Origin of the sequence: Bradyrhizobium manausense (assembly GCF_018129685.1) — a bacterium.
In the GTDB taxonomy this organism is placed as follows: Bacteria; Pseudomonadota; Alphaproteobacteria; order Rhizobiales; family Xanthobacteraceae; genus Bradyrhizobium; species Bradyrhizobium manausense_D.
The window spans coordinates 56250-168005 of sequence record NZ_JAFCLG010000003.1 but is presented as its reverse complement, the minus strand read 5'-3'; the positions used below and the strand labels follow the sequence as shown (position 1 = coordinate 168005).

The window sequence follows — 111756 nt, the reverse complement described above, 5'->3', positions numbered from 1 at the left end:
GCGGTGACGCCAACCGAGAACTCGGTCGAGTAGCCATGGTCCTTCATCGCCTTGATCTCGATGGTGCCGAGACCGGCGGCATCCGCGATTGCGGTGCCGGACATGCCGGAAAAAATCACCGAGCCGATGATGTTGACGTGGCCGAGGCCGCCGCGCATCCAGCCAACCAGCGCGACGGCGAATTTGTAGATGCGCCCGGTGACACCTGCGATATTCATGAGGTTGCCGGCCAGGATGAAGAACGGCACCGCGAGCAGCGGAAAGCTCTCGACGCCGGCAATCATGCGCTGCGCCAGCGTCACGTCGGGCGTCACGCCGCTGACCAGAATATAGAGCAGCGACGACGAAGCCATGGCGATCGCCACGGGAACGCCGAGCAGCATCAGGATGAGGAAACCTCCAAGCAACAGCAGCATCACCTTACCCTTCAATACCGTCGTAGGCACCGGGACGTTCGAGGATCGAGTAGCCCTGTCGCCGGTGTTGCAGCGCCACCTGCACCGACCGCACGAACATCAGCACGAAGCCGAGCAGCACGGCGTAATAGACGTAGTTCTTTGGAAAATTGATCGTGGTCATGTTCTCGTCGCCGATGATCTGGATGTAGACCCAGACCAGCTTGATGGCATAGCCGAAGAAGGCGATCCGGATCAGGTCGATCAGCGTGGACAGCGCACGCGCCGCGAGGTGCGGCAGATAGCGGTAGATCAGGTCAACCTGGATATGCCGCGACATCCGTACGCACATCGACGCACCGATGAAGACCACGCCGATCAGGCAGTAGGTCGCGATCTCCTCGGTCCAGGCATAGCTGTCGTTGAGCACGTAGCGGGTGAAGAACTGGAGGAAGACGGCGAATGCCATCACCCAGAAGATCGCCAGCGCCACCCAGTCCTCGAAGGCGTAGATGCCGAGATCGACCTTCGGCGCGGCCTCTTCCTCGAAGGTGTGGGCAATCTCGTCCGCGGTGATCTGCCGGTGGATTTCGGTGGTGGACATGGGGGACTCCTCTTGACGTCATTCCGGGGCGACGCGCGAGCGTCGAACCCGGAATCTCGAGATTCCGGGTCTGGTCCTTCGGACCATCCCGGAATGACGGCTCACTGTTACTTGACGGCCTGAATGCGTTCCCAATCGGCCTTGCGGTAGCCAAAAGTCTCGAACGGGACGTTCTTCAGCACGATGTCGCGGAACTCGTTCTTGTCGACTTCGGTCACGGTCAGGCCCTTCTCCTTGAAGAAGGCGACGAGCTTGGCCTCGTTCTGCTTGATCTCCGCGGTCGCCTTGGCGGCGGCCTCCTGCGCCACGTCGGTGAAGATCTTCTTGTCCTCGTCGCTCAGCTTCTTCCAGAGCGCACCCGCCACCACCGTGTTGAGGTGGTCGACGATGTGGCCGGTCAGCACGACGTGCTTCTGCACCTCGTAGAACTTCTTGGCCTCGATCGTGGTCAGCGGATTTTCCTGCGCTTCGACGGTGCCGTTCTGGAGCGCGAGATAGACTTCGGCGAAGGCGATCGGCGCGGTGTTGGCGCCGCAGGCGCGCGGCATCGCCAGATAGGCCGGAACGTCCGGCACGCGCATCTTCAGGCCTTTGAGGTCCGCGCAGGTCTTGATCGGCTTGTTCGAGGAGGTCTGGCGCACGCCGTAATAGGTCACCGCGATGATGTGGTGGCCACTCTTGTCCTCATAGCCCTTGGCGAGCTCCTTGAAGATATCGCTCTTGGTGTAGGCGAGCAGGTGATCGGCGTCGCGGAAGGTGTAGGGATAATAGGTCACGCCGATCGGCGGAAAGCTCTTGGCCGCGAAGCTCGAGCCGGAAATGATGATGTCGACAGAGCCGAGCGAAAGGCCCTGGTTGATGTCGGCTTCCTTGCCGAGCTGCGAGGCCGGATAGACGTCGATCTGGTAACGCCCGTTGGTGCGCTTGCCGATCTCCTGCGCGGCCCAGACCGAGGCGGTGTGGAACGGCTCCGAGGTCTCGTAGACATGGGCCCATTTCAGCTTGGTCTGCGCCATGCCGGCATTGGTCGTCGCGAACATTGCGGCGACCGACGTCGCCAGCACCATCGTGAATGTCTTCAACACTGATTTTCCTCCACTGATTCAAGTCTGCTTCTTATTCACCCACCGACATCGAGGCGGGCCGCCCGATCTCATCGTCGCCGAACGACGCCGCCTTTGGCCGCTTTCTTCGAGGAGCGTTTTGGTTTCGCCGTCTGAGCCCCGGATCGCGCCGCCCGCTTCCGCGGCGCCGGCGCACCTGCGGTGGCCTCCGCGCCAAAGTTCTGCGCAAAGCGCTCCTGCGAATGCGCGAGGTGGTCGCGCATGGCATCGTGAGCCGACAATGGCCGGCGCGCCGCGATGGCATCGCGCACGGCGCGATGCTCGTCGAGCGCGGTGCGCCACGTGCCGGGATTCTCGAAGTAATGCGCAAGCTGCGTGAAATAGGGATTGAGCCGCTGGTCGAACAACTCGCCGACCACCCGCACCAGCACGGCGTTGCCAAGGCATCCGGCAATCGCGATGTGAAAGGCGCGGTCATGAACCATCGAGGCTTCGCCGGGGTGGTCGACATTCTCCATCGCCACGAGCGCGGCATCGATGCGCGCAATGTCATCCCTGGTCGCCACGCGCGCCGCCTGCTCGGCGATCGCACTTTCCAGGAATTCGCGGGCGCGCAGCAGCTCGAACGGGCCTTCGATGACGGCGGACGGGACCGGCGCGGCGTCGGCGGCCTCGGTTACATAGATGCCGGAGCCGACGCGGATGCGGACGCGTCCTTCCACTTCGAGCGCAATCAGGGCCTCGCGCACCGTCGGCCGCGACACCTTGAGCTGCTCGGCGAGCTCGCGCTCGGTCGGCAAACGGCTGCCGACCGCGTACTCGCCGCTGTCGATCAGGCTTCGCAATTGATCGGCGATCTGGCGATAGAGCCGTCTCGCCTCCACAGCTTCCAGCGGCACGCTGGCCTCCCCGAAAAGGGTCTCGCCGGGAAGCTTCGCGCCCGGCGGCCCGCCAATTTTGGATAATTGGCCTTACCAATTGACCGGAGCATTGACCTGATACGGTCGCCATGTCAAGCAGCGGCCAAACATCAGGGAGAAACGACCATGCGGCTTAGTTCAACGCGCCTTGGCCGCGCCAATCTTGACCGGCTGGCACCTCGCGTCCGCCGCCCTGCCTATGACCGTTCGCGTATCACGCCCGGCATCGTGCATCTTGGCCTCGGGGCCTTTCATCGCGCCCATCAGGCCGTCGTCATCGACGATTGCCTTGCAGCTGGTGCCACCGCCTGGGGCATCATCGGCGCGAGCCTGCGCAGTCCGGGCACGCGCGACGCCCTCGCCCCGCAGGATCACCTCTACACCGTCGCCGTGCGTGCAGCCGAAGGCACCGAGCACCGCGTGATCGGCGCGCTGCTCGACAGCTTTGTCGCGCGCGAGAATCCGACACGGCTGGTCGACAGGATGGCGAATCCTTCCATCCGCATCGTCTCGCTCACCGTCACCGAGAAGGGCTATTGCCACACGCCGCAGACCGGCGACCTCGACGAGCGGCATCCGGACGTCGTGCACGATCTGAACAATCCTGACGCGCCGCGTTCGGCGCCCGGCTTCATCGTTGCTGCGCTGGCGCGCCGGCGGGCACAGGGGCTTCCGCCCTTTACCGTGCTGTGCTGCGACAACCTCGCCGCCAATGGCCACACCGTGCAGCGGATCGTGACGCAGTTTGCAGCGCTGCGGTCGAAGGATCTCGGCAAATGGATTGCCGATACGGCCGCCTTCCCCTGCACCATGGTCGACCGCATCGTGCCGGAGACGCTAGAGGCGGACCGTGATGCGGTGTCCGCCGCGCTCGGAATGCGCGACGCCTGGCCGGTGATGACCGAGCCGTTCACGCAATGGGTCGTCGAAGACCGCTTCGCCGCAGGGAGGCCCGATCTCGCTGCCGCAGGCGTCGAGCTCGTGTCCGACGTCAAGCCGTTCGAGCTGATGAAGCTGCGGCTGCTCAATGCCAGCCATTCGGCGCTGGCCTATCTTGGCTATCTCGGCGGCTACGAGACCATCGCCGACACCATGAAAGATCCGCATTTCGCGCGGCTTGCCGCGCAGGTGATGGAAGAGGCAGCGGTGACGCTGACAATGCCGGTGGGCGCTGATCTTGCCGCCTATCGCGCTTCGCTGCTCAAGCGCTTCACCAACCCGGCGCTGCATCACCGCACCTGGCAAATCGCGATGGACGGCTCGCAAAAGCTGCCGCAGCGGCTGCTGGGCGCAATGCAGGATCGTTTGCGCCGGAACCTGCCGATCGCGACGCACGCGCTCGCGGTGGCCGGCTGGATGCGCTACGTCACCGCGCGCGACGAACACGGCCGCGCCATCGACGTTCGCGATCCCCTCGCCGCCGAACTCGCAGGCTTGGCGCGCGAGGCCGGTCCCGTCGCCGAACGGCTCGCGCCGGCGCTGCTGGGCGTGACCAAGGTTTTCGGCCCGTTCGGTGCCGAGCCGCGCCTGCGCGAGGCCGTGACCGCGGCGCTCGGCCGACTCTATGCGAAGGGTGCGCGCCAGGCGGTGGAGACGCTCGTTTCCGCGTGATCACAAAGTGGGCAGCGGCGTCTTGCATGCTGCACTGCGTTCAAAGTCGAACGGAAGTCGCGCTTGATTTTTGCCTGCCATTGACCCACCCAAGAGGTATGGCAAAGGACAGCAAGGTCATCGCCGCGAACGCGGCTTTCTACGCCGCCTTTTCGACGGGCGATTTTGACGGCATGCAGCGGATGTGGGCGGAAGACGACGCCATTTCCTGCATTCATCCCGGCTGGCCCGCAATTGTCGGCCACGCGACCGTGATCGGAAGCTGGCGCGATATCCTGCAAAACCCTGAAAGGCCGCAGATCGTCTGCGCCGAACCGCAGGCGATCGTCGATGGCGACAGCGCCCGGGTGCTGTGCATCGAGATCGTCGACGGTACCGCGCTCGCCGCCGCCAACCATTTTCGTCGTGTCGGCGACAGCTGGCGCCTCGTGCATCATCAGTCGAGTCCAATCGCGCAGATTGTCGAACAGTCTGAGGACGATAGAGCGAGCCACCGGGTGCACTGACCGCGCCGGCGTTCCTACTGTGCATGGGGTTGTTTTTTCAGTTTCCTGTTCGACGGCGACGCAGTCGGTCGGGTGAAACTGCAACATCTTTTGTCGGCCCCAAAAATCTCCTATGAGCAGGAACGCGCGGCTGGCGCGAATGGAACTCGCACCCCACACGGCGAACGCATGCGGCTCTTCATCCTTGGCCTCGGCTATAGCGCCCGGCATTTCGTCCGCAGTTTCGGCGGCAGCTTCTCGCATGTCGCCGGCACGGTGCGCGATCCCGCCGGGCGGAACGACCTTGCCGGCGTCGAGTTGCATGGCTTCTCCGGCAGCCGGCCCGCCGACGCAACCCTGGGCCGTATCCGCGATGCCGATGTCCTGCTGATATCGATCCCGCCGGGCAGCGGCGGCGATCCCGCACTCGCAGCATTCGGCGAGGCCCTGGCGGCGGTCCACCGCAAGGTCGTCTATCTCTCCACCATCGGCGTCTATGGCGACCACGCCGGCGGATGGGTCGACGAGAGCACGCCACCCCAATCCGCACTCGACCGCGCCAGGCTCCGCGTCGCGGCAGAGCAGGCCTGGGCGGAGACGGCGCACGGCAATGCCGCGATCCTGCGGCTTGCCGGCATCTACGGTCCTGGCCGCAACGCGCTGGTGACGCTGGCCAATGGCATGGCCCGGCGCATCATCAAGCCCGGTCAGGTCTTCAACCGCATCCATGTCGACGATATCGCCAGCGCCATCATGGCGGCGATCAACCACGACAGCGGCGGTACCTGGAACGTCTGCGACGACGAGCCTGCGCCGCCGCAGGACGTGATCACTTATGCCGCGCGGCTGATGGGCGTTGCTCCGCCGCCTGAAGAGGCGTTCGCAACCGCCGAGATGTCGGCAATGGCGCGCAGCTTCTATTCGAGCAGCGCCCGCGTCTCCAACGCGAAGCTGAAGCGCGAGCTCGGCGTCGTGCTGGCGTATCCGACCTATCGGCACGGCCTCGATGCGCTTTGGCGCGACGACGAAGAGAGGACCGCACGCGCAAGATAAAAGGGCGCTCGCCTGGACCGCCCTTTTGGAATCCAGCGTCAGCTCAAGACGCCATATGTCCTGAACCAGGCCTCTGCCTGCCGTTCGTCGACAATTGCAACATCCATTAACCGCGTTAGGCGGTTCTCCCGCACCTGAGTGCGCCATGACGTGTTGCACGCCGTGCGTGGTTTCACGCAATTCGAAACGTTTCGCCGCGACAATCGGGCCGATCGTGGCCGCAACGACACATCATGTTGCCTGGACACCCCTCAGCGCTCAGTCATGCGACGCAAGCCCGCACCATTTGACGCGAATTTTCACATCAGTTGAGCCGTCATTTTTACTCGAACTTTCTTCGCGACGCTCTAGTTCCACTCCTGAATGTTCCATCTCCAGAACGGAGAAGCGTCTTTCACGCGCGGCAATTGTTTCCGCTTCGAGCGAAGCTCGACAGCCCCATTTTGACCCGCAGCGATTGCGCAGCCGAAGGCTCAATTGAAAAAGACTTGTCCGATCTGGCATTGAAATGAATTTGGCTCGCGAAGCGATTGAAGTATTGGGACAGGTGGCACGAATCCTATGGTTCGAAGGCACCAAGCACGGCATGCGCGATCGCGAGTGGATGGCACTGCGATTCCTCTCCCGTGCGAACCGATTTTCCAGGACGCCTTCGGCGCTGGCGAGCTATGTCGGGGCCACGCGCGGCACCGCGTCGTTCATCATCGGCGAGCTCGAGCGCCTCGGCTATGTGGAACGGAAGCGATCCGCCACAGACAAGCGCTCGGTGATGTTGAGCGTGACGCAGCAGGGCAAGAAGCTTCTCGCGCGCGATCCCGTCAATGGCTTGGTCGATGCCATTGCCGTCCTGGATGACGACAGCAAGATCCGCTTTCGCGATACCTTGCTACACGTGCTCGATCAGGCGGATGCCGCCGAACAGCGGCATCACACCGACGTCTGCAAGCGATGCATTTTCCTGCGCGAGGATCGCACCGCCTCCGAGAGCAAGTCGACGGTCGAATTCACCTGCCGCCTGTTCCGTGCGCCGATCGCCGAGTCCGAGATCGACCAGCTATGCACCAGTTTCGAGCATCATCGCCAATAGTATTGTCGGCCGGTCACTTGCGGGGCGAATAGACCACGCCGCCACCGCTGGTTTCCACCACCAGACGGCCATTATCGTTCCTGATCTCCTCGATACGCCCCAGGTTAGGCACCTGCTGGCCGAGCACGGCCTCGATGACGCCGTTCGGCCCCTGGAGGATCGCGATGCCTTCATAAGCCTGGCGAACCGACCAGCCCTTGATCACCTTTCGCGGCGCCGAGCTGCGTTCGACCGGAGACACCGACCCCGTGGTCTCCGGTGCTGCAACCGAAGCCATCATCGGCATCGCCGACGAGGGCTGCGCGGCGGCCGGTGTCGGCGCCGGGACCTGGGCTTGCGCGAGCCTGTCGAGCTTGGCCGTTGAAGATGAGCTGACCCGCTCGATACGATCGAGATTCTCGGCAAAGCGGCCGAAGCGGTCGCTGGTCGCCTTGCTCGACTGATCGACCGCGGTGCGAAGGCCATCGAGATTCTCGGACACGCCGGACAATTGCTTGCGCAACTGCGCGACCGTCTCGCGCAGATTCCTGATCTCCGTGTTGGCAGCAACGCTGTTCTGAGCCGGCTGCGTGGTAAGATAGGCGATGACGCCGGTGCAGGCGCAAACCACGACAATGGCCGCAACGGCCAATGTCGCGAGTGGTGCGACCCATGTCGGGCGCGGCGGCGGCGGCTTTGCCACGATCATCGCCGGCTTGACCACGACAGGCGCAGGCTTTGGTATGGCCATCTTGTCGAGGCGCGCCTTGGCGCGAATACGCTTCAATCCCTCGAGCGCCTCTTTGGCAGCAACTTCGTCGCTCGACGCCGGTGCAGGCTTCACCCCTGGCGCAGGCTTGGCCGCACGCGTTGCACTATTCACCTTGCCATCGCGCGCTTCCGGAGTCGGCTTCGCCGTCGCAGTCATGTCCGCAGTTTCGGCGGGACGCGCTTTTCCCTCGGACAACATTTGAAAATGCTCCGTTCGTATTTCGATCTGTCGAACGAAGCTAGTTGGCGAAGCTTGCCTGAAACGTGCGCGTCAAACAACTTTTTGGTGCGAGCGCGCGACGTCGAACGATTCGAACTCGCCACGCGCGAGAGGAAAGTGCGACTCGAAAGACACACACTCGCCAAGAGTTCGCCAAGCTGGAATTTCATCGCGATACATGAGTCGAATTGTCGCACGCGAGAGCGCAGCCACAAGAGTCAATCCGGGGTTGAAAACCCTTCACTGCGGCCACCGACGGGCACTACCCAAAATTGCTTTAGTTGCACAGGCATACGGAACTGTATAACCACCACGGTGCAAAACTAGTTTGAATACTGAATCAACTGGTGAAGCTTGCAACACCAAGCAACAACCAGAAACAAACCAACAGCATCAAGCACACGTAGCAACAGCTTTGTTTCGCACGCTTGATCGGAATTTGGCAATTGGTACGGTCCTACTCAAGTGATTCTCTCCAGTTGGCGAGGAGATCGGCTGAGTTCAGTTGCGTTTGGACACGATAAGCACTTGGCGCAACTGTTCTATGCCGCTGTCTCAATCCGCCCCGCAAGGTGATCCGTAAGACACCCGCCGGGCCACACACAGTAAGCGTTCAGTACCGAGTCGAAGTAGCAGGCCTGCTCACGCAGGCACTGAATGCGTAGGGCTGCCCGCGAATATCGAAACCATAACAACGGTTCGCGGGAGGGAAAATGTCGTCAAACAGCATAGCCGACGATCCGGGGCATCACAAAAACCTTCCGGTCGCTGCAAGTGCGAAACAGGGGCGAAAGACTGATGTATATTATCGTTGATGATCGCGAGAGCGTCACGAACAGCTACGTTGGAGGGCTCGTTCGCGAAGGTGTATCGTCGATCGGCTTCTCCTCCGGAGAATTCTGGGACTGGCTGCAATCCGCCAATGAATCGGATCTGGCCGCCGTCGATGCTTTTCTGCTGGGGGAATGCGACGCCCGCGGAAGCCTGCCACGGGCGATGCGCAAGCGATCTATGGCTCCGATCATCGCCATCAGCGGCCAGAAGATGCTCAAGAACACGCTGGAGCTGTTTGAATCCGGCGTGGATGACGTCGTCCATGTGCCGATCCATTTGCGTGAGATCCTGGCCCGAACGGCTGCGATCGCACGTCGGCGGGTGGGCGAGTTGCCGAGGCCTTGCGAGACCAGGATCCAGGTGTTCTTCAACGGACGTGACCCCGAGATCGCGGGCCACGCCCTGACGCTGCCCCGCCGCGAGTTGCGCATTCTCGAATACATGGTCAGCAACCACGGCAAGTGGATCACCAAGACGCAGATCTTCAACGCGGTCTACGGCATCTTCGAATCCACGTTCGACGAGAGCGTGATCGAGAGCCACGTCAGCAAGCTGCGCAAGAAGCTTCGAGACCGCCTCGGTTTCGACGCGATCGTGGCCCGGCGTTACGTCGGATACCGGCTCAACATCCCGTCGAACGAGGCGATCGACGAGCCGATGCAGGAGATCGACGAGGTCGGAATCCTCCTGAATCGAGCACATTCCGCTGCCGCCGCCTACCCGGCCGGCAACTGACGCGCCGAAGTCAGCCAGCACAAGACCGCCGGCCTCTGCGGGGAGATCCCGCAGAGGCCGGTTCGTTTTCGTGGAGGGAAACGTCGCTACGCTGGCGCGGCTTCGCAGACCGGCGCGTCAGGGCTTCTGCTGGAACTCATCCCTGGAGACGTAGTTGAAGTCCTCGACCAAAACATCCTGGACGATGTCGGCCTGCATCCGCTCGTTGACGCGCTGCTTGATCGCCGAGGTGAGGATGGAGAGGTCGTAGCGAGCGAGCTTCCTGAAATCGAGCTTGTCGTCAGCATAGATCCTGCGGAACGCCTCATCGACGACGAATGGCTCCGGCGGAACAGTGAGCTGGTGCAGGGTCCGCGCCTCCACGGTGTAGACGAAGCGCGCGACGATGTAACCCTGCACGGCACCGCCCTCGACCATGGGCACGCTCAGCGCCCGCGTCTTCTGGTACTGCAGCCCGTCGAGGTATTCGTCCTTCGCGGGCAACAGGCTGCCGTTTTCCTTCCAATAGGCCACGCCATAGCTCGTGCCCGCGGTGAGGATACAGACCCAGAGGCCGGCCAGAACGAGCTTGATCATTGTCCGTCCCGTGCTGCGCGACCGGTATAGGTACCGTCCGATTCGGACTCCTTGATTGCCCTGACGATGATGGCCGCCACCTCGCGTACCGCATCGTAGTGCATTTCGAGGAGCGAGCGATTTCGCTCGAGCTTCTGCCGTAACTGCTGGATCTCCTCGGTAATCTCGGTTTCACCACCGAGATGCATCCGTGCCCGCATCAGCCGGACGAATTCCAGCATGCTCCGGCTTTTCCGGCCGCTGAAATCGTCAAAATCGATCTTCTGTCCGGTGGCGAGCGCTACCGTCTCCTCTTCGACGATGCTTTCGAGCCGGCGAATTGCGGCGAGCAGGCCCGAGACCTCTTCGGCACGCGTCGCCTCCAGCCTTGCCGCTTCAGCCTCGTCGGATATCAATTCGCTGCCGGCATTTGGCAGGACCACGGGCAACTGGACATCGCCCGGTGCAAATTCCGTCATGACCTCGATGTCCGCGACCGGCTGCTCCATGAGGACGGCCGTCGCGCCTTGTTCTGCCTGCATAGCCAATTCACCCCTCAACTTTCATCACCCATGTCGCGATTCAGCCTCCGGCCTTCCCTGTCACGTCCGGACCCGCCGGATGCGCAGCCGCCAGCTGCCTGGCAATTCCGATCCCCTTGCCCTTCGCAAGCTGGGCGCCGAGCTGCTCGGCCAGCATCGATTTCCAGATGCCGCCGGCAGTGCCTTTGCCGAACACTTCCTCCGACTCCTTCGGCAGCATTGTCTCGACAAAGGTCTGGAGCACGAACGCTTCGAACTTGCGATATACCTCGTCCTGGCCGGGCTTCTTGATCACTCGCACCGGCGGTCCGTTCACCACACCCGATTGCGCCTCCGCCAGTTGCCCTGCGGATTGATCGGCTGCCGCGGCGGCCGCCTTGCTGGCTGCCGCGTCCATCGTGGCGGCGAAATCGGCGTCCGACGATTTGAGCGCCTCGAGCTTCGCGGCCGCCGCGCGCTGAGCCACCGGGTCGGCGGCGTCGAGAACGTCGAGAACGAGGTCGGGCGTCGTTGTCACGATCATGTCTTGATCCGCCTGGCTGGCCGCGGCGCCAAATCGCGCACAGCGGCATGTGTCTCCGTCATGTCCTCGAGCGAGCGTTTCTCGGCGTCGCGCAGCTTGTCGGCCAGCGCGGCCCTGGCGACTTCCTCGAGCTGTTTCACGCGCCGGTTCTCCGAACGGACCCTGTCGAGCTGCATCGCGGCGCGCTCCTGCACGGCGCGCGCGCCGACGCTCGTCCTGTTGAGCCGCAGCGCGATCGAGTCGCTCGACGATCCGGCCGGCACCTTCCCTTCGTTCAGGGTTCCAACCAACCACGCCTGCTCGTCCTGCATGATCTGCTCCTGCTGCCGCAATTGCGCGAGCTGCCATTCCGACAGCCGCAATTGCAGCTTCACGAGCGAGACGATCCGGCTGAGCTTGTCCGCGCGCGATGTCATGACCCATCATCCCCCCAGCCATGACGACATGCCGAGCGTGAACTGCGTCAGCAACTCGTCGCTAGTGAGGTAGAGCAGCAGGAAACCACCGAGCAGGACGAACGGCACCGAGACGAAATAGACCGGAATCGCCGGCGTCAGCTTGTTGATCAGACCGACCGAGAAATTGACGACGATGGAATAGACGATGAATGGGCTGGTGATACGGAGCGTGAGCACGAACGCGTCCGCGAGGCGGCTCACGAGCTGGTTCAGCGCCATCTCGCCAGTCAGCTTCTCGCCGGGACGCCAGACATCGTAAGAGTTCATCAGCCCGCGCAGCACCTGCCAATGCTGGTCGGTCAGGAAGAACAGCGTGGTGACGGCGGCCATAACCAGCGGCACCACGGGCGGCGCCGGATCGGTATCGCCGACTGGTGTGCCCGGGATGCTGCTGAGCCCGATCGCGCTCGCCATCACGGAGAGCATGGTCTGGAGCGCAAGGAAGAACACGCGCCCGCCGAGGCCGATAACACTGCCTACCACGAGTTCCGTGGCGATCAGCAGCGCGAGCGTGAGCGGCGAGGCACCGTCCACGAGCGGTTTCAGGACCGAAACCAGGATCGGCGTCAGCGCGAACGTCGTGACCAGCGCGACGAACAGGCGGATCTGCGGCGGAACGTTCACGCTGGAATAGCCCGGCACCAGCATCAGGCAGGCGCCGATGCGGCAAAACACGATGAACGTGGCGAGCAAATTGTCGGTGAGGCCGCCGATCACGAAATGGCTCCGAGCGCCCGGATCTCGGCGCTGCGGGCAACCTCGACATGCGACAGGATCGGCAAGGTCGGGAACACGCGCTCCAGGATCATGCGGACATAAGGGCGCGCCTCCGGCGTCACCGCCAATACAACGCTGGTGCCGTCCTCGGTGAACTTCCGGACCGCAGCGCTGGCTTCCGTCGCGAACTGCTCGATCAGCCGTGGATCGGCATCGAACTCGACGACGTCGCCCTTGCCATCGCGCTTCAGGCTCTGGTGGAAGGCCAGGTCCCAGCGGTTGCCGAGGCGCAGGACGTTGAGCACGCCATTGTCGGAGAGATCGCCGCAGATCTGCTGCGCCAGCCGCATCCGCACGTGCTCGGCAACCTGCTCGGAGCGGCGCACATGGGGCGCGATCTCGGCGATCGCCTCCAGGATCAGATGCAGGTTCCGGATCGACACCCGCTCGCCCAACAGGATCTTCAGGATCGCCAGCAAGCCGGAATAGGAGATCTGCGACGGGCAGAGATCGTCGACCAGGCGCTTGTACTCCGGCTCGAGCCGGTCGAGCAGTCCGCGCATGTCCTTGTAGGACAGAAGCTGGGAGAGATTTGCCCTGAGCACTTCGCTCAGATGGGTGAGAAGTACCGACAGATTGTCGACCGGCTTGCAGCCCTGCCGCCTGACCTCATCGGCAAAGGCTTCCGTCACCCACAGCGCCTTCATGCCGAAGGCCGGCTCGATCACCTCGTCGCCGGGGACGTCGGGCTTGCCGTCCTTGTCCACCAGCACCATGATCTCGCCGATCCTGAGCTCACCATGGGCGACGCGCGTATCGTGGATCCGGATCTGGTATCCCTTGGGATCGATCGACAGATTGTCCGACAGCTTGATCTCGGGAATGACGAAGCCGTACTGCTTGGCGAACTTCTTGCGGATCTTGCTGACGCGGTGGGCCAGCTCGTTGCGCGAGCCGAGCAGGTGAACCGACAGATGGCTGCCGAGCGACAGCTCGATCTCGGCGGTCTTGAGCGACTCCTTGACCGATTCCTTGGCTTCGGTCTGCGCACGCTCCTCCGCCTTGCGCGCGTCTTCCTTCTGCTTCGCGGCCGCCTGCCTCCTCGGCAGCGAATAGCCGACGAAAGCCATGACCCCACCCAGCAGCACGAACGGCGCCATCGGCAACCCCGGCATCAAGGCCAGCACGAACATCATCAAGGACGCCGCCGATACTGCGCGCGGATAGCCGCCGAGCTGCCGGAGCACCGCCTGTTCGGCGGAGCCCCTGGTGCCGCCTTTGGAGACCAGGAGGCCCGCCGACAGCGACACGATCAGCGCCGGCATCTGCGTGACCAGACCGTCGCCGACGGAGAGTTTTGTGTAGACGTCGGCGGCGCGCGACAACGTCAGACCGTGATGGGTGACGCCGATGATGATGCCGCCGAAGATGTTGATTGCCGTGATGATCAGGCCGGCGATGGCATCGCCGCGCACGAATTTCGAGGCGCCGTCCATCGCGCCGAAGAACGAGCTCTCCTCTTCGAGCTCGCGACGCCGGCGTTGGGCTTCCTTGTCGTCGATCAGGCCCGCGGAGAGATCCGCGTCGATTGCCATCTGCTTGCCGGGGATGGCATCCAGCGTGAAACGGGCGCCGACTTCGGCGATACGCGTTGCGCCCTTGGTGATCACGACAAAATTCACCGTGACCAGGATCGCGAAGATGATCAGTCCGATCACGAAGTCGCCGCCCATGACGAACTTGGAGAAGCCGGCGACAACGTGGCCGGCAGCGGTCTCGCCCTCCCCGCCCCGCGACAGGATCAGCCGGGTGGTCGCGACGTTGAGCGCGAGCCGCAGGATCGTCGCGATCAGGAGCACGGTCGGGAAGGCGGAAAAATCGAGCGGCCGCTGAATCCATAGCGCGACCATCAGGATCAGCGCCGCCAGCGCGATCGAGAAGGCAAGGCCGAGGTCGATCAGGATCGGCGGGATCGGCAGGAACAGGATCGTGAGCATGGTCACGATACCGCCCGCGAAGAAGGCATCCGCGCCGAAGCGTCGCGGGTTCGGCAGGCTAGCAGCTAACGTATCGGCCATGGGTCACCGGGCAGCAGGGTCCGCCCTGCAATTTGCCCCGCAAAGCTTACGCGAGGGTGGTGGCCGGGCCCGGCCCGCGGATCAGAAGCCGTGCTCGATCCGCGAATAGACCATCTCGGTGAAGGTGGAGAGATGCGCGCCGATGAAGGAGCCCGACAGAGCCACGACCACGAGGATGACGACGATCTTCGGGACGAAGGTCAGCGTCGCCTCCTGGATCTGGGTCAGCGCCTGGATCAGCGCGATGACGATGCCGACCAGCATCGCCGCGCCGACTGCGGGTCCGCAGGCGACCAGGATGGTCCAGATCGCCGACTGGACGAGGTCGAGGGCGTCGCGCTCGTTCATGGCTAGTTGCTGATCGTGAGGCCGGGGCCGACCGCGACCTTGGTGCCGTCCTGAAGGGTCGCGACGGAGCCGTTGCTGTTGATGGAGATCGAAGCGACCTTGCCGGTAAAAGTCGCTCCGGTCGAGTCGGTGAAGCTGACGTTCTTCCCGATCAGCCCGTCCGCCTGCGACAGCGACTGGGAGGACAGCAGCGAATCGAGCTTCGTATTGGTCTGCATCGCCTGCTCGACCGTGGAGAGCTGGGCGAACTGGCTCATATACTGCGACGTATCGGTCGGATTGGTCGGATCCTGGTTCTTCATCTCCGCGATGAGGAGCTGGAGGAAGGTATTGTAGTCGACGCCGGTGCTTGACGTGGACGAAGTGGACGACGTCGAGCTGGTCGAGTTGGTGCTTGTGGTGTCGGTCGCGCTGGTAACGTTCATGTGTCTCTCCGCTGTCAGGCAGCCTCGAATGGGGCCACGGGGGTGGCAGCCCCGGACAGGATCGCCTGCTCCAGGGGAAACAAAGCCCGGATCCGCTTGAGCGCTTCGAAGTAGCGGGTGCCGACGACCATCTCGTCGATCGCGGCAAGCCCGTCGAGCATCTCGCCGTTCTCGCACACCGCACACAGCGCCGCGTGATGCTGCCCGTAGAGCGAAGCGGCGGCGGCGACATCCGTCGGGTTCATCAACATCAGCTGGACGATAAAATAGAGCTGGCGCATCGCCGTGGTGGCGTCGGAAGCCTGCATGACCTGCCCTTCGAGCAGGAACATCACGTCGTTGACAAGCTCGAGCGAGACCTTGCGGTCCACGCGCAGCACCGCGCCGTTGATGTAGACCCGTTCGCCCGCCCGCAAGGAGATCTTCATCAGAGCGCGTCTCTGATCAGGCGGTTGATTTCGATCAACTGCGCGACGTCGTTCGATCGTTCCTCACGAATGCGATCGGCTTCCTTGACGACCCACAAGCCGATCGAGATGATGTCGGCGCGCAGCTGCTCGGGCAGCCCGTTATCGGGATGCGCGAGATCCTCGATGAAGATGGTCCACAGCCGCCGCACATAGAGCAGGCTGTGGACCTGGTCTTCCATGCTGAAGCGCTCCTTCTGGAGCCGCTCCAGTCGGTCGATGCCGAGGCTGAGCGCCTGGCGCTCGCGCCCCCGCGCCTCCTGGCCGCTGTCTTCAACGACCGTCTCATAGGCTTCAAAAGTCATCCGAACAACTCTGTGCAGGAATTTCCAGGAAACTGAATCGAGAAGGCGAGGGCCGCACAGGCTCAGAGATAGTTGACGAGGCTGATCTTCTGGAGCTGCGAAGTGAGCGCGAGCGCTGTCTGGATCTGCGTCTGCAGCGCACTGACGCGCGTCGACGCTTCCGCCGGATCGACCTGCTCCATGCCGACGATCTGGTTGTTCAGAATGTCCTTCTGCGTCTTGAGCTTGTCGGTCGCGCTGGTGATCCGCTGCTGGACCGTGCCGACGTCGCCCCCCAGCGTCGCGAGGTCGGTGATGGCGCTGCCGACGAGGCCAATGGCCTTGTCCACGACGACCTGGAACGTCGATTGATTGAGGTTCGCGTTACCGAGATCGGCCATCATGGTGTAGGCCTCGGCGAGCTTGCGGAAACCGGTCTGGTTGGCGCTCACGGACGTATCGGCGATCTCGGTGGTGGAGATGCGGCTTTGCATGACCTGGTCGGTGGCCGTCGACCAGTTGGTGTTCCAGGCCGGGCTCGCGAATTCGGCGTCGAAGGGGCCGTTGAGGAACGTCTGCATTTGAGCCGGCGTGATGTTCGCCACACTAGGCGATGATTGCGTGAAGCCGAAAGCCGCATTGAAATCGAAATCGACCTGGTTCTTGCTGGCCGAGCCAGCCTGATAAGCCGTGATCGGCTGGTTCTGCGTGTTGATGCCCGAAAACAGGAACGAACCATTGTAGGAGACGTTCAGCGCGCCGATCAGATCCTGGAGATTGGAGGACGCGGGCGGCAGGATGATCCGCCCGCCACCATCGGTGCTGCGCGCTGCGATCAGGTCCTTGAGGAAGTCGGTTGCGGTCGAGCCGAGCTGGGTGATGCGGTCCTGGGTCACGTCCAGGCGTCCCGCGACGAGCCCGTTGGTATCGACGAGCTGATCGGCGAAGTTCAGGTCCGCACGCAGGGTGACGTCGCCACCCGTCGTGGCACCCAGCTGGAGCCCGACATCGGCGAAGCGGCCCGTCGTCGCTTCCGTCGACGCCTTGCTGAGCAGGGCCTGGTTGTTCGTGATCGAGTACCTCAATGACGAGGACAGCATCAGGGTGGAAATGTAGTTTGCGCTCATCATGGTTCAGTTCCCCACGGCTGCCAGCAGGCTTTGCAACATTTGGTCGACGGTCGTAATGATCTTCGACGACGCCGAATAAGTGCGCTCGACCTGGAGCATCAGCGACATCTCGTCGTCCATGTTGACGCCGCTGACGTTCGACAATGCCGTCGTGCTGCGGGTGAGCAACGTATTCTGGTACTGGGAAATGTCGTTGGCGGTCTTGCGCTGGTTTTCGATCCAGCTCGTCGACGATGCGGCGTAGTCGATCAAGCTGCCGTTCGGCTTGCCTTGCGTGGTCGGATCGAACGGCTGCGACGCATCCATGTTGCCGATGAGCTGCTGAAGCCGGGCCGAATAGCCGCCGTTACCGGCGATGTTGTATTTGTAGGCGACGTTGCCACTGATGGCGCCGTCACGCAGCAGGTTGGGATTTCCGCTCGGTGTGGCGGATGGGTCGACTGAGGCTGCGACCGAGATTGTGCCGGCAAGACCGACCAAGACGGTTCCGCTCGCGGGCATCGTCGGCGCGCCGGGATAGGTAAAGAGACCCGGGACGTCCGGCAGCGTTGGAACGGCGGACTGATCACTCTCCTTGAAATCATTGATCAGGCCGCGGGCGACCTCGTCGAGCTGGCTCTGGTACGTCACCGTAGCATTATCGCGCAGCTCCGCGAGGCCCGCGATCTTGCCCGACTTGAGCGGCATGACCGCGTTGGCGCCGGTCACCGGCACGCCGTCGATATAGACCGCGTTGCCGGTGGTGCCCGGCGTGTAGGCGCCGGTCGGCACAAAGCTCACCGTCCGCGCCACCTTGTCGAACAGCACCCCGCCATTGTCGGTGTAGAGCGCAGCGTCCCCGTTGGTACGGATCGTCATGGTGACGCCGACTTCCTGCGACAGCTTCGAGACGATGTTGTCACGCTGATCGAGGTAGTCGGTGACGTCGTCGCCGGTGATGGTACCCTTCACGATCGCGGTGTTGACGGCGGCGAACTGGCTCAGAAGCTGGTTGATGTTCTGAACCGATGTCGCCATGTCGGCGTCCGCGCCTTCGCGCACGGACTGCACCGTCTGCGTCGCCTGGTTGAGCGAGGTCGCCATGTCCTTGGCCGACGCGACGGCCGCCTGCGCCAGCGTGGCGTTGTCGGGAGCATTCGCATATTGCTGGAGCGCCTGCTTCAGTTTGTTGAGCGCGGCGGTCGGCGACTGGTCGAGCTGCGGATCGTCCACCGTGGCAGATGCGATCTTCTGGAGACCGTCATAGATCGCGCTCTGGGTGGCAGCCGCGGAGGTCGCGGTCAGAACATTGCTGTACAGGCCCGAGCTCGCGGCCCGCTGGATCGCAGCGACGTAGACGCCGGCACCGGGAAGATTGTCCAGCACGGTGATCTTGCGCGAATAACCGGTCGTACTTGCGCCGGCGATGTTGCGCGAAATGCTCGAGGACTGGACGCCCGACGCCACGAGCGAGGAGCGGGCGGAGTCGAGAGCTGCGGTAAGGGACATGATTTGCTCTTGCCCGGAATCGGCGCCGAAGGATTCAGCGCTTCAGGTTGACGACGACGTCGAGCAAATCGGCGCCGGTCTGGAAAGATTTGGAGTTCGCGGTGAAACCGCGCTGCGCCTCGATCATCGAGGTCAGCTCGTTCGCGAGATCGACGTTGGAGTCCTCGAGCGCACCGGACTGGATCGAGCCGAGCCCGCCGCTGCCGGCATTCGCCGCATGCGCGGTGCCCGAATTGAGGTTGGTCGAATAGACGTTGCCCGCCTCCGGCGTGAGATTGTCGGGACTCTCGACGTCGGCGAGCATGATCGTGAAGAGTGTCGTTGTCTGGCCGTTCTTCAAAATGGCAGTCACGTGTCCCGCAGTGTCGACATCGACCTTGTCGATGCCGGAGGGAACGCTCCCATTGACGTTCGCCTTGAAGTCGAAGCTCGAGGCGACCTGCGTCATGGCCGACATGTCGATCGTGAAGGCGGAGCCACCGGGGACAGTCACCGTCAGCGAGCTTGGGCCGGTGATCTTGCCCTTTCCCGCCGCGGTGGTGTCGAAGTTGAACGTGCCAAGACCACCCGCAAGCGGCGTGCCCGCGGCTGAATCATAGACCTGGATCTGCCACGTGTCCGTGCCGGGAATCGATCCGGTCTTTGCCATGTAGACGTCAAGCTTCTTGGCGTTTCCGATGTTGTCGTAAGCCACGATCGAGCTCTTCGACGAATACGAGGTCGGGCTCGGCGGCAGACCCGCCGGCGGAATGATAGCTGCGCTGGGATCCAGGTTGCCGGTCACAGTCGCCAATGTCGAAGGCACAGGCACCTGCGAAATGTTTGCGACGTTCACAATCTGCATTCCGGACAGACTGTTCTGCGAGAAGTTGGGCACGAGGCCCGGCTGGCCCAGAAGGTAGAAGCCGGCCGCATTGACGAGATTGCCCTGGCTGTCCGGCACGAACGAGCCGGCACGCGTCAGGAACTGTTGCGAATTGGCGGCATTCGATACCACGAAGAAGCCATTGCCCTGAACGGCAAGGTCGGTCGTCGACGTTGTGAATTGCGTATGTCCGGCATCGGAGATGGCGTAGCGAACGTCGGTCTCAACGGCGCCGGAATCGTAATTGCCCGAGCCGCTCTTCAGGATCAGCGAGGAAAATTCGGTCGAAGCCCGCTTGTAGCCGGTGGTGTTGACGTTGGCGATGTTGTCAGAAACCGTCGACAGCTTGTTGGATTGCGCAGACATTCCCGAAACGCCGGTGCGCATAATACCATACAGGCTCATGAATTGGGCTCCTTTGGAAGATTGTCGTTACAATGGAACGTCTTGCTTGCGCGGGGCTGATGATTTGCCACGATGCACAACTTCATGCGGCGCATCGTCATCTCACGTTGTTCCGGGCTGGCAGAACGAACGCGCCTTGTCGGTCCACGCGCCGAAGCCGCTGGAGACGAGATGCGCGACGATGTGACAGACGTAGCGCTTCTGCGCAGGTTGATTGTTGGGACCGGCATTGTAGCGCGCAACCGCCATGGTCCAGCTTCCCTCGCGCTGCTTCAGCTCCTTCAAAAATCGCGCGGCGTAGTCCACGTTCTTGGCCGGATCGAACATCGCGCGCACCGATGTGAACTTGTCGCCGTGAAAATAGTGGTTGATCTGCATGCAGCCGAGATCGATCAGCTTGATGCCCCTGGCTCGCATGGCCTCGAAATTGGCGATTGCATCGTCCATGTCCTTGGCGAACACGGTCTGTCCTTCGGCGCCAAGCGCGTAGGGATAGAGTGCACCGCGCCGCCCGGCTTCGGTGAGGCCGACGGCATAGAGAATGCCGAGCGGAATCCCGTGCTGCTGCGACGCCCGCGCCATCTCGCGCTCGCAAGGGCGCGCAGTGTCGGTCGTCGCCGCTGCGGCGGCGGTTACGTTACAGATAAACAGGGCCGCGACGAGTATGCGGCGCCACGTCCTGATCATGGCGTGCCTCCTGATTGGGCGGCTGGTCTTGCCGGGCGCCGCCGTCCGATTGGCCGGACGACGCCCCCGCGCCGCCGAACGCGCCCTGCGACTGGGACGATTGCTGTTGCTGGCCCGCGAGCTGCGGCTGCGACTGCCCTGAACCGGACTGGAATCCGTCGAGCGAGCCATGCTGCACCGGCGCGACATCGGCCACATAGCCCGCTGACTGCATCAGGCCGCGGATCTGATCGCGCTGCTGATCCAGCATCGTGCTGGTATCCTTGCGTTCGGCAGCAAGCTGGACCGACACCTCGTTGCCCACGAGACGCAGGCGCATGGTGACGTTGCCAAGCGACGGCGGCTCAAGATTGACGGTGAGGATCTTCAATGGCTGATCCGCTGAATTGCTCTGCGCGCCCGCGAGATCGGCCGCGGCGGACGCTCCCGGCGCCGCCGAATCCTTGAGCTCGGACACCACGGCGTTTGCGACCTGCTGAGTGGCGCTGAACTGTCCGACAGGAGGCAGATGGGTCTCCTGCTGAACCACCGTGACCTTGGTCGCCTCCGGCAGGACCTCGCGGCCCGCCGACTTTGCAGCGCGCTCGACATTCGCCGCGATGGCGTCGAAGCCGGGCGTGACAGCAGCGGCCTTCGATTGAACATCGCTTCCCTGCGGCATCGCGGCATCCTGAGCGCCGATAGCCGGTTGTGCATGCGGGCCGGCATCGCCCGGGGAACGCGCGGCGGTCGAGGTCGCGACGACCGACGGAGCGACGGCGCGAGCGACGTCTGTCGACGGCGCCTTTGCGTCGCCGATGCTTTGAACCTCGCGCTTGGCTGCGCCAGGACGCTCGCCCCGGCCCGACGTCTCCTTGTCGCCCGACGGCTGCGGCGTCTGCGCCATCACCGCTTGCGCGGCCGCAAGCTCCTGCCCAACGATCGCCGGAAGGTTCAATCTGGTGGGAACATCCGCCTTCGCAGCCTGATCGGCTTGCTCCTGCTTGTTCGACGACCTGCTCTCTTCGGCGCGTCCGCGCACTGGTTCGTCCTTCGAATTGTCATGCCCGGTCAGCCGGGTCACACGCGGCCGCATCGGGGCGGCGTTCGTGGTCGTGTCGGTGCCCTGATCGTCCAACGCCCGTTTGGCCATGTTCGAAACGGTATGAAGCAGGTCATGAAACGAGGAATCGTCGGCCACTTTTGCGCCCGTCATTGCCGCACCTTTCGTCGCACGGGTCACCCCGCGCGCGAGGCTTTCGGCGAGACCCGCGAAAAGCTGTCCAGAGGTTCCACTGAGCTTGGTCATGGACGGCGGTCCTTGGTGAGAAGCTCCAGTTCGTCGAGCTGCGTCCTGGCGCGCGCAAGCATCGCGTTCGAGGAGGCGAGATCGATCCGCGCCGGCGTCGGCGGTGGCTTGTCGGCCGACATGACGGCGGCCGGACCCGCGACCGGCTTGCGGACGTCGAGCGCAAGCTGGAGCGTTGCATTGAGGAGCAGGACGTCGCGCTCCGCCAGCTTCGACCGGTCGAGCGCCTTCAGCTCGGCGACGCCGCCGTCGTACTCGTCAGTGAGCGCGCGGGATGCGCCGCGGTACAAGTGAGCGCGCTCGCGGTCGGCCGTCGCGTCTGCGCTGAGCGTCAGCGCTCGCTCGCCCGCGAGCCTGACGACGGCAAGCTTGCCGCGGATCAGCGCGCCGCGCGCGATCACCAAGTAAAGCTTGAGGCGGCTGGCACGGTCGATCTGGTCCAGCAGCGCCGCGATCCGCGCAAAGCGGCGATCGTCAAGCGCAAGGCTTGATTGCGTCAGGCCGGTGGAGAAGCGCTGCCAGAAATCGCCGGCATAGACCGAATTGCGGTAGTGACGAATATAGGCCAGCGTCAGGAACTCGAACTTGTCGAAATCCTCGGCTTGCCCGACCAGCAGGATCTCGCGCCGCAGCGCCGCCTCTTCGACGAGCGTTCCCGGCAACAGCAGGCGTGCATCGTCGAGGCGCTCGATGGCGAGCGACGCTTCGGACCGTGCGAACAGCGCGCCCTGGACCAGCGCCACCTGCCCGCCCATGCCGGACGAGATCGTGCGCGGCTTGACGTCCTTGAGAAGGTCCCTCGCCTCGTCCTGCCGGCCTTCGACGTAGGCGAGTGCGCCGTCGAACAGCGCCTTGTCGACGTTGATCTTGTCGCGCGGCAGCTTGCGGACGATCTGCGGCGCGCCGCCGCTCAGCAAATAGATCACGACCGCCTGGCCGTTCTGCGGATTGCTCCACACGCCGGGATCGGCCGCGAGAAACTTCTCGCCGATCTGGCGGATCAGCGCGAGGTGGCTGCCATGCGCCGCCGTGTCGCCATGGGCGATGCCGTCCTGCACCGCCTGCAAGGCGCGGACGATCTCAAACGGTTCGCCGGAGGGCGGGGCGGCTTCGGCAAGGGCGCGGGTCGCCATGAGCGACAGCGCCACCAGCAGCGCGGGACGGAGCAGCGGCCTGGTCAAGGGCGCTTCTCCCGGATCAGGATCTCGATCCGCCGATTTTGGGCGGCTGCCGGATCGTTCTGGAGCTTCGGCCGCCGATCGGCATAGCCTTCGACATGCTCGATCCGCTGCGCGTCGATTCCGGAGCGGACAAGCATGTAATAGGCCATCTGCGCCCGCGCCGTCGACAGCCGCCAATTGTCATAATTGTCGGACCTGTAGGGACGGTTGTCCGTGTGACCACGCACGATGATCATGCCGCGACGCTTCGCGATGATCGGACCGATCTTGTCGATGACGCGAACAAGCTCGGGTCGCGGCTCGGCCGAGCCGACCGCGAACATGCCGAAGCTCGCATCGTCGGTCAGGCTGACCAAGAGGCCCTCCTCGACCTGGCGGACCTCCGCCACCGGCCCGGCGCCGGCCTTGATGTCGGACAGCGCATCGGCGATCGCGGACTGAAGTTGCTTCACGGTCGGCTGCTGGGCCTGAGCGGCCTCGCGTGCTTCGGCCTCCTTCGGGGCGTCGGCAGGATGGCCCTGCGGCGCGGCGTTGGCCTGAAGGTTGGGATGTGCGTTCGGCTGAACGCCAGCATCTCGCGCAGCCGATGAAGGCGCCGGACCCGGCGGCAACAGGGGCGACACACTCGCGGACGACGCCGGCGCGTCCGGGGCAACGCTGCCGCCGGTATCATCGGTCCGACCGCGTCGCGGCTCGCCTTGATTGGCCCCGGTCGCATTGTCACGTGCGGACACATTCGCTTTCGGCTCGCCCTCCATGATCCTGTCGGCCTCCTTGGAAGCCTCGGGCGCGAGCTTCCAATAGCCGGGATCGAATGGATCGCGATAGGCATCGCCGCCCTTGAGGCCGTCTTCCTCGGCCGACGTCAGCGCGCCGGCGCGCCGCTGACCCGATGCCTGATTGGAGCTGGCCGCGATTTCGGCGAGCGTTGCATAGGGATCGCGGAACAGCACCTTCTCTTCATAGAAAGGCGGCTTTTCGGCCGTCGGCGAGTCGCCGCGGCGTTCTTCGTTCGGCCCGTTCGGCTGCCGCTTGCCATCCTGGCCCTCGAACGTCGTCGGCTCCTTCTTGGTGAGATCCTTCAGTCCCTTCGGTGCCGGCGCATTCTCTGCGAGCTTGATCGGGTTGAAGTAGCTCGCAACCACCTGCTTCTGGTCCTGGTTGAGCGCATTGAGCAGCCACATCACCAGGAAGAACGCCATCATCGCGGTCATGAAGTCCGCATAGGCGATCTTCCAGACGCCGCCATGCCCCTTCTCGTCTTCGAAGGCGCTCCGACGACGGATGATGACGAGTTCGTGCTTGACCTCTTCCATGGTGCAGTTACCGGCGCGCCCCGTTCAGCCGATCCATCCAGGTCGATATCTGCGTCTCGATCGTGGTTTGATCGGCAAGGACCCGAACCTCGACGGTGTCGGCGGACTGGTATTCGACGCCGGTGCGACCGGCCAGATTGAGCTGCGTCCTGACGAGGTCGATGAGCTCGCTCGGTCCGGTGACACGAAAGGCCGAGACCGGCGAGTTGGATGTCAGCGCCGATATCTGCTCGACCAGGGAGTCGATCGCCTTGTCGCGGACGGCGTCAGCGAGGAACGGCAACAATATCCGCGCCACCGAGCTTGCGATATTGCTCTCGATCTCGCGGCAAGCAGCCTCGAAGCCATTGACGATCGCGACCGCCTGCTGGTCGGACCATTTGGCGCGTTCTTCGCCAAGGCGTATCGCGCTGCGGACCCGCTCTTCGGCGATCTTGGATTCGCCTTCCGCAAGACCTGCCGCATGACCGCGCCGATAAGCATCATCGAGAAGATTGACCGGCGGAGCTTCCGCTGCGGACGCCGCGGCCGGCGACTGAAGCTGTGGCTGCGATTGCGCCGGACGCTCCTGGCGCTGCGGTTGAGGTTGCGGCTCGCGCCGGGCCTCCTTCTGCTTCGTCAGCACGTCCTGGATCTTGAGCGGCGGAGGCGGCGGCGCCTTGGCCCGGCCGTTGGTGTCGAATTGCGTCAGCAGTTTTCCGATTGCCGCGTTCATGCCGCCTCCTCGCGTCGCATCCAGTCTTTAAGGATTGCTGCCGCCTGCATCTGATCGAGGCGAACGATCTGCTCCAGCCGCTTCTGCGGCGTACGCTGCATCTTGCCCTCGAGGTCCTCGACGAGGTTTAGCTCCGGGTCCTGGCTGTCGGCCAATGCGAGGGCCGTAGCGGCTTCGAGCTCGGCGGCCTCGGCAGCCTCGGTCTGCTCCTGTGCCGCCCGATGGGTCAGGATGCCGTTGACTGCAGGCCGAAGTCCGAACCAGACCAGCATCGAAGCGACCGCCAGGATCGTCACGGCGTTGATGACGCTGCCGAGCTGCTTGTTGATCATTTCGACGAAGCTGATCGGCGGCACTGGCGCCAGATCACGCGAGCCCTCAATGAAGTCGACCGCCGTCACCTGGATCTGGTCGCCGCGCGCCTTGTCCAGACCGCCGGCAGTCGCCGCAAGCTGGCTGATCTCGGCGAGCTTGCTGTCGACGATGGCCTGGTTGGTCTTGTCGCCGAGATCGGCGACCAGACGTGTGCGGTTGACCAGCACCGCGATGAAGAGCTTCTTGATCGAATAGCCGTCACTCACCGTAGTCGTGGTCTTGGACGAGACCTCGAAATTGGTGACGTCCTCGCGACGGGTCTTGTCCTCGCTCGAGTTCTTGGTGCCGCCAGCATTGACCTGCTGGTCAGGAAGGTTCTGCTGGACCGTCGTCGGCGTCGAGCGGTCGGCGTTGGATGACTTCTCGTTTTCGCGGACATTGCGGACCGAGCGTTCGGCGCGTGTCTCTGGATCGTAGACGGTCTCGTTGGTCTGGCGCTTGTCCGTGGAAAGCTGCGGCGCGACACTGACCTCGAAATTGTCCAGGCCCAGATAGGGTGTCAGCGCCTTGCGGATGTTTTCCTGCACCATCCCGCCGACAGTTTTCTGGAGGCCCGCCATTCTGGTCGGCGCAGCACTGGCCTCGTCCTCCTCGGCCAGCAACATCGATCCGTCGGCATCGAGCACGGTGACCTTGTCACGCGTCATGCCGGGAATGGCGGCTGCAACGAGATGACGGATCGATTGCGCCGTGCGCGCCTCGATCGCACCGTCGGTACGCAGAACGACAGATGCCGAGGGTGGCTGCTGTGTCGCGCGGAACGAGCCGCGCACCGGCATCACGATATGCACGCGCGCGGCCTTGACACCCTTCATCAGCTGAACGGTGCGCGCGATTTCGCCCTCCAGCGCGCGAAGCTTGGTGACCTCCTGCATAAAAGAGGTCAGTCCGAGCGATCCGATCTTGTCGAACAGCTCGTAGCCGGAATTGGCGCTGGTCGGCAGCCCCTTCTCGGCCAGCAACATCCGCGCCTGCGCGGTCTGGCTTGGTCGTACCGAAACGGTGTCGCCGGCGGCGTTGATGTCGAAGGCGATGTTCTGCTCGCGCAACGCGGCGCCGATGCGCGTCACGTCTTCGCGGGTGAGGCCGGTATAAAGGGCTTCGAACTCCGGCCGGCTCAGGTAGTAGGCCCCTCCGACCACAGTAATGAGGACGGCGAAGCCGATCAATCCCAAGGCCATCAGACGTCGCGGCCCAAGTTCCAGCAGATTGTTGAGCAGCTGCTGTAGCTGCGCGCGACTGAGCATATGACCTCGTACCAATGCGAATGGTAACGACACTCCGCCGCCAACCTTGTCTGAAGGTTGCGCGTGGACACGGATGTGTCAGTTCGCAGGCGAGGCGTTGCAGTTTTGCAAAGATCTTGGGGTGAGGCAGTCGGATCAACGGCAACAAGCGACATGCGTTCGCACGGCTGTGCTAAAGTACTCGTTGCGCGGCGTCCGGCATCAGGAGATCGATTGCGGGCACATCATGTGCCGTCATGTCGCCGGCCACGGCGGGACCGTGCTCCCATGGGAGCACGGTCGCTTCAAACGCCCGGGTTTACTTGAACAGCGACAGGATACTCTGGCTGTTCTGGTTGGCGATCGAGAGCGCCTGAACGCCGAGCTGCTGCTGGGTCTGCAGCGCCTGAAGGCGGGTGGATTCCGCATTCATGTCGGCGTCGACGAGCTGACCGACGCCGCGCGTCACCGAGTCCATCAAGGTCTTGACGAAGTCCGTGTTGGTCGCGATGCGGTTCTTGACGGCACCCAGGTCGGCGGCGGCCGAAGCCACCGCGTTGATCGCAGCAGTGACCTGCGTGATGTAACCGCTGAGCGTGGTCTGGTCAGCCGCCGAGTCGGTCAGCGTGCTGATGTCGATCGTGTTGACCGACGCGCCGCCGCTGACCTTGTCCAGGATGCCGCTGGTGGATGAGGTGTAGAGCGAATAGTTGGAGATCGTCAGGGTGATGGAGCCGATGGTCGGGGTACCGCCGACGCGGGAGAACGACGACACGAGGTCGAAGGTCGCGGGCGTCGCCGTCGTGGTGCTGAGCCAGTTCACGCCGTTGAAGGTTGCCGCGGACGCAGTGCCCTGCATCTGCTGCTGGATCTGGGTGATGTCGGCCTGGATCTTGGTGCGATCGATACCGGCAGTCTTGGCTTCGACCAGCAGCGACTGCAGCTTGGTCAGGCCACCGGTGCTGTCGCCGACAACCGCGGTCAGGGCGGTATATTCGGTGTCGACTGTCGCAGCCGACAGACCGAGCGAGTCGGACACCGCCGAAAGCGCGGCGTTGTCGGCGCGCATCGAGGTCGCGATCGACCAGTAGGCGGCGTTGTCCGAAGCCGTGGCCACGCGCTGGCCGGTCGAGATCCGGTTTTCAGTCGTCTGCAGGCTGGAGCTGACGTTGCGCAGCGTCTGCAGCGCGGTCATCGCAGCGGAATTCGTGAGAAGGCTTGAGCTCATGTTTTGACGTCCCCTTGAAAACGAATTGAAATGTTCGGGACATACCGGGCTTGCACCGGTACGACGGGGCGGCATCATGCCTTTGGGCTGCGGAAAAGCGCGCTCAACCTGTCGTATCCGCGGCCATAGCACGCGAAGTTTGCGCGAGGCTTGCGGCCTGCAACCCGAACGCAACAGAGCGAAGCCGATCTTGCGCCGCAGGCCTTGCAGCACGTGAACGACGCAGGCCAGAAATGAAAAGGGCCGCGCTTGCTGGAAGCGCGGCCCCTCTCAGATGGTTTTCAGACTTAGCGGAACAGCGACAGGATGCTCTGGCTGTTCTGGTTGGCGATCGAGAGCGCCTGAACGCCGAGCTGCTGCTGGGTCTGCAGCGCCTGGAGGCGGGTGGATTCCGCATTCATGTCGGCGTCGACGAGCTGACCGACACCGCGATTCACCGAGTCCATCAGGGTCTTGACGAAGTCCGTGTTGGTCGCGATGCGGTTCTTGACGGCGCCGAGATCGGCGGCGGCCGAAGCCACCGAGTTGATTGCAGCAGTGACCTGCGTGATATAGCCGCTGAGCGTGGTCTGGTCAGCCGCCGAGTCGGTCAGCGTGCTGATGTCGATCGTGTCGACCGATGCACCGCCGCTCACCTTGTCCAGGATGCCGGTGGTGGACGAGGTATAGAGCGAATAGTTGGAGATCGTCAGGGTGATGGAACCGATGGTCGGCGTGCCGCCGACGCGGGAGAACGACGACACGAGGTCGAAGGTCGCGGGCGTCGCCGTCGTCGTGCTGAGCCAGTTCACGCCGTTGAAGGTTGCCGCACCAGCGGTACCCTTCATCTGCTGCTGGATCTGGGTGATGTCGGCCTGGATCTTGGTGCGATCGATGCCGGCGGTCTTGGCTTCGACCAGCAGCGACTGCAGCTTGGTCAAGCCGCCGGTGCTGTCGCCGACAACCGAGGTCAGAGCGGTATATTCGGTGTCGACGGTCGCAGCCGACAGACCGAGCGAGTCGGACACCGCCGAAAGCGCGGCGTTGTCGGCGCGCATCGAGGTTGCGATCGACCAGTAGGCAGCGTTGTCCGAAGCGGTGGCCACGCGCTGACCGGTCGAGATCCGGTTTTCAGTCATCTGCAGGCTGGAGCTGACGTTGCGCAGCGTCTGCAGCGCGGTCATAGCGGCGGAGTTGGTGAGGAGGCTAGAACCCATTTTGATGTCCCTTTGAAGATCGAGTTGTTTTGGGGACATACCGGACTTGCACCGGTACGACAGGGCGGCGTCATGCCTTTGGGCTGCGGAAGAGCGGGTTAAGGCCCAACCTGTCGTACGGCGACCGTAGCGACCGAAGCTTGTGCGGGGCTTGTGGCTCTGTGTCCCCAGCGCAACAGGGCGGCCGAATTTGCGGCGCGCGCGGGACGTCACGTCAAACGAAAGGGCCGCGCTCTGCGAGAAACGCGGCCCTCTGTCAGATGGTTTTCAGACTTAGCGGAACAGCGACAGGATGCTCTGGCTGCTGCCGTTGGCGATCGAAAGCGCCTGAACGCCCAGCTGCTGCTGAACCTGCAGCGCCGACAAACGGGTCGATTCCTGGTTCATGTCGGCGTCGACGAGTTGGCCGATACCGCGCGTCACCGAGTCCATCAGCGACTTCACGAAGTCCGTATTGGTCGAGATACGGTTCTTGACGGCACCGAGGTTGGCGGCGGCCGACGCCACCGAGTTGATCGCAGACGTCACCTGGGCGATGTAACCATCGAGCGTGGTCTGGTCGGCCGCCGAGTCGGTCAGCGTGCTGATGTCGATCGTGTTGACCGACGCGCCGCCGCTCACCTTGTCCAGGATGCCGCTGGTGGACGAAGTAAAGAGCGAGTAGTTGGCAACCGTCAGGGTGATGGAGCCGGTGGTCGGCGTGCTGCCGACGCGGGAGTACGACGACACCAGGTCGACCGTCGCCGGAGTGGCCGTCGTCGTGCTGAGCCAGTTGACGCCGTTGAAGGTCGCCGCAGCAGCGGTAGACTGCATCTGCTGCTGGATCTGGGTGACGTCCGCTTGAATCTTGGTGCGGTCGATACCGGCCGTCTTGGCTTCGACCAGCAGCGATTGCAGCTTTGTCAGGCCGCCATTGCTGTCACCAACAACCGAGGTCAGTGCGGTATATTCGGTGTCGACGGTCGCAGCCGACAGACCGAGCGAGTCGGAGACCGCGGAGAGCGCGGCGTTGTCGGCGCGCATCGAGGTGGCGATCGACCAGTAAGCGGCGTTGTCCGAAGCCGTCGAGACGCGCTGGCCGGTGGAGATGCGGGTCTGCGTGGTGGCGAGTTGCGAGCTCACAGACCGCAGGGTCTGGAGCGCGGTCATGGCGGTCGAGTTCGTAAGCAGGCTTGACATTGCGAATGTCCCTTTATGTACGCGTTACATTTTCACGAGGGGACATACCGGGCTTTCACCGGTACGGAGGGGCGGCATCATGCCTTTGGACTGATGTGGGTGGGGTCCAACCCGCCGTGCCGCATTGCTAGCACGTCGAATCTTGCGTCCGAATTAATGCGATCCTGAATTACGCAGCGAAATCATATGGTTAATGTTACCCTCCGCTAACCTTAACCAAACGTCAACGCGACGATGGCCTCAGGAGAACGACCGCACCAATCCGGAGGCGAGCAGATTCCAGCCGTCGATAAGCACGAAGAACAGCACCTTGAACGGCAGCGCGAGGATCGATGGCGGCATCATCATCATGCCCATCGACATCGTCAATGTCGCCACGATCATGTCGATCACCAGGAACGGCAGGATGATGAGGAAGCCGATCTCGAACGAGCGCCGGAGCTCGGAGATCATGAAGGCCGGGATGATGACGCGCATGTCGATGCGCTTGTCGTCGAACTTCTTGCGAAAGCTTTCCGCGGCGAGCGACTCGAATGTCTGCAGATCCTTGTCACGCACATGCGCCAGCATGAACTCGCGGAACGGGTCGCTGATCTTCAGATAGGCCTCTTCCTCCGAGATCTCGTTCTTCATCAGCGGCTGCACGCCGGTTTCCCAGGCGCGGTCGAAGGTCGGCGCCATGACGTAGAAGGTCATGAACAGCGCGAGGCTGATCAGCACGAGGTTCGGCGGCGTCGTCTGAAGACCGAGCCCGGCGCGCAGAAACGACAGCGCGACAGCGAAGCGGGTGAAGCTCGTGACCATAATCAGCAGCCCCGGTGCGACGGACAGCACCGTCAGCAGCGCCACGAGCTGGATGATGCGGCCGCTGGTCGAGCCGTTACCCGGCGGCAGCAGCGAATTGAGGTCCGGGATCTGGGCGAAAGCCGCTTCGGGCAGCACGACCAGGACCAGCGCGAGCAGCAGGACTCTCAGTTTCACTGAATCACCAGGGTTTCGATGATCAATTCGCGCACTTTTCCTGACGAACGAATGCTGGCGCGTTCGGACAGGTCATCGCGCAAGTGCTGCAGCCCGCGCGTACCTTCGAACTGCGTGACCGAGGCGGACCGCAAGTAAGTGACGATATCTTCGCTGATATGGGCGGCCAGGATACCGGCATCTTCATCGCTCATGCTGTCGGTCACCATGGAGGCTTCGACCCGGGCCCAATTGTTGGCGGGTGCTGCGAGATTGGTCACGATCGGCGACAGTTTCCTCAGCCGCGCGCTGCCGGTGTAGCTCGACGCGATCGGCGGCGGAGTCGCGCCCTTCTTTGCGTCGGCGACGCGCTCGGCGGCCGCAAGCAGATGCAGGCCCGCCAGCGCGCCGACGCCGATCGCGACCAGGGTCAGCACGACAATGGCGGCGATCAGGCGCATGACGCCCCCTGCTCCCACGGCGCGCGCGCCTCAGAACGGTGCCACGGCATCATAGATCCGATGTCCCCATCCCGGTTGCTGCACGTCCGACAGATTTCCGCGACCGCCATAGGAGACGCGCGCCTCCGCGATCTTCTCGTAGGAGATCGTGTTGGTTCGCGAAATGTCGCGTGGACGCACGATGCCGCCGACGTTAAGCACGCGCATCTCCGTGTTGATGCCGAACTCCTGCGAGCCGCTGATCATCATATTTCCATTCGGCAGAACGTCGGTGACGACCGCGGCGATGGAAAGCTTGATGTCCTCGGAACGGTCGATCTGGCCGTTACCCTTGATCTGTGTGTTGGTGTTGAGGTTGGCATTGGCCTGGCCCTTGTCCTGCCAGCCTGCAACATCCATCAGCCAGTTCAGTCCGAACTGGATCTGCGAATCGCGCGAGCGGTCGGTCTTGTTGTCGAGCTTGGCCTTGTCCTGCATCGAGATGATCACCGTCACGACGTCGCCGACGCGCCGGGCGCGTGGATCGCGGTAGAGATCGGTGCCATCGTCCCAGGTCGAGCGATAGCTGACCGGCGTGCGCATGCGGGGCGTCACCGGGATCGGCTCGGCCGGCGTCCTCAGGCCGCTGCCAACAGGCGACAGTTTCGGGCCGGTCAGGATTTCCGCAGGATCATGCGAGCATCCGGCCAGAAGCAACAACGACAGGATGAGGAACGGCGTCTTCATTTACTGGTCTTTCCGTCATCCACGCGACGCATTCCACCGAGCACATCGGCCAGATGTGCTGCGCGCCCGGTCTCCATCTCGTTGAAAATCGCGCTTGAGCTCCTCGGGCTGAGCTTTGCGAGCACTGCAGCAGCCGTCTCGTCCGCCATGCCGGCGATCTGGGTGGCGGCCGCATCCGGCTTCATGCGCGAATAGATCTCGACGACGCTTGCTTCGGCCTTCTTCAGGAAGTCGTCGCGCAGCGCCATCCACTTCTCGTATTCGGCGCGCTTGGCCTCGACTTCGGCGATTCGCTCGCGCAGCAGGCTCTCGGCCTTCTCCAGCTCCTTCAGCTGCCAGGCGAGCCTGGCATCGACGGCGGGATCGGTGACATTGCCGCAGAACAGCGCAACCTCGTTGTCGGCAGGTGCGGTGGCTTGAGACGGCGCCGGCTTCGGCGGCGCTGTGACGCTGCCGGACTTCGCCGGCCGTGGCGGCGCGGATGCGGGAGCCGGCGTCGGCGGAGGTGGCTCCGGCACGGCACCGGTGATTGCGGGAACGGAATCGTCTGCGGCCCAGGCCGTTGCACGCGGATTATCGCTCGAAACCGGCGTCGCCGCCGCGTGCGGTTTCTGCGGCCCAGGCGCGCGAGCGCGCGCAAATGACAGCAGATTGAGCGGCCTCGATGGCTTCGGCTCGTCCAGCGCCAGCACCGGCGACGCGCCCGCGAGCGCGACCATCGCGGTCAAGAGAAGGAGTTGCGCTTTGTGATCCAGCTTCAGCATCGGCTTGCGTGCGATCCTCGGTCGAGGCCAGAGCATTGAGCGACCAAGCTTGCCCCACGCTTATGCATCATTGCACGATGACTTCGGCCTGCAGCGCGCCGGCGGTCTTGATCGCCTGGAGGATCGCGATGATGCCTGATGGCTTCAGTCCGATCTGGTTCAGCCCGCGCACGAGACGCTGGAGGTCGACGCCGCTCAGGATCGCCACCTGCGATCCTGCCTCGTTGGCCTCGACCACGGTCTGGGGCACGACGACCGTCTGTCCCTGCGAGAACGGCGCCGGTTGAGACACCACAGGCAGCTCGGTGACGCGCACCGTCAGATTGCCGTGCGTGACGGCGACCGTCGAGATTCGCACGTCGCGTCCGATGACCACCGTGCCGGTGCGTTCGTTGATCACCACGCGGGCTGGCGTGTCGGGCTCGACGGTGAGCTCGCCGATCTCGGCAAGGAAGCGGACCGGTCCGACATAGCGCGGCTTGGACAGCACGATCGTCCGGTAGTCGCGCTCGAAGGCGATCTGGGCGCGATAGCGGCCGCCAGCATAGCGGTTGACGGCGTCGAGGATCCGCGTCGCGGTGACGAAGTCGGGGTTTTTCAACTCGAGCACCAGGTATTCCATCTCGTGGAGGCTTCCCTGCACCTCGCGCTCGACCAGCGCGCCGTTTGGAATGCGGCCCGCGGTCGGCGTGCCCTGGCTGACATTCTGGGCCTGGCCTCCGACACTGTAACCAGCAACCGTGACCGCGCCCTGCGCCACCGCATAGACAGCACCATCGGCCGCGCGCAGCGACGTCATCACCAGCGTGCCGCCGAGCAGCGACGTTGCATCGCCCAACGACGACACCGTCACGTCCATCCGCTCTCCCGGCCCGATCGAGGGCAGCAGGTCCGCGGTCACCATCACGGCGGCGACATTGCGCGTGCGCAGCGTCGTCGGTCGCGACTGGTTGTTCGTGCTGCTGGTCTCGTTCCGGACGTTGATGCCCATATTCTCGAGCATCGACTGCAGCGACTGTTCCGTGAACGGCGCGTTGCGCAGAGTGTCGCCAGTGCCGTTGAGGCCGATGACGAGGCCGTAGCCCACGATCTGGTTTTCACGCAGCCCCTTGATGTCGGCGATGTCCTTGATGCGGACGGCGGCTTGAGCGCTGGCGGCGGAGACAAGGAGGAGAAGCGCGATCAGGAATCTGGTCATGACCCGTCCGCGACCTTGACCGTACCGTCCGGCTGGACGATGGCCCTGATGATCACGCCCGTGTCGGTGTTACGCACCGTGATGAGCGAGCCCGGTGCACCGGATTGCATGGCCGCTCCGTAGGTCACGATCGAGAGGCCCGAGTCTTCGACCACGACCTTCACCATGGCACCACGGGCGATGGTGAAGGGATCCTCCACCGAATTGGTCGGAATCGGCTGCCCCGGCAGCAGCGCGCGCCGCGCCATGCGGCCGACAAGGACCTGACGCCCTTCGATGAACACGGCGACACCGAGCGCGTTCGGGTCGAAGATGCGCTCGGTGATCATGTCATCCCTGATCAGCTCGCCGGCGCGGATCGACACCGCCGGCACGGGAAGCCGTTTCTCGTTCGCGGCGGCGAACCGCGCCGGAACGAGAACCAGCAGTGCGGCGGCCAACCCGCGCACCATCAGGCCCACCCTGTTCAACATGGAGATCCCGGAACTAACGACTGAGACCCTTCGATACCGTCTGGGCCATGTCATCCGACGCCTGGATGACCTTGGCATTCATCTCGTACGCACGCTGCGCCGAGATCAACTCCGTGATTTCCTTGACGGGATCGACGTTCGAGGCTTCGAGATATTGCTGATTGATCTTGCCGTAGCCGGCATCGCCGGGCAGACCGACGACCGGCGCGCCCGACGCAGTGGTTTCGCGATAGAGGTTGCTGCCCAGCGGCTCGAGGCCGGCTTCGTTGGCGAAATTGGCAAGGTTGAGCTGGCCGATCTGCTGCGGGTTGACGGCCGTGTCCAGCTTGGCGAAGACCTGACCGGTCTGGTTGACGGTAACCTGCACCGTCCCCTGCGGCACCGTGATGTTGGGATCGAGCAGGTAGCCGTCCATCGTCACCAGCTGGCCGGTCGCATTGGTGTTGAACGAGCCCGCGCGGGTGTATTGAACCTCGTTGTTCGGACCAAGCACCTGGAACCAGCCACGGCCGTTGATCGCAAGGTCGTACGGATTGCCGGTCTGCGTCAGCGCGCCCTGGATGTGGAGCTTGCGGATCGCCGCGGACTTGACGCCGAGCCCGAGATTGGCGCCTTCCGGGATCGGCGAGGCGCCGTTGACGTTCGCGACGCCCTGCATGCGGTCCATCTGGTAGAACAGATCGGTGAATTCCGCACGCGCACGCTTGAACGACGTGGTGTTGATGTTGGCGATGTTGTTCGCGATGACTTCGATATTGGTCTGCTGGGCGTTCATGCCCGTGGCCGCGATGGCGAGCGATTTCACAACGTGACTCCTTCAGATCAGATCGTCATCCGCGCAACTTCCTGGTAGGCCTGCACGACCTTGTCGCGAACCGCGACCGCCGTCTGCAGGGCCTGCTCGGCCGACATCAGCGCCTCGACGACCTTGCGGGTCGATTCCTTGCCCTGCATCGCCGAGATCGACGCCGCTTCGCCGGCCTTCAGCGTTCCGATCGCGTCTGTGGTCACCTGCTTCATCACGGAATCGAAGCCGACATCGTCGGTAGACTGGATTGCTGAAGTCGCAGGCGGCGCAATGGCCTGCGTCTCGGTGGCACGAGAGGCCGCCTGGCCTGCGTTGATTGCGGTGGATGAAATCGCCTCTAGCATTGTCAGCTCCTCAGCAGATCGATGGTCATGCCAAGCATCGATCTCACCTGCTTGACGACCTGGAGATTGGCTTCATAGGACCGATTCACTTCCCGCATGTCCGCCATCTCGATCATCATGTTGACGTTGGGCATCTTGACGTAGCCGGCCTTGTCGGCGGCGGGATGTCCCGGATCGTACTCGACGCGATACGGCGTGGTGTCGACCCCGATCTCCTTGACTTTCGCCAGTTGCGTGCCCGAGGCCCGGTCCAGCGCGGCGTCGAAGGTGATGGTCTTGCGCTGATAAGGATCGGCACCTGCGGTGCGCCCGGTAGACGTCGCGTTGGCGAGGTTTTCCGAGACGACGCGCATGCGGGTCGATTGGGCTTCGAGTCCCGAGCTTGCGACCGTCAACGAAGCCGATAGGGCATCCAGCATGTCAGTTCACCTCAGGTCTTCGCACTGGTCAGAACCATGCGGTTGAACGAGCGCACGATCGCCGAATTCATCGAATAGTCGCGGTTGACGTCGCTACCCTTGATCATCTCCTGCTCGAGGCTGACCGAGTTGCCGGAGTGAACGACGTCCCAGCTGTCTTTCTTCGCGGTCGCCCGCGTATCGGTCTCCGCCGGGGATAGCTGCATATGCTCGGGCGAGGTCGTTGCGAGCCTGACCGGCATGGCGTCGAGAACCTTGTTGAACGGTTCGACGTCCCGCGCCTTGAAACCTGGCGTATTCGCGTTGGCGACGTTGGTGGCGATGGTCGATTGACGAAGCTCGAGCCAGCGAGCCTGCGACGATGCGAGTTCGAAGAGATAAAGCGGTCCCACGACAGCCCCTTCCGGTCCATTCCGGAGAACCCTAGGGCGTTAAGCTTTCGTCAAGCTTTTGCGCGAAGCACCATCCTCGAAAATCTACTGAACTTTCTCGGGCCGATGTGCTTGCTTGGACTGCAGGAAGTAGATGATTTCGGCCACGGGGCGGAAAAATTCAGCCGGGATCACCTGGTCGACCTGCACCGCCTCGTAGAGCGCGCGCGCGAGCGCCTTGTTCTCGATCACCGGAATCTTGCTCTGCTCGGCGACTTCACGAATTTTGAGCGCGATCACGTCCATACCCTTGGCCACGACGAGGGGCGCCGGGTTTTCGTCGCGGTTATAGCGCAGCGCGATCGCGAAATGCGTCGGGTTTGCGATCACCAGCGTCGCGCGCGGTACGGCGGCGATCATGCGTTGGCGCGAGCGGTCGCGCGCCAGCGAGCGCAGACGCGCCTTGATCAGCGGATCGCCTTCGGCCTGCTTGTGCTCGTCCTTGATCTCCTGCTTGGTCATGCGCAGCTCGCGCCGCCAGTGGAAGCGCGCCCAGGCGAGGTCGATTGCGACCAGGACGATCGTCGCGATGCAGATCGCCGACACGATCCGCATTGCGATGGTGAGGATCATCTCCGGCAACGCGACGGGATCGGTGTACATCGCCTCGAACGCCCTCGCCTCCGACGAGCGCAGCACGAAGCAGACGACCGCGGTCACCGAGGCGAGCTTGAACATCGACTTGGCGAACTCCACCAGCCCCTGCGTTCCGAAGATGCGGTTCCAGCCGCTGGCGGGCGAGATTCTGGAGACGTCCGGAAAGATACGCTGCAGCACCAGCCGCGGCGCATTCTGCAGCAGCGACGACGCGAGGCCGAACACGGCCATGATCACGACCAACGGTACCAGGAACCTCAGCGCCTCGAGTCCCACAACGGTGAGCAGGTTGAGCGCGTCCGCGCCATTCCCGATCGGGAAGCCATCGGGGTCGTCGAGAAAGCCCTTCAAGGTCGGCGTCAATTGCTGCACGCCCGGGCCCACCAGGAACGCCTGAATCACCATCAGCGCGGCCATGGACGCAAACATGGATGCCTCCCGAGAGACCGGAATGTTGCCCTGTTCGAGCGCATCGCGGACTTTCTTCTCAGTCGGCTCTTCTGTCTTGCTCTCCTGATCCGATGATTCTGCCATGCCGGTTGAGCGGTCAGCGGAAGACCAGCTCATCCTCCTGGTCGGGGTTGAGCTCGATTTCGCCCTTCTCGGCGAGGTCGAGGGCAAGGTCGGTAATCACGCGGCGCGCCTCCAGCACGTCACGCTGGTTCGACGGCTCGCCGATCGCAAGCTCGTGCTCGACGACGCGACGCACGCGCGAAGCGACTGCCGACAGGATCAACTCGCGGAAGTGCTTGTCGGTGCCCTTCAGCGCGACGACGATGCGATCGGTCGGCACCTGGTCGAAGATCATGGTGCGCGCCTTCGGCGCCAGGTTGATGACGTCGTCGAAGGTGAACAACAGCTCCTTCAGCACCTCGGCCGACTTCGGCCGCTTCTCCGACAGGCTCTTGAGCATGTCCTCGATATGACCGCGCTCCATCTTGTTGATGATGTCGGCGACGCGGGCGTAGGTATCGGCGCCAAGGTTGCGGGCGAAATTGAGCGTGAGATCTTCGTGCAGGGTCTTTTCGAGGACCTTCAGCGCATCGTCGACGATCGGCTTGAGGCTGAGCACGCGCCGCATCAGCTCATTGCGCAGGCTCGACGGCAACTGGCTCATCACCTTCGCGGCACAGGATGGCTTGACCTTGGACAGGATCAGCGCCGCTGTCTGCGGATGCTCTTTCGAGAGATAGGTCGCCAGCGAGTTTTCCGATACCGACGAGACCCGGTCCCACACCGACCGGCTCGAATTGCCGAGCAGGTCCGACATGATCGCCGAGACCTGGTCGGCGGGAAGCACGTCGCCGAGCACGGCTTCGAGGCCGCCGATCGTGCCGAGAATGTTGGCGCCCATCGAGAATTGCTGGGCGAACTCCTCGACGATCGCTTCAAGTTCCTGAGCCGTGATCGGCCGCAGCTCGGCCGCGGCCTTGGTGACGATGCGAATGTCCTGCGGCTCGAATTGCGCGAGCACGCTCGCAGCCGCCTGCCGACCCATGGCCAGCAGGAGCGCCGCGACCTTTTCCGTCCCGCCCAGCGTGGCAACGCCTCGCTGTTTGATGGGAGCGATGCCGACCTGTGCCGCCATGGTCAGGAATCACTCTGCCCCAGCGGTCCGACGATCTCGGTGAGCGAAACACCGAAGCGTGAATTGTCCTCTTCCACCACGACCACTTCGCCGCGGGCGACGACGCGGCCGTTGACCACGACGTCGACGGGCTCGCCGACGCGGTGATCCAGCGGCACGACGGCGCCACGGCCGAGCTTCATCAAATTCGCCACCGGTATCGTCGCCGATCCCAGCACCACCTGCATGGTGACCGGAATGCGCAGGATGGCATCGACGTTGGCGAACTTGCCGGTCTCCTCGGCGGTGCGCGCGGCGATCTCCGCCAGGCGCTCCAGCGAAGACGTCTCGGCGTCGTCGGTTGCGGTTGCAGACTCGTAGTCGAAGGATTGCGCCATCTGGTATCGCCTCTTGGTATTTCCGCTCCCGGAGCGTCGCGACGTTCCGATCCGTCTTTTCGGCCGCTTCCGGCCCTAGTGCTTGTTGGCCTCGGGGCCGTTCACGGCCACAGCGCCGTGAATCCCGTTCCGCGCATCGAGTGCTGCGATCGCTTCATGGGCCTGGTCGATCTTCGCGCTCAGCACGTTGGCTAGCCGGCCCAGATTTGCGGTGGAATCGTGCGCCGCGGTAATCACGGTGTCGAAGGCGCCCGCGGTCTCTTGGACAATGGTCGAGAACTCGCCCTGGTAGCTGCGCAGCTTCGCCAACTCGCGGTGCATCCGGGTCACCCGCATGCTGGTGAAGGCGAGCGCAATCAGCAGCACTGAATCAACGAGATAGGATATCATCGACGAACTCCCGCTTCTGATCGACGGGATCTGCCACCTGCATGGCGTAATAGCCATCGAGCTGGCCGATCTGGCACCAAAACAGCACCTGGTTGTTGCTTTCGAGGCGCGCAAGCGTGCGTGGGGTCGCCTCGAGTTCGAGGACCTGCCCCACCTTGAACTTCACGACGTCCTCGAGGGTGATCATCTTCTCGTCGAGCACCGCGCTCAACGTCACCTCGGTGCGATGAACCTCGCTCTCCATCTGCTCGCGCCAGCGTGGATCGGCCGCGCCGCCTTCGCTGACGACCACGTGAGCAAGTTTCTGCCTGAGCGGGTTCAGCGCGGAGTGCGGAATGATGAGGAACATCTGGCCGCCGCGATAGAGCGCTTGCAGCATGATGTTCGCGCAGATCGACATGTTGCCGCTGCGCCCGATCGCCAGCGACGCCATCGCGGTCTCCACCCGCTCGACGCGGAAAGTGACGTTGGAAGTGCCGGCAAAGGCGGATTGCAGCGCCTTGGCGAACCGCTCGAACAGCGCCTGGACCAGGCGGATCTCGATGTTCGAGAACGAACGCTCGACATCGAGCGGCGGCTCGGCCCCGTCGGAGCCGAACATCGCCTCCACCATGGTGAACACGAAGTCGCGGTCGAGCACAATGATGACGCGGGAGTCCCACTGTTCGGCGTAAAGCACGGCGGCGACGGCGTTACCCTCGTAGTCCTTGATGATGTCGCCGACGCGGTCGTTGCTGATGCCGTTGACAGAGAAATAGCAGGGCGTACCAGCCAGAGGCTGCAGGCTGTCCGTGCACGATGCCGCCATGCGATCGAAGATCACATTGAGCATCGGCATGCGCTCGATGGAGATGCCGGCCGCGTCCAGCAGGTAGTTCGGCAGCTGCTTGCGCTGATCGATCTCGACGTCTTCCATCGTCATGCGCGTGCAGCCTTGGGTTCGGTGTCGCTCACGACGGCCTTGGGCCCGGCGATCGTCTCGTTCTCGACGACGTCGATCGAGGGTCGCTCGCCGCTCGCGATCATCTTGCGGCCATGCTCGACGGCAATCTGCGGCATGGCGCCGTTCATGAACGCCAGCAGCGTCTGCTTGACGATGATGTAGGGCCGGCACTTCTTCTCGCGCGTCATCTTGATCTTCAGCGCAAAGGGCGAAATGATGCCATAGGACAGGAATATGCCGGCGAAAGTGCCCACCAGCGCCGCGCCGATGAAGCCGCCGAGCAGCTTCGGCGACTGATCGAGCGCGCCCATGGCCTTGATGACGCCGAGCACCGCGGCGACGATGCCGAGCGCCGGGAGCGCCTCGGACACCGTCACCAGCGCATGGTAGGGCGTCAGCTTGCTCTTCACGATGGTATGGATCTCTTCGTCCATCAGCGCCTCGATCTCATGCGTGCGCGCATTGCCCATGATGATGAGGCGAACATAGTCGCAGATGAACTGGAGCACGGCTGGATCCCCGAGCACGCTCGGAAACGCCTTGAAGATCTCCGAGGACGATGGATCGTCGATATGCGCCTCGACCTCGTTGCGGCCCTTGCCGCGCAGCTCGCGCATCAGGGCATGAAGTGCCCCGAGCAGGTCGAGATAATAACGCTCACCCGGCACCGCGCCGGTGATGGCCTGCATGCAGGCAACCCCGGTGTCCACGACCGTTTTCCACGGATTGGCCACGATGAAGGTGCCGACCGCGGTGCCCATGATGATCACGAATTCCCACGGCTGCATCAGCACGGCCAGATGCCCGCCCATGGCGGCAAATCCGCCGAGCAGCGCCGCTACCGTGATGAAAATCCCCACGAAACTGAGCAACCCGCCACTCCATCGCCGATCCCATCCGGGAAACCCTAGTCTGCGACGCTTGCGCGAAGCTGGCTTCGGGATCCCCTGAGGCTTGGCCAGCCCCGCGCAAGCAATTCGGGGCAGCTTGAGACGATGTCGCAATTGCGGCCAAAGGGGCGCGTGCCATGCTATCCACCATCGCGGACTACACGAGGCTGACCACCGACATGAGCAGGTCGCTGACTCAGGTCGAGCAGCAGCCTGACGTCAGCCGCGACACCGCCTACTACCTTGCCAATATCGGCAACGTGAAGAGCATCGACGATTTCCTGAACAACTATAAGCTCTATTCGTATGCGATGAAGGCCTTCGGCCTGGACGATATGATCTACGCCAAGGCGTTCATGCGCAAAGTGCTGACCGAGGGCATCGCGACCTCGGACACCTTCGCCAACAAGCTGAGCGACAGCCGCTACCGGGACTTTGCCGCCGCCTTCAATTTCGCAGCGCTCGGCGCCAATGCGACGCAGTCCGCCGCGGCCACGACCCACGTGACCAGCCAGTATGCCACCCAGACATTGGAGCAGAATGCCGGCGACCAGAACGAGGGTCTGCGGCTCGCGCTCTACTTCACCCGCAAGGCCGCCTCGATCACGAGCCCGTACCAGATCCTCGCCGACAAGGCCCTGACCCAGGTGGTCCAGACCGCGGAGGGCTGGTCGTCGATGATCAGTTCGTCCGACATCGACATGCAGGCCAAGATGATTACGGACAAGATCACGCTTACCGATTTCCAGGACCCGGCCAAGGTCACCAAATTCGTGCAGCGCTTCGCGGCATTGTGGGATGCGAACCAGGCCCAGAGCGACACCTCGACCAATCCTGCGCTCGTTCTGATCACCGGCGCATCGACGTCGTCGGCCAGCCTGGATACCGACATGCTCACGACACTTCAGAACATCAAGTTCAACAGGTAAGTCATGCAATCGGCTCTCTATGTGGGATTGTCGGCGCAGGTGGCGCTCGAGAAGCGCCTCCAGACGATCGCCAACAACGTCGCCAACGTCAACACATCGGGCTTCCGCACCGACGTCGTGAAATTCGAGACGGTGCTGTCCAAGGCCGGCGCCAACCCGGTGGCGTTCTCCTCGCCCGGCGACAACATCATCTCGCGTGAGCCCGGCAGCATCACCGAGACCGGAAATCCGCTCGACGTCGCCGTGGTCGGACAGGGCTGGATCGCCTTCGCCGGCCCCAACGGCACGGTCTATACCCGCGACGGCCGCCTCCAGATCGCCGCCAATGGGGACCTCCAGACGGTGTCGGGCTTCCCGGTCATCGATTCCGGCGGTGCGCAGCTCACGCTCGACCCGAACGGCGGTCCGGTCTCGATCTCGCGCAGTGGCGCGATCACCCAGGACAACAACGAGATCGGCAGCATCGGCCTCTTCAATATCCCGGCGGACGCCAATCTCGACCGTTACGGCAATTCCGGCGTCACGCCCGATCGCCCCGCGACCGCAATCGGCGATTTCAGCCGGGACGGCTTCAAGCAGGGCTATGTCGAGGGCTCCAGCGCCAATCCGATGATGGAATTGACGAAGCTGATGTCGGCCTCGCGGGCCTTCGACAGCACCAATTCGCTGATCGATGGCACGGACAGCACGCTCCGGAACGCAATCCAGACGCTGGGCGATCCCGGCAAGTAGAACTCGCGTCGCGTGTAATTGGGGTGGACGGTTTCCTTGAACGCTCTTCGGCAACTTGAGTGGGCGCTGCTCGATCTCCAGCAGAGCACGCCATTGGCAAGCATCAGCGGCGCGGTCTCCGAGATCGCGCCGACGCATTTCCGCGTCTGTGGCCTTTCGCGGTCCGTCAAGCTCGGCGAGTTGATCGGTGTCAATACCGGGGCGAGGCCGCAGATCGGCGAGGTCGTGCGCATCGACAGCGACGGCATCGTGGCCAAGCCATTCGACCGGCAATTCGCCGGCGGGCTCGGCTCGGTCGCCTACCGCATGCCGCCCCTGTCTTTCGCACCTGATACGAGCTGGAAGGGCCGCGTCATCAACGCCCTTGGAGCGCCGCTGGATGGATTGGGACCGCTCACCCCGGGATCGCGGGCTGTCTCGGCCGAGGCCGAGGCTCCGCCAGCCATGAAGCGGGCGCGCGTCCACAAGCCGCTGCGCACGGGCGTCCGTGTCATCGACCTGTTTGCACCGATTTGCGCCGGCCAGCGCGTCGGCATCTTTGCCGGCTCCGGCGTCGGCAAATCGACGCTGCTCGCGATGCTCGCCCGCAGCCAGGGTTTTGACACCGTCGTGCTGGCGCTCGTCGGCGAGCGCGGCCGGGAAGTGCGCGAATTCATCGAGGACGTGCTGGGCAACGACCGCAACCGCGCCGTCACCATCGTGTCGACGGGCGATGAAAGCCCAATGATGCGGCGGCTGGCGCCGAAGACGGCCATGGCCGTCGCCGAATATTTTCGCGACCGCGGCGAATCGGTGCTTCTCGTGGTCGATTCCATCACGCGCTTCGCCCATGCCGCCCGTGAGGTCGCACTCGCAGCCGGCGAGCCCGCGGTGGCGCGCGGCTATGCGCCGACGGTCTTCACCGATTTGCCGCGCCTGCTGGAGCGCGCCGGGCCTGGCGAGGAGGGATCCGGGACCATCACCGGCATCTACTCCGTGCTGGTCGACGGCGACGATCACAACGAGCCGATCGCCGATACCATCCGCAGCACGCTTGATGGGCACATCGTGCTCTCCAGGCACATCGCCGATCAGGCGCGCTATCCTGCCGTGGACGTGCTGGCCTCGGTCTCCCGTCTCGCCCACAACGTCTGGGACCCCGAAGAGCGCGAATTGGTGAGCAAATTGCGCACCCTGATCGCCAAATATGAGGACACCCGAGACCTTCGCCTGATGGGTGGATACCAGTCGGGACGTGATTCGGCACTCGACCAGGCGGTCGACATGGTGCCTCGAATCTACAATGCGATGCGACAGGACGCCTCGGGCCCACCGAGCGCCGATCCGTTCCGCGAACTGAGGGACATGCTCAAGGGCGACTAGCGGCAGGCCGCCCGGCCGCGCGCCCCGCGCATAGTCCTCCCCCATGCGCGCATGTCTTGGCACAAACTGCATAGGCGTTTATTCGCCGCCAATGGTGCTCAGGCGCGAATCTCAACCGTTCGGATGAGCCGACCGGCAACCGCCGCGGAAAATCGACGCGGATCATACTCCAGGTCAATCGTCACAACAACCGACGCGTGCATTTCCATCGATTTCCCCTGGGGCAATCTTTGCCAATCCCGAGGCAGATCGCGGAAGTTGTGGATGATTTTCGCGACGTCCGTCGCCGGCCGTGCACAAGCTTCGATCAATTTGCGTCGCCGACGAACAGCAATACAGGTGCAATCAAACAAGCGTGGAATTACGTGAATGCAGCGTGTGTGGCAGCATGTATAGCGTTCACCTGCATGTGTCCCGCTGAGCGAGATTGTCTTGAACTTTACATTCGTCTGCAACGACGTTGGTTCTCAAGTAGTGTCTCTACTTGATTTTGTTGAGAAGCTCATTCATCGTTTCGGCGGAGCACAAGAAACGTCTGCGTGTGACTTGAACTCAGGGGCTTCGGTTGAGCAATTCCGATCCATCGTCCGGAAACGACGGCAACTCGGGCTTGCGTTCGACTATCCTGCGGTTGGCATGGCATCGGCAGTACCGTTTCTCGCGCAGGATGCTGCGACGCTCATCAGTCCAAGTCGGGTGCCTTGCGATCCTGGCCTCCGCGCTGAAGCCGGGCACGAGACATTCATCAGACATGGCTGGGCATCAGGCTTCTCGCGAGAGACCGATGCGCCATGGTGGAAAGCGGCTTCGGGGCGCCGCACACGCGATTCCCGGGGCAAGGTAGGAATTTATGCCGTTGGCACGCGAAGCAGTCGAGCTGCTGGTTCAGGCGGCCAGAGCCTGGTATTTCGAAGGCAATCAACACGGATTGCGTGATCGGGAGTGGATGGCGCTGCGGTTTCTCGGCCGCGCCAATCGCTTCTCACGCACGCCGTCTGCGCTCGCCGGCTTCATCGGCGCAACCAGAGCAACCGCATCTCAGATCGTGAAGACGCTGGAGGCCAAGTCTTTCCTGGTTCGAAAGCCGTCGCAGGAGGACAAGCGCTCTGTTGTCCTCCACGTCACGGCGCAGGGCGAGAAATGCCTGAACCAGCACGATCCGATCAATCACGTGTTGAATGCGGTCAACTCGCTCGGCACCGAGGAATGCATCAGGCTGCGCGACTCGCTCCGCGAGATTCTCAATCATCTCGATGCGGCCCATCAGCGGCTCGATGCCAGCATTTGCCGCGATTGCATGTTCCTGGCCGAGCGCAGCCCCAGTACGGGCAAGGGACGCGTCACGGCCGAGTTCATGTGCCGGTTGTACCGCGCCCCGGTGTCGCTGCAGGAGACGGAGCTGCTGTGCACCAGTTTCGAGCGCACCCGCGACCGCCCCAAGATCGAGGAGAATCTCGATCGGGCGGCGCGGGTCGCAAGCCAGGGCTGATGCCACGTCCGGCCTGGACAGCGAGCCTCACTGAACGAGTCACGAGTCGAATTCGCTCTCTCCCCGTCGTCATTGCGAGCGCAGCAAGCAATCCAGAATCTTTCCGCCGAGGGGTCTGGATTGCTTCGCCGCGCTCGCAATGACGGAGCAGGATGCCGCGGCATCATTTCTCACGTCCTCATTTTGAATCGCAGACATTTTGAATCCCAGACATGTTTCACGCTCTCGCGGCTCGACTCGCCCGAGCTTTGTTTGATCTGTCCACCCTCTTGTCCAACAGGGTGCAGGGAAGGCCGGGTGCAGACCTCGCACCCGAACTGAACAGCGTCGCTCATCCACACGTGGTTTCGAGCTCACAGGGACGACCCGCCCTGCCCGCACCTCTCGTGCCGACGCTACCGCGTCCACCGCAAGCCCGGCTCGCGATCCGTGACGACGCACGATCGCCCCTCAAGGTCGCGCCGGGATGCGCGACACATACGCCATTTCCGAATTTCGGTAAAGTGGAATATTTTCGGGGCACGTGTTGACAGCCCGCGCAGCCGTTTTGCCCGTCGGAACAGCGCGGTTAGGTGCCGCCCGGACGAGAGGCGGCCGGCGGATTTCCCTCCGGCTGCACCAGCCTGCCGATCGCGGCGCCCGTTACTGCGCGCCCGAACCGCCCTGAACGATCTTTTCGTTCAGCTTCTGGTCGACGGTCTCGACCGTGCGGTCGATCTCGGCATTGGGAGCGCCGAGCTGATGCGAGATCAGCTTGACCAGCAGGTCGACGCGCTCGATGAAGGGCGCCCCGCTTGCCACCGCTCGCGCCGCCGACGACGGCTTGAGCAGGCTTTCGGCGGCCTTGGCGTATTTCGCGAACGGCACCTGGTCCTGCGGATCGGCGCCGAGGCGGCGGGCGATGCCATCGACATGCTCGTAGATCGTCTGCGAACGCGCGAGATCGCCATGCACGGCGTCACGGATCGACTGCGGCTCGTTCGGGGTGATGCAGCGATAGTTGCCGGTGAGCAGCATCGACCATTTCGCCAGCGGCACGAACAGGGAGTCGAACACCTTCAGCTTCACCGGCACATCCTTGCCGTCGAGCGTCACCGCGTCGATGTCGGCTTCGAGCTCGCGCAGCACCTTGTTGTGGGTCTCGTCTGCGAAGGCCGAGGCCTTGAAGTTGGTGGGCAGTCCGACGTGGAGTACGTTCGCCGCTCCCTCCGGCGGACGGAAGGCCTGCGGATCGGGCGAGCACAGCGTCACCAGGCCCGGCTCGAAACGCTCCCACACCTGCGCGTTGGTGTAGGCCTCTTCGAGATCCATGTCGGCGAGCGCCGGGATGCGCTTGAGATAAGGCAACGGCGGCATGTTCATGATCGACAGGCACGGCAGCTTCGCCGCGGCGATCTTGACCATGAGCATGCGGACCGTGTGATTGGTGTATTGCGGCTCCTGCATCGCAAGGCCGACGAGATCATAGCGGGAGACGTCGACATTCTGCGGCGTCACCGCGTCGAGCTTGCCGGGCAGGTCGCGCGAAAAGATCGCGCGGTGCACCGCCTCGTCGCGCAGCTTGATCCGCACCTCGGTTCCGTCGCGGTTGATCAGCTCCGCGGTCTTGGACCGGCAGACCAGGGTCACGTTGTGCCCGGCCATCAGCAGCTTGGTCCCCAGCAAGGAACCGTAGGAAGCTCCCAGAATCAGAACGTTGCGCGCCATGTTCGTCCCCTCGACATCTTCTGTGATTTTTGAGCCCCGATCGTCGTCCGCGCGGGTGCGTTGCAGCATCTAAGGCAAACTGGCCGGGGATGGCAACTGGGATAATGCATACAAGGCGTCAGCGAATATTCCGCGGCATGGACGAAGTCAGCGTCGGGCTTCTCCTGCCCGACTTCTATTTTACCGAATTCCATATTGATGACCGCCGGCTCGCGTGGCAGTCCGCACTTCTACGGCTTTCAAATCCCAGTGAAATTCCGCCGTGGGCAACGCGGAATGTTTGCGCGTGTTTCGCTCGACGCACCCCGCTTCGATTGGTAAGCCCCTGTCCGCGAATGACGGGGACTTGAGTCGGGGCATGACGGTTGCGATCGAGATGGGGCAGACCACGGCGGGCGCCGGGGCGGCCATGGACCTCGAGGAACTCCTGGCCACCCGTCTTCTGGTGCAGGGCAATTCCGGCTCCGGCAAATCGCATCTGCTGCGGCGTCTCCTGGAACAGAGCGCGCCCTGGGTGCAGCAGGCCATCATCGATCCCGAAGGCGATTTCGTCACGCTGGCCGACCGCTTCGGCCATCTCGTGATCGAGGCCGAGGATCACACCGAGCGCGGCCTTCAGGTCGCAGGCGAACGCGCCCGGCTGCATCGCGTCTCCACCGTGCTCAATCTCGAAGGGCTGGATGCCGAGAACCAGATGCGGCGCGCGGCCGCGTTCCTCGGCGGCCTGTTCGACGTCGAGCGCGACCATTGGTACCCGATGCTGGTGGTGGTCGACGAAGCGCAGCTGTTTGCGCCGGCGGTCGCCGGCGAAGTCTCGGATGAGGCGCGCAAGCTCTCGCTCGGCGCCATGACCAATCTGATGTGCCGCGGCCGCAAGCGCGGGCTCGCCGGCATCATCGCGACGCAACGTCTGGCAAAGCTCGCCAAGAACGTCGCGGCCGAAGCCTCGAACTTCCTGATGGGCCGCACCTTCCTCGACATCGACATGGCGCGCGCGGCCGATCTGCTCGGCATGGAGCGACGTCAGGCGGAAGCGTTCCGCGATCTCGAGCGCGGGCAGTTCATGGCGCTGGGACCTGCGCTGTCGCGCCGTCCCCTGCGGCTGAACATCGGCCCGACCGAGACAAGCCCGCGCAATTCGACGCCGCGGCTGATGCCGATGCCGGAAGCGGCGCTGGAAGATGCACGCGCGGTGATCCTGGCAGCACCGCCGCCGGATGCCAGCCGGCCGCAGCGCCGGCCGGCGCCTGACCTGCTCGACCAGCTCCGCGCGGCCAAGGCTGCGGCTCCCGAGATCAGCCCCGAAGTGGTCGAGGAACCGATCAGCGCCGAAGAGCTCGCCGAGCGACGCGAGCGCGTGGATCGCACGTTGCGCGCTGTGCTCGCCGCGCCCGATGCCGGCTTCCGCGCCATCGGCGTGCTCTATCAGGAATTCGTGGTCCGCTGCCGCATCGAAGGGCTCGGCGCGTCCGTGCCTGACTTGGGAGAATTCCGCCGCATGCTGACCCATGCGCGCGCGGGCCTCGGCACCGAGATCGCCGGGGACGATGCCTGGCAGGAGGTGACGCTGCGCGCCTCGATCCTGCCCGACGACATGCAGGGCGTGTTCATGATGATCGCGCGCGCTGCGAAGGAAGGCTGGCCCTGCCCCGGCGACGCTGCGATCGCGCGCGCCTACGGTTCGCACTCGCTACGCCGGGCGCAGCGCCTGCTCGGCTACATGGAGGAGCAGGGCCTGATCGTGGTCCAGCTCGACGGCAGCGGCCGCAGGTTCGTGACGCTGGTGGAGCTCGCGTGGGCCACCGCGCCCGGCGATCCCAATGGCGACGATCAGCCGGCCGACACGGTCGCAAGCGCGGCGCCGGCTTAACTTACCTTGCAAGCCACTACAGACGCCGTCATGCCCGGGCTGGTCCCGGGCATCCACGTTCTTTGCATGGCGGAGGAAGGCGTGGATGGCCGGGACAAGCCCGGCCATGACGATCTGGCTATCAGAATGCCCCAGCCAAGGTGACGCGAAACGTCAGTGGCTCGACCGGGTGCAGCACATAATCCATCACGCCGTTCTGACAGACCGAGGTCGGCGCTAGGCCGCCGGTGCACAGATTATAGAGCGTGTCGGTCTTGAGCAGTGAACCATAAGCATAAGTGATCTGGTTCGCCGGCGTATTGAAGAGATTGAGCACGTCGAGCTGGACGCGCCAGCCGTTGTCGGCGCGATAGCCGAGGCGGCCGTTGAAGACGCTGGTGGCCGGTGAGCGGAACGCATTGTCCTCCGTCAGCGGGCTCGATGCCAGATAGCGCCAGCGCAAACTGCCGAACCATCCGGTCTTGTCGCCGAGGGTGATGCCCGCCGAGGCCACCATCGGCGGCGCATTCGGAATGTAGTTACCGGGCGCGTTGCCGATCTGTGCTGCGGGATAGCCGGCGAGCGAGACATAGACGTCGGCCTGATCGAAATCATAGCCGCGGAAGCGCGCATGCGTCATCGCGAGATCGGCGTCGATGTCGATCCACGAGCGCGGGCGATAATGGTTGGTCCATTCGAACCCGTAGCGGCGGCTCGCGCGGGTCGCCTCGGTATTGCCGGCATCGCCCGAAAACAGGATTTCGGAATCCTGATCCAGGATGAAGACGCTGAACGAGCTATCGAGACCGGGAATGATCCTGGTGCGAATGCCGACCTCCGCGCCACGCGTACGCACCAGCAGCGGCGATGGCGACAGTTTTGTCGTGGGATCGCCCGGGTCTTCCGTCGTGGTGGCTCCGCGCGCGTCGTTCGAATGCATGCCGTAGCCGGCGCCGAGAAAGAATTCGGTCCGGTTGAACGGGCCCATGACCATGCGGAATTTCGGGCTGCCCAGCGAGGCATCGACATGGCCGGAATTGTTGGTGTTGAACAGGGACGTCACGTCGGCGTTGTAGTAATCGCCGCGCCAGCCGATCGTGGTCCGCAGCCAATCGGTCCAGCGCACGGTATTCTCGGCAAAGATACCGACGCTGCCCTCGCCGACCTTGTCGCTGCGGACGCTGGAGAGAAAGCTGCGCTGGAAGGTATTGGAGAGCGCGAGATCGATCGCATCGTAGCGCGATTGCAGGCCGAAGGTCGTCTGCATCGGCAGGCCCGCGAACGAGCCGTTCAGCGTGCGCGAGATATTCGCGCCGGCCATCAGCCGGTCGTCGTGCTGGTGGAATTGGTCGCCGAGCACGGGATCTTTGAGGACGTAAGTGAAGTTGTTGAAGAGATCGAGCTGGCTCTTCACGACATAGGCGTTGGCCTTCCAGGAACCCAGATCGTCGCTCTGCGCGACGCGGCCTGACAGCGCAAAGCGGTTGGTATTGCCGCCGTCGCTGGGATCCTCCGAGCCGAAGCGGTCGAGGAACCCTGAGGTGATCGCGCGCTTCGGCACCTGGTCGGTCGAATTCCATGTGTTGGCGTAGGCCATGCCGGTGACGGAGACGCCGTCGGTCGCGGTGCCCTGGCTGTAACGGACGAGACCATTGAGCTTCTTCACATCGTCCGGATTCAGCCACGGGCCGTTGTAGGTGCCGAGTTCGCCGGCGACGAGCAGCGAGCCATCGCCGACCTTTGCGGAGTCCATGCCGAGCAGCCGGCGATAGCCAAAGCTGCCGGCGGTGGCCTGCGCGAGGCCCTTTGCGGTGCGATCGATCAGACCGATATGGATGCTGCCGACTGAGGCGAAATCGCCTTCATCGGCAAAATACGGCCCCTTGCGCACGTCCATCGCGCCGATGGTCTCGGGGATCAGCCAGTTCAGGTCCGCATAGCCCTGGCCATGCGCATGGGTGCGCATATTGACGGGGACATCGTCGACATAGATGGCGAGATCAGTGCCGTGATCGAGATTATAACCGCGCAGGAAATACTGGTTGGCCTTGCCTTCGCCGGAATGCTGCGTGACGATCAGCCCCGGCACCGCTTCGAGCACCTCGCCCGGCCGGGTGAATGTACGGACGTTGATGGCCTCGCCCGAAAAGGTCATTTCGCTCGCCATGCTCGGCGGGCCTTGCGCCCCCGAGGCGACGGTGGCGGCACCAGCGTTCGGTCCTGGCGCCGGCTGCGCGACCACAGGACGCCTCGCTGCGGCCGGTTTGCCGGCGCGTCGGGTCGCGGACTGCTTCCTGTGACGAGGCGCTTCTCCTGCGCTGACCTCGACCGGCGGCAGCTCGCGCACGGTTGTGCTGTTCTGGGCGATGGCCTTGCCGGGGTCGGCGATCAGAGCGAAGGCCGGCAGCGCCGCGAGAATGACGCAACGACCGCCTGACTCAGATCGCATCCGCACCTCGAAGCACGTTCGCGCGCGATGAGCTACCTGCAAACATGCGGCGATAGAGCAAGACCGAGACCAGCCAGGCGATCGCGAACAGCGCGATCACCGCGAAGCCGACATTCGCAAGCGACTTGTTGAGGCCTTCGACCAACGCCCACACGCCGCCGGAAAGGCCGAGGCGGTCGGAGATCAGCCCCAATGCCTCGATGCCGCCGATGAACAGCGCGACCGCGACGGACGCGCCGGTGATGGTGAGGTTGTACCAGAGCTTTCGCATGGGATCGACGAAGGCCCAGCGATAGGCACTCACCATCAGCGCTGAGTCCGCCGTATCGACCAGCGCCATGCCCGACGCGAACAGCGCGGGGAAGACCAGGATGTCGGCAAACGAGGCGCCGCGCGCGGCTTCGGTGGCGGAGATGCTGAGCAGGCCGATTTCGGTGGCGGTGTCGAAGCCGAGGCCAAACAAGAGGCCGAGCGGAAACATGTGCCACGGCTTCGTCACCAGACGGAACATCGGGCCGAGCAACCTTGCCAGAACCCCGCGATGAGCGAGGAGCGCGTCGAGCCCGGCGGCATCATGAACGCCCTGCTCGCGCGCGCAGCGAAGCGTCCGCCACAGGCCGGCGAAAATGGCAAGGTTGATGGCGGCAATGACCAGCAGGAATAGCGCCGACACCGAGGTGCCGATCAGGCTGCCGATATCCTTCAGCAGACTGTTGCCGCCGAGACTGACCACGCCGAGCGCGAGCAGCATGGTCGCAACCACCACGACGGTGGAATGGCCGAGCGCGAAATAAAGGCCGACACTGCGCGGCGTGTCGCCCGCCTGCATCAGCTTGCGCACGACGTTGTCGATGGCGGCGATGTGGTCGGCATCGACGGCGTGGCGGAGGCCGAACGCCCAGGCGAGCAGCGCGGTCGCCATGATCGTCGGCCGGTCGCCGAACGCCGCAAAAGCCCAGGCCCACGCGGCGACATTGGCGGCGACGAGCGCGCCGAACAACAGCACCATTCCGGGCTCGGCGGCCCGCACAGACCATCTCGTCACGACACGCATTCCGCCGCACGCCCCGTTGCGTCAACGGTATGATCTTTTCATACATTTATCATACTGACCAGCCCCGAATGAGGTCGTCATGCCCAGGCTTGTCCCGCCTGCGCGGCCGAAGCCGCTTCGGCGAGGCGAAGGCCCGGGCATCCACGTTCTTCGAGCGGCGAGATAAGCGTGGATGGCCGGGACAAGCCCGGCCATGACGGGCGGATAGATTCGCTACGCCGCCTCGGAGCCGCCGAGATAGGCGTCGCGCACGCGGGGATCGTCTTTCAACGTCCGCGCCGAGCCCGACAGCACGATCTTCCCGGTCTGGAGCACATAGGCCTCGTGCGCGATCTCGAGCGCAAGGCTGGCGTTCTGCTCGACCATGAAGACCGAGACGCCCTCCCGGTTGATGGTGCGGATCAGCTCCAGCACGCGATCGACATAGAGCGGCGACAGACCCATGGTCGGTTCGTCCATCACGATCAGCCTGGGACGGCTCATCAACGCGCGCGCCATCGCCACCATCTGCTGCTCGCCGCCGGACAAGGAGCCCGCGCGCTGCGACAGCCGCTGGCCGAGCTTCGGGAACAGCGTCAGCATCTTGTCGAGGTCCTGCGCGATCGTCTCGCGGTCGTTGCGGACGAAGGCGCCCATCAGGATGTTTTCACGCACACTCATGTCGGCGAACAGGCGCCGTGCCTCAGGAACCGAGGCGATACCGCGGCGGACGATCTGCGGCGTGGTGAGGCCGATCAGCGAGGCGCCGTCGAACGTCACCTCGCCCGAGCGCGGCTTCACGAGGCCCAGAATGATCTTCATCGTCGTCGACTTGCCGCTGGCATTGCCGCCGAGCAGGCAGACGATGTGGCCGCGTCCGACCGCGATCGACAGGTCGAAATGCACCTGGGCCTGGCCGTAGAAGGTGTTGACGTTGGTCAGCGCCAGCAGCGGTTCGACTGCGCCCGTGGTCATGCTGCGCTCTCCTGCTCAGCCGTACCCGACAGGCCGTGGCCGAGATAGGCCTCGATCACCTTGGGATCGCCACGCACCTGTTCGCCCGGCCCTTCCGCGATCTTCTTGCCTTCGTCCATGACGATGACGCGGTCGGACAGGCGCATCACCATCTCGAGCTTGTGCTCGATCAGCAGGATTGTGAGCCCTTCCGCCTTCAGCTCGGCAACGAGGCCCTGCATCTCCGCGGTCTCGCTCGGGTTCATGCCGGCGGTCGGCTCGTCCAGCAGCAACAGACGCGGCTTCAACGCCAACGCGCGCGCGATCTCGACGCGGCGGCGGTTGGCGTAGGACAGGCTGTAGGCGGGCTGATCGATCCGCGGCAAGAGCCGCTCGCCGAAGCGGGCGAGAATGGCTTTGACCTCCTCGCGCAGCCGCTCTTCCTCGGCTCTGACGGCGCTCGGGCGCAAGAGCGCCAATCCCAATTCCAGCAGCGGGCCGATCACCGGCACGGCCGGTTTGACGGCACGCAGGCGCGTGTGCGCGCCGATCAGGACGTTGTCCATGACGCTGAGATTGCCGAAGACGCGGCCGAGCTGGAATGTGCGCGCGATGCCTTGGGCTGCGAGCCGCTCCGGCGAGAGGCCGGTGACGTCCCGTCCCTCGAAGCTGACAGTGCCCGCGTCGGGACGGTCTAGCCCGGTCACAAGATTGAACAGCGTGGTCTTGCCGGCGCCGTTCGGGCCGATGATGCTGACGAGCCCACCCTTGGCGAGATCGAGATCGATGCCGTCGACGGCGGTGAGGCCTCCGAAGCGGCGCGTTAGTCCACGCAGGGACAACAGCGATGCGTACGCCTCCCCCATCAGATCGTCCCCAACAAGCCCTGCGGCCTGAACCGCACCAGCAGCAGCAGCACGATGCCGTAGATCAGGATGCGATACTCCGCCGCGATGCGGAAGACTTCGGGCAGGCCGACCAGCGCGACCGCGCCGAGAAGCGCGCCAACGACATTGCCGAGGCCGCCGAGGATGACGACGGTCAGCGCCAGGATGGATTGCTGCGTGTTGAAGGTCTCGTGATTGATGTAGGAATAGAGATGCGCGGCAATGCCGCCGCTGACGCCGGCCGCGAAGCCGCCGAAGATAAAGGCGAGCGATTTGTAGCGGTTCAGGCTGAGCCCATAGGCGCGCGCCGCGATGTCGTCGTCGCGGATGGCACGGAAGCTGCGGCCGAGATGCGAGCCAAGCAGGCGCACCTGGAGCAGCGCGAGCACGACCATCACGACGAAGCTGAACCAATACACCGCTTTCGGGTCGACCAGGTCGTAGCCGAACAGTGACAGCGGCGGGATGCCCGAGATGCCGATCGGGCCACGCGTGACGCTTTCCCAGTTGAGAATCACCAGCGACACGATCTCACCGATCGCGAGCGTCGCGATCGAGACGTAATGGCCACGCAGGCGGAACGACGGCGAGATCAGGATCGTGCCGAGCGCCGCGCTCATCAGGCCGCCGGCGATGATGGCGAGACCGACCGGCAGGTTGAGTGTCAGCGACAGCAGCGCGGACGTATAGGCACCGATCGCCAGCAGCGCGGCATGCCCGAGCGATACCTGCCCGATCGTGCCCGCGACCAGCGTGAGGCTGAGCGCCAGCATGCCGAGCAGCCAGGCATTGATCAGGGTTTGCAGCACGTAGAAGGACACCGGCAGCAGCGGCAGGATCGCGAACAATGCGACCGCGACAGCGAAGGCCCAGCGCGGAATCCGCACTGGCCGGCTCGGCGCGATGAAGGTGCCGGTCAGCGGCTCCGGCGGCGCCTGCCGGGCGCTGGCGAACAAACCATTAGGCCGCAGCACCAGCACGACGACCAGCAGCAGGAAGGCAAAAAGATTGCGGTAGCTGGTGCCGAACACGGCGATGCCGTAGCTCTCGACGAGGCCTAGCAGCAAGCTTCCGACCACGGCGCCCGGCACGTTACCGGCGCCGCCGACCACCTCGGCAACAACGCCCTTCAGCGTCGCCTGCAAGCTCATCGCGGTGTCGATCTGGTTGTAATACATGCCGACCAGGAGGCCGGAGACGCCGCCGAGCGCCGCGGCGATGCCGAACACGGTCTGATTGACGCGGTTGACGTCGACGCCCATCTGCATCGCGGCGTCGCGGTCCTGCGAGGCCGCGCGCACCGCCCAGCCGAGCTTGGTATAGCGCAGGAACACGAACAGCAGCAGCGCGCTGGTGATGCCGACGCCGGCGATGAGCAGATCAAGCGGACCGATCGTGCCGCCGCCGATCTGGAAACGCACGTCGGGCAACTGGCTCGGCAACGCGCGCGGATTGGGCGAGAAGGTCAGCATGACCAGCTGGTCGAGCACGAAGCTTATGCCGATCGTGGCCAGCAGCGGCGCGATGCGCACGGAATTTTGCAGCGGGCGCAGGCCGAAGCGTTCGATGATCAGCCCGACCAGCGCCGCCACCACTGCGACGAGAATGATCGTGAGCGGCAGCGGCGTATGCAGCTGCACCACTGCGACCCAGCCGATATAGGCGCCGACGAGATAGATCGAGCCTTGCGCGAAGTTGATCAGCCGGCTGACGCCGAAGATCAGCGCGAGCCCGACCGCAACCAGGGCATAGACGTTACCGACGATCAGCCCGTTGATGGTGTAGTCGAGCCAGGAAGACACGCAGGGTTCCTAATGAAGGGAGAAGGGCCGGAGCGAGACTCCGGCCAGGAGATCAGGTGGGCTTGCCGTCCCAAACCGTGAAATGGCCATTGCGCACGACGAGCTCGGCATTCATCGCGCCCTTGACGCGACGGGTCGCGACGTCGAACGTCGCGGTGCCGAAGATGACGCTCGGGACGTCCTTGACCTTGGCGAAGGCGTCGCGGATCGCCTTGCGATCGGTGCCGCCGATCCTGATCACGGCCGCGGCCATGTTCATCGCGTCGTAGGAATAGGCATTGAAGGCGTCGGGCTCGAGCCCGTTGTACTTCTTCTTGAAGCCGGCGATGAATTTCTGCACCTCGGGCCGCGGGTCTTCCGGGAAATAGCGCGTGCCGACATGGACGTCCTCGACCGCATCGCCGCCGAGCTCGAGGAACTTCGGCGAGTAGACCGAGCTCGCGGCGCAGATGACCTGCTTCAAGCCGACCTGGCGGGCCTGGCGCGCGATCAGCGCACCGTCGGAATAATAGGAGATCAGGACGAGGCCATCCGGATTGGCGTCGCGGACGCGGACAAGCGTAGAACGGAAGTCGCGCTCCTCGGCGATATAGCCTTCGGTGACGACGATCTCCGCGCCATAGTCCTTGGCGGCATTGTTGAAATAGTCGCGGCTGGTGCGGCCCCAATCGGTGTTGAGGTGGAGCACCGCGAGCTTCTTCAGGCCGAGCTTCTTCACGGCATAGGCCGCCAGCAGCGGCTGCTCGTCGGCCTGGCTGACCGACGTGCTCCACATGAAGTCGCCGCCCTTGGTGAAATCGGGGTGCGAGTTGGTGAAGCCGAATTGCACGAGGCCGCCGCGCTGATAGATCGGCGAAGCCGCCATCGAGGCTGGGCTGGAGAAATCGCCGAGCTCCATCATGATGCGCGGATCGGAGACGAACTTTTGCGCGATCGCGACCGATTGGCGCGGATCGCTCTGGCTGTCCTCGAAGGTATAGGCAAGCTTGCGGCCGTTGATGCCGCCGGCGGCGGTGATCTCGTCGAGGGCGAGATCAAAGCCCTGCTTCCATTGCGTACCGTATTGCGCGTTTGGTCCGGTAAGGGGACCGCTGACACCGAGCAGGATCGGATCGGCATCGGCGAAGGCGGCGCGCGAGATTGTCGTTCCTGCGATTGCGGCGGCGAGCGAGCCCTTGACCAGGGTTCGGCGATTGATGTTGCTCATAGACGGCTCCATCCAGTCAGGTGTTGAAAACTCAGGTGTTAACAAGCAGCAAGTCTTGTGCCGATGAAATTGCCTATTTCGAGGGCTCGCCGAGCGACAGCATCAGCCGGTTCGCCCAGTTGAAGAATGAGGCGCCGTTGATGACGTCGACGATCTCGGCATCGTCGAGGCCTGCGCTGCGCAGCTCCTTGATATTGTCGGGCCCGAACGCGATCGGCGTCGAGGCCAGCGCGACGGATGCCTTGACCACGGCGTTCCAGCGCTCGCCAAGATCGGCATTGACGCCCTCGTCGAGCAGCTTCTGCACGTCGTCGCGGCGCTTGGAATAGGTGCTGGCGAAGCGCGCATGCACCGAGGCGCAATAGATGCAGCCGTTGTAACGCGACGTCGCAGCCGCCGCGAGCTCGCGCTCGGCGCGCGGCAGTCCGTCGGCGACGTTGTAGAAGATGTCCTTGTCGGTCTTGGTGCGGGCTTCCAGCACTTCGGGATCGCGCACCAGCAGTCGGAAATATTCCGACTTGGCGCGGGCGCGATCGACCAGGCCGTTGAAGTGCCGCTCGGTGAGCTCGGCCTCAGGCAGCGGATCGATCCAGGAGACCCAGCCGAGCTCGTCCTGGGTGAAGACGACGGGCGGATTGACGGTGGCGCTCATGATTGCGGCCTCCTCTTATGCGTTCACTGCTGCGAGCGTGCGCAAGCCGCTGACGACCCGCACCTGAAACGACAGGAACGCCACGAGTTGGGAGACGGTGACGATGCCGGTGTTCGACCAGCCGGCCGCCAGCAGCGCCTTCATATCGTCGGACGCCGCATCGCGCGGCCGAAACACCAGGAGATGCGCATGCTCGAGCGCTGCGACGAGCCTGGGGCCGAGTGCCGACTTGCTCGCCGCACCCACGCGGTAAATCAGACCGGCCGTGTTCTCGACCGACAGCGGACCTGGCGGGAAGGAGCCATATGGACCCGAGGTCTGGCCGCGCGCGATCTCGGCATCGATCGCTTCAAGGAGGGCCGCACCACCCGTGGTCGCCGCAAGCTTGTCGCGATAGAATGTCGCAACGGGGGACTCGCCGTGCAGCCCGGTCACGAAGGCCGCCACTGCCGCGCGTTCGAGCAGCGAGACATCGCCGGCATCGATCGGTTCGAACAAGGAGAGATAGCTCTTCTGCGCGTTCTCGCGTGCCTGCAGGCGCTTTGCGCGAATGGCGTCCAGCGCCGATCCCGGTTCAATGCCGGCAAGTTTGTCGATGAGATCAGTCGGTGCCATCATTCAGCCTCGTACAATTCCATAAACGCGGAACTAGCCCGCCAGCGCCACGTCGGGCGCGGTCCGGGTCCAGCCCAGCGCGGGGGCGACCTTCTCGGCCACCAGCTCGATCGAACGCAGGACGTAGGGGTGCGGCGCATCGACCGAATGGACCTGGAACACCAGATCGGTGACCCGCTCCAGCGTCGCGTCGGTCCGCAGCGAGGCGATGACTTCGTCCGCGCCGCCGACGTGGGTGTCGAACGCCGTGATCATCTCCTCCAGCGTCTCGCCCGGAGGGAGATGACCGCCCTTCATGAACTGCGGCAGTGCGCGCCGCAGGCCGATATCGGCAAGCCGCAGCGCCTCGCGGTGATCGTCGGCGACGAACACGCTGCGCGAGGCCATGATGCGCGGCTCGGCACCGGCCGGCAGGGCTGCGAGATAAGCATCGATGATCGGGTTCTGGATCTCGGCGAGCGTCGCCTTCGGCGCATCCTTGGCCCGCGGCTGGGTGCGCGACAGCAGCAGGCCGTCGCCGGCCTTGCCGGCGCGCGCGCCGCCCGCGACCGAGAACGTCGCCTGCCAGATCCGCTTGTCCAACTGCGGCCGCTGCGGATAGAGCGTGTCGCCGCCGTCGAGCGGCTTGCCGGTCAGCGCCTTGCGGACCACCTCCAGATTGCGCGCAAATATTTCGTTGCGCTGGGCGCCATCGAGGCCAAAGGCGGCAAAGGCCGACGGATTGCCGCCGGTGCCGACGCCGAGCTCGAAGCGGCCATTGCAGAGCAGATCGAGCACCGCGGCGTCCTCCGCCACCCGAACCGCGCTCTCCAGCGGCAAGGTGACGATGCCGGTGCCGAGGCGGATGCGCGAAGTCTGGGCTGCGACATAGCCGAGGAATGTGAAGGGCGACGGCAGGCCGCCCTCGCGCTCGTGGAAATGGTGCTGCGCGATCCACGCGGAATCGAGACCGGCCTTCTCGGCACGCACGATCTGCTCGGCGGCGAAGCGATAGCGCTCCGCCGGCGGGGCTTCATCCAGAAGCCGCGTGAAGAATCCCAGGCGTTTCAGGTTGGCAAAGCGTTTCATACGACCCCTGTCGGGCGAGAATGGGCCCCCGATGATGTCGGTTACCGCGGCCCGAGACAAGCGGGCAATGCGCAAGGCTGCCCGCCGGGATCGGTCTTTCGCGCAGAACTTCGGCCAGGCAGGCTGCCTACCAGCTCGGCAGCACCGCGCCCTTGAACTTGGTGAGGACGAACTCCTTCACCTCCGGCGTGTGGTAGCTGTCGACGAGGATCTTGACCCAGGGCTTGTCCTTGTCGGCGCTGCGCACTGCGATCAGGTTGACGTAGGGGCCCTTCGGGTCCTCGCGAAGGATCGGATCCTTGACCGGATCGAGGCCCGCCTGGGTTGCATAGTTGGTGTTGATCGCCGCGGCATCGACGTCGTCGAGCGCGCGCGGCGCCTGCGCCGCGTCGACCTCGATGAATTTCAGTTTCTTCGGATTCTCGGTGATATCGAGCACCGTGGGCTTGAAGCCTGTACTGTCCTTCAGCTTGATCACGCCCTTGTCGCGGAGCAGCAGCAGCACCCGGCCGCCATTGGTCGGATCGTTGGGGATCGAGACCTTGCCGCCTTCGGGAATATCGGCGAAGGCCTTGTGCTTCTTGGAATAGACGCCGATCGGGAAATTCACGGTGAGGCCCACCGGTTCGATCTTGTAGCCGCGATCCGCCTTCTGGTTGTCCAGATAAGGCTGGTTCTGGAACGAATTGGCCTGGATCTCGCCGGCATCGAGCGCAGCGTTCGGCACGACATAGTCGGAGAACTCGATCAGCTGGATGTCGAGGCCCTGTTTGGCGGCGATCGGCTTCACCGCCTCCAGAATCTGCGCATGCGGACCCGGGGTCACGCCGATCTTGATGGTCTCGGCGCCTGCTGCGGCCGCCCCCGCGGCGAGCAGGGTTGCGAGGATCAGGGCGGGTCGAAACGGCATCTTGGTCTCCATGACTCAATGGCAACAATTGGAACCGTATTCGCTTCTCCGCCGGTCGAAATCAATGAAATGAAAATCCATATTGACCGCCTGCAGCGGGCAACGCTTCTCCGTTCGCGGCCAAATAGGAAACGAACGCAGATTGGGAGAGTGGCAAGCCGCGCGCAAGCCCTTGCTACGCGCGCGGCTCGGCGCGCCAGGTCGATGGCGACAGCATGATCATCACGCAGATCGCGGCATAGGCGGCCATCGACGCCGTGACCATGGCGGCAAGGCCGGTCATTCCCGCGCCGAAATACGCCACCGCAATCCAGCCGCCGCCGGCCGCGATCAGGATGCGCGCGACCGCGGACATCAGCGGGCCCATCGCCCGCCCCGTGCCCTGTGCGGCGAAAGACGCGACGAAGCCGAACCCCAGCGCCGCATAGGCCGGCGCGACGATGCGCAGGTAAGTCATGCCTTCATTTACAACGTCGGCATCGTGGCTGAAGAGATGCAGCCAGGCAGTCGGAAAGATCGCAACCAGAAGGCCGATCGAACCGGTCATGATTATGCCGGCGGCGCCGCTGACCCAACCGATCCGTTGTGCGCGTGCGGTCTGGCCCGCGCCCATGTTGACGCCGACCATGGTCAAGGTCGCCGTGCTGATGCCGAACAGCAGCGGGATCATGATGTAGTCGAGCCGCGAAGCGATGCCATAGCCTGCGAGCGCCGAGGTGCCGAACAGGCCCACCGCGCCGGTGACGAGGATGACGGTCAGATTGGTCAGCACGGCGTTGAGTGCAGTGGGAATGCCGACCTTCAGCATGTCGCCAAAGATCCTGGCACGAAGCGGCACGATGTGCAGCCTCAAGCCGGCCGCGCCCGAAGACATGTAACGCAGCAGGAACAGCATCGCTGCGCCGTAATAGAGGCCGAAGGCGATGCCGGCGCCGCCGATGCCCAGGCTCGGGACGGGGCCGAAGCCGAAGATCAGCAGCGGCGAAACGGGAATGGTCACGATCGCGCCGATCAATGTCACCAGCGCAGGCACTTTGACGTTGCCGGAGCCGCGCAGCGCGGCGGCCTGGAGGTTGACGATCCAGACCGGAATTGCCCCTGCGAACAGATAGCTGGAATAGGTGACGGCGGCGGCGAGCGCGCCGTCGCGGCCGCCGAGCGCGCGAAACAGCGCCGGGCCGCCGAAGTGCACCCCAAGCGTAAACAGCGCGCCCGCGATGATCGCAAGCACGATGGCATGAAACAGCGCCGCATCGGCATCGTCACGACGGCCGGCGCCGACCGAGCGCGCCACCGACGAAGCGACGCCGGAGCCGAACCCGCCATTCGACATCATGGTCATCAGCATGAAGATCGGGAACACCAGTGCGGCACCGGCCAGCGCATCGGTGCCGAGATAGCCGACATAATAAGCTTCAGCGATGTTCACCGCCGTCTGCGCTACCAGCACTGTCACGGTGGGCGCCGCGAGTGTGAGCAGCGTCGGCAGGATCGCCGCGCTGAGAAGCGCGGCACGCCGCTGGTCGGCGGATGTCGCTGCGGGACGCGGCGCGGCCGCGCTGCGCGCCGGGGCCTCGGTTGCAGACAAAGGCGGTGCGGCGACGTCCTCGACTGACATTCCCGTGGTCCTGTCGTGTTCCGTGGCCCCCGCCCGATCGGCGGCCATTGCATTATGATCACAATTCATTATTATGATCGTAATGCAATAGAGAAGTCGCTCACGGTCCCGTGGCCGCCCATTCGGGCAGGTCGCGGGAGGGAGTTGAGACCATGCGGTATGACAAGGGACACAAGGATGAAACGCGCCGGTACATCCTCGATGTCGCCTCGGCGCAATTCCGCGAGCGCGGGATCGCGGCGGTTGGCCTTGCAGGCATCATGTCGGAGGCGGGCCTCACCAACGGCGCCTTCTACACGCACTTCGCCTCCAAGGAGGATCTGGTCCGGGAAGTGCTGATGGATGCGCTGACACGGCGGCAGGAGCGGCACAAGGCCAACCTCGAGAGTGGCGTCCCGCTCGAAACCGTGATCCGCGATTATCTCTCGACGCGTCACCGCGACCGGGCGGGCACCGGCTGCCCGACCGCCGCGCTGGTCGCCGAAATCGCGCGACACCCAAAGGCGACGCGCGATGCCTTTACCGGCAAGGTCTCCGACATCATCGCGCTGATGGCGGAGCAGATCAGGCAAGGCACTGCGGAAGAGCGGCGGCGCAAGGCGATCACGATCTATTCGACCATGGTCGGCGCGCTGCAGCTGGCGCGCGCGGTGAACGACAAGCAATTGTCCGACGAAATCCTGCAAAATGCGGTGGATGCTGCAGTCGCCATTGCGAACGAAGGCTGACGAAAGCCCGATCGTCATCTGTGGCGGTTTGGAGGCGGCTGTAACGAAACTCCGGCCGTTGCAACACAGCGAAACTTGATGTGGCTGCATCGGCCGGGCTAGCTTCTGCGCGCGACCTTACAACTTCCCCAAGTTCACTGAGTTCGCACTGGGCCGTCGCCTGAATCTGTTGTCGGGCGGCGGCCCGGTTTTGCGTTCCGGACACGCTGATCTATCCGATCGTTCTGACCGCCGCGCTAAACCGGATCAAATGCCCGGATCGGCGGAAGATTGCCGGTGAATTTCTCCACCTCCACCGTGGTCAGCTGCCCGGTGCAGCCCTGCGCAAAGGACGAGGTGCCGATGTCGCGGGTGAGCACGTTCGGATTGCCGTGGACGCAGAGCGGCGCGTCGTCTTCCGGATCCATCGGGTCGTACCAGGCGCCGGTTGGCAGCTGCACCACGCCGGGCGCGATGCCGTCAGTGACATGCACCGCGGCCAGGCACGCGCCTCGTTCATTGAAAAGGCGGATGATATCGCCATCCTTGATGCCGCGCGGCCCGGCATCGCGCGGATTCATCCGCGCAACTTCCCGGCCGCGGTGCTTGGCGCCCAGCGAATGGCCGCCGAAATCGAGCTGGCTGTGCAGCCGCGTCACCGGCTGGTTGGCAACGAGGAAGCACGGCGCACCGGGTTTCGGCATATCGCTCTTTTCGAGCCAGACCGGATGGCCCGGACAATCCGCATCGCCGTGGCCGGCGATCTTTGCGGAGTAAATCTCGATACGCCCGCTCGGCGTCGGCAGCGGGTGCGCGACCGGATCTTCACGAAAACTGCGCAAGCGACCACCATCGTCGGGCTGCTGCGGCACGACCAGGCTGCCGCGCCTCCAGAACTCCTCGAAGCTCGGCGCCGCCAGGCCGCGCTTGGCGAGCGAAGCGCGGATCGGCTCGTAGAGGTGCTCCAGCCATTGCCGCGACGTGCGCCCTTCAGTGAAGGGCTCGCGCGCGCCGAGGCGATCGGCAAGATCGGCAAAGATGTCGTAATCGTCACGCGCCAGCCCATATGGCTCGGCGATGCGGTGCATCGCAACCATCAACGGATCGTTGGTGGAATAGCCGATGTCCTCACGCTCCAGCGTCATGGTCGCGGGCAGCACGATGTCGGCGTGACGCGCGGTCGCAGTCCAGGCGAGTTCGTGCACGACCAGCGTGTCGACCTTCGAGAACGCCTTGCGCAGGCGGTTGATATCCTGGTGATGGTGGAACGGATTGCCGCCGGCCCAATAGACCAGGCGGATGTCGGGATAGGTGCGTGTCTCGCCATTGTAGCGATAGGTGCTGCCGGGATTGAGCAGCATATCGGCGATGCGCGCCACCGGAATGAAATCCCTGACACCGTTGCGGCCCTGCCCCAGCGTCGGCCCCGGCACGTCGTTGACGCGACGGCCGTAATAGCCGATCGCGCCGAGCGAATAGGCGTAGCCGCCGCCGGGAAGGCCGATCTGGCCAAGCGCTGCCGCCAGCACCATCCCCATCCAGACCGGCTGCTCGCCGTGCTCGGCGCGCTGCAGCGAATGCGAGACGGTGATCAGCGAGCGCTTTCCGGCAAGGCGCCGCCCCAGTTTGCGGATCGCGGCTGCATCGACGCCGCAGATCGCGGCGGCCCATTCAGCGTGCTTGGGCTGTCCATCGCTCTCGCCGGTGAGATAGCGCAAAAACACCGGCCAGCCCTCGGTGTAGCGATCGAGGAAGGCCTGGTCGTGCAGGCCTTCGCTCACCAGCGTATGGACCATGCCGAGCATCAGCGCTGTGTCGGTACCGGGGATGCAGCTCATCCATTCTGCGCCGGCTTCCACCGGCAAATCGTCGCGCAACGGGCTGATCAGGATGAACTCGCAGCCGCGCTTGCGCGCAGCCTCCATCGCGCCACGCTCGACATGCTTGCTGATCGAGCCGCCGGCCACCATCGAATTCTTCAGCGCCATGCCGCCGAAGGCCAGCACGATCTCGGTGTGATCAGCGATCTGTTCCCAGGTGACGTTGCGCTTGGTGATGTCCTCGTAACCCGCCATGATCTGCGGCAGCAGCACCGAGGACGCGCCGGAGGAATAGGAATTCACCGACCGCACATAGCCGCCCATCGCGATGTTGAGGAAACGATGCACCTGGCTCTGGGCGTGATGCAGCCGTCCCGCGCTCGACCAGCCATAGGAGCCGCCGAACACGGCGCCGGGTCCGCGTGTGTCGCGGATGCGCGCCAGCTCGTCGCCGAGAAGATCCAGCGCCTTGTCCCAGCTGACGGATACGAATTCGTCGCGGCCGCGCCTGCTGTCAGGACCTGGCCCGCGCTCGAGCCAGCCACGTCGGATCGCAGGCCGGGCGATGCGCGCCTGGTGGCGCAGGGCGCCGGGGAAATTGTCGATGATGCCGTTCGGATCGGGATCCCCGCCATAGGCTCTGACCTCGAGCCCGGCCTTGCCGTTGCGCGCCGAAAACACGCCCCAATGCGAGGTGTGGGGCCTGAAGCCATCCGACAAATCGAGGCCGGGGTCGGGAAAGCCGATCGTATCGTCCATCGCGTGGCCCTCAATCGCGGAGCGCCCAGCAGGCAGTTCCGGTCGCAATCATCGGGTCAATATAATGAGGCCCGCGTGTGCAGGGCAATCGGTTACCGACATCTGGAACCAAGGTGCATGGCGACATCAACGGATTGCAGGCCTTTATGGGCAGAGAACGCGAGGCGCCTTCCTTGCGTTCTAGCGGTCCCGTCATCCTGAGGTGCGAGGCTTGCGATGCTACGCATCGCGGGCAGAGCCTCGAAGGATGAACGGCCGAGATGCGGCCGGGCCGTCGCCCTTCGAGGGCCACGGTGATGATGCGCGAGATCGACGTTCCGATCCGCGTCCAACGCCGGGGCGGATTTCGCACGGCCTACGAACTGTCGTGCACGTCCCAATCGACCACGACCTGCGGCGCGTTCCGGATCGGATTGCAGCAGCGCTTAGTCCGAAAAAACAACCCCATGCACAGTAGCCGGGGCGAAGAAAATCAACGGCTTAGCGCCCCATCACGCTCAAGGCGCCCGATCACCCTTGACCCGTCGGGCAAAACAGGCGCAGAATGCGATTATTCCGAAATTGTATCGCTTCGCTCTCCAGCGAGATGAGCCATCGCCGTTGAATTCCAGGCGGCGGCCAGAGCAATCGCCTCGTCCTTCGAGACGACCGCTTCCAGCGGTCTCCTCGGGTGACGGCGATGGAGTTGGGCTTGTTATGCTTCGCGCTCGGCATTTCGCCGCACCGCTCTCCACCATTGTCGGCATTGCCGCCTCGTGCCCAATGCAACATGATGGGCCGCCGGCAGCGACGTTTCTTCCGACAGGTGGAGTCATCCGATGGACGAAAACGACATCCGCGGCCTGGTCGCGGCGGTGAAACAGGGCACGCTGTCGCGCCGCTCGTTCATCCAGACCATGGCTACAGTGGGGATCGCGGCCCCGGTTGCGAGCCAGATCCTGCTCTGGAACGACGTTGCGATGGCCGACGCCACGCTCCCCTACAAGCCAAGCAAGGCCGGCGGCGGTGGTCCGCTCAAGATGCTGGTCTGGCAGGCGCCGACCTTGCTCAATCCGCATTTCGCGCTCGGCACCAAGGACCAGGTCGCCTCGCGCGTCTTCTTCGAGCCGCTCGCCGGCTGGGACAAGGAGGGCAACCTCATCCCCTGCCTCGCCGCCGAGGTCCCGACCAAGGCCAATGGCGGCCTGTCGGCCGACGGCACCCGCGTGATCTGGAAGCTGAAGCAGGGCGTGAAATGGCACGACGGCAAGCCCTTCACTGCCGACGACGTCGTCTTCACGTGGGCCTACGCCGCGGATCTCGCGACCGCCGCCTACACCACGGGATCCTACAAGGACATCATCGTCGAGAAGATCGACGACCACACCGTCAAGGTGGTCTTCAAGGCGCCGACGCCGTTTTGGGCCGATCCCTTCATCGGCTCGGTCGGCCAGATCCTGCCGAAACATCATTTCGCCGACTATGCCGGTGCGAAATCACGCGACGCGCCGGGCAATCTGAAGCCCGTTGGTACCGGCCCCTATAAATTCGTCGAGTTCAAACCAGGCGATTTGCTCCGGGCCGAACGCAATCCCGATTATCACGTCAAGAACCAGCCCTTTTTCGACACGTTCGAGATCAAGGGCGGCGGCGATGCGGTCTCCGCGGCGCGGGCGGTGCTGCAAACAGGCGAATACGACTATGCTTGGAACCTGCTGGTGGAGGACGAGATCCTCAAGCGCATGGAGATCGGCGGCAAAGGCAAGGTCGAATTCACGACCGCCGGCGGCATCGAGTTCGTCATCCTCAACACGACGGACCCCTGGACCGAGGTCGACGGCGAGCGCTCCAACGCCAAGACCAAGCACCCCACGCTGTCCGATCCGGCCGTGCGCCGGGCGCTCAATTTGCTGATCGATCGCGACGGAATCCAGAAATTCATCTACGGCCGCGCCGCCGTCGCGACCGCGAGCTTCGTCAACCAGCCCCCGCAGTTCAAGTCGAAGAAACTGAAGTACGAGTTCAACATCGACAAGGCCAACCGGATTCTCGACGAGGCCGGCTGGAAGATGGGCGCGGACGGCATCCGCGCCAAGGACGGCAAGCAGCTCAAATACGTGTTCCAGACCTCGATCAACGCGCCGCGCCAGAAGACGCAGGCCATCATCAAGCAGGCCTGCCAGAAGGCCGGGATCGAGCTCGAGCTCAAATCGGTCACCGCATCGGTGTTCTTCTCATCCGACGTCGGCAATACCGATACCTACTCGAAATTCTACTGCGACATGGAGATGTACAACGCGACGCAGCCGCAGCCCGATCCGGAGCGGTTCCTGAACCAGTGTGTGTCCTGGGAGATCGCCAACAAGGACAACAAATGGCTCGGCCGTAACGTCTCGCGCTGGTCCGATCCCGAGGCCGACAAGGCCTACAAGGCCGCGCAGCAGGAGCTCGACCCGGTCAAGCGCGCCGCGCTGCTGATCAAGGTCGATGAGATCTTCTGCGAAGCCAACATCTTCCTGCCACTGCTCTCGCGCTACATCGTCGGTGGCGCCGTCAATGGCCTGATGACCGACATCTCGGGGTGGGATGTCACGACGTGGAATTTGGCGAGCTGGTATCGGAGTTGACTGCCCACGATCCTTTTCCCGGCGCATGACCACCGCGCGGAACTGGGCTGCGCGGGCGTCTCTTGGATTCCGACCGTCTGGCGGGCTAACTCGGGCGCGATCGGGAATGCTGAAAGGGCCTCGGTGTCAATCGGGGCCCTTTTTCGTGCCCGGACGCGTCCCCGTTGCCATCATTCGACATGAAGCCTTACGACAACAGAGCCTGGTTCCTGGTGCTTCCCGCCCTGGTCATCCTGACCTTCGTCGGAATCCTGCCTCTGGTCGCCGTCACCAACTACTCCTTCCAGGACCTGTTCAGCCTGAACAAGCCCTTTTGGGTCGGCGTCGACTGGTACCGGAACATCGTCACCTCGCAGCGATTCTACGCGAGCCTCTCGCGCAGCTTCCTGTTCTCGGCCATCGTGCTTTCGATCCAGCTGCCGCTCGGAATCTGGATCGCGCTGTTGCTGCAGCGATCGCATCGCTTTGTCGTCAGCACCGTCCTCGTCCTGATCACCGTTCCGCTCGTGGTGCCCTGGAACATGATCCCGGTGATCTGGCTCAACTTCATCAATCCCAATATCGGCCTCGCCGGGCGGATGCTGGCGTGGCTGGGTATCGGCTTCGACTACAAGTTCAATGCCCTGCACACCTGGATCGTGCTCGTCGTGATGGACACCTGGCACTGGCTCGGGCTCGTCGTCGTGCTGGCCTATGCCGGCATCTCCGGCATTCCGCCGGCCTACTACCAGGCCGCCGCCATCGACGCCGCGTCGCCATGGCAAGTGTTTCGCTTCATTCAGCTGCCGAAGATGAAGACCGTGCTGTCGATGGCCGTGCTGTTGCGCTTCATGGACAGTTTCATGATCTATATCGAGGCCTTTCGCATCAATGCCGGAGGCCCCGATGGCGCGACCGCATTCCTGAGCCTCGACCTCGGCGAAGAGATCCAGTCATTCAACTACGGTCCGTCAGCCGCCCGCTCGATCGTCTACTTCCTGATTGTCCTGACGGTCGCCTGGACTTTCAAGGCGGCAACAAGCACCCGGGCGCCCGTCGCCATGGAGCCCGCCACGTGAAATCATCGGTTTGGCGGATCATCTTGTTCGCGATCGTCGGCGCCTTCGTCCTGGTGCCGCTGACGCAGACGATCATCACCAGCTTCATATCGACGCTGCCGCGCGCCGGGATCACGGAAGGTCATTTCAGTCTCATCAACTACCAGAACATCCTTCGTTCGGCCGTTCTGAAGCAGGCCGTTCTGAACTCCATCATCTACGTGGTCTTGAACGTCGCGCTTTGCCTCGGCGTCGGATTGCCGGCGGCCTATGCGTTCGCGCGCTACAGCTTCGTCGGCGACCGGCAGCTATTCTTCCTGCTGCTGGTGTTCCGCATCACCCCGACCGTCGTGCTCTCGCTGCCGATCTTCGTGCTGTTCGCGCAAATAGGGCTCGAAAACACACCGGTCGGCATTGCCCTCGTTCACTGCGTCTTCAACATTCCGATCGCGATCTGGATTCTGGAGGGCTTCATCTCCTCCGTTCCGCGCGAGTTCGACGAGACCGCATTCCTCGATGGCCACTCGCTGCCGAGCTTCTTCTTCCGTCATCTCGTTCCGGCGATCGCGCCGGGCATCGGCGTGACCGCGTTCTTCTGCTTCATCTTCTCCTGGGTCGAGGTGGTGCTGGCCCGTATCCTGACGACCACAGGCGGCAAGCCGATCACGATGGCCATCAACGCGCTGTTCGGCTTCCGAACCGATTTCGGCCTCGTCATGGCGATGACCGTGCTCGCGCTCGTGCCGGGGGTCGCGATGATCTATTTCGTGCGGAATCACCTCGCCAGGGGCTTTGTGATCCGCACCTGAAAAAATAGATTACATGCCCCAGCGCAGCGCCGCGGTGTGCACCGGAGCATCCCACAATTCCTTCGACTGGCTATCGAGCACGGAGACGGTGATCGAAGCGCCCGCCATGTCCAGCGACGTCACATACGAGCCGGTCAGGAAGCGCGTCGCCGTGATCCCCGCTCCATCCAGAATGCGCCTGGCGCTGTTGACCATCAGATAGAGTTCAATCAGCGGCGTGGCGCCGAACCCGTTGACCAGAAGCACAACTTCACTGCCTCTGCTCGGTTCGAGATCGTCAAGGATCGCGCCAAGAATATCGGCGGCGATAGCATCGGCAGAGGCCAGAGGTACCCGGCGACGGCCCGGCTCGCCGTGAATGCCGACACCCATTTCCATTTCATTGTCGGCCAGGGTGAAGTTCGGCCGGCCCGCCGCGGGAACGGTGCACGGCAGCAGCGCCACGCCCATCGAGCGGGTGCGCCGGTTGACGTCATCGCCGAGCGTCTTGAGCGCGGCGAGCGGCATGCCCTTTTCGGCCGCGGCGCCGATCATCTTTTCGACGATCAGCGTGCCAGCGACGCCGCGACGCCCCGTCGTGTAGGTCGATTTCTCGACTGCAACATCGTCATTGGTCACGACGCTTGCGACCTCTCGCCCGGCCATCTCGGCGGCCATGGTGAAGTTCATCACGTCACCTTCGTAGTTCTTGACGATGAAGAGCACGCCTGCCCCGGTGTCGACGGCCTCCGCCGCCTCGATCATCTGGTCCGGCGTGGGCGATGTGAAGACCTGGCCCGGACAAGCGGCATCAAGCATGCCATGGCCGACAAAACCGGCATGGAGCGGTTCATGACCGGAGCCGCCGCCCGAGATCAGCGCAACCTTGCCCGGCTTCAGGGTGCGCCGGCGCACGAACTTCCGCTCGGCGCCAAGCTGCAGGATATCGGCATGGGCAGCCGCGAGCCCGTCGAGACTCTCTTCGAGCACCGCATCAGTGCTGTTGATCAGCTTTTTCATGGCGTCCTCCCGGTTGTCCTTTTTACAGTTTCGAATTCGTCAGCCGATACTTTCGGCGTAGCGCGCGAGCTGAGCGGCAAAGTCGACGATGAGCTGCTCGAGTGCGCGATTCTTCTTGTCGTCGCCGAGATCGGGCACCGTCACCGTCACGACGCGCGTGCGCGCCTCACGATGGGCTCCGCGGAGCCGCCCGGGATGCGCGCGCCCATAGGCTTCGAGGAATGCGGCACGCTCGGTGCCGGAGAGATGGCAAACCTCGAAGATGATCGCGACATGCTTTGCCGGAATCGGCACCAGATAGGCCGGATTCGTGATCTGGCTGACGAAGGAACGGTTCTTGCCGAGTGCGGCCGCGAGCTTCAGCCGCGTCCCCGATGGCCTGTTGTCGAGAGCCCGCCGCAGGATCAGCTTGTACTCCGCGACATTGCTGTCGCCCGGCTGGCTTGTGTCCTCGCCTGCATCGTCGCTCATGCGGCCACCCCGGCGATGGCCGCCTTGAGCCGCGCCACCGCAATCGGCGAGACCGAAAGAGTCGTCAAGCCCGCCGCCAGCAGCGCATTGGTCAAGCGCGTGTCCGCCGCAGCATCACCGCAGAGCGAGACCTCGACGCCGCGCTTGCGCCCGGCCTCGACTGTCCGCGCGATCAGCGCCAGCACTGCCGGATGGCCGGCATCATTGAGGTCGGCGACGGCGCCGATGTCCCGCGCCGCGGCCATTGTGTATTGGGTCAAATCATTCGATCCGATGGAATAGAACGCCGCATCGAAATCCTCCGCGCGCAGCGCCGCAGCCGGGACCTCGACCATGATCCCGAGCGGCGGCCGGGCGCAAGCGAGGCCCTCCGCCTCGAGTGCGGCGAACTCCGCGTCCAGCATGGCGTTGGCGCGGTCGAACTCCCTGGGGATTGCGACCATCGGCAGCATCACCTTCAGCGTCCCGTGGACGGCGGCACGGCACAGTGCCCGCAACTGCACGCGAAACACCTCCGGCCGCGCCAGCGAGAGCCTGATACCGCGCAGGCCCAGGAACGGATTGCGCTCGCCATCGACCGTCAGGCCGGCAATCGGCTTGTCGCCGCCGGCATCGAGGGTCCGGATCGTGACCGGCCGTCCCGCGGCCCATTCGAGGATGCGCCGGTAGACCGCGTATTGCGTATCCTCTCCGGGTAGGCCCCTCGAACCCTCGAACAGAAATTCCGTCCGCACCAGGCCAATGCCATCGCAGATTGCGGGATCGAGGCGTTCGACCTCTTCGGGCGCAGCGACGTTGAGAAGGACGGAAATGCGCCTTCCGTCGGCCGTCACCGCCGGCTTGAGGCGGCCCGCGTCGGCAGCAATCTGTGCGGCATTCGCTGCCGCCATGCGATCTTCGAACAGGCGGCGCGTTTCGGGCTTGGGATCGAAGATCACCGTGCCGGTGTCGCCATCGACCAGCGCCAATGACGGCGGTTGTCCGTTCCATGGCAATGGACCGAGGCCAACCACCATGGGAGCGCCGCGCGACCGCGCGAGCATCGCGACATGCGAGGACGGCGACCCGCCAGCCAGCGCAATGGCGCCGCCACGGGTCCAGTCGACGGCCAGGAATGTCGAAGGCGAGAGATCGTCACCCGTGACGACGGAATCGCCGGAAATCCCTGCGGCCCTATCCGCGCCATTCAGGCCGGCAAGCACGCGGTCGCGGATGTCGACCAGGTCGGCCGCGCGCGCACGGAAATATTCCTCGTCCGCCGCGCGATAGCCTGATATCTCCGCGTCGAGTGCGGCACGCCAGGCCTGGTCGGCAGCCGTGCCGCCCGCAATAGCTTCGTAGGCACCTTCCGCAAGCGCATCGTCACCCAGCATCGCGACCTGGAACTCCAGGATCTCCGCGGCTTCGCCGTGAACAGTCGCGATCAATTCAGCGAGCTCCACCGCTGCACCCGCGATCGCTGCCTTCAGCGCCGCGGCCTCATGGGCAGGATCGCCTTGCGCCGCTCGGCTCGCCACTGCACTGGTCAGCACCGCGACCGGGCCGATGGCGAGGCCTGGCGATGCAGGATGACCGGTGAGATGGATCTCGCCCACGATTCTACGCCTCGCCGAAACCGTCATGCACCAGCGCCAGCATGGCCGCGAGCGCCGCATCGCCATCGGGACCGGCGACACGGAAATGCAGCGTGGCACCCTGAGGGGCCTTCACGCGCATCACCTTCACCGGGCTCTTGGCGTCGGTCCAGGGTCCCTCCGCGGCAAGGGCAATCTCGATCTTCGCAGTGAAGCCCTTCGCGCATTGCGTGAGCTTCACCGATGGCCGCGCGTGCAGGCCGACCGGATTGACGAGGACCGCCGAGGCGGTCAGCGGCGCAAACGTCTGGGCCGCCCGGTTGGCGTTGGCATCATGCATAGAATTCCTCCGCACTGCGCTTGACGGCGGCAAGCGATGAGCCGCCCGACGATTCGGTCGCGGCGATCACGGCCCCCTCGACCACCGGGGCATTGCAGACCAGCACACGCGCGCGCCGGTCTTCGGGGAGCATCTCCACCGCCATCTCCGAATTGGTCTCGGCGCCACCGAGATCGACAAGGATCGCAACGCCCGCCGGCGACCACGCCGTCTCGATCGCCTCGAGAATCCCTGCAACGTTCGTCCCGAGGCCGCCATCGACGTCGCCGCCGGTCCAGGCCAGCGGCACTGCGTCTCCGACCATCTGGCGCACCATATCGGCCGCGCCTTCCGCGATCTTCGGCGAATGCGATACGATGACAATTCCGACATTGCTCATGTATTGACCTCGAATTCCAGTGTCTCGACCGCGGCGCCGATCAGGAGCGATGCGGAGCGCGAGCCCGGGTCCATGTGACCGATGGATCGTTCGCCCAGAAACGACGCGCGACCGCGAATCGCCTGCATCGGCGTGGTGCGATCGGCGGCTTGCATGGCCTCCGCCGCGATCGCCTTGGCATCGCCGCCATCAGCCAGAACGGCGTGCACCGGCACCAGGACATCCAGCAGCGTCTTCTGGCCCGCCTCGGATCGCCCGCGCGCCTTGACGGCTTCGATCGCCTTCTCCGTCGCCGCGACGAGATCGGCGCGGCCTGGCTGCTCGGGAAGCGCCTTGCCCAGCTCCATGAAGAACGTCCCGACCAGCGGCCCCGAGGCGCCCCCGACCTTCATCACCAGCGTCATTCCAATCGCCTTCAACATCTCGGGCAGCGACTTGTCGGCAAGGCCCGGCAGTGCGGCGAGCACCGCCTCGAAACCGCGCTTCATGTTCAGCCCGTGATCCCCATCCCCGATCGCCTGATCGAGGCGCGTCAACTCATCCGCGTGCTCGATCACCGCCCCTGCCAGCGCTCGCACCAGTTTTTCCCTGGCTACCCGATCAAGGCTCATGCCGCTACCCTCCAGCCCCTGGCATCGAAAAACAGGGGCTTGTTCAAACGGAGCGACACCACATCCCCGGCGCCAAAGCCAGCCTCGGGATCCGCCAGGGTCACAACCGGACGGCCGCCGACGTCGAGATGGAGGTGGCTCTGATCGCCGAGATGCTCGACCCGCTTGACGGTTGCCGAGACGTCGCCGTCAGCGCCGCGCGCAATCGTCAGATGCTCGGTCCGTGCGCCGATCGTCTCGGCGCCGGCAGGCGCGCCGCCGAACAAAGCCGCGGGCAGCAGATTGATCGCCGGCTGGCCCAGCCGCGCCGCGACATGCGCATTGACCGGATTCTCGTAGATCTCCCGTGGCGTGCCGATCTGCATCAGCCGTCCGCCTTCGATCACACCGATGCGCGAGGCCATGGTCATCGCCTCGGTCTGATCGTGGGTGACATAAAGAATCGTCGCGCCGAGATCGACCTGGATCCGCTTGAGCTCGAGCCGCAACTCGCCGCGGAGCTTGGCATCCAGCGAGGAGAGCGGCTCGTCCATCAAGTAGATCGAGGGCGAACGGACCAGCGCCCGGCCGATCGCGACGCGCTGCATCTGCCCGCCCGACAGCTGCGTCGCCTTGTTGTCCAGCTTGGTCTCGATATGAAGCAGACGCGCGATCTCCTGCACCTTGGCGCGGATATCGGCTTCGGGCACGCGGCGGGTCGGCGCGCGCAACGCGAACGCCATGTTCTCGAACACGGTCAAGTGCGGATACAGCGAGTATTGCTGGAAAACAAAGGCAACGTCGCGATCCGCCGGCGCATCGCCGGTCACGTCGCGTCCGTCGATGCGAATTGAACCTTTATCCGGCTGTTCCAATCCGGCGATCAGGCGCAATGCCGTGGTCTTGCCGGCGCCGGTCGGTCCGAGCAAGGCGACGAATTCGCCGTTGCCGATTGTCAACGACAGATCGCTCAGGGCTTGCGTCCTGCCGAACGCCTTGGAAACGGAGACGATCTCGACCTCAGCCATGCGCAGCTCCCTCATGCAGCGCGGTACGGATAGCCCGGCCCGACGCCTTGTCGAAGATCGACAGCGTATCGGGCCGGAAGTCGAGCCCGACCGTCTCACCGGTCCGGAACGATTTGCTGCTGGGTGACCGGGCCTTGAGTGCGCCGTAGCTCGTCGTCACCGTCACGATCTGCGTGGTGCCCAGATATTCCGTACCGTACACCTCGCCGCGCACCATGCCGCGATCGGTGAAGCGCACATGCTCGGGCCGCACCCCGAGCACGAGCTCGCTCTCCGCCATCGCCTCGCGCGCGGCAGGAATTGCGACGTCACGCTCGCCGAGCCGAATCGCTTCCGCGCCGGTCTGCAGGCCGCCGCGGAACGGCAGGAAATTCATGGGCGGCGAGCCGATGAAATCGGCGACGAAAAGCGACGCCGGCCGGTCGTAGATGTCGCGCGGGCTTGCGACCTGCTCGACCACGCCATTGTTCATGACCGCGATCCTGTCGGCCATCGCCATGGCCTCGAGCTGGTCGTGTGTGACATAGACAGTCGTCGCGCCCAGGCGGTCATGCAGAGCCCGCAATTCGTGAATCATGGCTTCGCGCATTTCGGTATCGAGCGCGCCGAGCGGCTCGTCCATCAGGAAGCACTTTGGCTTGCGCACGATCGCCCGTCCCAGCGCGACACGCTGCCGGTCGCCCCCGGCGAGACCCGACACCGAACGGTCGAGGAGATGAGAGATCCTCAGGATGCGCGCCGCTTCGACGACCCGCCGGTCGGTTTCGGCCGCACCGATGCCCTCGCATTTCAGGGGAAAGCCGATGTTGCGGCGGACGTTCATATGCGGATAGAGCGCGAAGAGCTGGAACACGAAGGCGATGTCACGCGCCGACGCGCGGTTCATCGTCACGTCTTCGTCGTCCAGCCTGATGGTGCCGGCCGTTGGCAGCTCCAGTCCGGCGATCATGCGAAGCGTCGTGGTCTTGCCGCAGCCGGACGGTCCAAGCAGGCAGAGAAACTGGCCGTCCTCCACCGTGAAGCTGGCCGACTTGACCGCATGGAAGCCGCCAAAGGATTTGTCGAGTGCCTCGACCTTGATCTGTGCCATCGCGCCCTACTCCCGGACCTTGGACACGATGGTGAACATCACCGTGCCGAACAGGGTCGTCGCGAACGACCAGGAATAAAGGGTCAGCGAAAATGGCTGCATCAGCATCACGACGCCGGCGGCGATGATCGTCGTGGCGACGGCCTCCAGCGGGCCGCGGCGCAGAATGCGGTCTGTGAAACCGCGATGCGCGACGGATGGAGTGACATCGAGGCTCATTTGCGGACGGCTCCAAAGGTGATGCCGCGCAGCAGATGCTTGCGCAACAGCACCGTGAACACCACGATCGGCACCAGGAACAGCGTCGTGCCGGCGGCCACCGCGGGCCAGTCCTGGCCGCCTTCACCGATGATGATCGGAATGAACGGCGGCGCGGTCTGCGCATTGCCCGAGGTGAGAAGCACCGCGAAGGCGTATTCGTTCCAGGCGAAGATCAGGCAGAAGATGGCGGTCGCTGCGATGCCCGTGGTGGCCTGCGGCAGCACCACCTTCACGAAAGCCTGGAAGCGGGTATAGCCATCGATCATCGCCGCTTCCTCGTATTCGCGCGGAATTTCGTCGATGAAGCCCTTGAGCAGCCAGACCGCGAGAGAGACGTTGACCGAGGTGTAGAGCAGGATCATCCCGAGCCTCGTGTCCGACAGACCGACGGTGCGGTACATCAGATAGATCGGGATCGCGACCGCGATCGGCGGCATCATCCGGGTCGACAGGATGAAGAACAGCAGATCGTCCTTCAGCGGCACCCGGAACCGCGAGAAGCCGTAGGCCGACAAGGTGCCGAGCGCGACCGCGAGCACAGTCGAGCCGAACGCGATGATCAGCGAATTGATGAAGCGCGGCACATAGTTCGAGGGTCCTGCGACCACCATGTTGCGGCTGCGCGCGATTTCATCGCACATCCCCTGCGGCGGTCCGAGCGAGCGGATGAACTCCGGCGTCTGGCGCGAGCGGGTCGTGAACAGGTTGCAGAAGCCTTCGAGCGACGGCTTGAACATCACCTTTGGCGGATAGGAGATCGCATCATCAGGCGACTTGAACGCGGTGAGCATGATCCAGACCAGCGGGATCATGGTGATGATCGCATAGAGTATGACGAGCGAACCGGCAAAGCGCCGTGTCGTTGCCGAGGGCTCGACGACCGAATGGGCTGTGGTGGCTGAAGTCATCGGCTTTTCACCCTGTTCAGCGCCTTCACGTAGATATTGGCGAGACCGAAGACCGTCACGAACAGGATGATCGCGAAGGCCGAGGAATAGCCGGTACGCCAGCTCTCGAATGCCGCCCGCTTGAGCGTGATCGAGGCGACTTCCGTGGTCGATCCCGGCCCGCCTCCGGTGAGCAGATTGACCATGTCGAACATCTTGAAATTCTCGATGCCGCGGAACAGCACCGCCAGCATGATGAAGGGCAGCGCCATCGGCAGCGTGATCGACCAGAACTGCCGCCACTTGGTCGCACGATCGACCTCCGCGGCCTCGTAGATGTAATCAGGGATCGAACGCAGGCCGGCCAGACAAATCAGCATCACATAGGGTGTCCACATCCAGGCATCGACGATGACGATGGCCCAAGGGCTCAGCGTGACGTCGCCCAGCATCTGGAAGGACGAGGCCGCGCGGCCGGTGAAGAAGGCGACGACGTAATTGAACAGGCCGATCTGGGGCTGGTATAGGAACGTCCAGAAATTGCCGACGACGGCCGGCGACAGCATCATCGGCAGCAGGATGATCGTGGTCCACATTCCGTGGCCGCGGAATTTCTTGTCGATGAGGTAAGCGAGGCCGAATCCGAGCACGGTCTCGATCAACACCGTCCAGATCACGAAATGCGCGGTGACCTGCATCGCCGCCCAGATGTCGGGATCGGTCAGGATCGACCGATACCAGTCTGCCCCCAGCCAGATCGTCGGCACGTTGGCCCTGTTGGCGCGGTAGTTCGTGAACGACAGATAGATGGTCCAGAGCAGCGGAAAGATGTTGATCGCCAGCAGCAGCAGGATCGTCGGCGTGATGAACAGCCAGGCGAGCGTCTTGTCCGACAGACCCCGGATACGACGCGCCACACCGGGCCGGACCATGACGGCCCGATAGGTGATCCGCGAAGAGGCACTCAGTTCATTCATTGCAGCGACCGATCCTGGCACCCGGCGCCGCCACTGCGACAGATCCGGTCATCTCGAAGGGAACCCGGAGCGCGATCGCGCGCGCTCCGGGCAGCTGAGTTCAGAACTTCTTGCCTTCTTCCTTGAAGATCGCCTTCCAGTCCTTCACCAGACCATCGAGCGCTTCCTGCGCGGTGCCCTTGTCGGCCACCACATAATCATGCACGCGCTTCTGCTCGGCCTGCAGCAACTGGGCGTAGGAGGGCTCGGCCCAGAAGTCGACGACCATGCCCATCGACTGCAGGAACTCCTTGGCGAAGGGCGCGCTGTTCGGGAAGCTCGGGTCGTTCAGCACGGACTTGGCGCAGGAATAGCCGCCGAGCGCCCACCACTTCTTCTGGACGTCGCCGCCGGAGAACCACTTGATGTATTGCAGTGCTTCAGCCTGGTTCTTGGAGTAGGAGACCACCGAGATGCCCTGACCGCCGAGCTGCGTCGCCTGCCCGGCGGGGCCTGCCGGATTGACGAAGAAGCCGATCTTGTCGCCGCCGACATTCGGGTCCTTGTAGAGGCCCGGGAAGAAGGCGAAGAAGTTCATCTGCAGCGCAACCTGGCCGGACTTGAAGGCATCAAGCCCCTCCGACATGTAGGAGTTGGAGGCACCGGGCGGCGTGCAGCACTTGTAGAGCTCCTTGTAGGCCTCGAGCCCCTTCACGGCGTTGGCCGAGTTCACGAACCCGTCCATCGCATAGGGCTTCTTCGGATCGTCGTATTTGAAGCCGTAGTCGTAGAGATAGTTCGACACGCCCATGGTGATGCCTTCCGAGCCGCGCTCGGTGTAGATCGAGGCGCCATAGACTTTCTTGCCGTCGATCTCGCGGCCCTGGAAGAATTGCGCGATGTCCTTGAGCTCATCGAGCGTCTTCGGCACGCCGATCTCGCGGCCATACTTGGCCTTGAAGTCCTTCTGCACGTCCGGCCGCGCGAACCAGTCCTTGCGATAGGTCCAGCCCACCGCATCGCCCATCGCCGGCAGCGCCCAGTAGTTCGGCGTGTTCTTCGGCCACTCGGAATAGCCGACCACCGTAGCCGGCATGTAGTCGTCCATGCTGATTCCTTCCTTCTTGAAGAAATCGTTGAGCTTGACGTACTGGCCGTTCTCCGCGGCACCGCCGATCCACTGGGAATCGCCGATGATGAGGTCGCACAGCGAGCCGTGCGAATTGAGTTCGTTCAGGAACCGATCAGCGTAATTGGTCCACGGCACGAATTCGAACTTCATACCGATACCCGATTTGGCGGTGAAGTCCTTCGACAATTCGACCAATGCGTTGGCCGGGTCCCATGCGGCCCAGCACAGCGTGATGGTCTTGCCTTGCGCCTGCGCGGTCCCCGCGCCGACACCGAGCGCGGCGGCAACTGCCCCGCATGCCACAACAAGCGTCTTCATCGTTCGTTTCATTACACGTTCCCTCCGAGTGGGCCGGCCATCGACATGGCGCGGCTTTCCAACCCGCTCGAATGCTTCGAGCAGAGCGACACAGTCCGTGACGAGCTGAATAACTAAACTTGCGTTCCCTCGCGCCACCCGGATTCTATAGGCCCGGCAGGCTCGATTTGTTTAGTGAACCACCATTTACTAAACATTGCAAGCGGCCTCGTCAGGTTCGTCGCCGCGGCGCCTGCCGCCGGTGTTCGAAGCGCCCGATCCGTGTTGCTATTGAGGAGCCGGCTCCGCCATCCGCAGGGCGCCGGGTCGCACGCCGTATTTGCGCATGATGGCCTTGCTCAGCGCACTCTCGGATGCGTAGCCGACCTCATCCGCGATCTTCGCGACCGGATCAGAGGTGCCCGCCAGTCGCTTGCGCGCCACCGCCAATCTGAGATCCGACAGGAACGTCATCGGTGCGACGCCCGCGCGCTTCTGGAATGCACGCACCAAAGTCGCACGCGAAGCGATGGCGATCTCCGCCATCTCGTCGAGCGTCCAGTCGCGGGCGAGTTCGCCAAGGATCGCCAGCACGACACGGGCCGTTGTCCGCTCCTGCAACAGCGAGAGCGTGCCATTCCCTGAAGCTTGCTCCGTCAGATGGTCACGAAGCATCATGACGAACAGCGCTCTGGCGAGATCGGCCGCGACCATCTCCGACCCGGCCCTTCCTCCGTCAAGCTCTTCGCGGATGTCGAGCAGCAGGTGCCGAAACCTTTCAAGCAGAGGTTCGCCGGCCGTGCGAAGGATGATCTCGTCGGGAAGAGCTGCGATCAGCGGGTTCTCGTCCGAGCTTTCAAACAGGAAGCGGCCGCAGAGCAATTCGGTATCGACTGCAGCATCGAGCGTCGCGCGCCGACGGACGCCGTTACGCAACTCGGTCGATACTTTCCTGGCAACGCCCCTCACCTCGCTTCGCACCAGATGACCGTCGCCATGCGGCAGCAGGAGAATGTCGCCGGCCTCCAGCTTCTGCGCATCCATGCCCGGCCTCTCGACCAGACATGAGCCGCGCGTCACAATGTGGAACTGCGCCCATCCCCTGCCATTCGGCGCATGCTGCGATTCCCATGCGCCGCCGAACCTGCACGAATCCTCGATTATGGGGCGGATTCTGAACAGCGGCACCATCGCATTCAACAGTTCGGCTGCTTCAGCTTCCGACATTCGCACTCCTTGATCCGCCCGGACATGCGGCCGAGCCGCCTGGCCATGTCCCGGAATCGCCGCTGAACCTAATTTAGAGGACGTGGGGGCGAGCACACCAGCACTCACTCCTTTTAACACAACCTAACAAGCAATCTTCGCGGCGTGCGGTAGATGTCGTGACATGAGAGCGGTCGGGTTTTCCCAAAAAGCACGATCACGAAAGGGAGATGATATGAGGTCCAGAGAGCCAGTTGATGTGCTGCCGCGGCCCGCGAGCGTGTCGCGGCGCGGCTTCGTCGGAGGCCTATCGGCGGGCATTCTTGGCGCGATGGCGACGGACGCCAACGCAGGCTCGCTGGCCGACGTTCCCGATCGCGGCCCCGGCGCGGATCTCAGCGCGCACAGCGAGCGCTCGCGTTTCGCCAAGATCGATCGCATCCCCGAGGCGACGCCGGGCAAGCGCAACATTGATCCCAGCGATGCGATCAATTCCAAGACGCCGCATCAGAAGCTGGTCGGCAACATCACGCCGACCGATCTGCATTACGAGCGCAGCCATTCCGGCGTGCCCGACATTGATCCCGCGCAGCACCGGCTGCTGATCCATGGCATGGTCGGCAAGCCGCTGGTGTTCAGCGTCGACGATCTCAAGCGCATGCCCTCGATCACGCGCGTCGTGTTCATCGAGTGCACCGGCAACGGCTGGGAGAACTGGAAAAAGGCCGACCCTGATTTGACGGTGCAGAACACGCACGGGCTCGTCAGCACCAACGAATGGACAGGCGTGCCGCTGAAATTCCTGATTGATCTCGTCGCCAAGGACAAGGGCTCCAACTGGATGCTCGCGGAAGGCGGCGACGGCGCGGGCGTCGATCGGAGCATTCCGCTGACCGACGAAATCGTGAACGAGGCGTTCGTCGCCTACGGGCAGAACGGCGAGCCGCTGCGGCCCGCGCACGGTTTTCCGATGCGACTGCTGATGCCGGGCTTCGAGGGCAATCTGAACATCAAATGGCTGCGCCGCCTCAAATTCGGCAATGCGCCCTGGATGACGCGCTGGGAGACCGCGCGCTACACGCAGCTGCTGGCCAACGGCAAGGCGCGGCAGTTCCAGCTGCGGATGGACACCAACTCCGTCATCACCCAGCCCTCGGGCATGATGCAGATCCAGCCGGGCTACAATCGCATCTCGGGCTTTGCCTGGAGCGGACATGGCAAGATCGCCAAGGTCGAGATTTCGACCGACGGCGCCAGGACGTGGACGCAGGCGCAATTGAGCATGCCCGTGTTGTCCAAGGCGCAATCGCGCTTCCAGATGGATTGGGTCTGGGACGGCAAGCCGACGAAAATCGTCAGCCGCTCGACCGACGAGCAAGGCAACGTCCAGCCGGATCGCGAGTCCTTCATCGCCGCGATGGGGACGAACGCGCTGTTTCACTACAACGCCCAGCAGACCTGGAGCATCGACGAAGCCGGAAGGGTGCGCAATGTCCTCGCATAACAAGCAACTCACCGCCGGCCTTCTCGCGATCGGCCTTCTCGCCTCACCCGCGCTCGCGTTCGACTTCGGCCGTCCTGCGACGCCCGACGAGATCAAGCTATGGGACATCGACGTCAGTCCCGACGGCAAGGGCCTGCCGGCCGGCAGCGGCACGGCGGTGCAGGGCAAGCAGCTCTTTGCCGACAATTGCGCGGTCTGTCATGGCGACAGCGGCCAGGGGGCCATCAAGGATCGCCTGGTCGGTGGCCAGGGCACGCTCGCCTCCAACATGCCGGTCAAGACGGTCGGCAGTTTCTGGCCCTACGCGACGACGCTGTTCGACTACATCCATCGCGCAATGCCCTATCCTACGCCGGGCTCGCTCAGCACCGACGAGACCTATGCCGTCACCGCCTACATTCTGAGCCTGAACGGCATCGTTCCGGCGGATGGCAAGGTCGACAAGGATTCGTTGCCGAAAATCAAAATGCCCAATCGCGACGGCTTCGTTCCGGATCCGGATTTCGACCCGGCAAAGCTGTTCCACACGAAGTGAGCGCGCGCGTGACGCTGTCGGCATTGATCAGGATCGTCGCGCTGGTCGCAGCGACATGTTTATGGGAGGTGCAAGCCATGGCTACCGACGAATTGGCCGCGGACGGCCTCGTCACCATCAAGAGCAGCTTTGGACCCGAGGACACGATGAAGCGGCTCGAGACCGAGGTGAAGGCCAAGGGCCTCACCGTGTTTGCCCACATCGATCACGCCGCGGGCGCCGCGGCCGTGGGCCTGCCCCTGCGGCCGACCGATCTCATCATCTTCGGCAACGCCAAGGGCGGCACGCCGTTAATGCAGCAGGTGCAAACCACCGGCATTGACCTGCCGCTGAAGGCGCTGGTCTGGCAGGACGAGCAGGGCGCGACCTGGCTGTCCTACAACGATCCGGCCTATCTGGCACGGCGTCATAGCGCCGGCGAGCCGGCCAAGCCCGCCGTCGCTGCGTTGAGCGGCGCGTTGCATGCGATCGCGACCAAGGCCACTGCGCCATAGCGAGAGGAGAGGCCCATGACCAGCATCGACAATCGTCAGACCATCGCTCCGCCCGACCCCGAAGGCGGCAAGCTCGCCAGATGGGTCGTCATTGCGGTGTTATCGGTCCTGCTCCTTGCGGCCTGCATTCTCGGCTATCTCGGCTGGACCAGCACGGATACCGACGTCCCGGAGGCAGGTTATGTCGCGCTGGTGCTCGGCGTCGTGTTCTCGCTCGTTGTGGGTGCCGGCCTGATGGCTCTGGTGTTCTACAGCAGCCGCAAGGGTTATGACGAGCCGGTGGTGCTGATCACCGAGCCGGACAGCGATGCGGAGGATGATCGCAGCGCTCGCAATGACGGAGCGTGAGGCGACGTCATTGCCTCAAACGAACTCTGTGTCGCGGTGATTGCACGATCTGCAATCAGGCAAGCCCAGCCTCATTCAGACTCTGCTTCAGATGCGCAACACCTTTCCTGGCGTAGGTCAGAGGGTTTGCCTTCTGCGGGTCTTGCTCCGCCTCGACCACGATCCAGCCGGAATAACCCTCGAGCTCGCGAAAGACAGACGGATAGTCGACCATGCCGTCGCCGGGCACGGTGTAGACACCGAGCTCGCTGCCCTGCCCCAGCACCGCATCGAGGAAGCTCCAATCCTCGCGCCGAGCCTGCTCCATCACCGCGCGGCGCACGTCCTTGGCGTGGACATGGCTGATGCGGGCGCGATACTTTCGAGCCAACGCGGCGGGATCGGCGCCGCCCCAGGTGGCGTGGCCGGTGTCGAGAAGGAGATGAGCAGCCTCGCCGGTCGCCGCCATGAACGCATCGATGTCCTCAGCGCTCTCCACGATGGTGCCCATGTGATGGTGATAGACCAGCCTGACGCCCTCGGCGAGCGTGCGCTCGGCGACCTCTGTGAGACGGCGGCCGAACTCCGCCCAGTCACCAGACTTCATTATCGGCCGCCGCGATAGCGGCTTGCTGCGATCGCCATGAATCGCGTTCGAGGTCTCGGCGAAGACCAGCACGGGCGATCCCATCGCCTTCAAGAGATCGAGATGCGGACGCAGATGCCGCATCTCCTCATCGGCATCGCGCTTCAGAAGCTCCGCCGAATACCAGCCGGAGATGCAGGCCATCCCGAAGGGCGCGAGCGCGGCCTTCAGCGCCTGCGGCTCGCGCGGAAATTTGTGGCCGAGCTCCATGCCCACGAAGCCCGCTTCGCGCGCCTCGGCAAGGCACGTCTCGAGCGGCGTCGCGCCGCCGATCTCCTGCAGATCGTCGTTCGACCAGCCGATGGGGTTGGCGCCGATACGGATAGGCATGTCGTCCTCGCTCGATCAGTATTTACGGCGCGCGAGCGCCTCGACGTAGTTGCGCCTTGCGGCCTCGACCTCGGTGCGATCAGAAACTTCCGGCACCGCCACGTCCCACCAATGGCCGCCGGCATCGGTCGAGGGCAGCGGGTCGGTGTCGATCACGATGACGCTCGTCCGATCGTGGCGGCGTGCCTCGTCAAAGGCCACCTCCAGCTCGTCAATGCTCGTGACCTTGCGCGCGTTCGCGCCCATCGCCGCGGCGTGGGCCGCAAAGTCGATCGCGGGCAGCGTCTCATGGCGGGTATCGCGCAGCAGGTTGTTGAAGGGGGCGCCGCCGGTCGCGTTCTGGAGGCGGTTGATGCAGCCGAAGCCGCGGTTATCGAGCACGACGATGATGAGCCTGGCACCAAGCATCACAGACGTGGCGATCTCGGAATTCATCATCAAGTAAGAGCCGTCGCCGACCATGACGATGACTTCACGCGCGGGATCGGCGAGCTTGACGCCGAGTCCGCCGGCGATCTCGTAGCCCATGCAGGAATAGCCGTATTCCATGTGGTAGCCGCCCGGCGCGCCCGGCTGCCAGAGCTTGTGCAGCTCGCCGGGCAAGCCGCCGGCCGCGCACAGCACGACATCATCAGGCCGGCTGCGGCGTTGAACGGCACCGATGACCTGCGCATCGCTCGGCAATGTTTCGTTGCCGGCAGCAAGGTAGCGCGCCGCCGTTTCCAGCCAGGCCGTGCGGCTGGCTCTTGCCTGCCCGGTCCAGCTCGCAGGCGCCGCCCAGCCCTGAAGTGCAGCACCGAGCTCGGCCAGGCCGACCTTGGCATCGGCAATCAGCGGCTGCGCGCGGTGCTTGCCGGCATCGAAGGTCTGCGTGTTGAGGCCGATGATGCGGCAAGCGGGATCGGCAAAGAGCGAGCGCGAGCCCGTGGTGAAATCCTGCAAGCGCGTGCCGATCGCGAGCACGAGATCGGCTTGCCGCGCCGCATCGTTGGCAGCAGCAGTGCCGGTGACGCCGATCGCGCCGAGATTGAGAGGATGATCGTGGGGCAGCGCGCTCTTGCCGGCTTGCGTTTCCGCGACCGGGATGCCGTGCGCGGTGCAGAAGGCCGCAAGATCGCCATCCGCCTCGCCGTAGAGGACGCCGCCGCCGGCGACGACGAGCGGGCGCTTTGCCGCCTTGAGCAGCGCTGTGGCCTGCGCCAACTGAGTCTCATCGGCCCGCTGTCGGCGCGGCTGCCAGATGCGCTCGGCGAAGAACCAGTCAGGATAGTCGTAGGCTTCCGTCTGTACGTCCTGGCAGAGCGCGAGCGTCACGGGCCCGCAGTCGGCCGGATCGGTCAAAACCTGCATCGCGCGCTCGAAAGCGGGCACGACCTGCTCGGGCCGCGTGATGCGGTCGAAATAGCGCGAGACGGGCCGGAAGCAATCATTGGCGGAGACAGTGCCGTCGCCGAAATCCTCGATCTGCTGCAGCACCGGATCGGGACGCCGTCCGGCGAAGACATCGCCCGGCAGCAGCAGCACCGGCAGGCGATTGACGTGAGCGACCGCCGCGGCCGTCACCATGTTGGTGGCGCCGGGGCCGATCGAGCTCGTCACCGCCATCATCCGTCGGCGGCGCGAGGTTTTGGCGAAGGCGATCGCCGCATGTGCCATCGCCTGCTCGTTATGCGCGCGCAAGGTCGGCAGACGATCGCGCGCGGCATAGAGCGCCTCGCCGAGACCTGCGACATTGCCATGGCCGAAGATCGCCCAGACGCCGGCGAACAGCGGCTGGTTCTGCCCGTCGATCACCGTCCGCTGCGCAGCCATCGCGGCGACGAGCGCCTGCGCCATGGTCAGCCTGATCGTCGCCATCACTTGCTCCCACTCAACCGCGCCACCCGGCCTGGGCAAGCTGGCGGAACCGTTCCATCATCACGCTGACCGCGCCTTTCGTATTCCGATGTGACACGATGCCGTGACGCAGTTGACGACATCGAAAGCGACACGCTCCGACCTTGACGAGGCCGTGCAGAGAATGGAATGCTTAATCCAATAGTCAAGCAAGACAAAGAAAATATGCGAGCCAGGGAGTGCCTCCGTCTCGGACGGACATCATCATGACAATGCGGTTTGGACTTCTCGGCGCCGGCAGGATCGGGCGCATTCACGGCCTTAATGTCGCGGCGCGCGGCGATGCACAGCTCGTCGCGGTGGCCGACGCATCGCGCGAAGCCGCCACCTCGCTGGCGCAGGCTGCGGGCGCGCGAGCGGCCGACAGCGACGCGATCCTGAGCGATTCCGGGATCGACGCCATCCTGATCTGCACGCCGACCGACACGCATGCCGATCTGATCGAAGCCGCCGTCTCGGCCGGCAAGGCGGTGTTCTGCGAGAAGCCGGTCGATCTTGATTCGGGCCGCATTCGCCGTTGCCTCGCCACCGTCGAGAAGACGGGCAAGCCGCTGATGATCGGCTTCAACCGCCGCTTCGATCCAAACTTCGCGGGCCTGGAGAAGCGGCTGCGCGGCGGCGAGGCCGGCGAGATCGAGATCGTCAGCGTCATCTCGCGCGATCCCGCACCGCCGCCGGTCGACTACGTGAAACGCTCGGGCGGCCTGTTCCGCGACATGATGATCCATGATTTCGACATGGCGCGCTTCCTGCTGGCGGAGGAACCGGTCGAGGTGTTCGCGCTCGGCTCGGCGCTGGTGGACAAGGCCATCGGCGAAGCCGGCGACGTCGATACCGCCGCCGTCCTGATGAAGACGGCAAGCGGTCGCATCGCGCAGATTTCGAATTCGCGCCGCGCCACTTACGGCTACGACCAGCGCATCGAGGTGCATGGCTCGAAGGGAATGCTGAGGGCCGGCAACATCCACGAGACGACCGTCGAGATCGCGACCGGCCAGGGCTTCCGTGCCGATCCGGTGCAGAACTTCTTCCTCGAACGCTATGCCGCCGCCTATCGCGCCGAGCTCGCGGCCTTCATCGATGCCTGCGCCGGCAAGGTTGCGCCCTCTCCGACCGGTCTCGACGGGCTGCGCGCCCAGATGCTCGCCGACGCCGCCACCGAATCGGCCCGCACGGGCCGACCCGTCGCCGTCGAGATCAGTTGATCATCGTGCGGTGCTACGCCACGTTGGAAAACGTATGGTTCGGCATCGATCCTGATACCAAGGTTTGGATTGCGACATGTACGGCATGGTCCTTTCCGCGCGGGGTGCGCCGTTGGCGCTCCAACAAAGACCAGACCCTGCACCGGGGCCAGGCGAAGTCCGCATCAAGGTCGGTGCCTGCGGGGTTTGCCGAACCGATCTGCATGTCGTCGATGGCGACCTGCCTGAAATCCCCTATCCGATCATTCCGGGGCATGAAGTCGTCGGACGCGTCGATGCGTTGGGAGCAAACGTCAGGGATCTGGCATTGGGAATGCGCGTGGGGGTTCCCTGGCTCGGCTACACCTGCGGCGAGTGCTTCTACTGCCGCGCGGATAAGGAAAACCTCTGCGACCGTCCCAAGTTTACCGGCTATACGCGCGATGGCGGCTTTGCGAGCCACCTGATCGCCGATGCCCGATATTGCTTTCCGTTAGGCGAGCACGGCGATGATGCAGCTATCGCGCCGCTGCTTTGCGCTGGCCTGATCGGCTGGCGATCCCTGGTGATGGCTGGCGAGGGCAAAGCCCTGGGCATCTACGGCTTCGGGGCGGCCGGCCATATTGTGGCGCAGGTCGCGCGAGCCCAGGGGCGATCGATTTACGCTTTTACACGCGACGGCGATCAGGACGCCCAGCAGCTGGCGCTCTCGCTCGGCGCGGCCTGGGCCGGCGCTTCCGAGGATAGCCCGCCGACCGAGCTGGATGCCGCGATCATATTCGCGCCGGTCGGCGCGTTGGTGCCGCTCGCCCTGCGCGCGGTGCGCAAGGGCGGACGCGTTGTCTGCGCCGGCATTCACATGTCCGACATTCCGGCGTTTCCCTACAATATCCTTTGGGGCGAGCGGCAGGTCATATCGGTTGCAAATCTCACGCGACGAGACGGCATCGATTTCCTCGCCGCCGCTGCGAAGGCCGAGATTCGCACACACACGACGGTTTTCGCGCTCGCCGACGCCAACGAAGCGCTCGCCCGGCTGAGAGATGGCAAGCTCATCGGTGCCGCGGTTTTGCGTCCATGATCGGAGCGGCTAAAGCATGATCCGGAAAGTGCGAAGCGGTTTTCCGGAAAGATCATGCGCAAACAACAATCTAAAGCGCGATGACGATTCATCCAAATCTCATCGCGGTTTAGGGCACAAGCACATGAGAACCGCGTGGGCGGCGCTGTTCGGTTCCGGGGATTGAGGAAGGCATCGCCCACCGGGGTATAATAACAAGAGCGTCGCGCCACACCGCCTCCTTGACGTGCGTCAAGATGCACGATCGGGACACGTGCTGTCCTTGGTCCACCAGGTCGAAACAGGAGGCACGCATGTTCAAGGATCTTCTGGTGCATATTCCAAGCGAGCGGTCGCCGCGCCCGGCGATCGATGCATCCATTTCCCTTGCCATGAGCACGGGGGCCCATCTGGACGCGATGGCGACGGGGTACGCGTCGACGAATGTGGCCTTCGTCGCCGAAGCCGGCGCGGCCGTCGCTGCATCTTTTGAATTCGAGTATGAGCGCGCTGCGGAGCGAGCCGACGCTGCGATGCACGTCTTCGAGGCGGAGGCGAAGCAGGCCGGGATCAGCTATGGAAAATTCGCTGTCAGCGGCGCCTTCGGCGAGATCGTCGGGCGGGTTGAAGCCGCAGCCCGGCTCTACGATCTCACGATCGTGTCCCAGGGGGATCCAGACCATGAGAGCTTCGACAACCGGCTCCCTCAGGAGATCGTTCTGCAAACCGGCGGGCCAACGCTGCTGATCCCCTACACTTTCAAGGGCGCGTTCAGGGCCGCTCGCATCGGTATTTGCTGGGACGGCAGCCGCCTTGCCGCTCGCGCCCTGAGGGACGCAATGCCGTTCATCGCCAAGGCGGATGCGTTGACGATCATTACCATCAATGCAGACGACGTGCCGGTCGATGCGTCTCCCGAACGACTCGCGACGCACCTGGCGCGCAAGGGCCTGCCTGCCAAGATCGTCTCCTTGCCATCCGAACGTGGCTATCTGCAATCAAGCATTCTTTCGATCGCAGCGGATGAGGGTCTCGATCTCCTGGTTATGGGCGGCTACGGGCATTCCCCCATCCAAGAGGCTCTATTCGGCGGGGTTACACGGGAGATGCTCCGTTGCATGACGATCCCGGTCGTGATGTCGCACTGACCTGAAAGCCAGCCCGCGCGGCTTACGCCGTTTGACTCCGATCAATATTATGCGGCCACGGCCTCGTAGATATCTTCTTCCTGGGCGGTATGCATGCGCACCAGCGTTTCGACCGCCTCGATCACGCGCTGGGCGTCCCGGACGACATAGCGATCGATCTTTTCCGACGGCAGGTCCTCCACGATCCGGGTGAGCAGCCGGGCAAGATGCAGGATCTCCCGATGGGCGCGGCTCATGGCGGAGAGGCTGTGCTTGTCACGCAGCACTTCGGCGATCTGCGGATAGACGCTGCCTTCGTCATCGAGCTCGTGCTTCACCACGCGGTTTTGAATCAACCGCTGAGCCTCTACGATCAACGTCGCCGCAGCATCCGGCGCTGCATCGTCGATGGCGTCGACGATCGTGCGCAACCGGTCGAGATCTCCGAGGAGCGCCTCGTGATCGTGATGCAGTGCCAACCCCCGCTCTGCGGTGATCCTGCGCCCTGTGCTTCCATGGGCCGGGGCGAGTGCCCGCAGTGCATTGAGAATGACGGCAACGTCGATGCACTCCTGCGTGACCGCCGCCGGCACAGGATGGAGCCAACCCATCATGGCAGCCAACATGGCGATGAATGACAACCCCATTCCGACAAGGATGCTCTGGAGGGCAATCCCGCGCGCACGCTGCGCGATCACGATTGCCTCGCCGACGCGATCGAGCCGGTCGGCCAGGATGACCACATCCGCTGCTTCCGAGGAGGCGCTGGCACCCCGCGCTCCGAGTGCGATCCCGATGTCGGCCGCGGCCAAAGCGGGCGCATCGTTGATGCCATCGCCGACCATGATGGTCGGATGCTGCCTCTGTTCCGTCCGCACCGCCTCGACCTTGTCGGCGGGGACACGGTCGGCCAGCACGGCGTCGAGGTCCAGAGCCGCGCCGATCGCCTGCGCCGCTGCGGCACGATCGCCGGTGACCATCACCATTCGCGCGACGCCCGCATCGCGCAGCAGCCGGATCGCCCTTGGCGTATCGGCGCGCAGTTCATCGGCCAGCAGCAGGGCCCCGACCGGACAACCATCAATGGCGACGAAGACGATCAGCGCCGAACGCCAGGAGGCGCGTCGGATCGCCCGCATCTCCCAGGGCGCCAATTCGGCGTTTGGCAGCAGCATCTCACGCGAGCCGGCAGCAACCCGGCGTCCATCGATCACGCCGCTCAAGCCGGAACCCATGATCTCTGCCACCTGTTCGGGCGCCCTAAGCTTGAGCCCGCGATCGATGGCCGCTGTGACAACCGCCTTGGCAAGCACGTGATGCGAGGCCTGCTCGAGCGAGGCCCCCAAGGCGAGCACCTCGTCCGGATCTTGTCCCGGCGCAACCTCCACCGAAAGCAACCGCGCACCTCCGACCGTCAGCGTCCCGGTCTTGTCGAACAGCACTGTGTGTGCGCGCGCCAGCGCCTCGAGCGCCCCGCCCCCCTTGGCCAGGATCCCGCGACGGGCCGCCTGCGCCACACCGGCGATGAAGGCGACCGGCGCGGCCAAAATCAAGGGACAGGGCGTCGACGCCACCAGCACGGCGAGGCTGCGGGTCAAATCGCCTGACAGGCCCCATGCGGCGAAGGCAACCACCAGCGTCACCGGCAGGAACACCAATGCGTACCGGTCCGCAAGGCGCACGAAGGGCGCTTTTGCCGTTTGCGCCGCCGTCACCATGCGCACGATACCAGCGTAGGTGCTTTCTCCGGCGATTGCGGACACGGTCAGCTCGAAGGTCTCGCCTGCATTCAGCGAGCCGGAAAGCACGGCATTGCCACGCGTCTTCTGGACGGGGATCGGTTCTCCCGTGATGGCGGATTCGTCGATCGTGGCCACGGCCGATCGGACGGTGCCATCGAGCGGCACGACCTCGCCGGCGCGCACCAGAACGTGTTCGCCAACGCAGACAGCCTCGACCGGCACCTCCTCGATTCTGCCGTCGATGTTCCGGTGAGCCTGCCGCGGCGCACGATCGACCAGCAGTCGCAGTTCGCGCTCCGCCCGCGTAATCGCGATAACCTCCAGCACATTGCCGCCGGAATACATCAGCGCGACCACTGCACCGGCGAGAGGCTCGCCAAGCACCAACGCTGCACTCATCGACAGCAGCGCTATGAGATCAACACCCAGCCGACCCGCGAGCAGGTCCCGAACAATCGAGACCGCAAGTCCCGCGATCACCGGCGCCGTGCCGAGCGTCCATGCGAGATCGGCAAGGTCGGCCCGTCCAAGGGTTCGCGCCAGAAGACCCGCGCTCAATCCCGCGATGGCCACGGCGACCAGGGTCCAACGCAAGATTCGCTCAAACGACATCACTTGGCTTCCAGAGACTTGGCTTTCAGAGACTTGGCTTCAACAGGCCTGGCTTCAACAGAACTGGCTTCAACAGAACTGGCTTCAACAGAACTGGCTTCCAGAGTTGGACAATCCTGGCCCGGGAGCCGGCCTGGCGACTTGAGCATGATCAATCCGGCAGCGCGGGCCGGAGCATGTGTTTGGGGCTTGCCGGTGCTGCGGTGCCGCCATCTTCACCGATGGCGCCGTCTCTTCATCCCGGCGACGAAGGCCTCGATCGTCCCTGGGGCGCGCTTGTCAGCGTTCCAGGCAGGCACGCCATCGCCTTCTCGCGGCGCAAATCGCCCAAGCTTTTGCTTTCCGTTCCGTCTTCCTGAACCGAGAGCAACTGGGTTGGAAGTAGACCGGCGATCAGGCGGGCTCGAGGCTGGTGCCGGCGCCCCCGCCTTCGGCGGCTAACGGCCTTGACCCCCTCTGCCCGCCGGTCTTTGGGCTTGGCATGCAAGGCACGCTGAGAGGAAGGAATTCCTGGCGCGTCGCCGCAATTCACGGCTCAAGCGATGAGCCATCGTCCTTTATGAATATCGAACTTGACCGAACCTTCGTCCCGCATTTTCAACAGGAGGGACTGGCAGGCTTCCTCGTTCGCGACATTGGCGCGCTTCATGACGTCGTAGATTTTGAGCGGCTTCTCTCGAAGCGCCATCAGGATATTTTCGCGATCAGTCGGCACGACGAAACTCCTCCTAACGACGAGCGCGGCAAATCACTGGAAGTACGACAGCTGCTCTTCCGTGACGACCCGTTCGACATTCCCCGACTTGCTCTTGATACGGTATCGAAGGCGTCCATCTGCCTCGATGGGCATGCATTGAATGATGGTGTAAATCATCGCTGAATCGGTTGCTGCACGCCCCTGGGGACCCTGGGGCTGGTGGCGAACGTCTTCATTCAGCTTATAGGCATAGGACATGTGCTTAGCTCCAGATCGTCCGCGGTTGCTGCAGTGTAGAGCATGCCGTGACGCAATGGTACCAAGCGTTGTAGCCATGCGTTCGCGTGGCGCTTCGCCGGTGCGCCGGGACCGTTTGGCTTGATATCCTGCACATTTGAGGTCGCCGCCTGCGCGACAAGGGTCTATTGTTGCCGGGAATCAGTCGAATTGTTCCGGACCAGCCGCAGCTGCAGGGATCCAGCAATGACCAAACGGAAGCGCTCCGCCGAGCAACAGCTCGCGGATGAAGCGGACCGAAAGGCGCAAAACCCGATCGGGGCGCGGCAAACGATCGCGGACAGCCACGCCGATCCGGAGTTTCATGAAAACCACAGGCGTCTCCGGGCAGAGCGCCTGGCGCGAGATGCCGGGCCGACAGGCAAGAATTGACCCCGCTTTCGAGCAGCGTCTGGATCGAGACAAGATGACAAAGACATTTGGTGAGCAGCAACCGCCGAAGCCGATCAGCAAAGCCGAGCGTGAAGCGCGCAAGGCCTTCCGCCAGGTCGATGCGGTGAAGGCCTTGTCCGAGCACGCACTCGCCGAGCAGGCCTTCGCCCAGAATCGAGAGCGGCTGAAGGCCGAGCGGCTGGCCCGGGAAGCCGCCGCAGGCCCGGCGCCGAAGAAGAAAGCCAAGGCGAAGGGGAAGTGATCCGGCTGCAGGCTGCTTGCCGGTATTCTCGCTGACGACAAAGCCCGCGCCCAAGCGGGCCTGCATCGAGCGACGCAACCACATCGCCGAACCCGCAAACAGAGGAAGGCCGCCTTAGTCGGCGTCCGCAATCTTCCCCTTGCCACCGCAGGCTTTGCATTTGGCCGGGTAGATTTTGTGGCCCGGATTGATCGGCTGCATCGATGCGGGGAAGCCCGTTCCGTTGCAGCTTGGGCAGATATGCTCCTTGACCTTCGGCATCATGTTTGAACCTTTCAGGTCGCCCTGTAAGCCGTGAGAGAACGCTCTTTTCCGAAGCGAGGCTCAGTCGCCTCTTCGTCGGCCAATAATTTCAATAGCACTGCCCGCTCGGCCCCGATGTCCAGATGGGTAGAGGGCAAGCGAACCCGTCAAGTTCTGACTGCGCCGAAACTGCCCAAATAACGAAGACGAAGCTGGGATAAACAATTTGGTAGCGGGGGAGGGACTCGAACCCCCGACCCCAGGATTATGATTCCCGTGCTCTAACCAGCTGAGCTACCCCGCCACAGGGTACGCGGGGGCCGATACGGCCGATCTCGCGAACGCGCGGCATATAAAGAAGGGGGCGGCGGGAAGTCAAGCCAAGGTGCTCCGCCCTTTCCGCCTTCTCTGAGGCTCGGCGGGACGTGCCGCCTTGTGAACATGACCTTTTTTCTCGCCGAAGCCGTCATGGATGGGCTTGTCCCGGCCATCCAAGAACGTGGATGCCCGGGACAAGCCCGGGCATGACGAGAACTCGGGGTTCGGAGTTCGCCTATTTCGGCCTCACGCTCGGGTCGCCGCCGGGGCTGCCGGGGGGCGGTATGACGGGCATGCTGCCGTCGGTGCTCGGCGCCGGGGCGTGCATGTCGGGGTCGACGCCTGATGGCGGGCAGAGCACGCCGTCGGATTTTGCCAGTTTGTCGCCGAGCGGCTCCCGAGCCTGGCCGGTGGTTTGACCCTCAGGCGCAGCCGCGCGGTTCTGCCGGTCCTGCGGCGTGCAGTCGGCTGTATGGATCGGAGATGGCGGCGCGGTTGCTTGCGGCGGCGTCGCAGGCAACGGCGGGGCCTGCGCGATTGCGGTGCCGGAGGCGGCGATCACGAGGCTGGCCAGGATGATGGTTGATGTGGTGCGCATGGAGAGGAAACGCGCGAGGCGCGCGCCCTGTTCCCACGGCCGGACATCACGATTTATGGTAGCGGATCAGCGAGAAATGGCCCATCGGCGGCATGGGGCGGCGTTCGGCCAGCGTGACGCCGCCGTGCCCGGCGGCCCAGTTGACGAGGCGGGCCCACGGGAATTCCGGGCGCCAGCCGAGACGACGCGCGAGCGGCGCAAAGGCGAGTTCGGAGAGTCTGCGAAGACCCCTTTCCGCGCCGATGTGGTTGACCAGGATCAGCTCGCCGCCGGGCTTGAGCACGCGCACGAACTCGTCGAGCGTGCCTTCGGGATCGGGCACGGCGGTGATGACATATTGCGCGACCACCGCATCGAAGGAATTGTCGGGGAACGCAAGATTCTTCGCGTCCATCACCGAGAGCACTTCCACATTGCTGAGCCGCATCGCGCGCACGCGCGCCTGCGCCTTGCGCAGCATCGGCTCGGAAATGTCGACGCCGCAGATCTTCGTGGTGCGCGAATAGTCCGACAGCGACAGCCCGGTGCCGACGCCGACGTCGAGAACGCGGCCACCGATGCGATCGGCCTCCGCAATGGTCGACTGCCGGCCGGCATCGAACACCTTGCCGAACACGAGATCATAGACCGGCGCCCAGCGGCCATAGGCCTTCTCGACCCCGGCCCGCGAGATGTCTGCTGCCATGCCCCCTGCCCTGCTGGATTCTTTTAGCCGCGCACGGCTTCAACGAGAGGCCGCGCAGCGTTGTGCGCGACCTTCGCCGCGGCGCTCTGAATAAAGCCGCCGCCGAGCACGCGCGCCTGGCCGCTGGGTGCGTCGTAGAACACGCAAGCCTGGCCGGGCGAGACGCCCTCTTCGCCGGCGACGAGCTCGACCTCGTAGTGACCATCGGCGCCGCGCAGCCAGGCCGGCTGCGGGCTGCGGGTCGAGCGCACGCGGACGAACAGTTCGAGGCCATTGCCGATGGCGCGGTCGATGTCGCCGCCGCCGATCCAGTTGACATCGCGCAAGGCGATGCGATGCATCTTCAGCGCGTCGCGCGGGCCGACGACGACGCGGCGGCCCGCGGCATCCAGCCGCACCACGTAAAGCGGCGCGGCGGCGGCGATGCCGAGGCCACGGCGCTGGCCGATGGTGAAATTGGCGATGCCGTGATGCTGGCCGAGCACGCGGCCGTCGAGATCGACGATGTCGCCCGGATCCATCGCGTTTGGACGCAGGCGCGTGATGATATCGGTGTAGCGGCCCGTCGGCACGAAGCAGATGTCCTGGCTGTCATGCTTGTCGGCAACGGACAGCCCAAAGCGGCGCGCGAGCTCGCGCGTCTCGGGCTTGGTCATGTCGCCGAGCGGGAAGCGCAGGAAGTCGAGCTGTGACTGCGTCGTCGCGAACAGGAAGTAGCTCTGGTCGCGATCGCTGTCGGCCGCGCAGACCAGCGCGCGCGAGCCGTCGCCCTGGCGGCGCGAGGCGACGTAATGGCCGGTGGCGAGCGCTTGCGCGCCGAGCTCGCGCGCGGTCTTCAGGAGGTCGCGGAACTTGACCGAGCGGTTGCACTCGATGCACGGCACCGGCGTTTCGCCGAGCGCGTAAGAGTCGGCAAAGACGTCGATGACGGACTCGCGGAAGCGGTCCTCGTAATCGAGCACGTAATGGGGAATGCCGAGCTTGGCGGCGACGTCGCGGGCGTCGTGGATGTCCTGGCCGGCGCAGCAGGCGCCCTTGCGGTGGGTCGCCGCGCCATGGTCGTAGAGCTGCAGCGTGATGCCGACGACGTCGTAGCCTTCCGCCTTCAACAGTGCAGCCGTCGTCGAGGAGTCGACGCCGCCCGACATGGCAACGACGACCCTGGTATCCTCAGGACGGCCTTCGAGATCCAGACTGTTGAGCATGGGTTTTACGAGTTGACGGCGGCGTTCGGCGATCCGCGATTTCTGTTCCTTTGACCGGGACGGTGATCGTCCCCGGGACGTTCGGTTCCCCCGGGGGCTTGGCTTGCCCGGTCGAAAGCAGCTGAGAGCACCCTTTAATATAGGCGGCATTCCGGTGAAGCAATCGCGCGGGTCGAAAGCTTTCAGGCAATTCTTGCCGGGGCGGCAGAAATGACGGGGCTGGCGGGAGCTTGGTCGGAGCTGCTCCGATTTATCAAGATATTGATTTTGCTACATAAAAAGTCTTAGCGTGGCGTTGGCCCGCTCCTTGCTGACCTTCTGACGAAGATAGTTTTCGAGGGGTCGCCTGTGGTCGGTGTCACGTCAGACGTAGCGGCAAGCGCGCAAGTCTCAAGCGCGCAGCATAAGCCTGCCCGGTCGCAGAGCACCAAGGACCAGACGCCGAGCGACTCGTTCGGAGCCCTGGTCGACAGCAATACCCAGGCGATCAGCAACAGCGCCCCGTCCTCGAACCAGGACAACACGCCGCGGCGGAGCGACTCGTCATCTTCGTCGTCCTCCGCGTCGTCGGACCGGAGCAACAGCTCCTCGGCCGATCAATCCTCGCATAACAAGGCGAACGGCACCACGGATACCACGACCGCGACAAGCGACACGACGACGGCTCCGGCCAAGACCGATGACAAGACCGACGCCAAGACTGATGCCAAGACTGATGCCAAGACCAACGACAAGGCCAACGGCAAGGCTGACGCCTCCGGCGCCAAGGCGGGCGACAAGTCGGGCAGCACCAAGGACAGCAAGACCGACAGCGCCGACGGCCTTGCCGCTGCTGTGGACGCTTCTGCCGCTGCGCAGGCTGGCGCAACGCCGGCGGCGACGCCCGATCCGACCGCCGTTCCCGTCGCCGCGCCCGTCGTGCCTGTTGATCCGAATGCGGCGGCCGCGAGCCAGGCCGCCAATACGGCTTCTTCGCCGCTGACCATTGCGGCCGCCGGGATCGCCGCCAGCGCCTCGATCGCGGCGCAGATATCAGGCACCACGACGGACGCATCGGGCAAAACCGCGAAGACGGGCGATGCCAAGACCGCCGACGCCAAGGCCGCAACGACGGATGCGGCTGCCGCTACGACCGATGGCACCGCAACCACTGCCGCGGCCGGCGCCGCCCAGCTCACCGCTGTCGACCAGGGCACGCCAAAAACCTCGTTCAAGGCCGCTGTCACAGCACAAGGCCAGACCGACGTCTCCAATATCGGCCAGGATACGGCCAAGACCGCGCAGACTGCCGCCACCGCGCAAAATCCCGCAACCGCGACGGCCGCCGCGGGCGCCGCCGCACATCCGCAAGCCGCAAAGCCGCAGGCCGACGCCACCGCGACCGATGCGAAGGCCGCCGCCGACAGCAAGGCCGATGCGACGCCAGCGGTACCCGCCACGCACGCGCATGCCGACACGCAAGCCGTCGCCGCTGCGACGAACGATGCCAGCACGCAGGCGGCCAATGCCGTGCAGGCGCCGCTGACCACCACGACATCGACGGCCACCGCCTCCACCGCGACGCTGACCGCAACTGCGGCGAATGCCACGGCGGTGCCGATCAGCGGCATCCCCGTCGAGATCGCGGCTGCCGCGCGCGCAGGCAAGACCCGCTTCGACATCAGCCTCGACCCGGTCGATCTCGGCCGCATCGACGTCCGCATCAATGTGGACCGCAACGGCCAGGTCACCTCGCATCTCACCGTCGAGAAACCGGAGACGCTGCAGATGCTGCGGCAGGACGCGCCGCAATTGCAGCGCGCGCTCGACGACGCCGGCCTCAAGACCGGCAGCAACGGGCTCTCCTTCAGCCTGCGCGACCAGAATTCATCCGGCCAGAACGCCGGACAGAACAACGACAACGGCAGCAATTCCCGCCGGCTGATCATCAGCGAGGATGATCAGGCCACGAGCGCGCCGGTCCGAAGCAGCTATGGCCGCATGATCGGATCGAGCAGCGGCGTCGATATCAGAGTGTGAGGAGTAACAGGCAATGACCACCACGAATGCCGCCACCGCGCCTTCAGTCGTCTCCGGCACCACCGACCTTCCGAAATCCTCCTCGTCGAGCACCAGCCTGAGCTCATCCACGGGCGCGACGCTCGCCGGCAACTTCCAGACCTTCCTGACGCTGCTGACCACGCAGCTGAAGAACCAGAACCCGCTCGATCCGCTCGACACCAACCAGTTCACCCAGCAGCTGGTGCAGTTCGCCGGCGTCGAGCAACAGCTGAAGACCAACGACTCGCTGTCGCAGCTCGTCACGCTGCAGCAGACGACGCAGGCGACGCAGGCGCTGGATTACGTCGGCAAGACCGCGGTGGTCGACGGCACCACCGCGACGATGAAGAGCTCGTCGGCAACCTGGCACCTCAACGTACCCACCAGCGCCAAGGTCAATATCTCCATCGCCAATTCCACCGGCCAGACCGTGTTCACCGGCCAATATAGCGCCGCCGCGGGCAACGACATTCCCTTTACCTGGAACGGCCAGGGCAATGACGGCACGCAATGGCCCGACGGCAAGTACACGATCACGGCGACCGGCAAGGACGCCTCGGGCAACAATGTCGGCGTCGCCGCGCAGGTGCAGGGTACGGTGTCATCCGTCGACCTGACCCAATCGCCGCCGCTGCTCACCATCGATGGCAACAGCTACACGCTGAGCCAGGTGAAGAGCGTGATTGCGAGCAGCAGCAGCAGCAGCAGCAGCGGCAGCTGATCCACACTCGGGGTCGTCCTGGCGAAAGCCAGGACCCATTGCCACCGAGCGTCGTTTTGAGACGAGGATGTAACCCCGGGTCTTCGCCAAACTGCTCCCTGGGGTAATGGGTCCTGGCTTTCGCCAGGACGACAACCGAGGGCCCTGGTGACGTCAACGCAGGCCTCGTTCGTTAGTAAAGTATTTACGCAGACCCCCGCTCGGCCGGCTGAAAGCGTCTCTTCAGCCCGCAGGGCCGGAGCCGTTCCAGCCGGATTCAACGAGAATTGTATTGAAGCCTTAGGCTTAGCGGATTTTTAAGCCGGGGTATGTACGGTTGTGGCGTGAGTTCAGTGGTTGAGAGTTTGTGAGTACGCCATGACAGAACCCTATCGCCCGAGGGTAAAATACGTCATCGGGCCGGACGGCAGTCCGCTGACGATTGCAGATCTGCCCGCCCCCGGCACCAAACGCTGGGTCATCCGACGCAAGGCTGAAGTCGTTGCCGCTGTCCGCGGTGGACTTCTCTCGCTCGAGGAGGCCTGCAGCCGTTATACCCTGACGGTCGACGAATTCCTCTCCTGGCAGTTTTCCATCGACCAGCATGGTCTGGCGGGTCTTCGCACCACCCGCATTCAGCAATATCGCCAGTAAGCAATCCGGAAATCTGCTGCTTTTGACAAAAATCGGCCGCGCGCTGCGAGGCCGATTTTTTTCATGTCGCTACTTTTGTCCCAGCTCTTAATCTTCGTTAACCATATCGAAACCATCACCTAGGCAATAATTGCCCACTCGGCCGCTCTTGGAATGCGGGTCGAATCTGTCGGGGCGGTTGCTTGCAAGGTCTTGCGGACTTTTTAAAAGGTATCGGCGCCGCCCGCTTCGGGGCGATGATCGCGGTCACCGCCGCGCTCATCGGCTTCTTTGCCTTCGTCATCATGCGGGTCACCACGCCGCAGATGACCACCCTGTTCACCGACCTCTCGGTCGAAGATTCATCCAGCATTATCAAGGACCTGGAACGCCAGGGCATTCAGTTCGAGCTGCGCAATGAAGGCACCATCATCATGGTGCCCAAGGACAAGGTCACCCGCCTGCGCATGAAGCTCGCCGAAGGCGGCCTGCCCAAGGGCGGCGGCGTCGGCTACGAGGTCTTCGACAAGTCGGACGCGCTCGGAACCACCTCTTTCGTCCAGAATATCAATCATCTGCGCGCGCTGGAGGGTGAGCTCGCCCGCACCATCCGCGCCATCGACCGGATCCAGGCCGCCCGCGTTCACCTCGTCCTGCCCGAGCGCCCACTGTTCTCGCGCGAGGCGCCGGAGCCGTCGGCCTCGATCGTGGTGCGGGTCCGCGGCTCGCTCGAAGCCCAGCAGATCCGCGCCATCCGTCACCTCGTCGCCTCGGCCGTCAACGGCCTGAAGCCGCAGCGGGTCTCGATCGTCGACGAGTCCGGATCGTTGCTGGCCGATGGCGCCGCGACCGATCCGGAGCAGACGGTCGGCGACGAGCGCCGCACCGCCTTCGAGAAGCGGATGCGCAAGCAGGTCGAAGACATCGTTTCCTCCGTGGTCGGCTCGGGCCGGGCCCGCGTCCAGCTCTCGGCCGATTTCGATTTCAACAAGATCACCCAGACCTCGGACAAGTTCGATCCCGAAGGCCGCGTGCTGCGCTCGACCCAGACCCGCGAAGAGCAGAGCATGACCGCCGACAACAACGGCCAGGTCACGGTCAACAATGAACTCCCCGGTCAGCAGCAGAACGGCGGCGCGGCGGCGAAAGACCAGAGCAAGAAGACCGAAGAGACCAACAATTACGAGATCTCCCGCACCACCAAGACCGAGGTGACCGAGGCCGGCCGGGTCAACCGCATCTCGGTCGCGGTGCTGGTCGACGGCATCTACACCAAGAACGACAAGGGCGAGCTCGCCTACACCGACCGCACCAAGGAGCAGCTCGACCGCATCGCCACCCTGGTTCGCTCCGCGATCGGCTTCGACCAGAAGCGCGGCGACCAGGTCGAGGTCGTCAATCTGCGCTTTGCCGATGCCCCCTCCACCACGCCGATCGCCGAGCCGTCCGGCTTCCTCGGCATGCTGCAGTTCACCAAGGACGACGTCATGTACTTCGTCGAGCTCGGCGTGATGATGCTGCTCGGCCTGGTCGTGCTGTTCATGGTGGTCCGCCCGCTGGTCAAGCGCATCCTCGCCTCCGACGAAGTCGCCGCCGCCATCACCGGCGTCCTCGCCGGTCCCGCGGCATCGGAAGAGACCGCGTCGGCTGCCGGCAGCCAGGGGCTTCTGCCGGGCGGCGCCGCCAACGCGATCGACGTCGCCACCGTCCAGGGCCAGGTCCACGCCCAGTCCGTTCATCGCGTCGGCGAGCTCGCCGAGCGCAACCCCAACGAAACCGTCGCCATCATCCGTCAATGGCTGACCGAACCCGCGAAATGATCGAGTGAACTGACATGGCCGGCAGTCTGCAAAACGCCAACTCGAACGACATCACCAGCGTGATCTCCACGCTCGGTCAGCGCGCCGGCGACCGCGCCAAGAACGGCAAGGGCTCCGAGCAATTGACCGGACCGCGGCGCGCCGCGATCTTGATGCTGGCGCTCGGCGAGCAATATGGCGGCAAGATCTGGAGCCTGCTCGACGACGACGAGGTGCGCCAGCTCTCGCTGGAAATGTCGACGCTCGGCACCGTCGAGGTCGACACGGTGGAAGACATGCTGCTCGAATTCGTCTCGCGCATGTCGGCCTCAGGCGCACTGATGGGCAATTTCGACGCCACCGAGCGGCTGCTCCAGCAGTACCTGCCGCCGGAGCGCGTCAACGGCATCATGGACGAGATCCGCGGCCCCGCGGGACGCAACATGTGGGAGAAGCTCTCCAACGTGCAGGAAGAGGTCCTCGCCAACTACCTCAAGAACGAATATCCGCAGACCATCGCCGTGGTGCTGTCGAAGCTGAAGCCGGAACATGCCGCGCGCGTGCTCGGCATCTTCCCGGAAGACCTCGCGCTCGATGTCGTCAACCGCATGCTGAAGATGGAAGCGGTGCAGAAGGAGGTGATCGAGAGCGTGGAGAAGACGCTGCGCACCGAGTTCATGTCGAACCTGTCGCAGACCCGGCGCCGCGACGCCCACGAGGTGATGGCGGAAATCTTCAACAATTTCGACCGTCAGACCGAAACCCGCTTCATCACCTCCCTGGAAGAGGACAACCGCGAATCCGCCGAGCGCATCAAGGCGCTGATGTTCACCTTCGACGACCTTGTGAAACTCGATTCCGGCTCGGCCCAGACCCTGATGCGTAACGTCGACAAGGACAAGCTCGGTGTCGCGCTGAAGAGCGCCAACGAGGACGTCCGCAACTTCTTCTTCGGCAACATGTCCTCGCGCGCGGCCAAGATGCTCCAGGACGACATGGCTGCAATGGGCCCCGTGCGCCTGCGCGACGTCGACGAGGCCCAGGCGCTGCTGGTCAACCTCGCCAAGGACCTCGCTGCCAAGGGCGAGATCATGCTGACCAAGAACCGCGCTGACGACGAGTTGGTGTACTGATGGGCGCTCCGGCCAAATTCCTGTTCGATACCGACTTCGCCGCGCCCGACCGGACGCGCGAGAAGGCCGCGACCGCGGCCGAGATCGCCCAGAAGGTCGCGGAGGCCGAAGCGCGTGCCTATCAGGACGGCTTTGCCGCCGGCCAGCGCGAGGCCAAGGCCGAGAGCGACCGCCGCGTCGCGCTCGCCATTGAAGAAATCAACGTCTCGATCCGTGGCATCGCTTCGGGCATCGGCAATATCGAGACCAAGATGGAGACCGAGGCGGTCGACGTCGCGCTCGCGGTGGCGCGCAAGCTGTGCGCCGATCTGATTGCCGCCGAGCCGCTTGGCGAGATCATGGCGCTGGTCAAGGACTGCTTCTCGCATCTTGTCGCGACGCCGCATCTCGTCGTCCGCATCAACGATGCGCTCTACGACAGCGCGCGCGAGAAGATCGAGCGGCTTGCCAAGCAGAGCGGCTTCGAAGGACGCCTGGTGATCCTGGCCGAGCCCGAGATTGCCACCGGCGATTGCCGGATCGAATGGGCCGACGGCGGCGTCGTGCTGGAGCGCAGCGCCATCGCGGCCAAGATCGACGACATGGTCGGACGCTATATCGCGTCTCGTAAGGGGAACTAGCCATGAGCGAGAACGACGGACAGGTTCCGCTGCCTGATCTCAACGGCCCGTTGCCGCCGGCTGGCACTGACGTCGGCTACAACGAGGACGAATATGCCTCGCGCGTCGCCGCCGACCTCGAAGCCGTCTTCGACGTGCCGGTGCAGGTCTCGGCGGTGCTCGGTCGCTCCAAGATGGATGTCGGCGAGCTGCTGAAGCTCGGGCCCGGCACCGTACTCGAGCTCGACCGCCGCGTCGGTGAGGCGATCGACATCTACGTCAACAACAAGCTCGTCGCCCGCGGCGAGGTGGTGCTGGTCGAAGACAAGCTCGGCGTGACCATGACGGAAATCATCAAGACGGAACGCGGCTAGAGCGCGCTTAGGGAATAAAGCGCGGCAGCGCGAACAGACGGACAGGAGACTGACATGCGGCTTCTCATCGTTGGCACATTAAAGGGCCAGCTCACCACGGCCACCAAGATCGCGATGGAGAACGGCGCCACCGTGACCCACGCCGAGGATCACGAACAGGCGATGCGCGTGCTGCGCGGCGGCAAGGGCGCCGACCTCTTGCTGGTCGACGTCGCCCTCGACATCCGCGACCTCGTGATGCGGCTCGAGGCCGAGCATATCCACGCGCCGATCGTCGCCTGCGGCATCACCAACGACGCCCGCGCCGCGGTCGCCGCGATCCACGCCGGCGCCAAGGAATACATCCCGCTGCCGCCGGATCCGGAGCTGATCGCAGCGGTGCTCGCAGCGGTCGCCAACGATTCACGCGAGCTGGTCTACCGCGACGAGGCGATGGCGCGGGTCATCAAGCTTGCCCAGCAGATCGCAGGCTCCGACGCCTCGGTGATGATCACCGGCGAATCCGGAACGGGCAAGGAAGTGCTGGCCCGCTACGTCCACACCCGCTCGGCTCGCGCCAAGCGCCCGTTCATTTCGATCAACTGCGCCGCGATCCCCGAGCATCTGCTGGAATCCGAGCTGTTCGGCCACGAGAAGGGTGCCTTCACCGGCGCGATCGCCCGCCGCATCGGCAAGTTCGAGGAAGCGACCGGCGGCACGCTGCTGCTGGACGAAATCTCCGAGATGGACGTCCGCCTGCAATCGAAGCTGCTCCGCGCCATCCAGGAGCGCGTGATCGACCGCGTCGGCGGCACCAAGCCGGTGCCGGTCGACATCCGCATCATCGCGACCTCGAACCGCAATCTGGCGGACGCCGTGCGCGAAGGCACGTTCCGCGAGGACCTGCTGTTCCGCCTCAACGTCGTGAATTTGAAGATCCCGCCGCTGCGCGAGCGCCCGCTCGACATCCTTGAGCTCGCCCAGCACTTCGTGAAGAAATATGCGGACGCCAACGGCGTGCCCGTGCGCCCGATCTCGGCCGACGCCCGCCGCGTGCTCTCGACCAACCGCTGGCAGGGCAACGTCCGCGAGCTCGAAAACACCATGCACCGCTCGGTGCTGATGGCGCAGGGCGACGAGATCGGCCCCGACGCGATCCTCACCCCGGACGGCGACCGCCTCGACCTCGCCAAGACGCCGCCGGCCGTGGCGCATGCCACCATGGCTGCCGAGCAGGTGACACGAGCACTGGTGGGCCGCACCGTCGCCGACGTCGAACGCGACCTGATCCTGGAGACGCTGAAGCACTGCCTCGGCAACCGGACCCATGCCGCCAACATCCTCGGCATCTCGATCCGCACGCTGCGCAACAAGCTCAACGAATATTCCGACGTCGGCATCCCGATCACGCCGGCGGGTACGCCGGGCGAATATCCGCGGATGCCGATGATCGGGGCGTAGGGCTCCAGCCGAGTTCGAGAGGAAGCGAATGCCCGGCCGGTGCCGGGCATTTTTGTTGTAGGCGAAGTACAGAAAGGCGCCAGATCCACGATGTCGTCCTGGCGAAAGCCAGGACCCATTACCCCAGGTAGGAGTTTGGCGAAGATTCGTCGTTTGGTACTCCTACCGCCCTCCGTCGATAGATTCCGCGGTATGGGTCCTGGCTTTCGCCAGGACGACATTGGGGAGGCAGCGTGCGCCAAAGCCGCAGACTGCGACATGGCCGCACCGCATCCGGCGACTAGGTCCCCGCCGCGCGAGGCTCTATAATCGCTCGCGAGAACCACCCCAAGGGACCACATGTCTGAAGCTCAAATCACGGATTGGCTGGCGTCGCAGCGGCAGGCCATGATCGATCTCTTGCGCGATGTCGTGAACATCGATTCCGGGTCCTATGACAAGGAAGGCGTCGATGCGGTCGGCGCGCGGTTCGAGCGGCATTTTTCCGAGCACGGCATTCCTTACAGGCGCGAGCGCCACGACAATTTTGGCGACGCCATCCATGCCGAGGTGGCCAAGCCGGGCAGCAACGAGAAGCCGGTGCTGTTGATGGGGCACCGCGACACCGTGTTCGGCAAGGGCGAGGCCGGGCGTCGCCCGTTCACGATCAAGGACAAGCGAGCCTACGGGCCCGGCGTTGCCGACATGAAGGCCGGCGTCGTGATGAACATCTTCGTGGCCACCGCTTTCCACAAATTCGGCGGCAACCCGCATCCGATCAAGTTGCTGATCACCTCGGACGAGGAGATCGGCTCGCCCTCGTCGCGGCCGGTGATCGAGCGCGAGGGTCGCTCCGCGCGCGCCGTGTTCAACTCCGAGCCGGGCCGCCCCACCGGCAACGTCGTCACCGGCCGCAAGGGCGGCGTCTTCATGCATATGGCTGTCACCGGCAAGGCCGCGCATTCCGGCGGCAACTTCACCGCGGGCGTCAGCGCGATCGGCGAGCTCGCGCACAAGATCATCCAGATCCACGCACTGACCGACCTCACCAAGGGCATCACGCTCAATGTCGGTCTCATCTCGGGCGGCCAGTCCGTGAACACGACTGCGCCTTACGCCGAGGGCCAGATCGACATGCGCTATGTCGATCCGAAAGATCGCGCCACGGTCATGGCCGAGATCGAGCGGATCATCGCGACGCCTTACGTGCCCGGCACCAGCGCGACGCTGACGATCAAGGGCGAGTTCGTGCCTGTCGTGCAGAGCGAGAGCTCGAAGGCGCTGTTCGAGAATTATCAGGCCGCGGCCAGGCAGGCCGGCCTCACCACGCTGCAAGGCGAGTTCTCCGGCGGCTGCGCCGATTCCGGCTTCACCGCCGCGGTTGGAACGCCGACCATCTGCGGCGTCGGGCCCGTGGGCGGACTCGCGCATTCGCCGGAGGAATATCTCGAGCTCGACAGCATCGTGCCGCGTGCACAGGCGCTGGCGCTGGCGATTTTGCGGGGGTAGTCGTCAAGCCCGGCCATGACGAGGAGAGAGCGTCGTCACGAATAACTCGGTGCGTCCGGACTGCGGAAGATGTGGATGGGATCGCCAGGCACGAATGGCTGGCCGCGGAGCATGGCATAGGCGTAGAGCGCGAGATAAGCGATCGCCAGCGCGCCGATGGCATAGAAAACCCAGGTCCCGACGCGCTTCATCATTCCGCTCCATGGCCATCCCGGATGGGAGGCTTCATGCGGCTTCTAGAGCGATGAAGGATAAAACACCAGCCTGAGCGCGGCGATCAAGCGCCGCGGAGGCTGCGGGCGGGAACGCTGACCTCGGCGAGCCGGGCGGCGTCCTCGTCCTGATCAACCGCCACATACTGGCCATGCCAGTAAGCGAGCGCCGCGGTGCGTACCGAGTTCCTGATCGTCCCGACACGACCGATGACGATGCCGTGCGAATGGCGCTCGACGATCTCCTCGACCTCGCAATCGACCGCAGACAATGCCCCGACCAGCAGCGGCACGCCAGAGATCGCCGTGACCCACTGGCTGCCGGCGAAACGCTCGGCGCCCTTCAGCCCGCCTTTGCCGGCAAAGCGCTCGGCAATGTCGAGCTGATCTGCCGCAAGGATGTTCACGCCGAAGGCACCGTAACGGCGGATCAGCGGAAATGACGACGCATCGCGGTTGACGCTGACCAGCAGCGTCGGCGGATCGACCGACAGCGACGTCACCGAGGTGACCGTCATGCCGGTGATGTCCTTGCCTCGCCCGGCGGTGATGATGCTGACACCACCGGTGAGGTGGCGCATGGCGCCGCGGAAATCGGCGGACGAGACGGGGGTTTCGGTCATGAGCTCGCGAGGGACTACATTCATGGCATGCTCCCCGAAGCGGGGCTCCTCACTATTTAGGTACGATCGTCCGCCGACAAAAGATGGCTCAGGATCGAGCCTTCCAGGCCGGCGAGCTCGACCGAGCCCCGCGTGCGCGGTCTGCTGGCATTAACCATGACGTCGTGGGCAATCCGCCCCTCCTCGATCACCAGCACCCGGTCGGCCAGGGCGACCGCCTCCGAGACGTCATGGGTCACCAGGATCGCCGTAAAGCCCTGGTCGCGCCAGACCCGCTCCAGAAGCCGCTGCATCGCGATCCGGGTCAGTGCATCGAGCGCGCCAAGCGGCTCGTCGAAGGCGAGGACGCGCGGCCGGGCGACGAGCGCACGGGCGAGCGCGACGCGCTGCTTCTGGCCGCCCGACAGCACTGACGGCCACTGATCGCGCTTGTCGCCGAGACCGACCTCGGCGAGCGCCCTCTCCGCCCGGGCATGCGCATCGCCGGACGAACGATCGCGGCCGAGACCGACCTCGACATTGGAGAGCACCCGTGCCCATGGCAACAGACGCGGCTCCTGAAACATCACCCGGATGTCCTCGGGCTGGATCGCCGCGTCGCCGAAGCTGATGCTGCCGGCGTCGATCTTTTCCAGGCCGGCGATCAGGCGCAGCAGCGTGCTCTTGCCGCAGCCGCTCTTGCCGACGATCGCGACGAACTGGCGGGCCGGAATGTGCAGATCGATGCCGCGCAGCACCTCATTGTCGCCGAAAGATTTGCGCAAGCCCCGGATGTCGAGCGGCAGGCCGCTGGTGTGCACCGGGCGTTCTTCGCGCACCACACGGGCGCGAGGCGCGAAATTGGCGCGGCTGGCGAGCTCAGTCTCGGGAAGGGTGGTGCGAAGCGCTGTCTGCATGTGATTCCCAGTATTTCTGCTCAACGTTTCTGGAAGGCGGGGTGCCAGGCGAGCGTCAGCCGCTCCAGCACGCGGGAAGCGCTGTCGGCGAGCTTGCCGAGCAAGGCGTAGATCAGGATCGAGAGCACGACGACGTCGATCAGCATGAACTCGCGCGCCTGCATCGCCATGTAGCCGAGGCCCGACGAGGCCGCGATGGTCTCGGCGACGATCAGCGTCAGCCACATGATGCCGAGCGCGAAGCGAATGCCGACGAAGATCGACGGCAGCGCGCCGGGAAGGATCACGCGGCGGAACAACTCGCGATCGGTCATGCCGTAGATGCGGCCCATCTCGATCAGCTGCGGATCGACGGTGCGGATGCCGTGCAGCGTGTTGAGATAGATCGGGAAGAACACGCCGAGCGCGACGATAAACAGCTTTGCGCCCTCGTCGATGCCGAACCAGAGGATGACCAGCGGGATCAGCGCCAGATGCGGCACGTTACGCACCATCTGCAGCGTCGTGTCGGTCAGTCTGGCCGAAAGCTGCGACAGCCCGTTGGCGAGGCCGAAGGCAAATCCGATGCTGCCGCCAACCAGGAAGCCGATCGAGGCGCGCCAGAACGAAACCCAGATGTTGCGCACGAGCTCGCCCGACAGCAGCAGCTTCCAGCCGGCGAGCGCCACATCGCTCGGTGCCGGCAGCACGCGCGCCGGCACGAGGCCTGCGACGCTCGCCACCTGCCAGATCGCGATGACGGCGAGCGGCACGATCCACTCGACGAGGCCGCCCGCGCGCGGCAGGCGAAAGCCGCGCGGGAGCGAGATGCTGTCGATGAGGCTCATGATTGCGAGGCCCGATGCTGTGGACGGTAATCGCTGCCGACCGTTTCGCCGAATGCACCGCCGTTGAAATGCAGCCTCGTCACGTTATCGGGCTGCTCCAGCGAGAGCAGCGGGAACACCAGCTCGGCAAAGCGATAGGCTTCCTCCAGATGCGGGTAGCCCGACATGATGAAGGTATCGATGCCGATGTCCTGATACTCCTTGATACGGGCGGCCACCGTCTGGGCGTCGCCGACCAGCGCCGTGCCGGCACCGCCGCGCACGAGGCCAACGCCGGCCCAGAGGTTCGGGGCGATCTCGAGCTTGTCGCGCTTGCCGCCGTGCAGCTGTGCCATGCGCTGCTGGCCGACCGAATCCATCCGCGCAAAGTTCTTCTGCGCCGTCGCGATGGTCTCGTCGCTGACATGCTTGATCAGCTCGTTCGCGGCGCGCCAGGCCTCTTCGTTGGTCTCGCGAACGATCACGTGAAGCCGGATGCCGAAGGACAGCTTGCGGCCGCGCGCGGCTGCGACGTCCCTCACCTTCGCGATCTTCTCGGCCACCAGGGCCGGCGGCTCGCCCCAGGTGAGATATTTGTCGACGGCATCGACCGCGACGTCGATGCCGGCATCCGACGAGCCGCCGAAGTAGAGCGGCGGCCGCGGCGACTGCACCGGATGGAACAGCAGCTTGCCATCCTCGATGCGGATGTGCTTGCCCTCGACATTGACGGTCTTGCCCGCGAGCAGGTCGCTATAGACGTTGAGGAACTCGCGGGTGACCTCGTAGCGCTCGTCATGACCGAGGAAGATGCCGTCGCCCTTGTTCTCGACGGGATCGCCGCCGGTGACGACGTTGATCAGCA

114 protein-coding genes and 1 tRNA gene (2 of these 115 running past the window's edge) are annotated in these 111756 nt (G+C 64.2%); 33 read left to right on the top strand and 82 right to left on the bottom strand.

The features are described 5' to 3' along the window. The 4 genes from JQ621_RS11160 to JQ621_RS11145 form a co-directional block, all read right to left on the bottom strand. On the bottom strand, window positions 1-416 hold the 5' portion of the coding sequence (locus JQ621_RS11160) for a TRAP transporter large permease (protein ID WP_212234608.1). It extends 991 nt beyond the left edge of the window; the window shows 416 of its 1407 coding nt (coding positions 1-416); it begins with the start codon at window positions 414-416; the stop codon falls past the left edge of the window. A gap of 4 nt (window positions 417-420) precedes the next feature. After that, on the bottom strand, window positions 421-999 hold the full coding sequence (locus JQ621_RS11155) for a TRAP transporter small permease (RefSeq protein ID WP_212234606.1): 579 nt from the start codon (window positions 997-999) through the stop codon (window positions 421-423). Between the two features lie 107 nt (window positions 1000-1106). Further along, the gene (locus JQ621_RS11150) at window positions 1107-2066 is read right to left on the bottom strand and encodes a sialic acid TRAP transporter substrate-binding protein SiaP (protein WP_212235019.1); all 960 of its coding nucleotides are present in this window, start codon (window positions 2064-2066) and stop codon (window positions 1107-1109) included. 86 nt (window positions 2067-2152) lie between these two features. Continuing rightward, on the bottom strand, window positions 2153-2962 hold the full coding sequence (locus tag JQ621_RS11145; protein ID WP_212234604.1) for a FadR/GntR family transcriptional regulator: 810 nt from the start codon (window positions 2960-2962) through the stop codon (window positions 2153-2155). A gap of 147 nt (window positions 2963-3109) precedes the next feature. On the opposite strand from JQ621_RS11145, the gene JQ621_RS11140 reads away from it, so the two are divergent. The 4 genes from JQ621_RS11140 (at window position 3110) to JQ621_RS11125 (ending at window position 7219) form a co-directional block, all read left to right on the top strand. Next, the gene (locus tag JQ621_RS11140) at window positions 3110-4594 is read left to right on the top strand and encodes a mannitol dehydrogenase family protein (protein WP_212234602.1); all 1485 of its coding nucleotides are present in this window, start codon (window positions 3110-3112) and stop codon (window positions 4592-4594) included. Between the two features lie 98 nt (window positions 4595-4692). Beyond that, complete coding sequence (locus JQ621_RS11135; RefSeq protein WP_212235018.1) at window positions 4693-5100, top strand: nuclear transport factor 2 family protein; 408 nt, start codon at window positions 4693-4695, stop codon at window positions 5098-5100. A 168-nt stretch (window positions 5101-5268) separates the two neighbouring features. Continuing rightward, the gene (locus JQ621_RS11130) at window positions 5269-6132 is read left to right on the top strand and encodes an SDR family oxidoreductase (protein ID WP_212234600.1); all 864 of its coding nucleotides are present in this window, start codon (window positions 5269-5271) and stop codon (window positions 6130-6132) included. Window positions 6133-6640: 508 nt separating this feature from the next. Then, window positions 6641-7219, top strand: coding sequence for a MarR family winged helix-turn-helix transcriptional regulator (locus JQ621_RS11125; protein WP_212234598.1), 579 nt, complete (start codon window positions 6641-6643; stop codon window positions 7217-7219). A 13-nt stretch (window positions 7220-7232) separates the two neighbouring features. On the opposite strand, the gene JQ621_RS11120 is transcribed toward JQ621_RS11125, so the two are convergent. Next, window positions 7233-8168 carry a hypothetical protein gene (locus tag JQ621_RS11120; protein WP_212234596.1) on the bottom strand — a complete coding sequence of 312 codons (936 nt, stop codon included), beginning with the start codon at window positions 8166-8168 and terminating at the stop codon, window positions 7233-7235. An 819-nt stretch (window positions 8169-8987) separates the two neighbouring features. Here JQ621_RS11120 and JQ621_RS11115 point away from each other — a divergent pair. Beyond that, the gene (locus JQ621_RS11115; protein ID WP_212234594.1) at window positions 8988-9758 is read left to right on the top strand and encodes a response regulator transcription factor; all 771 of its coding nucleotides are present in this window, start codon (window positions 8988-8990) and stop codon (window positions 9756-9758) included. 117 nt (window positions 9759-9875) lie between these two features. Here JQ621_RS11115 and JQ621_RS11110 read toward each other — a convergent pair whose 3' ends face one another. From JQ621_RS11110 to motA, 38 genes are all read right to left on the bottom strand, one after another. Then, entirely contained in the window at window positions 9876-10334 is a 459-nt protein-coding gene (locus JQ621_RS11110; RefSeq protein WP_212234592.1) for a hypothetical protein, read from the bottom strand. Then, complete coding sequence (locus JQ621_RS11105) at window positions 10331-10855, bottom strand: flagellar biosynthesis protein FlgN (protein WP_212235017.1); 525 nt, start codon at window positions 10853-10855, stop codon at window positions 10331-10333. Before JQ621_RS11105 ends, JQ621_RS11110 begins: the two co-directional genes overlap by 4 nt. 40 nt (window positions 10856-10895) lie before the next feature. Next, complete coding sequence (locus tag JQ621_RS11100) at window positions 10896-11378, bottom strand: rod-binding protein (RefSeq protein WP_212234590.1); 483 nt, start codon at window positions 11376-11378, stop codon at window positions 10896-10898. Continuing rightward, complete coding sequence (locus JQ621_RS11095) at window positions 11375-11794, bottom strand: hypothetical protein (protein ID WP_212234588.1); 420 nt, start codon at window positions 11792-11794, stop codon at window positions 11375-11377. The genes JQ621_RS11100 and JQ621_RS11095 overlap by 4 nt, the downstream gene beginning before the upstream one ends. A 6-nt stretch (window positions 11795-11800) precedes the next feature. Further along, a complete protein-coding gene (gene fliR, locus JQ621_RS11090) occupies window positions 11801-12553 on the bottom strand; it encodes a flagellar biosynthesis protein FliR (RefSeq protein WP_212234586.1) in 753 nt (250 codons plus the stop codon). After that, on the bottom strand, window positions 12550-14631 hold the full coding sequence (gene flhA / locus JQ621_RS11085) for a flagellar biosynthesis protein FlhA (RefSeq protein ID WP_212234584.1): 2082 nt from the start codon (window positions 14629-14631) through the stop codon (window positions 12550-12552). Before flhA ends, fliR begins: the two co-directional genes overlap by 4 nt. Window positions 14632-14712: 81 nt before the next feature. Further along, on the bottom strand, window positions 14713-14979 hold the full coding sequence (gene fliQ / locus JQ621_RS11080) for a flagellar biosynthesis protein FliQ (protein ID WP_212234582.1): 267 nt from the start codon (window positions 14977-14979) through the stop codon (window positions 14713-14715). 2 nt (window positions 14980-14981) lie between these two features. After that, entirely contained in the window at window positions 14982-15404 is a 423-nt protein-coding gene (flgD, locus tag JQ621_RS11075) for a flagellar hook assembly protein FlgD (RefSeq protein WP_212234580.1), read from the bottom strand. Window positions 15405-15418: 14 nt separating this feature from the next. Further along, complete coding sequence (gene flbT, locus JQ621_RS11070) at window positions 15419-15832, bottom strand: flagellar biosynthesis repressor FlbT (protein ID WP_212234578.1); 414 nt, start codon at window positions 15830-15832, stop codon at window positions 15419-15421. Next, window positions 15832-16176 carry a flagellar biosynthesis regulator FlaF gene (gene flaF / locus JQ621_RS11065; protein WP_212234576.1) on the bottom strand — a complete coding sequence of 115 codons (345 nt, stop codon included), beginning with the start codon at window positions 16174-16176 and terminating at the stop codon, window positions 15832-15834. The genes flbT and flaF overlap by 1 nt, the downstream gene beginning before the upstream one ends. Before the next feature lie 62 nt (window positions 16177-16238). Further along, the gene (locus JQ621_RS11060; protein ID WP_212234574.1) at window positions 16239-17285 is read right to left on the bottom strand and encodes a flagellar hook-associated family protein; all 1047 of its coding nucleotides are present in this window, start codon (window positions 17283-17285) and stop codon (window positions 16239-16241) included. Between the two features lie 3 nt (window positions 17286-17288). Then, the gene (flgK, locus tag JQ621_RS11055) at window positions 17289-18773 is read right to left on the bottom strand and encodes a flagellar hook-associated protein FlgK (RefSeq protein WP_212234572.1); all 1485 of its coding nucleotides are present in this window, start codon (window positions 18771-18773) and stop codon (window positions 17289-17291) included. A 34-nt stretch (window positions 18774-18807) separates the two neighbouring features. Next, a complete protein-coding gene (locus tag JQ621_RS11050) occupies window positions 18808-20043 on the bottom strand; it encodes a flagellar hook protein FlgE (protein ID WP_212234571.1) in 1236 nt (411 codons plus the stop codon). 102 nt (window positions 20044-20145) lie between these two features. After that, complete coding sequence (locus JQ621_RS11045) at window positions 20146-20730, bottom strand: transglycosylase SLT domain-containing protein (protein WP_212234569.1); 585 nt, start codon at window positions 20728-20730, stop codon at window positions 20146-20148. Then, complete coding sequence (gene fliK, locus JQ621_RS11040; RefSeq protein WP_212234567.1) at window positions 20681-22018, bottom strand: flagellar hook-length control protein FliK; 1338 nt, start codon at window positions 22016-22018, stop codon at window positions 20681-20683. The genes JQ621_RS11045 and fliK overlap by 50 nt, the downstream gene beginning before the upstream one ends. Continuing rightward, a complete protein-coding gene (locus tag JQ621_RS11035; protein WP_212234565.1) occupies window positions 22015-23199 on the bottom strand; it encodes a chemotaxis protein in 1185 nt (394 codons plus the stop codon). The genes fliK and JQ621_RS11035 overlap by 4 nt, the downstream gene beginning before the upstream one ends. Next, on the bottom strand, window positions 23196-24515 hold the full coding sequence (locus tag JQ621_RS11030) for a MotB family protein (protein ID WP_212234564.1): 1320 nt from the start codon (window positions 24513-24515) through the stop codon (window positions 23196-23198). The genes JQ621_RS11035 and JQ621_RS11030 overlap by 4 nt, the downstream gene beginning before the upstream one ends. Before the next feature lie 7 nt (window positions 24516-24522). Then, window positions 24523-25230, bottom strand: coding sequence for a hypothetical protein (locus tag JQ621_RS11025; RefSeq protein ID WP_212234562.1), 708 nt, complete (start codon window positions 25228-25230; stop codon window positions 24523-24525). Beyond that, the gene (gene fliF / locus JQ621_RS11020; protein WP_212234560.1) at window positions 25227-26852 is read right to left on the bottom strand and encodes a flagellar basal-body MS-ring/collar protein FliF; all 1626 of its coding nucleotides are present in this window, start codon (window positions 26850-26852) and stop codon (window positions 25227-25229) included. The genes JQ621_RS11025 and fliF (JQ621_RS11020) overlap by 4 nt, the downstream gene beginning before the upstream one ends. Window positions 26853-27150: 298 nt before the next feature. Further along, window positions 27151-28059: a flagellin N-terminal helical domain-containing protein gene (locus JQ621_RS11015; protein ID WP_212234558.1), complete on the bottom strand. Its 909-nt coding sequence runs from the start codon at window positions 28057-28059 to the stop codon at window positions 27151-27153. A 287-nt stretch (window positions 28060-28346) separates the two neighbouring features. Next, on the bottom strand, window positions 28347-29255 hold the full coding sequence (locus JQ621_RS11010) for a flagellin N-terminal helical domain-containing protein (RefSeq protein WP_212234556.1): 909 nt from the start codon (window positions 29253-29255) through the stop codon (window positions 28347-28349). A 273-nt stretch (window positions 29256-29528) separates the two neighbouring features. After that, window positions 29529-30434 carry a flagellin N-terminal helical domain-containing protein gene (locus JQ621_RS11005; protein ID WP_212234554.1) on the bottom strand — a complete coding sequence of 302 codons (906 nt, stop codon included), beginning with the start codon at window positions 30432-30434 and terminating at the stop codon, window positions 29529-29531. 240 nt (window positions 30435-30674) lie between these two features. Continuing rightward, on the bottom strand, window positions 30675-31415 hold the full coding sequence (gene fliP, locus JQ621_RS11000; RefSeq protein WP_212234552.1) for a flagellar type III secretion system pore protein FliP: 741 nt from the start codon (window positions 31413-31415) through the stop codon (window positions 30675-30677). Further along, window positions 31412-31855 (bottom strand): flagellar basal body-associated FliL family protein, encoded by a 444-nt coding sequence (locus JQ621_RS10995; protein ID WP_212234544.1) that lies wholly within the window; start codon window positions 31853-31855, stop codon window positions 31412-31414. Before JQ621_RS10995 ends, fliP begins: the two co-directional genes overlap by 4 nt. Window positions 31856-31885: 30 nt before the next feature. Next, complete coding sequence (gene flgH, locus JQ621_RS10990; protein WP_212234542.1) at window positions 31886-32581, bottom strand: flagellar basal body L-ring protein FlgH; 696 nt, start codon at window positions 32579-32581, stop codon at window positions 31886-31888. Next, window positions 32578-33345 (bottom strand): MotE family protein, encoded by a 768-nt coding sequence (locus JQ621_RS10985; protein ID WP_212234540.1) that lies wholly within the window; start codon window positions 33343-33345, stop codon window positions 32578-32580. The genes flgH and JQ621_RS10985 overlap by 4 nt, the downstream gene beginning before the upstream one ends. Before the next feature lie 67 nt (window positions 33346-33412). Then, window positions 33413-34543 carry a flagellar basal body P-ring protein FlgI gene (gene flgI, locus JQ621_RS10980; RefSeq protein WP_212234538.1) on the bottom strand — a complete coding sequence of 377 codons (1131 nt, stop codon included), beginning with the start codon at window positions 34541-34543 and terminating at the stop codon, window positions 33413-33415. Then, window positions 34540-35016 carry a flagellar basal body P-ring formation chaperone FlgA gene (gene flgA / locus JQ621_RS10975; protein ID WP_249125172.1) on the bottom strand — a complete coding sequence of 159 codons (477 nt, stop codon included), beginning with the start codon at window positions 35014-35016 and terminating at the stop codon, window positions 34540-34542. The genes flgI and flgA overlap by 4 nt, the downstream gene beginning before the upstream one ends. Window positions 35017-35029: 13 nt before the next feature. Beyond that, complete coding sequence (gene flgG / locus JQ621_RS10970; protein ID WP_212234529.1) at window positions 35030-35821, bottom strand: flagellar basal-body rod protein FlgG; 792 nt, start codon at window positions 35819-35821, stop codon at window positions 35030-35032. A 17-nt stretch (window positions 35822-35838) separates the two neighbouring features. Next, window positions 35839-36168, bottom strand: coding sequence for a flagellar hook-basal body complex protein FliE (locus JQ621_RS10965; protein WP_212234527.1), 330 nt, complete (start codon window positions 36166-36168; stop codon window positions 35839-35841). A 2-nt stretch (window positions 36169-36170) separates the two neighbouring features. Further along, entirely contained in the window at window positions 36171-36587 is a 417-nt protein-coding gene (gene flgC / locus JQ621_RS10960; protein WP_212234525.1) for a flagellar basal body rod protein FlgC, read from the bottom strand. 11 nt (window positions 36588-36598) lie between these two features. After that, window positions 36599-36979, bottom strand: coding sequence for a flagellar basal body rod protein FlgB (flgB, locus tag JQ621_RS10955; protein ID WP_212234523.1), 381 nt, complete (start codon window positions 36977-36979; stop codon window positions 36599-36601). 84 nt (window positions 36980-37063) lie between these two features. Next, window positions 37064-38149, bottom strand: a complete 1086-nt coding sequence (gene flhB, locus JQ621_RS10950; protein WP_212234521.1) for a flagellar biosynthesis protein FlhB — start codon at window positions 38147-38149, stop codon at window positions 37064-37066. Window positions 38150-38162: 13 nt separating this feature from the next. Continuing rightward, the gene (locus JQ621_RS10945; protein ID WP_212234519.1) at window positions 38163-39203 is read right to left on the bottom strand and encodes a flagellar motor switch protein FliG; all 1041 of its coding nucleotides are present in this window, start codon (window positions 39201-39203) and stop codon (window positions 38163-38165) included. A 2-nt stretch (window positions 39204-39205) separates the two neighbouring features. Next, entirely contained in the window at window positions 39206-39580 is a 375-nt protein-coding gene (gene fliN / locus JQ621_RS10940) for a flagellar motor switch protein FliN (RefSeq protein ID WP_212234517.1), read from the bottom strand. Between the two features lie 75 nt (window positions 39581-39655). Next, the gene (locus JQ621_RS10935; RefSeq protein WP_212234515.1) at window positions 39656-39970 is read right to left on the bottom strand and encodes a hypothetical protein; all 315 of its coding nucleotides are present in this window, start codon (window positions 39968-39970) and stop codon (window positions 39656-39658) included. Further along, the gene (locus tag JQ621_RS10930; protein ID WP_212234513.1) at window positions 39951-40892 is read right to left on the bottom strand and encodes a flagellar motor switch protein FliM; all 942 of its coding nucleotides are present in this window, start codon (window positions 40890-40892) and stop codon (window positions 39951-39953) included. The genes JQ621_RS10935 and JQ621_RS10930 overlap by 20 nt, the downstream gene beginning before the upstream one ends. Beyond that, window positions 40889-41785: a flagellar motor stator protein MotA gene (gene motA / locus JQ621_RS10925; RefSeq protein ID WP_212234511.1), complete on the bottom strand. Its 897-nt coding sequence runs from the start codon at window positions 41783-41785 to the stop codon at window positions 40889-40891. The genes JQ621_RS10930 and motA overlap by 4 nt, the downstream gene beginning before the upstream one ends. 155 nt (window positions 41786-41940) lie before the next feature. Between motA and JQ621_RS10920 the strand changes: the two genes are divergently transcribed. From JQ621_RS10920 to JQ621_RS10905, 4 genes are all read left to right on the top strand, one after another. Then, window positions 41941-42732 (top strand): DUF1217 domain-containing protein, encoded by a 792-nt coding sequence (locus tag JQ621_RS10920; RefSeq protein WP_212234510.1) that lies wholly within the window; start codon window positions 41941-41943, stop codon window positions 42730-42732. A 3-nt stretch (window positions 42733-42735) separates the two neighbouring features. Next, the gene (gene flgF, locus JQ621_RS10915; RefSeq protein WP_212234508.1) at window positions 42736-43464 is read left to right on the top strand and encodes a flagellar basal-body rod protein FlgF; all 729 of its coding nucleotides are present in this window, start codon (window positions 42736-42738) and stop codon (window positions 43462-43464) included. A 36-nt stretch (window positions 43465-43500) separates the two neighbouring features. Beyond that, a complete protein-coding gene (fliI, locus tag JQ621_RS10910; protein WP_212234506.1) occupies window positions 43501-44826 on the top strand; it encodes a flagellar protein export ATPase FliI in 1326 nt (441 codons plus the stop codon). A gap of 850 nt (window positions 44827-45676) precedes the next feature. Further along, a complete protein-coding gene (locus JQ621_RS10905; protein WP_212234504.1) occupies window positions 45677-46315 on the top strand; it encodes a MarR family winged helix-turn-helix transcriptional regulator in 639 nt (212 codons plus the stop codon). A 642-nt stretch (window positions 46316-46957) separates the two neighbouring features. Here JQ621_RS10905 and JQ621_RS10900 read toward each other — a convergent pair. After that, window positions 46958-48022 carry a ketopantoate reductase family protein gene (locus JQ621_RS10900; protein ID WP_212234503.1) on the bottom strand — a complete coding sequence of 355 codons (1065 nt, stop codon included), beginning with the start codon at window positions 48020-48022 and terminating at the stop codon, window positions 46958-46960. A gap of 358 nt (window positions 48023-48380) precedes the next feature. On the opposite strand from JQ621_RS10900, the gene JQ621_RS10895 reads away from it, so the two are divergent. Continuing rightward, entirely contained in the window at window positions 48381-49892 is a 1512-nt protein-coding gene (locus JQ621_RS10895; protein ID WP_212234501.1) for an ATP-binding protein, read from the top strand. A gap of 121 nt (window positions 49893-50013) precedes the next feature. On the opposite strand, the gene JQ621_RS10890 is transcribed toward JQ621_RS10895, so the two are convergent. From JQ621_RS10890 to JQ621_RS10840, 11 genes are all read right to left on the bottom strand, one after another. Continuing rightward, window positions 50014-52320, bottom strand: a complete 2307-nt coding sequence (locus JQ621_RS10890; RefSeq protein ID WP_212234499.1) for a TonB-dependent receptor — start codon at window positions 52318-52320, stop codon at window positions 50014-50016. Then, a complete protein-coding gene (locus JQ621_RS10885; protein ID WP_249125170.1) occupies window positions 52310-53374 on the bottom strand; it encodes a HoxN/HupN/NixA family nickel/cobalt transporter in 1065 nt (354 codons plus the stop codon). The genes JQ621_RS10890 and JQ621_RS10885 overlap by 11 nt, the downstream gene beginning before the upstream one ends. A gap of 213 nt (window positions 53375-53587) precedes the next feature. Then, window positions 53588-54328, bottom strand: coding sequence for an ABC transporter ATP-binding protein (locus JQ621_RS10880; RefSeq protein ID WP_212234497.1), 741 nt, complete (start codon window positions 54326-54328; stop codon window positions 53588-53590). Beyond that, complete coding sequence (locus JQ621_RS10875) at window positions 54325-55173, bottom strand: ABC transporter ATP-binding protein (protein WP_212234495.1); 849 nt, start codon at window positions 55171-55173, stop codon at window positions 54325-54327. The genes JQ621_RS10880 and JQ621_RS10875 overlap by 4 nt, the downstream gene beginning before the upstream one ends. After that, window positions 55173-56996 (bottom strand): ABC transporter permease, encoded by a 1824-nt coding sequence (locus JQ621_RS10870; RefSeq protein ID WP_212234493.1) that lies wholly within the window; start codon window positions 56994-56996, stop codon window positions 55173-55175. Before JQ621_RS10870 ends, JQ621_RS10875 begins: the two co-directional genes overlap by 1 nt. 52 nt (window positions 56997-57048) lie before the next feature. After that, window positions 57049-58203, bottom strand: a complete 1155-nt coding sequence (locus JQ621_RS10865) for an ABC transporter substrate-binding protein (protein ID WP_212234491.1) — start codon at window positions 58201-58203, stop codon at window positions 57049-57051. 73 nt (window positions 58204-58276) lie between these two features. After that, on the bottom strand, window positions 58277-58855 hold the full coding sequence (locus JQ621_RS10860; RefSeq protein ID WP_212234489.1) for an alkylhydroperoxidase domain protein: 579 nt from the start codon (window positions 58853-58855) through the stop codon (window positions 58277-58279). Window positions 58856-58870: 15 nt separating this feature from the next. Beyond that, complete coding sequence (locus JQ621_RS10855) at window positions 58871-59473, bottom strand: CMD domain protein (protein ID WP_249125168.1); 603 nt, start codon at window positions 59471-59473, stop codon at window positions 58871-58873. Window positions 59474-59503: 30 nt separating this feature from the next. Then, complete coding sequence (locus JQ621_RS10850) at window positions 59504-60538, bottom strand: putative FMN-dependent luciferase-like monooxygenase (RefSeq protein ID WP_212234488.1); 1035 nt, start codon at window positions 60536-60538, stop codon at window positions 59504-59506. Between the two features lie 127 nt (window positions 60539-60665). Continuing rightward, entirely contained in the window at window positions 60666-61460 is a 795-nt protein-coding gene (locus JQ621_RS10845) for a MetQ/NlpA family ABC transporter substrate-binding protein (RefSeq protein WP_212234486.1), read from the bottom strand. Window positions 61461-61623: 163 nt separating this feature from the next. Continuing rightward, on the bottom strand, window positions 61624-63066 hold the full coding sequence (locus JQ621_RS10840) for an MATE family efflux transporter (RefSeq protein WP_212234484.1): 1443 nt from the start codon (window positions 63064-63066) through the stop codon (window positions 61624-61626). A 152-nt stretch (window positions 63067-63218) separates the two neighbouring features. Between JQ621_RS10840 and JQ621_RS10835 the strand changes: the two genes are divergently transcribed. Beyond that, the gene (locus JQ621_RS10835; RefSeq protein ID WP_212234482.1) at window positions 63219-63794 is read left to right on the top strand and encodes a TetR family transcriptional regulator; all 576 of its coding nucleotides are present in this window, start codon (window positions 63219-63221) and stop codon (window positions 63792-63794) included. 236 nt (window positions 63795-64030) lie between these two features. Here JQ621_RS10835 and JQ621_RS10830 read toward each other — a convergent pair whose 3' ends face one another. Continuing rightward, window positions 64031-66352, bottom strand: a complete 2322-nt coding sequence (locus JQ621_RS10830; RefSeq protein ID WP_212234480.1) for a molybdopterin guanine dinucleotide-containing S/N-oxide reductase — start codon at window positions 66350-66352, stop codon at window positions 64031-64033. A gap of 818 nt (window positions 66353-67170) precedes the next feature. Here JQ621_RS10830 and JQ621_RS10825 point away from each other — a divergent pair. The 3 genes from JQ621_RS10825 to JQ621_RS10815 all read left to right on the top strand — a co-directional run bounded on the left by JQ621_RS10825 (window position 67171) and on the right by JQ621_RS10815 (window position 70804). Beyond that, window positions 67171-68958, top strand: coding sequence for a peptide ABC transporter substrate-binding protein (locus JQ621_RS10825; RefSeq protein WP_212234479.1), 1788 nt, complete (start codon window positions 67171-67173; stop codon window positions 68956-68958). 179 nt (window positions 68959-69137) lie between these two features. Beyond that, on the top strand, window positions 69138-70016 hold the full coding sequence (locus tag JQ621_RS10820; protein ID WP_212235014.1) for a carbohydrate ABC transporter permease: 879 nt from the start codon (window positions 69138-69140) through the stop codon (window positions 70014-70016). After that, a complete protein-coding gene (locus JQ621_RS10815; RefSeq protein ID WP_212234477.1) occupies window positions 70013-70804 on the top strand; it encodes a carbohydrate ABC transporter permease in 792 nt (263 codons plus the stop codon). The genes JQ621_RS10820 and JQ621_RS10815 overlap by 4 nt, the downstream gene beginning before the upstream one ends. Before the next feature lie 9 nt (window positions 70805-70813). Here the strand turns inward: JQ621_RS10815 and dhaK are convergent, their stop codons facing one another. From dhaK to JQ621_RS10750, 13 genes are all read right to left on the bottom strand, one after another. Next, window positions 70814-71803 carry a dihydroxyacetone kinase subunit DhaK gene (dhaK, locus tag JQ621_RS10810; RefSeq protein ID WP_212234475.1) on the bottom strand — a complete coding sequence of 330 codons (990 nt, stop codon included), beginning with the start codon at window positions 71801-71803 and terminating at the stop codon, window positions 70814-70816. 39 nt (window positions 71804-71842) lie between these two features. Continuing rightward, the gene (locus JQ621_RS10805) at window positions 71843-72274 is read right to left on the bottom strand and encodes a hypothetical protein (RefSeq protein ID WP_212234474.1); all 432 of its coding nucleotides are present in this window, start codon (window positions 72272-72274) and stop codon (window positions 71843-71845) included. Next, a complete protein-coding gene (ptsP, locus tag JQ621_RS10800; protein WP_212234472.1) occupies window positions 72271-73896 on the bottom strand; it encodes a phosphoenolpyruvate--protein phosphotransferase in 1626 nt (541 codons plus the stop codon). Before ptsP ends, JQ621_RS10805 begins: the two co-directional genes overlap by 4 nt. Then, window positions 73874-74188 carry an HPr family phosphocarrier protein gene (locus tag JQ621_RS10795; RefSeq protein ID WP_212234470.1) on the bottom strand — a complete coding sequence of 105 codons (315 nt, stop codon included), beginning with the start codon at window positions 74186-74188 and terminating at the stop codon, window positions 73874-73876. The genes ptsP and JQ621_RS10795 overlap by 23 nt, the downstream gene beginning before the upstream one ends. Beyond that, window positions 74181-74567, bottom strand: a complete 387-nt coding sequence (dhaM, locus tag JQ621_RS10790) for a dihydroxyacetone kinase phosphoryl donor subunit DhaM (RefSeq protein ID WP_027557143.1) — start codon at window positions 74565-74567, stop codon at window positions 74181-74183. Before dhaM ends, JQ621_RS10795 begins: the two co-directional genes overlap by 8 nt. Further along, complete coding sequence (dhaL, locus tag JQ621_RS10785) at window positions 74564-75178, bottom strand: dihydroxyacetone kinase subunit DhaL (RefSeq protein WP_212234468.1); 615 nt, start codon at window positions 75176-75178, stop codon at window positions 74564-74566. The genes dhaM and dhaL overlap by 4 nt, the downstream gene beginning before the upstream one ends. Then, complete coding sequence (locus JQ621_RS10780) at window positions 75175-76185, bottom strand: ABC transporter ATP-binding protein (protein WP_212234466.1); 1011 nt, start codon at window positions 76183-76185, stop codon at window positions 75175-75177. The genes dhaL and JQ621_RS10780 overlap by 4 nt, the downstream gene beginning before the upstream one ends. After that, the gene (locus JQ621_RS10775; protein WP_212234464.1) at window positions 76178-77275 is read right to left on the bottom strand and encodes an ABC transporter ATP-binding protein; all 1098 of its coding nucleotides are present in this window, start codon (window positions 77273-77275) and stop codon (window positions 76178-76180) included. The genes JQ621_RS10780 and JQ621_RS10775 overlap by 8 nt, the downstream gene beginning before the upstream one ends. Before the next feature lie 6 nt (window positions 77276-77281). After that, window positions 77282-77494, bottom strand: a complete 213-nt coding sequence (locus JQ621_RS10770; protein WP_212234462.1) for a hypothetical protein — start codon at window positions 77492-77494, stop codon at window positions 77282-77284. After that, window positions 77491-78444 (bottom strand): carbohydrate ABC transporter permease, encoded by a 954-nt coding sequence (locus JQ621_RS10765; protein WP_212234461.1) that lies wholly within the window; start codon window positions 78442-78444, stop codon window positions 77491-77493. Before JQ621_RS10765 ends, JQ621_RS10770 begins: the two co-directional genes overlap by 4 nt. Further along, entirely contained in the window at window positions 78441-79400 is a 960-nt protein-coding gene (locus JQ621_RS10760; RefSeq protein WP_212234460.1) for a carbohydrate ABC transporter permease, read from the bottom strand. The genes JQ621_RS10765 and JQ621_RS10760 overlap by 4 nt, the downstream gene beginning before the upstream one ends. A gap of 100 nt (window positions 79401-79500) precedes the next feature. Further along, window positions 79501-80829 (bottom strand): ABC transporter substrate-binding protein, encoded by a 1329-nt coding sequence (locus JQ621_RS10755; protein ID WP_409334218.1) that lies wholly within the window; start codon window positions 80827-80829, stop codon window positions 79501-79503. Window positions 80830-81096: 267 nt separating this feature from the next. Next, complete coding sequence (locus JQ621_RS10750) at window positions 81097-82155, bottom strand: AraC family transcriptional regulator (RefSeq protein ID WP_312015412.1); 1059 nt, start codon at window positions 82153-82155, stop codon at window positions 81097-81099. A 94-nt stretch (window positions 82156-82249) separates the two neighbouring features. Here JQ621_RS10750 and soxC point away from each other — a divergent pair, with 94 nt between their 5' ends. From soxC to JQ621_RS10730, 4 genes are read left to right on the top strand one after another with little or no spacing between them, the layout of a single operon-like run. Continuing rightward, the gene (soxC, locus tag JQ621_RS10745) at window positions 82250-83518 is read left to right on the top strand and encodes a sulfite dehydrogenase (protein WP_212234458.1); all 1269 of its coding nucleotides are present in this window, start codon (window positions 82250-82252) and stop codon (window positions 83516-83518) included. Beyond that, window positions 83505-84053, top strand: a complete 549-nt coding sequence (locus JQ621_RS10740; protein WP_212234457.1) for a c-type cytochrome — start codon at window positions 83505-83507, stop codon at window positions 84051-84053. The genes soxC and JQ621_RS10740 overlap by 14 nt, the downstream gene beginning before the upstream one ends. Before the next feature lie 8 nt (window positions 84054-84061). Next, window positions 84062-84547 (top strand): DUF302 domain-containing protein, encoded by a 486-nt coding sequence (locus tag JQ621_RS10735; protein WP_212234456.1) that lies wholly within the window; start codon window positions 84062-84064, stop codon window positions 84545-84547. A 15-nt stretch (window positions 84548-84562) separates the two neighbouring features. Beyond that, the gene (locus JQ621_RS10730) at window positions 84563-84895 is read left to right on the top strand and encodes a hypothetical protein (protein ID WP_212234455.1); all 333 of its coding nucleotides are present in this window, start codon (window positions 84563-84565) and stop codon (window positions 84893-84895) included. 55 nt (window positions 84896-84950) lie between these two features. Here the strand turns inward: JQ621_RS10730 and iolE are convergent, their stop codons facing one another. Beyond that, complete coding sequence (gene iolE / locus JQ621_RS10725) at window positions 84951-85850, bottom strand: myo-inosose-2 dehydratase (protein ID WP_212234454.1); 900 nt, start codon at window positions 85848-85850, stop codon at window positions 84951-84953. A gap of 15 nt (window positions 85851-85865) precedes the next feature. After that, the gene (gene iolD / locus JQ621_RS10720) at window positions 85866-87707 is read right to left on the bottom strand and encodes a 3D-(3,5/4)-trihydroxycyclohexane-1,2-dione acylhydrolase (decyclizing) (RefSeq protein WP_212234453.1); all 1842 of its coding nucleotides are present in this window, start codon (window positions 87705-87707) and stop codon (window positions 85866-85868) included. Window positions 87708-87958: 251 nt separating this feature from the next. On the opposite strand from iolD, the gene iolG reads away from it, so the two are divergent. The 3 genes from iolG (at window position 87959) to JQ621_RS10705 (ending at window position 91138) form a co-directional block, all read left to right on the top strand. Next, entirely contained in the window at window positions 87959-88951 is a 993-nt protein-coding gene (gene iolG / locus JQ621_RS10715; RefSeq protein ID WP_212235012.1) for an inositol 2-dehydrogenase, read from the top strand. 76 nt (window positions 88952-89027) lie between these two features. After that, window positions 89028-90011: a zinc-dependent alcohol dehydrogenase family protein gene (locus JQ621_RS10710; RefSeq protein ID WP_212234452.1), complete on the top strand. Its 984-nt coding sequence runs from the start codon at window positions 89028-89030 to the stop codon at window positions 90009-90011. Window positions 90012-90304: 293 nt separating this feature from the next. Beyond that, entirely contained in the window at window positions 90305-91138 is an 834-nt protein-coding gene (locus tag JQ621_RS10705; protein ID WP_212234451.1) for a universal stress protein, read from the top strand. A 47-nt stretch (window positions 91139-91185) separates the two neighbouring features. Here the strand turns inward: JQ621_RS10705 and JQ621_RS10700 are convergent, their stop codons facing one another. Beyond that, on the bottom strand, window positions 91186-93471 hold the full coding sequence (locus tag JQ621_RS10700; protein WP_212234450.1) for a heavy metal translocating P-type ATPase: 2286 nt from the start codon (window positions 93469-93471) through the stop codon (window positions 91186-91188). Between the two features lie 481 nt (window positions 93472-93952). Between JQ621_RS10700 and JQ621_RS10695 the strand changes: the two genes are divergently transcribed. From JQ621_RS10695 to JQ621_RS10685, 3 genes are all read left to right on the top strand, one after another. Then, window positions 93953-94351 carry a hypothetical protein gene (locus tag JQ621_RS10695; protein WP_212234449.1) on the top strand — a complete coding sequence of 133 codons (399 nt, stop codon included), beginning with the start codon at window positions 93953-93955 and terminating at the stop codon, window positions 94349-94351. Between the two features lie 300 nt (window positions 94352-94651). Beyond that, window positions 94652-94837, top strand: coding sequence for a hypothetical protein (locus JQ621_RS10690; RefSeq protein ID WP_212234448.1), 186 nt, complete (start codon window positions 94652-94654; stop codon window positions 94835-94837). Window positions 94838-94871: 34 nt separating this feature from the next. Further along, window positions 94872-95099: a hypothetical protein gene (locus JQ621_RS10685; protein ID WP_212234447.1), complete on the top strand. Its 228-nt coding sequence runs from the start codon at window positions 94872-94874 to the stop codon at window positions 95097-95099. Window positions 95100-95213: 114 nt separating this feature from the next. Here JQ621_RS10685 and JQ621_RS10680 read toward each other — a convergent pair whose 3' ends face one another. The 5 genes from JQ621_RS10680 to mnmA form a co-directional block, all read right to left on the bottom strand. Next, window positions 95214-95363: a zinc finger domain-containing protein gene (locus JQ621_RS10680; RefSeq protein WP_212234446.1), complete on the bottom strand. Its 150-nt coding sequence runs from the start codon at window positions 95361-95363 to the stop codon at window positions 95214-95216. Window positions 95364-95569: 206 nt separating this feature from the next. After that, window positions 95570-95646 (bottom strand) — tRNA-Met (locus JQ621_RS10675). A 249-nt stretch (window positions 95647-95895) separates the two neighbouring features. Beyond that, window positions 95896-96258: a hypothetical protein gene (locus JQ621_RS10670; protein ID WP_212234444.1), complete on the bottom strand. Its 363-nt coding sequence runs from the start codon at window positions 96256-96258 to the stop codon at window positions 95896-95898. Window positions 96259-96304: 46 nt separating this feature from the next. Continuing rightward, entirely contained in the window at window positions 96305-96943 is a 639-nt protein-coding gene (locus JQ621_RS10665; protein ID WP_212234443.1) for a class I SAM-dependent methyltransferase, read from the bottom strand. A 23-nt stretch (window positions 96944-96966) separates the two neighbouring features. Then, window positions 96967-98148: a tRNA 2-thiouridine(34) synthase MnmA gene (mnmA, locus tag JQ621_RS10660; RefSeq protein ID WP_212234441.1), complete on the bottom strand. Its 1182-nt coding sequence runs from the start codon at window positions 98146-98148 to the stop codon at window positions 96967-96969. A 348-nt stretch (window positions 98149-98496) separates the two neighbouring features. Here mnmA and JQ621_RS35860 point away from each other — a divergent pair, with 348 nt between their 5' ends. The 9 genes from JQ621_RS35860 (at window position 98497) to JQ621_RS10615 (ending at window position 108354) form a co-directional block, all read left to right on the top strand. Beyond that, the gene (locus tag JQ621_RS35860; RefSeq protein WP_212234439.1) at window positions 98497-100167 is read left to right on the top strand and encodes a flagellar hook-length control protein FliK; all 1671 of its coding nucleotides are present in this window, start codon (window positions 98497-98499) and stop codon (window positions 100165-100167) included. 13 nt (window positions 100168-100180) lie between these two features. Further along, complete coding sequence (locus tag JQ621_RS10650; RefSeq protein ID WP_212234437.1) at window positions 100181-100909, top strand: flagellar hook assembly protein FlgD; 729 nt, start codon at window positions 100181-100183, stop codon at window positions 100907-100909. 357 nt (window positions 100910-101266) lie between these two features. Then, window positions 101267-101542 carry a CtrA inhibitor SciP gene (gene sciP, locus JQ621_RS10645; RefSeq protein WP_212234436.1) on the top strand — a complete coding sequence of 92 codons (276 nt, stop codon included), beginning with the start codon at window positions 101267-101269 and terminating at the stop codon, window positions 101540-101542. Window positions 101543-101724: 182 nt separating this feature from the next. Next, window positions 101725-103341: a flagellar basal-body MS-ring/collar protein FliF gene (fliF, locus tag JQ621_RS10640; protein WP_212234434.1), complete on the top strand. Its 1617-nt coding sequence runs from the start codon at window positions 101725-101727 to the stop codon at window positions 103339-103341. A 14-nt stretch (window positions 103342-103355) separates the two neighbouring features. After that, window positions 103356-104453, top strand: coding sequence for a flagellar motor switch protein FliG (gene fliG / locus JQ621_RS10635; RefSeq protein ID WP_212234433.1), 1098 nt, complete (start codon window positions 103356-103358; stop codon window positions 104451-104453). Further along, window positions 104453-105073: a FliH/SctL family protein gene (locus tag JQ621_RS10630; protein ID WP_212234431.1), complete on the top strand. Its 621-nt coding sequence runs from the start codon at window positions 104453-104455 to the stop codon at window positions 105071-105073. Before fliG ends, JQ621_RS10630 begins: the two co-directional genes overlap by 1 nt. A 2-nt stretch (window positions 105074-105075) precedes the next feature. Beyond that, window positions 105076-105426 carry a flagellar motor switch protein FliN gene (gene fliN, locus JQ621_RS10625; RefSeq protein WP_212234429.1) on the top strand — a complete coding sequence of 117 codons (351 nt, stop codon included), beginning with the start codon at window positions 105076-105078 and terminating at the stop codon, window positions 105424-105426. A 54-nt stretch (window positions 105427-105480) separates the two neighbouring features. Then, complete coding sequence (flbD, locus tag JQ621_RS10620; protein ID WP_212234428.1) at window positions 105481-106866, top strand: sigma-54-dependent transcriptional regulator FlbD; 1386 nt, start codon at window positions 105481-105483, stop codon at window positions 106864-106866. Between the two features lie 339 nt (window positions 106867-107205). After that, window positions 107206-108354, top strand: coding sequence for a M20 family metallopeptidase (locus JQ621_RS10615; RefSeq protein WP_212234426.1), 1149 nt, complete (start codon window positions 107206-107208; stop codon window positions 108352-108354). 35 nt (window positions 108355-108389) lie between these two features. On the opposite strand, the gene JQ621_RS10610 is transcribed toward JQ621_RS10615, so the two are convergent. The 5 genes from JQ621_RS10610 to ssuD form a co-directional block, all read right to left on the bottom strand. Beyond that, window positions 108390-108545 (bottom strand): hypothetical protein, encoded by a 156-nt coding sequence (locus JQ621_RS10610; protein ID WP_212234424.1) that lies wholly within the window; start codon window positions 108543-108545, stop codon window positions 108390-108392. Window positions 108546-108631: 86 nt separating this feature from the next. Further along, window positions 108632-109213, bottom strand: a complete 582-nt coding sequence (locus tag JQ621_RS10605; protein WP_212234423.1) for a flavin reductase family protein — start codon at window positions 109211-109213, stop codon at window positions 108632-108634. Window positions 109214-109245: 32 nt separating this feature from the next. Beyond that, entirely contained in the window at window positions 109246-110085 is an 840-nt protein-coding gene (locus tag JQ621_RS10600) for an ATP-binding cassette domain-containing protein (protein ID WP_212234421.1), read from the bottom strand. Between the two features lie 20 nt (window positions 110086-110105). After that, window positions 110106-110912: an ABC transporter permease subunit gene (locus JQ621_RS10595; RefSeq protein WP_212234419.1), complete on the bottom strand. Its 807-nt coding sequence runs from the start codon at window positions 110910-110912 to the stop codon at window positions 110106-110108. Beyond that, window positions 110909-111756, bottom strand: partial view of an FMNH2-dependent alkanesulfonate monooxygenase gene (ssuD, locus tag JQ621_RS10590; protein ID WP_212234418.1) — the 3' portion only. Its footprint extends 310 nt past the window's final position; 848 of the gene's 1158 nt are visible here — the last part of the coding sequence; its start codon lies off the right edge, out of view — the gene reads right to left on this strand; its stop codon occupies window positions 110909-110911. The genes JQ621_RS10595 and ssuD overlap by 4 nt, the downstream gene beginning before the upstream one ends.

Excerpts from the sequence above, each read along its gene's own strand:
- JQ621_RS10850 (WP_212234488.1), bottom strand. The coding sequence starts at position 60,538 with ATGAAACGCTTTGCCAACCTGAAACGCCTGGGATTCTTCACGCGGCTT.
- JQ621_RS10770 (WP_212234462.1), bottom strand. The coding sequence starts at position 77,494 with ATGAGCCTCGATGTCACTCCATCCGTCGCGCATCGCGGTTTCACAGAC.
- JQ621_RS10885 (WP_249125170.1), bottom strand. The coding sequence starts at position 53,374 with ATGCGTGTCGTGACGAGATGGTCTGTGCGGGCCGCCGAGCCCGGAATG.
- JQ621_RS10930 (WP_212234513.1), bottom strand. The coding sequence starts at position 40,892 with ATGACGATGGAAGACGTCGAGATCGATCAGCGCAAGCAGCTGCCGAAC.
- sciP (WP_212234436.1), top strand. The coding sequence starts at position 101,267 with ATGACAGAACCCTATCGCCCGAGGGTAAAATACGTCATCGGGCCGGAC.
- JQ621_RS10880 (WP_212234497.1), bottom strand. The coding sequence starts at position 54,328 with ATGACCACGGGCGCAGTCGAACCGCTGCTGGCGCTGACCAACGTCAAC.
- JQ621_RS11130 (WP_212234600.1), top strand. The coding sequence starts at position 5,269 with ATGCGGCTCTTCATCCTTGGCCTCGGCTATAGCGCCCGGCATTTCGTC.
- JQ621_RS11005 (WP_212234554.1), bottom strand. The coding sequence starts at position 30,434 with ATGTCAAGCCTGCTTACGAACTCGACCGCCATGACCGCGCTCCAGACC.
- JQ621_RS11155 (WP_212234606.1), bottom strand. The coding sequence starts at position 999 with ATGTCCACCACCGAAATCCACCGGCAGATCACCGCGGACGAGATTGCC.
- JQ621_RS11135 (WP_212235018.1), top strand. The coding sequence starts at position 4,693 with ATGGCAAAGGACAGCAAGGTCATCGCCGCGAACGCGGCTTTCTACGCC.
- JQ621_RS11120 (WP_212234596.1), bottom strand. The coding sequence starts at position 8,168 with ATGTTGTCCGAGGGAAAAGCGCGTCCCGCCGAAACTGCGGACATGACT.
- JQ621_RS11150 (WP_212235019.1), bottom strand. The coding sequence starts at position 2,066 with ATGGTGCTGGCGACGTCGGTCGCCGCAATGTTCGCGACGACCAATGCC.
- JQ621_RS10830 (WP_212234480.1), bottom strand. The coding sequence starts at position 66,352 with ATGGACGATACGATCGGCTTTCCCGACCCCGGCCTCGATTTGTCGGAT.
- JQ621_RS11045 (WP_212234569.1), bottom strand. The coding sequence starts at position 20,730 with ATGATCAGGACGTGGCGCCGCATACTCGTCGCGGCCCTGTTTATCTGT.
- JQ621_RS10600 (WP_212234421.1), bottom strand. The coding sequence starts at position 110,085 with ATGCAGACAGCGCTTCGCACCACCCTTCCCGAGACTGAGCTCGCCAGC.
- soxC (WP_212234458.1), top strand. The coding sequence starts at position 82,250 with ATGAGGTCCAGAGAGCCAGTTGATGTGCTGCCGCGGCCCGCGAGCGTG.
- JQ621_RS10760 (WP_212234460.1), bottom strand. The coding sequence starts at position 79,400 with ATGAATGAACTGAGTGCCTCTTCGCGGATCACCTATCGGGCCGTCATG.
- JQ621_RS10935 (WP_212234515.1), bottom strand. The coding sequence starts at position 39,970 with ATGATATCCTATCTCGTTGATTCAGTGCTGCTGATTGCGCTCGCCTTC.
- JQ621_RS10860 (WP_212234489.1), bottom strand. The coding sequence starts at position 58,855 with ATGAGCGCCACCGTCAATCCGCCCGTCGTCTTCACCCAGGACGAGCTC.
- iolD (WP_212234453.1), bottom strand. The coding sequence starts at position 87,707 with ATGGCGACGATCAGGCTGACCATGGCGCAGGCGCTCGTCGCCGCGATG.
- JQ621_RS10855 (WP_249125168.1), bottom strand. The coding sequence starts at position 59,473 with ATGATGGCACCGACTGATCTCATCGACAAACTTGCCGGCATTGAACCG.
- JQ621_RS10920 (WP_212234510.1), top strand. The coding sequence starts at position 41,941 with ATGCTATCCACCATCGCGGACTACACGAGGCTGACCACCGACATGAGC.
- flgA (WP_249125172.1), bottom strand. The coding sequence starts at position 35,016 with ATGTTGAACAGGGTGGGCCTGATGGTGCGCGGGTTGGCCGCCGCACTG.
- JQ621_RS11110 (WP_212234592.1), bottom strand. The coding sequence starts at position 10,334 with ATGATCAAGCTCGTTCTGGCCGGCCTCTGGGTCTGTATCCTCACCGCG.
- fliG (WP_212234433.1), top strand. The coding sequence starts at position 103,356 with ATGGCCGGCAGTCTGCAAAACGCCAACTCGAACGACATCACCAGCGTG.
- JQ621_RS10900 (WP_212234503.1), bottom strand. The coding sequence starts at position 48,022 with ATGGCGCGCAACGTTCTGATTCTGGGAGCTTCCTACGGTTCCTTGCTG.
- flhB (WP_212234521.1), bottom strand. The coding sequence starts at position 38,149 with ATGGCAGAATCATCGGATCAGGAGAGCAAGACAGAAGAGCCGACTGAG.
- JQ621_RS11125 (WP_212234598.1), top strand. The coding sequence starts at position 6,641 with ATGAATTTGGCTCGCGAAGCGATTGAAGTATTGGGACAGGTGGCACGA.
- JQ621_RS10945 (WP_212234519.1), bottom strand. The coding sequence starts at position 39,203 with ATGGCGGCACAGGTCGGCATCGCTCCCATCAAACAGCGAGGCGTTGCC.
- JQ621_RS10630 (WP_212234431.1), top strand. The coding sequence starts at position 104,453 with ATGGGCGCTCCGGCCAAATTCCTGTTCGATACCGACTTCGCCGCGCCC.
- JQ621_RS11010 (WP_212234556.1), bottom strand. The coding sequence starts at position 29,255 with ATGGGTTCTAGCCTCCTCACCAACTCCGCCGCTATGACCGCGCTGCAG.
- JQ621_RS10820 (WP_212235014.1), top strand. The coding sequence starts at position 69,138 with ATGAAGCCTTACGACAACAGAGCCTGGTTCCTGGTGCTTCCCGCCCTG.
- JQ621_RS10595 (WP_212234419.1), bottom strand. The coding sequence starts at position 110,912 with ATGAGCCTCATCGACAGCATCTCGCTCCCGCGCGGCTTTCGCCTGCCG.
- flgI (WP_212234538.1), bottom strand. The coding sequence starts at position 34,543 with ATGACCAGATTCCTGATCGCGCTTCTCCTCCTTGTCTCCGCCGCCAGC.
- JQ621_RS11115 (WP_212234594.1), top strand. The coding sequence starts at position 8,988 with ATGTATATTATCGTTGATGATCGCGAGAGCGTCACGAACAGCTACGTT.
- fliQ (WP_212234582.1), bottom strand. The coding sequence starts at position 14,979 with ATGAACGAGCGCGACGCCCTCGACCTCGTCCAGTCGGCGATCTGGACC.
- mnmA (WP_212234441.1), bottom strand. The coding sequence starts at position 98,148 with ATGCTCAACAGTCTGGATCTCGAAGGCCGTCCTGAGGATACCAGGGTC.
- JQ621_RS10840 (WP_212234484.1), bottom strand. The coding sequence starts at position 63,066 with ATGTCAGTCGAGGACGTCGCCGCACCGCCTTTGTCTGCAACCGAGGCC.
- JQ621_RS10700 (WP_212234450.1), bottom strand. The coding sequence starts at position 93,471 with ATGTCGTTTGAGCGAATCTTGCGTTGGACCCTGGTCGCCGTGGCCATC.
- JQ621_RS11025 (WP_212234562.1), bottom strand. The coding sequence starts at position 25,230 with ATGAACGCGGCAATCGGAAAACTGCTGACGCAATTCGACACCAACGGC.
- JQ621_RS10755 (WP_409334218.1), bottom strand. The coding sequence starts at position 80,829 with ATGAAGACGCTTGTTGTGGCATGCGGGGCAGTTGCCGCCGCGCTCGGT.
- JQ621_RS10695 (WP_212234449.1), top strand. The coding sequence starts at position 93,953 with ATGCAAGGCACGCTGAGAGGAAGGAATTCCTGGCGCGTCGCCGCAATT.
- JQ621_RS10765 (WP_212234461.1), bottom strand. The coding sequence starts at position 78,444 with ATGACTTCAGCCACCACAGCCCATTCGGTCGTCGAGCCCTCGGCAACG.
- JQ621_RS10705 (WP_212234451.1), top strand. The coding sequence starts at position 90,305 with ATGTTCAAGGATCTTCTGGTGCATATTCCAAGCGAGCGGTCGCCGCGC.
- JQ621_RS10615 (WP_212234426.1), top strand. The coding sequence starts at position 107,206 with ATGTCTGAAGCTCAAATCACGGATTGGCTGGCGTCGCAGCGGCAGGCC.
- JQ621_RS11105 (WP_212235017.1), bottom strand. The coding sequence starts at position 10,855 with ATGCAGGCAGAACAAGGCGCGACGGCCGTCCTCATGGAGCAGCCGGTC.
- ptsP (WP_212234472.1), bottom strand. The coding sequence starts at position 73,896 with ATGACGGTTTCGGCGAGGCGTAGAATCGTGGGCGAGATCCATCTCACC.
- JQ621_RS10740 (WP_212234457.1), top strand. The coding sequence starts at position 83,505 with ATGTCCTCGCATAACAAGCAACTCACCGCCGGCCTTCTCGCGATCGGC.
- flgH (WP_212234542.1), bottom strand. The coding sequence starts at position 32,581 with ATGAAGACGCCGTTCCTCATCCTGTCGTTGTTGCTTCTGGCCGGATGC.
- fliN (WP_212234429.1), top strand. The coding sequence starts at position 105,076 with ATGAGCGAGAACGACGGACAGGTTCCGCTGCCTGATCTCAACGGCCCG.
- JQ621_RS10605 (WP_212234423.1), bottom strand. The coding sequence starts at position 109,213 with ATGAATGTAGTCCCTCGCGAGCTCATGACCGAAACCCCCGTCTCGTCC.
- JQ621_RS10685 (WP_212234447.1), top strand. The coding sequence starts at position 94,872 with ATGACAAAGACATTTGGTGAGCAGCAACCGCCGAAGCCGATCAGCAAA.
- JQ621_RS10690 (WP_212234448.1), top strand. The coding sequence starts at position 94,652 with ATGACCAAACGGAAGCGCTCCGCCGAGCAACAGCTCGCGGATGAAGCG.
- JQ621_RS10890 (WP_212234499.1), bottom strand. The coding sequence starts at position 52,320 with ATGCGATCTGAGTCAGGCGGTCGTTGCGTCATTCTCGCGGCGCTGCCG.
- JQ621_RS10985 (WP_212234540.1), bottom strand. The coding sequence starts at position 33,345 with ATGCTGAAGCTGGATCACAAAGCGCAACTCCTTCTCTTGACCGCGATG.
- JQ621_RS11095 (WP_212234588.1), bottom strand. The coding sequence starts at position 11,794 with ATGACATCGCGCGCGGACAAGCTCAGCCGGATCGTCTCGCTCGTGAAG.
- flaF (WP_212234576.1), bottom strand. The coding sequence starts at position 16,176 with ATGACTTTTGAAGCCTATGAGACGGTCGTTGAAGACAGCGGCCAGGAG.
- JQ621_RS10710 (WP_212234452.1), top strand. The coding sequence starts at position 89,028 with ATGTACGGCATGGTCCTTTCCGCGCGGGGTGCGCCGTTGGCGCTCCAA.
- JQ621_RS10865 (WP_212234491.1), bottom strand. The coding sequence starts at position 58,203 with ATGAGCAACATCAATCGCCGAACCCTGGTCAAGGGCTCGCTCGCCGCC.
- JQ621_RS10730 (WP_212234455.1), top strand. The coding sequence starts at position 84,563 with ATGACCAGCATCGACAATCGTCAGACCATCGCTCCGCCCGACCCCGAA.
- JQ621_RS10995 (WP_212234544.1), bottom strand. The coding sequence starts at position 31,855 with ATGCGCCTGATCGCCGCCATTGTCGTGCTGACCCTGGTCGCGATCGGC.
- JQ621_RS10845 (WP_212234486.1), bottom strand. The coding sequence starts at position 61,460 with ATGGAGACCAAGATGCCGTTTCGACCCGCCCTGATCCTCGCAACCCTG.
- dhaK (WP_212234475.1), bottom strand. The coding sequence starts at position 71,803 with ATGAAAAAGCTGATCAACAGCACTGATGCGGTGCTCGAAGAGAGTCTC.
- JQ621_RS10610 (WP_212234424.1), bottom strand. The coding sequence starts at position 108,545 with ATGAAGCGCGTCGGGACCTGGGTTTTCTATGCCATCGGCGCGCTGGCG.
- flbT (WP_212234578.1), bottom strand. The coding sequence starts at position 15,832 with ATGAAGATCTCCTTGCGGGCGGGCGAACGGGTCTACATCAACGGCGCG.
- JQ621_RS10805 (WP_212234474.1), bottom strand. The coding sequence starts at position 72,274 with ATGAGCGACGATGCAGGCGAGGACACAAGCCAGCCGGGCGACAGCAAT.
- fliK (WP_212234567.1), bottom strand. The coding sequence starts at position 22,018 with ATGACCAAGCTCAGTGGAACCTCTGGACAGCTTTTCGCGGGTCTCGCC.
- JQ621_RS11060 (WP_212234574.1), bottom strand. The coding sequence starts at position 17,285 with ATGATGAGCGCAAACTACATTTCCACCCTGATGCTGTCCTCGTCATTG.
- fliN (WP_212234517.1), bottom strand. The coding sequence starts at position 39,580 with ATGGCGCAATCCTTCGACTACGAGTCTGCAACCGCAACCGACGACGCC.
- iolG (WP_212235012.1), top strand. The coding sequence starts at position 87,959 with ATGCGGTTTGGACTTCTCGGCGCCGGCAGGATCGGGCGCATTCACGGC.
- JQ621_RS10905 (WP_212234504.1), top strand. The coding sequence starts at position 45,677 with ATGCCGTTGGCACGCGAAGCAGTCGAGCTGCTGGTTCAGGCGGCCAGA.
- JQ621_RS10825 (WP_212234479.1), top strand. The coding sequence starts at position 67,171 with ATGGACGAAAACGACATCCGCGGCCTGGTCGCGGCGGTGAAACAGGGC.
- JQ621_RS10895 (WP_212234501.1), top strand. The coding sequence starts at position 48,381 with ATGACGGTTGCGATCGAGATGGGGCAGACCACGGCGGGCGCCGGGGCG.
- JQ621_RS11050 (WP_212234571.1), bottom strand. The coding sequence starts at position 20,043 with ATGAGCCTGTATGGTATTATGCGCACCGGCGTTTCGGGAATGTCTGCG.
- dhaL (WP_212234468.1), bottom strand. The coding sequence starts at position 75,178 with ATGAGCCTTGATCGGGTAGCCAGGGAAAAACTGGTGCGAGCGCTGGCA.
- flgK (WP_212234572.1), bottom strand. The coding sequence starts at position 18,773 with ATGTCCCTTACCGCAGCTCTCGACTCCGCCCGCTCCTCGCTCGTGGCG.
- dhaM (WP_027557143.1), bottom strand. The coding sequence starts at position 74,567 with ATGAGCAATGTCGGAATTGTCATCGTATCGCATTCGCCGAAGATCGCG.
- iolE (WP_212234454.1), bottom strand. The coding sequence starts at position 85,850 with ATGCCTATCCGTATCGGCGCCAACCCCATCGGCTGGTCGAACGACGAT.
- flhA (WP_212234584.1), bottom strand. The coding sequence starts at position 14,631 with ATGGCCGATACGTTAGCTGCTAGCCTGCCGAACCCGCGACGCTTCGGC.
- JQ621_RS10780 (WP_212234466.1), bottom strand. The coding sequence starts at position 76,185 with ATGGCTGAGGTCGAGATCGTCTCCGTTTCCAAGGCGTTCGGCAGGACG.
- JQ621_RS11100 (WP_212234590.1), bottom strand. The coding sequence starts at position 11,378 with ATGATCGTGACAACGACGCCCGACCTCGTTCTCGACGTTCTCGACGCC.
- flbD (WP_212234428.1), top strand. The coding sequence starts at position 105,481 with ATGCGGCTTCTCATCGTTGGCACATTAAAGGGCCAGCTCACCACGGCC.
- flgD (WP_212234580.1), bottom strand. The coding sequence starts at position 15,404 with ATGAACGTTACCAGCGCGACCGACACCACAAGCACCAACTCGACCAGC.
- flgF (WP_212234508.1), top strand. The coding sequence starts at position 42,736 with ATGCAATCGGCTCTCTATGTGGGATTGTCGGCGCAGGTGGCGCTCGAG.
- fliF (WP_212234560.1), bottom strand. The coding sequence starts at position 26,852 with ATGCTCAGTCGCGCGCAGCTACAGCAGCTGCTCAACAATCTGCTGGAA.
- JQ621_RS10965 (WP_212234527.1), bottom strand. The coding sequence starts at position 36,168 with ATGCTAGAGGCGATTTCATCCACCGCAATCAACGCAGGCCAGGCGGCC.
- JQ621_RS10670 (WP_212234444.1), bottom strand. The coding sequence starts at position 96,258 with ATGCGCACCACATCAACCATCATCCTGGCCAGCCTCGTGATCGCCGCC.
- JQ621_RS10875 (WP_212234495.1), bottom strand. The coding sequence starts at position 55,173 with ATGGGGGAGGCGTACGCATCGCTGTTGTCCCTGCGTGGACTAACGCGC.
- JQ621_RS11140 (WP_212234602.1), top strand. The coding sequence starts at position 3,110 with ATGCGGCTTAGTTCAACGCGCCTTGGCCGCGCCAATCTTGACCGGCTG.
- JQ621_RS10650 (WP_212234437.1), top strand. The coding sequence starts at position 100,181 with ATGACCACCACGAATGCCGCCACCGCGCCTTCAGTCGTCTCCGGCACC.
- JQ621_RS10795 (WP_212234470.1), bottom strand. The coding sequence starts at position 74,188 with ATGCATGATGCCAACGCCAACCGGGCGGCCCAGACGTTTGCGCCGCTG.
- JQ621_RS10680 (WP_212234446.1), bottom strand. The coding sequence starts at position 95,363 with ATGATGCCGAAGGTCAAGGAGCATATCTGCCCAAGCTGCAACGGAACG.
- JQ621_RS10835 (WP_212234482.1), top strand. The coding sequence starts at position 63,219 with ATGCGGTATGACAAGGGACACAAGGATGAAACGCGCCGGTACATCCTC.
- JQ621_RS10665 (WP_212234443.1), bottom strand. The coding sequence starts at position 96,943 with ATGGCAGCAGACATCTCGCGGGCCGGGGTCGAGAAGGCCTATGGCCGC.
- flgC (WP_212234525.1), bottom strand. The coding sequence starts at position 36,587 with ATGCTGGATGCCCTATCGGCTTCGTTGACGGTCGCAAGCTCGGGACTC.
- JQ621_RS10775 (WP_212234464.1), bottom strand. The coding sequence starts at position 77,275 with ATGGCACAGATCAAGGTCGAGGCACTCGACAAATCCTTTGGCGGCTTC.
- JQ621_RS11030 (WP_212234564.1), bottom strand. The coding sequence starts at position 24,515 with ATGGAAGAGGTCAAGCACGAACTCGTCATCATCCGTCGTCGGAGCGCC.
- JQ621_RS11015 (WP_212234558.1), bottom strand. The coding sequence starts at position 28,059 with ATGAGCTCAAGCCTTCTCACGAATTCCGCTGCGATGACCGCGCTGCAG.